Raw genomic sequence first — 115,343 nt, 5'->3', positions numbered from 1 at the left:
CGTCTCTGGCGTGGCCTGAGGCACGGGTGGGCTCGGTGGAGCGTTGCCGCTTCCCGTTCCCGGATCCCCGCCCTCCACCGCTTCCTTCTCCGGCATCTTCCCCAGCAGGTACGCATCGAAAATCTTGCGCGCCATCGGTCCCGCGGTGCTGCCGCCGTAGCCGCCACCTTCCACCGCGATGGCGATGGCGATCGTGGGGTTGTCGGCAGGCGCGAAACCGACGAAGAGCGAGCGATGGCGCAGATGCATCGGCAGGCTGCGCGGATCGACGGCGGCGGTGCCGCGACGGCTGATCACCTGTGCGGTGCCGGTCTTGCCGGCCATCAGATAGGGCGCGCCCAGGGCGACGCGCCAGCCGGTACCGCCCGGCTGCATGGTGTCCTGCATGCCCAGCCGCACCACCGCCACGTTCGCGGGGTTGGGACTGATCGCAATTGGCGCAGGCTGCGGCATCGGCTCCCACGGTCGATCGAAGCCCACGCGGGTCTGGCTGACCAGGTGCGGACGCCGCATCTGCCCGTTGGCGATCCCGGCCGTGGCCCGCACGAGCTGCAGCGGCGTGACCTTCCAGTCGCCCTGCCCGATGGCGACGTTGACCGTGTCGCCCGGGTACCAGCGCTCCTTGCGCGCCTTCAGTTTGGCCTGCGGCGACGGCAGGATGCCGCCGATTTCGCCACGCAGGTCGACGCCGGTGGGTTGGCCGAACCCGTAGTGCTCCATGTAGTCGTCGAACTGGGTGATGCCCAGGTCCAGCGCGAGTCGGTAGTAATAGGTGTTGACCGACTGCGAGATCGACTTGCGCAGGTCGGTGACGCCATGCCCGCGCCGGCTGGCATCGCCCCAGCCGCGGCTGGTGCCCGGCAGGTAGAACATGCCGGTCGAGACGACGGTGTCCTCGGGCTTGCGCTTGCCACTGTCCAGGCCGGCCAGCGCGATCAGCGGCTTCAGCGTCGAGCCCGGCGCCACGCCACCCAGCACCAGGCGGTTGAACTGCGGCCGCGAAGGGTTCTCGTTGAGCGCCTTGAAGTCCTTGCTGGAGATGCCGTTGACGAACAGGTTGGGGTCGTAGCTGGGCAGGCTGACCATCGCCAGGATTTCACCCGTGCGCGGATCGACCGCGATCGCCGAGCCTTCCAGTTCACCGAACGAATCGACGATGGCCTGTTGCAGTTTCGCATCCACGCTCAGCCGCAGGTCGGTACCCGCCTGTGCCGGCACGCGCCCGACCACGCGCAGCGCGCGCCCCTCCACGTTGGTTTCGACCTTCTCGTAGCCGATCTTCCCGCGCAGTTGTTCGTCGTAGTAGCGCTCCAACCCGGTCTTGCCGATGTGGGTCAGGGCGGAATTGATCTCGCCCAGTTGCTCGAGGTCCTTCTCGTCCACGCGGCCCACGTAGCCGACGATGTGCGCGAACAGGTCGCCGTAGGGATAGCGCCGGGTCAGGTAGGGCACCAGCTCGACGCCCGGATAACGCCAGCGGTCCACCGCGAAGCGCGCCATTTCCTCCTCGCCCACGCGCAGCTTGAGCGTGATCGGGCGGAACCCGCGCGTGGCCTTGCGCGTGGCCTCGAAGCGTTCGATGTCTTCGGGCGAGAGTTCGATGATCCTGCCGAGCTCGGCCACCAGCTTTGCCGGTTCCTTCACCTTGTCCGGGGTGACGTCGAGCCGGAACGCCGGCACGTTCTCCGCCAGCAGCAGTCCATTGCGATCGTAGATGGTGCCGCGGCCGGGCACGACGGGACGCGGACGGATGCGGTTGGCTTCCGAGCGCGTGGCGTAGTCGTCGTGATCGACCACCTGCAGCTTGAAGTACCAGGCCCCCAGGCCGATCAGGCACAGCGCCACCACCACGAAGCCCGTCACCGCGCGCCGACGGAACTGGTCGGCTTCGGCATGCGGGTTCTTGCTGCGCCGGCGCGGCCCGATCATCGCTCAGCCCCGCTTGCGGCGACCCAGCCGCAGCGCGTCCATCAGCACGAACAGCGGCGGCCACAGCAGCATGCCCACCAGCGGCGCCCACCAGTATTCCCAGGGCAGCGTCGGTTCGCCCAGCGCCAGGTGCACCACCGTGGTGACGATGCGGTCGTTGAGCAGCAGGCCACCGATGGCCAGCGCCTGCTGCGACATCGGGAAGAAGCGCAGCCGCGCGCGGAAGCGCTGCAGGATGAATGCCATGATGAGCAGCCGCAGCGCCTGTTCGCCCAGCAGGGTCCCGAACATCAGGTCGGCGACCAGGCCGATGGCGACGGCGAAACCGAGGCCTGCGCTGTCCGGCGCCTCGATCACCCAGTACGCCACGATCAGCGCCAGCCAGTACGGGCGCAGCGGCTGCAGCAGGTCCGGCAACGGCAGCAGGCCCAGCAGCAGGGCGACGATGATGCTCAACGGCATCAGCCAACCGGCGCGCGCGCGACTCATCGCTGCGGCTCCTGCGGCGGAGGTTCAGTGGGTCGGGCGCGCGCGTTGAGCCCCTCTCCCGCCGGGAGAGGGGTTGGGGTGAGGGTCGGGACGTTCGCAGTGTTCGGCGCTCGCGGAGAAACCGTCGCGGGCGCGGTAGAGGCTTGTTCGGCCGCATCCACACTGCCTTCGTTGCCCCTCACCCCAACCTCTCTCCCGACGGGAGAGGGGCCTTGGGTCGCGGGCGCGGACGCCGGCACGTCTTCGGGCTGGGTCGCGCCTTCCACGGGCGACGACGCTTCGGGCAGGAACCGCGCCGGATCGGCCGGCGGCAATGGCTGTGGCGGCGCGGACTTCAGCAGCAGCACATCGCGGCCGCGATCCAGGCGCGCGGACGGCGTGACATCGCCCACCAGGAAGGCATGGCTGTCATCCGTACGCAGGGCCGAAATCGTGCCGACCGGGAACCCGGCCGGGAAGCGGCCACCCAGGCCGGAGGTCACCAGCAGGTCGCCCACCTGCACGCCACTGTTGAGCGGCACATCGGCCAGTTCCAGCAGATCGTTGCGGCCACGGCCATAGACGATCAGCCGCACGCCATTGCGCGCGACCACCACCGGCACCGCGTGGTCGGGGTCGGTCAGCAGCAGCACGGTGGCATGGGCGGGGGTAGTCTCGATGATCTGTCCCATCAGTCCGCCCGCGTCGATCACCGACTGCCCGACGGTAGCCCCTGCGCGGCTGCCCGCGTCCAGCACCAGCCGCTGGCGACCGGGCGCCAGGTCGATGTCCAGGATAGGGGCCAGTTGCACGTCCAGCCCGCGGGAAGTCTTCACACCCAGCAGCGCACGCAACTGCGCGTTGTCGGCCGCCGCCGTCTGCAGGCGGGCGAGCCGGGCGTTGGCGACCAGCGCATCGTTGCGCAGGCGCGCGTTCTCTTCCTGCAACCCGCTGCGCGTCACGGCATCGTCCTGTACGCGGGTGGTCACGCGGCCGGGCAGGCCGGCCAGCCACCACAATGGCTGCGTGACCACGTTGGCCTGCGCACGCACCTGCGACAGCCAGCCACCGCGATGGTCCAGGATCACCAGCGCAATGGTCAGCGCCAGATAGCCCAGCAGTCGAAGCGTGCTGGCGACTTCACCGGGGCGGGAGGCGACGGGGGGACCGGCGTAGGAAGGCACGGGGGGCTAGAAGCGAGTGGAGAGGAACGAGAAGTGAGGAGTGAGGGGTGCAACACAGGCCATGGCAGGGGAGTCGCTCCGACTCACTTCTCACTCCTCCCCACTCGTTCCTGCCTCATCATTCCGGCGCGAAGAACTCGTTGCCGTGCATGTCCACCAGTTCCAGCGCGCGGCCACCACCGCGGGCCACGCAGGTCAGCGGATCGTCGGCCACCTGCACGTGCAGGCCGGTTTCCTCGCTGATCAGGCGGTCCAGGTCGCGCAGCAGGGCGCCGCCGCCGGTCAGCACGATGCCGCGCTCGGCAACGTCCGCGCACAGTTCCGGCGGGGTCTGTTCCAGGGCCAGCTTGACCGCGCTGACAATGCCGGACAGCGGCTCGTGCAGGGCTTCCAGCACTTCGTTGGAGTTGATCTTGATCATCTTCGGCACGCCTTCGGCCAGGTTGCGGCCGGAGATCTCCATCTCCTGCACTTCGGCCTGCGGGTAGGCGCAGCCGATCTCCAGCTTGATGCGTTCGGCGGTGGCTTCACCGATCAGCATGCCGTGGTTGCGGCGGACGTAGTTGGTGATGAATTCGTCGAAGCGGTCACCGCCGATGCGGACCGACTGCGAGTAGACGATGCCGTTGAGCGAGATCACCGCCACCTCGGTGGTGCCGCCGCCGATGTCGATGACCATCGAACCGCGCGCCTCGGTGACCGGCATGCCGGCGCCAATGGCAGCGGCCATGGGCTCCTCGATCAGGTAGACGTCGCGCGCGCCGGCCTCTTCGGCCGATTCCTTGATCGCGCGGCGCTCCACCTGCGTGGAACCGGCCGGCACGCAGACCAGTACGCGCGGGCTGGGCCGCAGGAAGCGCGACTTGTGCACCTTCTTGATGAAGTACTTCAGCATCGCCTCGGTGTAGGTGAAGTCGGCGATCACGCCGTCCTTCATCGGGCGGATGGTGGTGATGTGGCCCGGGGTGCGGCCCAGCATCTGCTTAGCCTCCGCGCCGACCGCCGCGACCGAGCGCGAGCCGCCGATGGCACGGTCCTGGCGCACCGCCACGACCGAGGGTTCGTTCAGCACGATGCCCTGTCCGCGCACATAGATCAGGGTATTGGCCGTGCCCAGGTCGATGGACAGGTCGTTGGAGAACATGCCGCGGAGCTTCTTGAACATCGGGGGACGGGTTCCTGCTGGGGGCGGATCGCCTTGAAATGGCGATTTTTTGGGCAAAAAACGAAGTCAGCTAGCCTAACAATCCGGCATGGTGCGGGCAAGGAAAAATCTCGTGAATACAAGGGGAAAACCGCTCTCCGCGGCACCCCCACGCCCGCTTCGGCCCGGTCGTCGCGCGACCACCGTCACCGGATCAAGGCTGGTCGGCACCGGCCCCAGCCGGTAACCTTCGCACCGGCGCGCCGGGAATGGGGCGCACGTCCCGCTTTTCCTGCGGCCCGGGACGGCCGCATCCGCCTCCAGCCGAGTCTGCCGATGTCCGCACTGATCTGTGGTTCCCTTGCCTACGACACCATCATGGTGTTCCCGGACCAGTTCAAGAACCACATCCTGCCGGACAAGGTGCACATCCTGAATGTGTCGTTCCTGGTGCCGCGCATGCGCCGCGAGTTCGGCGGCTGCGCCGGCAACATCGCCTACAACCTGAAGCTGCTGGGCGGTGATCCGATCCCGATGGCCACGGTGGGGCAGGATTTCGGCCCGTATCGCGAGCACTTCACCGAGCAGGGCATCCGCCTGGAGAAGGTGAAGGTGATCGACGAGCTGTTCACCCCGCAGGCGTTCATCACCACGGACCACGACAACAACCAGATCACCGCCTTCCATCCGGGCGCGATGATGCGCAGCTACGAGAACCACGTGAAGGACGTGGCCGGGGTGACGTTCGGCATCGTCAGCCCCGACGGACGCGAAGGCATGATCCAGAACGCCGCCGAGTTCGCCGAGGGCGGGATCCCCTTCATCTTCGACCCGGGCCAGGCCATGCCGCTGTTCAATGGCGAGGAACTGCGCCACTTCATCGAACTGGCGGACTACGTGACCGTCAACGACTACGAATCCAACCTGCTGCAGGAACGCACCGGCTGGAGCGAGGCCGATATCGTCAAGCGCGTGAAGGCCTACATCACGACCCGTGGCCCGCACGGTTCGCAGATCCACACGCCGGACAAGACCTACGACATCCCGCCGGCGCACGAGCGCCGCGTGACCGACCCCACCGGCTGCGGCGACGCCTTCCGCGCCGGCCTGATCTTCGGCATCGAGAAGGGCTACGACTGGCTGACCATCGGCCGCATGGGCAACCTGATGGGGGCCTTGAAAGTCGAGCACCCAGGGACTCAGAACCAGCGCTTCGACTACGACGAGTTCAACGAGCAGTTCAAGCAGCAGTTCGGCTATTCGCTGTAACCCGAACCGATACATTCCCATGTCCCGCCGCGGCGCTGGCCGCGGCAAGGTGGCTGGCGCACTCGCGCTGCCGATGCGCAATGCGTAAGGTAAGGCCGGGGAATGGCGCTGGCGCCGGTCCCCGCGCCGTCAGCAATCAGGCAGGGGCAGCATGGTCGGGCAGCAACGCCAACCCACTCCACGGGATCCGAGCGCTCCCGTGTCCGCCCTTGCCCTGTTCCGTCGGTTGTCGCTCCAGGCGCTGCTGGTCGCCGCGGTGGCCTTCCTCGCCAGCGGCCTCGGCATCCTGACCCGTCCCGAAAAGCAGCTGGCCGCGTTCTGGCTGACCAATGCATTGCTGTTGGGGCTGTTCGCGCGTCGTCCGGCCCTGGCGTCACCCGCCGGCTGGGCGGCCGCTGCGCTGGGCTATGTGGCGGCGGACCTGCTCACCGGTACGTCACTGCCCACCACCTTGCGCCTGACGGCGGCAAACCTGGCGGGCGTACTGGCCGGCTATCTCCTGTTCCGCCACATCCGCGAGGAAGACCGCCGCCTGCAGCATCCACTGTCCATGCTGGGGGTGCTGGCGGTATCGGCAACCGCAGCGGTGGGCGCGAGCGTGGTGGGCAGCCTGACCTCGCACGCGATGATGCGGATGGGCTTCCTGACGGCCAGCGGCTTCTGGTTTTCCGCCGAACTGGTCAGTTACGTGACCATCCTGCCGGTGGTCCTGCTGGCACCCGCACCCGGGGAAGTGCTTCGCGACCTGCGCGACGGACTGCATCGCGCACGCCAACGGCCCCTGCTGCTGATGCCACTGGTCGCGCTGGCGCTGACGATCCTGCTGGGCGTGGCCATCGGAGGGCCGGGCGCCATCGCCTTCCCGGTGCCGGCATTGCTGTGGTGCGCGTTGGCGTATCGCCTGTTCACCACGGCGGTGATCACGGCATTGCTGTGCATGTGGACACTGGTCGCGATCGCGACGGGCCTGATCGATCTGCACTTGCAGGAGACCAGCGTGCAGCCGGTCATTTCGCTGCGCATGGGCATGGCGTTGCTGGCGGTGGCGCCCCTCACGGTCGCCAGCGTCAATGCGATGCGCAACCGCCTGCTCGCCACCCTCAACCATACGGCCGACCACGATGCGCTGACCAACGCATTGAACCGCCGCGCCTTCCTGCGCCGCGGCGGCGACCTGATGGCGCAGTCCCATCGCCGCAGCGAACCTGTTGTCGCGATGATGCTGGACATCGACCACTTCAAGTCGGTCAACGACCGCCATGGGCACGCCGCGGGCGACGCCGTCCTGGCCACCTTCGCGCAACGGATGCGAACGCACCTGCGCGAAGACGGCCTGTTCGGCCGGCTGGGCGGCGAGGAGTTTGCGGTGCTGCTGCCGAGCGTCGACGCCGTGTCGGCCATCGCCGTGGCCGAGCGCCTGCGCGCGCTCGCGGGCGAACCCATGCCGCTGGACGATGGGCGCATCCTCGACATCACGGTAAGCGTCGGCGTGTCCGCGCCATCCACTCCGGAGGGCGCCGATACGCTGGAACGGCTGCTCAACCAGGCCGACGTGGCGCTCTACCGCGCCAAGGCGATGGGGCGGAACCGGGTGGTGGCCAATACGCAGTGATGCCAGGGCATCCGGATCAGTAAGGGTGCGGAAGGCCCGCCATCCTGCGCATTTCGCGGTACATATCACCAAGCATCGCACGGTCGGCGGGGTTGAACAGACCGACCTCTCGCAACATTGGGGACGCATCGTCGGCGATCATGCGCGGCACGCCTGTGTCGATGACATGTGGCTCGCCATTCTCGAACAGCAACACTTCGGGGCGCGCGTGATCACTGTTGACGTCCACCGCATACACCCTCCCCTGGTGACGGCTTTCCACGCGATCCACGAGGGTATGCGCCACCACTATGCGGTCGGCAGAGAACTCCACCAGCGCAGCATCGATCTGCTCCCGGCCGGCCAGCGGATACGCTTCCGGCAGGACCGTCAGATAGCCGCGATACTGTGTAAGGCCCTCGACGCCGAAGATGGCTTCCAGCGCCGCAGGGCTGGCGTTCTTCCCTCAAGCTGTCAGGTAATCGCGGCTGGCTGCATTCAACACCGGTATCGTCAGGTCCGCATCCACGACGCGCGGACTTATGCCGCCGTGCACGAACACGACGCGTCCCAACTGCAACGCAACCGGTTGCGCGCGCAACCAGTCGCCGATGACCGTGCCGCTGGCGAGGGCCTCGGCATAGCCGCCCATCTTTATCATCGCGTAGCGATGCTCCGGGTGCGCACGCGAATAGTTGCTGCGCAATACGTACTGCTCATGGTTCCCCAGCACCACGTGCACCGCCCCTCCCGCCGCATGCGCCTGCTGCGACAGCGCATACAGGCGCCACAACACGGCGAACACATCACGACCGCGGTCGACGGAATCGCCCAGTACGACCAGATGTCCGTCGCCGTAGCCCCAGTTACCGTCCGCATCGGCAACCCCCAGACGCGCCAGTGCTGCGTCGAGAAAGCGACGATTGCCTTCCAGGTCGCTGATCACCACCAGCTTCGCGGGCATGGGTCCCACAGGCGCTGGCTCTGGCGCATCAGCCAGCATGAACGCGTGCCGTGTGCCGCCGCAGTGCACTTCCAGCAGTTCCCCGCGCCCAGTCATCTGGTGTACCCGGTCTTCGCAGAACCAGCGAGCCGTCCACTCCCCGTCCGGCACATGGCTGACGACGGGACCATCCAGGAAGCCGGGAATGCGTACCGCGTCTCCCGTGCCGGAATAGATCGGCAGCGCGATGGCGCCGCTGCCTGGCAGTGGAACCAGCAGGCGCTGATGAACGCCATGGGGCGTCGATTCCACTTTCGCTGCAGCCACCAGCATCAAGCTGCCGCCGATCAGCAGCCCCGTACACACGACGAACGCCTGCAGCAGGCGTCTTGGCAACAGCTTCATCTCACCTCCTTGTGTGGATCACTTCACTCGGCAGTGACGCATAGCCACTCCCTCGGCTCAAGGTTGCCGCCTTCTACGGGCGAAGACACCTCTTGCGCGACCAATCCCATCAGTACGCGATGAAACCCGAAAGTACCCGCACGAACCGCCCCGAATCCAGCACGGCAGTGAGGTATCAATCCCATCCCGGCATCTGGCCGCCATCCAGCCCACCGGTCTCGAACACGGCCTTGTGCGCGCTGCCATCCTTCACCGTGAACTCGATTTCCAGCACCTTAGTCTTGCGCGCGAGCCGCCACAGGGCCTTTTCGTCGTCGATGAACATTGCGGTGGCTTCGTCGGTATCCGGCCGGTTTGCCGACATCCGCTTCGGTGCGGCACCGTCCGCGACCACCGTCACCTGGCAGCGGCTGTAGCACGCCCGGGCGAAGTCGCTGGCCTGCAACACCAGATAGCTGCTGCGCTTCCAGGCGGGATGGTCGCGGAACACCAGTTGCACCGGCTTGGCGCCGCTGCCGTCCACATCCACCGGTTCCTTGCTCAGCAGCGCGGCCGAGCGCTGCGTGCCACCGTCGACGGCGACCTGCGAGTAATCCCACAGGGCTTCCATCCGGCGCTGCTCGCGCGCGGCTTCGGCCTTGCCCTTCACGTCGTCCAGGCCCGGGCCGATGCGGGCAGCCGCCTCGCTCTGCGGATACTGGTCCAGCAGCGCCACGCCGTGGATGCGCGCCATGTCCCAGTCGCTGGAGGCCACGGCGCTGTCGTATTTCTTCGCCAGATCGGCAGCCTGCTGCTCGACGGCGGCCGCCTGCGCGGCGGCAGCGGCAGCACGTTCGGCTTCGCGATCGCCGCAGGCCGAGATGGCCGCGCAGGCGATCGCCAGCAGGAGGGATTTCATTGCGTGCTTCTTCATCGGGGTGCGCCTCGCTGGATCAACAGGGCGACTGCGGCCGCCACCTCGTCGGGTTTTTCCATGATGGACATATGGCCGCAACCATCGAGTGAAACCTGCATGGCCTGCGGGATCCTGGCCGCGTAGAGCGCCATCGCGCTGGGATCGATCACGCGGTCCTGCCGGCACCACAGCAGCAGGGCTGGCTGGCGGATCCGCGCAGCCATCTCGCCCGGCAGGAAGCGTTCGTCGCTGCGGCCGATGCGGTCCAGCACCTGCTGTTCGAACGGCGCCTGTGCGATGCGCCAGTCGATCAGCGCCCGCGACGCCGGCCACGGGATGGACGGCTGCACGCCGCGATCATGGAAGACGGTATCGAGGTAGCGCTGCAGCGACGCAGCGTCGTGGACCGCGAACGGATTCTGTCCGGCCAGCACTTCGATGCCGAAGCGGTTGTCGGCGAACCGAACGCCCGCCGCATCGATGAGGCCCACGCGTGCGACGAGTTCAGGATGCCCGGCCGACGTGATCGCCACGATGCCGCCGCCCATCGAATGGCCGAGCAGCACGATGGGGCTGCCGTCGCGTCGCACGTGCGCCAGGAACGCCGCCAGTCTCACGGCCTGCGCCGAGAATCCGTAGTCGGCCCCGGAAAGACGCTGGCTCTCGCCCCAGCCCGGCAGGTCGGGGATGACAAGCCGATACCGGCCACCCAGCCGTGCCGCGAGCGGATACCAGTTCTCCTTGCTTCCGGTGAACCCGTGCACCATGACCACGGTGGGAGCCGCAGGGTCCTTCCCTTCGCGCTCGTCGTAGGCCCAACGATGGTCATCGATGACGACACGCTTTTCGGACAGCCCGACCCACGCTCCCTGCAACGCCATGGCGACGCGCAACGGTGCCATCGGATCGCGCACTGCCCACGCCACCAGCGCACAAACAAGAACGGCCACCACCAGGGCGGCCGTCCATGCGCGGGTCATGCGGACTGCCATGCCTTACGGACTTGCCGGCGCCTTCGCCAGCAGTGCCTCGACCGACCCGGTCGTGATCGGGTGGTAGCCCGGCCTGGCGCGCGCGAAGCTTTCCTTCGCCAGCGCGAGTCCTTCCGGTGTTTTCACCAGTTCCTCGTAGATCGGCATGATCAGTTTGCGGCGGCCGACCCGCTCGATGAACTTCGCGATCTCCGGACGCGCATCCACGTAGCCGCTACGGATCGTCAGCGGATACCAGCGCATGGCGATCTCGCCGTTGGCGGTGCCGGTGAAGTGATAGGCGTCGTCCAGCTGCTTGAGCTGCTCGACCGTCAGCGTCTGGCCCATGCCTTCGAGGAAGTGCACCCATTGCTGGGTCACCCACGCGCTGGTCAGCTGCGCATTCGGCAACTGGCCGCTGCCCTGCCACGCGATCCGCGCCGTGTCCGTGTTGGAGAAACCACGCGACTGCACCTGCGGCGCGCCGGCCGGGATACCCGGGCCGTACACCCACGCCTGGATCTCGGCATCGGTGACCAGGTTGGGATGCTTGTCGAACAGATTCTTCTTCGCGTAGTCGAGGAACTGCTCGGTGGTGATGCTCTGGAAGGCGAAGTGGTCGAAGTAACCACGCAGGAAGGCATCGAATTCCTGTCGACCGAAACGCTCCTCCAGCATCTGCAGGAACCACGCGCCCTTGTCGTAGGACACCGCGCTGAGTGCATCGTCGGCGTCCAGCTTGGTGCCGGGCTTCACCGCCAGCGACTGGGTGGCCTCCGGCATGGTGCCGATGTCCTTCTTCAGGCTGTTGCGCGCGATCGCGTATTCCATGCTGGCCTGTTCCTTGCCATACAGGGATTCGACGATGCGGTTCTCCACGTAGCTGGTGAAGCCCTCGTTGAGCCAGCCATGCTTGGCGCTGGAGAAGGTCACCAGGTTGCCCGACCAGCTGTGCGCCAGTTCGTGCGCGATCAGCGAGACCAGCGTCTTGTCGCCGACGATCACAGTGGGCGTGATGAAGCTCAGGCGCGGGTTCTCCATGCCGCCGTACGGGAACGATGGCGGCAGCACCAGCATGTCGTAGCGGTCCCAGCGGTAGGGGCCGTACAACTGCTCGGTGGTGGCGATCATCTTCTCGGTGTCTTCGAACTCCTTGGTGGCCTTGTCGACCATCGCCGGCTCGGCCCATACGCCGCTGCGCGCGGAAATCGGCTTGAACACCAGGTCGCCCGCGGCGATCGCCATCAGGTACGACGGGATCTTCTGCGGCATCGTGAAGGTGTAGTCGCCGTCGCGCGCAGCGGCCGGATCGTTGTCGGCGCTCATCAGCACCATCACGTCCGGACGCGAGGTCACGTGCGCGCTGTAGGTGTAGCGCACCTGCGGCGTGTCCTGCAGCGGCACCCAGCTGCGCGCGTGAATCTGCTGCGACTGGCTGAACATGAAGGGCAGCTGCTTGCCTTCGGTCATCTCGGGCGTCAGCCACTGCAGGCCCGAGGCCTCCGGCGAGCTGGTGTAGGTGACCCTGACCTTCGCGTTGCGCGCCGGCGTCTCGATGGTCAGCTTGCTGCCCAGCACCGGGTCCTTGGCGGCCAGCGCGTATTGCAGCGGGGCCCAGGCGTTGTTCGCTTCACCCTCGACCTTGGCGATGGTCAGGTCGCGCGTGTCCAGCACCAGTTGGGTGGCGGCCTTGTCCTTCCAGTCCAGGGTGTAGGTGGCGGTGCCGCCGATCGTCCTGGTGTCGAAATCGACGGCGATGTCCAGCGCCAGGTCGGCGATGGCGACCTTCTGCGGTTCGGCGTAGGAATGCTCGTCGTGGTCGGCGACCTGGGCGACGGCAGGTTTCTTGGGCGCGGCCACGGGAGTGGACTCGGGTTCCTTGGAACACCCGGCCGCCAGCACGGCGGCGCAGGACAACAGCAAAGCCAGTGAACGCATCAGGGGACTTCCAGCGATCGGGGGAAGCGCACAGTTTACCCCTCCGGGAGGAGGCTGCCTTGCGCGCGTCCGTCCGGTGCGCGTTCCGTGTGCCCCTGTAGGAGCGGGCCATGCCCGCGATGCTCTTGCCGGTGGTGATGGAAAAGCATCGCGCCCAAGGGGCGCTCCTACAGTGGTCTGGACGCCCGTGTCAGACCTTGTAGCCGGTGTGGATGGCCACGATGCCGGCGGACAGGTTGCGGAAGCTGGTGCGGGCGAAGCCGGCGGCATCCATCATACCCTGCAGCTCGGCCTGCGGCGGGTGCTTGCGGATACTCTCTGCCAGGTACTGGTAGCTGTCCGCGTCCTGCGCGAACAGCTTGCCCAGCCTCGGCAACACCTTGAACGAATGGAAGTCGTAGACCGGCTTGAACCAGTCCACGGTGACTTCGGAAAACTCCAGCACCCGCGCCTGCCCGCCCACCTTCAGCACGCGATGCATCTCGCGCAGCGCGGCGTCCTTGTCGGTGACGTTGCGCAGGCCGAAGGCAATGGTGACCAGGTCGAAGCTGGCGTCGGGGAATGGCAATGCCTCGGCATTGCACTGCACGTACTCCAGACCCTGCACCAGGCCGCGGTCGGTCATGCGGTCACGACCCACCGACAACATGCCGGCATTGATGTCGCCCAGCACGATCTGCCCGGTGTCGCCCACGCGGTCCTTCAGCAGGGCGGCGATGTCGCCCGTGCCGCCCGCGAGGTCCAGCACGCGGTCGCCGCGCTTCACCTGGCAGGTGCCCACGAAGTAGCGCTTCCACACCCGATGGATGCCGAGGCTCATCAGGTCGTTCATCAGGTCGTAGTTGCCGGCGACCGACGTGAAGACCTCGCCCACCAGCTTCTGCTTGTCCTTGGCGGCGACATCGCGGAAGCCGAAATGGGTGGTGCCGCGCTCGTAAGGGGATTCGCTCATGTCCGGATTATCGCACTACCGGCCGGGCCAGCCCACGCCCTGGGTCCGCCACGCATCCAAGCAGGTCGGACGACCCCGGCCCGGGGCGCTCAGCGTTCCATCAGCGCACACACTGCCTGCAGCCGCAGCGCCCTGGGCAGGATGTCGCAGCCGCGCCTGCGGGCCCTTTCGGCCGGCGCTGCCACCGGCGTCACGCGGGGCGGCGGGCTGACCGGCGACGACGAAGCCGCGACCGTGGCCGGCTTCACGAGCACGGGCGCAGGCGAACTCATCGAGCGCGGTCGTGGCCCGACGCGCACCACGAAGCCATTCGCCGTCGCCGACACCACCTCGACCCAATGCAGGTCGTCGGGCGTGTTCCAGCGACCGCCCACCTTCAGCATCGAGCCTTCATTGCTCGACAGGGTGGCGGCGGGAACGTCACGGTCGATGCTGTAGGCGATGCCATAATCCTCCAGCTTGTGGATGATCACCGCGTCACCGGCCAGCTTGGCCTCGTAGGTCCCGGTGCGGCGCCGCGCTTCCAGCGCGTAGATCACGGTCTTGTACGGATCCGGTTGCGACGGCATCGCCAGCACGACCAGCTGCGCATTGGATGTCTGCATCAGACTGGCGGCATCCAGCACGAACTCCTGCATCTCGCGGTTGTCGGCGGCAATGGTGCGCTTGCGCGCCGACGGCAACCAGCCCAGACGTTCGCGCTGGTACATGTTGATGTGCTTGGGCAGCAAGCCGTAGGTCGCGTCGCTGGTCGCATTGCGCCAGGCATCGCTCATCAGGTCCCACGGATTGTCGTAGGTGTCGCTGTCGCCGTCGGAATTGTTCGAGTGCGGCAAGCCGTAGCCATGTCCCATTTCGTGGGCCAGCGGCGCGAGGTTGGCGAACGACCAGGGCGGGCTCCACGTTACCCGCGTGCAGGTGTACGCACCGTCGAGCGTCGCGCAGGCACCGCCGCCCCACGCATTGCCATCCAGTTCACCGTTGAACATCAGGTTGACGCCCTGGATGTTGCTGAAGTCCACCTCGGCATCCGCCGCCGCCGCGCAATCCGCGAAAAGCGTGGACAGCTGCGCCTTCTGCTTGCCGTTGGTGGTGGTCAGGTACGCGGCGCGCGGTTGCGGCAACGCGTACCAGCCGTGCGCGGTGCTTCCCGCAAGGTTGACCTGGCCGTAGGACACCTCCGACCAGTAGTGGCCCAGCTGGCCCGGCGCGTTGCCGTACTGCTCCTGGAAATAGGCGCGCGGCTTCTGCTCGCTTTCGATGTCGGCGAACTTGCACATCAGCGTCACCCAGCGCGTCGCGCCGAGCACCGGCGCAGCGGCCATCACGCGCCCATCCGCGCCTATCGATGTCGCCCTTTGGGGAACCCGTCCGGTGGGCACGATGGTGTCGATCACGGAGCGCGCCGACGAGGACGACATCACCTTCGTGGCCGGTGCCTGGTACGACACCGCGACATGGCGGTTCGCCAGCGCATACAGGTCGCCCGCTGCGCGCCGCGATTGCGCCGCATCAAGCGGCACGCGCTGGCCAGGACCGGTTTCCAGCCACACATCCAGTTGGGGCGCCGCCTGCACGCGGCCGGGCAGCGCGCGCGGGGGATCCGCCCACTGCAGTTGCAGGATGCCCTGCACGACGGTTTCCGCCCGCAGCGGAAAGGCCGGAAGAATGCCTGCGAATGCCAATACACAACCGGCGATGAGCACCCGAAGGCACATCTGCCGTGCATCGGCCGATCGGTGTTCGAGCACGCGCGACCCCGCTCACGATGGGCGGGCCGACATGGCACCGCCATGGGGGGTGTCGGCTGGCCTGGGCGCGTCTTGAGCAGGTTTCGTCGCGAACACGTGTATTCGCTACGCGGATGTTCCGAACTGCGATGCAGTGCAGGAATCGAACGCGAATCCCATCGTGTTCGCGATCGACATCGCGCATGCGCGCGATGTCGGGGGAATACCGGAATGTGTCGGGAGATTCCCTACATATCAGCGCTCGCGCTGTGCGCACGCCGCCGCGCGCAGGTTACCCGCATGCGCTGCACCGCAGCGCGCGGGTGGCCTCGCGCGGCTGGCATTGCGAGCCGCCGGTGCGACTGCCTGGATTGGCGTGGAAGGGGACGATACGGAAGCGGGCCTCACCAGCGCAGGCAACGGGCTGCTCATGATCCGCAGCGGACCCACCGTCAATACGAAGCCTGTCGCCGTCTGCGTCTTCACGGTGACCACATGCGACCCTTCAGGCGTGACCCAGCGCTCGCCCACCTTGAACATGGAGCCTTCATTGTTCGCGCGGTTGGCCGCCGGCACGTCGGCATCCACGCTGTACGCGGTGCCCGAGCGCTCGACCTTGTGGATGATCACCGCGTCGCCCGCGAGCGCATTCTCGTAGGTACCCTGGCGCTTCCGCGCCTCCAACGTGTAGACGATGGTCGCGTACGGATCCGCCTGGGGCGACAGCGAAAGCACGAGCATCTGCACGTTGCCCGAGGCCGGCAGGTGCGCATAGTCCAGCGCGATGTCGCGCGTCGCCAGGTCGCCCAGTGCGATCACCTGCTGGCGCGGCGCATCCACCCAGCTCAAGCGGTGCCGCTGGAACATGTTGATGTGCTTGGGGCGCGTACCGTACGTGGCGTCGCTCACCGCATTCGCCCAGCCGTCGCTCATGACGTCCCATGGATTGTCGTAGGTGTCGTCGTCGCCGTCGGAGTTGTCCGAATGCGGCAGGCCGTAGCCATGGCCCATCTCGTGCGCAAGCGGCGCCAGGTTGCTGAAGGACCAGGGTGGATTCCAGGTCACGCGTGTGCAGAGGTTTGTCCTGCCTTCCAGCGGCGCGCAACTCCCGCCACCCCACGCGTAGCCATCCAGGTCGCCGTTGAACATCATGTTCACGCCCTGCACGCTGTTGAAGTCCACCGTCGGATCCGCTGCCGCGCCGCAATCGGCGAACAGCTTCCTGAGATCGGCCTTGTCCTTGCCGTTTTCTTTGGTCACGTAGTGGCTGCGCGGCTGCGGCAACGCGAACCAGCCGTAGGCACTGCTGCCGGACAGGTTGATCTTGTCGTAGGACACCTCGCGCCAGTAGTGGCCGAGCTGGCCGACCGCATCCCCGTACTGGGAGTCGAAGAAGGCCTTGGTCTTCTGCTCGGTCGCGATATCGCTGAACTTGCACATCAGCGTGACCCAGCGCGTGTTGCCACCTACCGGCGCCGCCGCCATCACGCGTGCGTTGGCGGGATGCGCGGGTGCCGATTGCGTGACCCGATCCGCCGGTACGATGGCCTGGATCATGGGCGCGGACGACATCACCCTTCCCTGCGCCGCGAAAGACACCGCCACGCGGCGATTGGCCAGCACGTAGAGATCGCCTGCCGCCAGGCGCGCCTGGGCCGCATCGAGCGCGATGCGACTCCCATCGTCCTTCACCAGATGCGCGTTGAAACGGGGCGCCAGGCGCGTCTTCCCCGGCGCCGGCCGTGCGGGGTCGCCCCACTCGAGTTGCAGCAGCCCCTGCTCGATGTCCTGCGCGCGCGCATCGCCGATCCCCGCGAGACCCAGCATCGCCCATGCGATCGTCGCCAGCACGCGACCCTTCGTCGCCCCCGTCTCCATGTCCACCCCTGCTCCATCGCAATGCAGATGCGCGTCACGCGCGCCTGAGGCGTTGTAGTGCGCGCGCACGCGACGCACCGTGAGTGGCATCACATTCGGTGATGTGTGATGCTGGATTCTTGAGCAGCGTCACGCTGCATGCCAACGACGAACCCTTCATGAGCCCCACGCCCGACTACCACGCCCTCCTCGAAACCGCCATCGCCGAAGCGCGCCAGGGCCTGGCCGAAGGTGGCATTCCGATCGGGGCCGCGCTGTACCACAACGACGGACGACTGCTGGGCTGCGGCCACAACCGCCGCGTGCAGGAAGGCGATCCGTCGGTGCATGGCGAAACCGATGCCTTCCGCAAGGCCGGCCGCCAGCGGCGCTACCGCGACACCATCATGGTCACCACACTCGCCCCGTGCTGGTACTGCAGCGGGCTGGTGCGCCAGTTCAACATCGGCACCGTGGTGGTGGGCGAATCGGTGACGTTCCAGGGCGGCATCGACTGGCTGCGCGAGTCCGGCGTCAACGTCATCGACCTGCAGAGCCAGGAGTGCATCACGATGCTCGGCGACTACATCCGCGCCAATCCCGAGGTGTGGAACGAGGATATCGGCGAGGATTGACGCCGTCCCGCAAGTGTCACGCCTTGCGCACGAACTCCGATTTGAGCTTCATCGCGCCGATGCCGTCGATCCTGCAATCGATGTCGTGGTCGCCGTCGATCAGGCGGATGTTCTTGACCTTGGTGCCGACCTTCACCACCAGCGAAGACCCCTTGACCTTCAGGTCCTTGATGACGGTGACGGTATCGCCGTCCTGCAGCAGGTTGCCGTTGGCGTCCTTGATGACACGCGCTTCATCGCCAGCGACGACGGCATCGGCAGACCATTCGTGGCCGCACTCCGGACACACCAAGTGCGCGCCGTCCTCGTACGTATAGGCGGAGGCGCATTGCGGACAGGGAGGCAGCGTGGTCATGGGAATGAAGATGGTGTCCGGGGATGCGTCGATTGTAACCGACGCACCCACGCGCTCCGGAACGCAGAACCCGCCTTGCGGCGGGTTCCAAGGGTCACAGGATGTAGCGGCTGAGATCCGGATCCTGCACCAGCTCGCCGAGATGCGCATCGACATAGGCACGGTCGATGGTGACGCTCTGGCCGTCGCGATCCGGAGCCTCGTAGCTCAGCGTGTCCAGCAGCCGCTCCAGAACGGTATGCAGACGGCGCGCGCCGATGTTCTCCTGCCGCTCGTTGACCAGTGCGGCGATCTCGGCGACGCGGTCGATGGCATCGTCGCTGAAGCGCAACGCCACGCCCTCGGTCTTCATCAGCTCGACATACTGCTTGCTGAGCGCCGCCTTGGGCTCGGTGAGGATGCGGATGAAATCCTCCTTGCTGAGCGCCGACAGTTCAACGCGGATCGGGAAGCGGCCCTGCAACTCCGGGATCAGGTCGCTGGGCTTGGCCAGGTGGAATGCACCGGAGGCGATGAACAGGATGTGGTCGGTCTTCACCGTGCCGTACTTGGTCGACACGTTGCTGCCTTCCACCAGTGGCAGCAGGTCGCGCTGCACGCCTTCGCGGCTCACGTCGCCACCGCTCATCGTGCCGCCGCGCTTGGCGACCTTGTCGATCTCGTCGATGAAGACGATGCCATGCTGTTCGCAGGCTTCGATGGCGGCGGCGCGGATGTCGTCCTCGTTGACCAGCTTGGCGGCCTCTTCCTCGACCAGTTGCGGGCGCGCGGCCTTGATCGTCACCGTGCGCTTGTGGGTCTTGGCGCCGCCCAGGCTGGAGAACATCTGCCGCAACTGCTGGCCCATTTCCTCCATGCCCGGCGGCGTCATGATGTCGACGCCGACGTTGGCGGCGAGCTCAAGTTCGATCTCGCGCTCGTCCAGGTCGCCACTGCGCAGCTGACGGCGCAGTTTCTGCCTGGTTTCCGATTCCTTCGACGACGGTTCGGCGCCGATGTCGACGGTGGTCGTGGCGGCACCGAAGCCGAAGCCATTGCCGCCCGCCGCGTCGCGTCGCGGCAGCAATGCGTCGAGGATGCGCTCCTCGGCGCGCTCCTCGGCCTGCGTGCGCATGCGCGCCTTGGCCTGCTCGCGGTACATCTTGACGGCGGTATCGGCCAGGTCGCGGACGATCTGTTCGACGTCCTTGCCCACGTAGCCGACTTCGGTGAAGCGCGTGGCCTCGACCTTCACGAACGGCGCGTTGGCCAGCGTCGCCAGGCGGCGTGCGATCTCGGTCTTGCCGACGCCGGTCGGGCCGATCAGCAGGATGTTCTTCGGCATCACTTCGTTGCGCAGGCCGTCGTCGAGCTGCATGCGGCGCCAGCGGTTGCGCAGCGCGATGGCCACCGCGCGCTTTGCGGCCTGCTGGCCGACGATGTGGCGGTCGAGTTCCTGCACGATCTCGCGCGGGGTCATGGTGGAAGACGTGTTTTCGGTCATGGCGATGGTTCGGTAGGAGGGGCTTCAGCCCCGACCGCACGGGTCGGGGCACATGGACGGCCGGAGCATCAGAGCTCTTCGACCACCACGTTGCGGTTGGTGTAGATGCAGATGTCGCCGGCGATGTTCAGCGACTCGACGGCGATGGACTTCGCATCCAGCTCGGTATGCGCCAGCAGCGCGCGCGCCGCGGACAGTGCGTAGGAGCCGCCGGACCCGATGGCGATGATGCCGTCCTCCGGCTCGATCACGTCGCCCGTGCCGCTGATGATCAACGAGGTTTCCTTGTCTGCTACGGCGAGCAACGCCTCGAGCTTGCCGAGGCGGCGCTCGGTGCGCCAGTCCTTCGCCAGCTCGACGGCGGCGCGCGTCAGCTGGCCGTGCTTTTCCAGCTTCGCTTCGAACAGTTCGAACAGCGTGAAGGCATCGGCCGCAGCGCCGGCGAAGCCGGCCAACACCTGGCCATCGCGGCCAAGCCGGCGCACCTTGCGTGCATTGCCCTTCATCACCGTATGACCCAGCGTCACCTGGCCATCGCCGGCGACGGCGACATGGCCGTTTCGGCGCACGGACAGGATGGTGGTGGCGTGGAAGACGTTGGGATTCTGGCTGGGGTCCATGGAGGCCTCCGGGGTGTTCCCCCAGAGGTGGGGACGCCGCTCCTCGGTTCAAGCATGACCTTCGGGTTGGTTGATCTTCTGTAGGAGCGACGTGAGTCGCGACCGCGCCCCCCGAGCCACCGGGCACCATCCGCGAGGTCACGCCTGATGCAGCGCTCCCGCTCGTGCGGACGTGCAGTCGCGACTCACGTCGCTCCTACAGGGGCTCAGCGTTTGCGCTTCGCCCGCGGATGCGCCGCGTCGTACACCTTGGCCAGGTGCTGGAAGTCCAGATGTGTGTAGATCTGGGTGGTCGCGATGTCCGCGTGGCCCAGCAGTTCCTGCACGCCACGCAGGTCGCCGGAGGATTCGAGGATGTGGCTGGCGAAACTGTGCCGCAGCATGTGCGGGTGCACGTGCTTGAACAGGCCTTGCCGCTGCGCGAGTTGCTTGATGCGGATCTGCACCGCGCGCTGCGAGATCGGACCGTCGCCACGGCCCGGAAACACGAAGCCTTCGTTGCCTGACGGCCGTTCCTGCCGCCATTCGACCAGCGCGTTGCGCGCATGCGAGCCCACCGGGACCTTGCGCTCCTTGTTGCCCTTGCCGAGCACCGTCACCATGCCGCCCGCCATGTCCAGGTCCCGCCAGCGCAGTGCACACAGTTCGCTCAGCCGCAGGCCCGAGGAATAGAACAGCTCCAGCAGCGCGCGATCACGCCTGCCCAGCGGTGCATCGGTGGGCACTTCCACCAACCTGACGGCCTCATCCGCATCCAGCACCTGTGGCAACTTGCGTGGCGCCTTGGGCGCGCGCAGCGCCGCCGCAGGGCTGGCCGCGATGCGGCCATGCTTGAGCAGCCACTGGTAAAAACTGCGACACGCCGACAGGCGACGCTGCAGGCTCTTCGGCGACAGGCCACGCCGGTGTTCGCTGGCGACGAAGCCGCGCAGCTGTTCGGCCTGTACCTCCGCCAGGTCTGTCATGTGCTGGGCCTGCGCCCACTCCGTCAGCGCAGCGAGATCGCGACGATACGCATCCAGCGTATGCACGGAGACGCGGCGTTCGACTTCGAGATGGGCGAGGAAATCGGTGACGGACATGGTCCTTCCCCCCTCTCTACTCCGTCATTCCCGCGAAAGCGGGAATCCATCTTGCTGTGGCTCCCGCATCAAGGAAGCAAAGGCGAAACGGACTCCGGCTTCCGCCGGAATGACGGCAGGAGGGGAGCGTCTCGCCTCAACCATCGAACCGCTTCAACGCCGTCACCAGCGTGTCGCCCATCATGCGCAGGAACAGCGTGCCCATGCCGGGATAGAAGCGATTGCCGTCACGGCTGCCCACGGCCACCAGGCCGATGCCGGGCAGCGGCAGCAGCGCCGAGGAAGCGACTTCCTCGGCGCGCGCGCCATACAGCAGCACGTGCTTCTCGGGCTGCAGGCGGCCGCAGATCGGCTCGCCATCGCGCAGGCAGTCGCGGAAGGGCGCCATGTGCGGATTGTCCGCCGGCACCACCTGCAACCAGTCGCCTTCCTCCAGTCCGGCCACCGGCTGCAGCATCACGATGCTGACGCGGTCGCCATTGAAGTCCTCGGCCAGCGAGGCGGCCATCGCACGTAAGGTGTCGGCGGCGGTGCCCTGCTTCATCAGCGTCAAGGCGAGCTGGTGGGTGCGCACGGCCAGGCGTTCGTTTTCCTGCGCATTGGCGAACAGGTCGCCGAGGCGCTTGGACAACTCGCGGTTCTTGTCGCGCAGCACTTCCAGCTGGTAGCTGGCCAGCGACGCCGTGGGGCCTTCGTCGCGCGGCACCACCATGCTCAGCGCCAGGTCCGGGAACTGCTTCAGGAAGGTCGGGTGGCGACGCAGCCACGCCGCGACCTCGTGTGCACCCAGTTTTTCCGCTGTCTCGCTCATGCTTTCCATTCCCCTTCGAATACGAATGCCGCCGGCCCGGACATGATGACCGGCGCGTCGTCGGACGGCCAGCGGATGCGGAGTTCCCCGCCGGGCAGCGCAATGGTCACGTCGCGGTCGACACGGGCCCGCCGTATCAGCACGGCCGCTGCCGCGCAGGCGCCGCTGCCACAGGCCAGGGTCTCGCCCACGCCGCGCTCGTACACGCGCAGGCGCACCCGGTCGCGCGCGACGACTTCGGCGAAGCCGACGTTGACCGACTCCGGAAAATGCCGCGACCGCTGCAGCAAAGGCCCGTAATGCAGCACCGGGGCGGCATCGACGGACGGAACTTCGATGACGGCGTGGGGATTACCCATCGACACCGCGCCGAACCGCAGCTTCACGCCCTCGTCTACGTCAGCGTCGTACTCCGCGCGCGGCCGGTCGAAGCCCTGCAACGGGATGCGTGCCGGCGTGAACTCAGGCACGCCCATGGCGACGGCGTAGCGGTCATCGCCGATGCGCTCGACGGCATGCGTCGCCAGGGGACTGTCGACCTCGAACGTGCTTCCCTTCGCCGCACCGTCCCTCACCAGCCAGGCCGCCACGCAACGTGCACCGTTGCCGCATTGCTGCGAGGGCGAGCCGTCGGAGTTCCAGATGCGGTAGGCCGCAACCGCGCCGGTACTGCGAGGGGGTTCGATGGTCAGGATCTGGTCGCAGCCGACACCACGATGCCGATCCGCCAACGCCGCGGCCAGGGCGGCATCCGGCGGCAGCCGGCCGTCGCGCAGGTCCAGCACGACGAAATCGTTGCCGGCGCCATGCATCTTGGTGAAGCGCATCGCCGTGGTCCGCGCGTGCGGGGACTCAGCCATTCCCGTCGGTGGCAGGCACCGTGGCGGGATCGATCGGCGGTTCGGCGGGCACGCCGTCGGTTGCGGGCGACGCCGCGTCGACGGGCGTCACGGGCGCCTCCTCGACCGGCTTCTCCGGCATGAACAGCGGGCCCTTGGCACCGCAGGCGGACAAGACCGCCATCAGGGCGGCAGCGAAGAAAAGACGGGCGTTCCGGTTCATGCCGCGAGTATAGCCACAGGCCGATGAACGCGGCTGCCGCTCAGCCTTTGCGCGGTGGCTCCGGACGGCTCCACAGCCACGCGCCGACCGTGGTCATGCAGGCGATCGGCAAGACGACCATCCACCAGCGGTGCGATCCGGTCCACAGCATCAACGCCACCAGGATCAGCGCGCTGGCCAGCATCGTCCATGTGGCGACCCATTTGGCGCGCCGGGAGACGGCACGATGCAGATGCCAGTCGTGGATCATCGGACCGAAGCGCGGATGCGTGACCAGGTAGCGATGCAGGCGCTCCGAGCCGCGCGACGCCGCGTACGCCGCGACCAGGATGAAGACCGTGGTCGGCAGCCCCGGGACGAACACGCCCAGGATGCCCATGCCCAGGCTGGCGTAGGCCAGCAGCCACCACGCCCAGCGGAAGCGGGTCGGCCTCGCTTCGGGAAGATCGCGCGGTGGCGGCGACGTATCGTGCACGGCGACCTTGTACCCCAAATCGACGGCCGATGGCGCGAATACGAGATGCCCGATCCGGATCACCGCACCCCACCCAGCCATGCCCCGCCTCCGTCGACGAACTCGTCCCCACGGTTATCGGCGGCGGCGGGCGGCGCTGGAGCACCCCCCTGTCGATGGGCACGGCAAACGAAGAAAGCCGGGTTGCCCCGGCTTTCTTCATGCCCTGCGACACCGCTTATTTCGAGGCGACGCCCAGCTGGTCCAGCATGAAGGCGAACATCTCGGCGCGCTCGCGGTACTGGCGGAAGCGGCCGGACTTGCCGCCGTGGCCGGCTTCCATGTTGGTACGGAACACCACCGGACCCGTACCGGTGTTGAGGTCGCGCAGGCGGGCGACGTACTTGGCCGGCTCCCAGTACTGCACCTGCGAGTCCCACAGGCCGGTGCCCACGAACATCGCGGGATAGGCCTTCGCCTGCAGGTTGTCGTAAGGCGAGTACGTGAGGATGTAGTCGTAGTAGCCCTTCTCTTCCGGGTTGCCCCACTCGTCGTACTCGTTGGTGGTCAGCGGAATGCTGGGGTCCAGCATCGTGGTCGCCACGTCGACGAACGGCACCAGCGTCAGGATGACCTTGTACTTCTCCGGCGCCATGTTCGACACCGCGCCCATCAGCAGGCCGCCGGCGCTGCCGCCCATCGCCGCCACGCGATCCTTCGCCGCATAGCCTTCCTTCACCAAGTAATCGGTGACGTCGATGAAGTCGGTGAACGTGTTGACCTTGTTGTACAGCTTGCCGTCGTCGTACCACCTGCGGCCCATCTCCTGGCCACCGCGGATATGGGCCAATGCATAGACCACGCCGCGGTCCAGCAGGCTGACATTGGTGATGCTGAAGTTCGGGTCCATCGACGCGCCATAGCTGCCGTACGCGTACTGGAGCATCGGCGCCTTGCCGTCCCGCGCGATGTCCTTGCGGTACACCAGCGTCACCGGGATCTTCGTCCTGCCATCACGTGCCGGCGCCCACACGCGCTCGGTGACGTACTTCGACGCGTCGTAGCCGGGCACCGGCTGCTGCTTCAGCTGGCGGCGTTCGCCCGTCTTCGTGTTGAGCTCGTAGGTGGTGGCCGGCGTGGTCATCGACGTATAGCTGTAGCGCAGCCAGTCGGTGCCGGTCTCCGGGTTGGCGGACAGCCCCATCGAGTACGCCGGTTCGTCGGCCTTGACGTAATCGCTGCTGCCGTCGGACTTGATCACGCGCAGGCTTTCCAGCGCATTGGCACGCTCGGCCACCACGCTGAAGCCGTCGAACAGCTCGAAGCCCTCGACGAACACGTCGTCGCGGTGCGCCACCCAGTCCTTCCAGTCCTTGCGCGAGACCGAGTCGGTCGGCGCGGTGACGATCTTGAAGTTGGTGGCGCCATCGGCGTTGGTGCGGATCACCCAGCGGTCGCCCAGGTGGTCGGCCTGGTATTCCACGTCGCGCTCGCGCGGGGCCAGCACGGTGAACACGCCGGGGCTGGCGGCCGGCGTGCAGCGCATTTCGGAGGACACGGTGCTCTCGACGCTGATGCAGATGAACTTGTCGTCGCGGCTGCGACCGATGCCCATGTAGAAGCTGTCGTCTTCCTCTTCGTAGACCAGCGCGTCCTGGCTGGCCGGCGTGCCCAGCACGTGCGCCTTCACCCGCTTGCTGAGCAGAGTCTCCGGATCCTTGTCGACGTAGAACAGGGTGCGGCCATCGTCGGACCAGACCAGGTTGGGTTCGGCATTGGTCACCGTGTCCGGCAGCATCTCGCCGGTGTCCAGGTTCTTGAAACGGATCGTGTACTGGCGACGGCCGTTGGTGTCGTCGGCGTAAGCCAGCAGGGTGTTGTCCTGGCTGACCTCGTAGTCGCCGACGTTGTAGTAGTCCTTGCCGGCGCCCAGCACGTTGACGTCCAGCAGCACCTGCTCACCGGCGAAGTCGCCGGCGGCGTTGGCGGCCTGGATCGACACGGCGTCGATGCCCGGACCATCCTTGCGCCGCGCATGCACCGGATAGTCCTTGCCGGTGACGAAGCGGGCGTAATACCACCAGCCACGCTCGCGATACGGGACGCTGGCGTCATCCTGCTTGATGCGGGCGACGACCTCGTTGTAGAGCTTGTCCTCAAGCGGCTTCAATGGCGCCATCACCGCGTCGGTGTAGGCGTTCTCGGCGTTGAGGTACGCCAGCATCTCCTTGTTCTCGCGCTTGTCGTCGCGCAGCCAGTAGTACTCGTCGTTGCGTTCGGCGCCGTGCGGCGCTTTCACCACGTGCGGCTTCTTCGCCACATCGGGCGGGGTGGCGCTGGCGGCGAGGGCGGAGGTGATCGGAGTGCTCATCAGGACGGTGGCGGCAAGCAGAAGGGAGGTCGGCTTCATGGATGGGGTCCGGGGATGCGGGATGCAATGGGAAGCGGTCTGCCCCCTCCTCCGCTTGCGGGGGAGGGTTGGGGTGGGGGCGAGCGACTCCGTTTGACGTCGGCGCTACCCCATCCGCCCTTCGGGCACCTTCCCCCGCATGCGGGGGAAGGGACATTCGGTTACTTGGCCAGTTGCTGCCAGAGGAAGGTATACGCCAGCGCGCTCATGTGCGCGGCCTGCGCGTTGTTGGCCGCGCCGCCGTGGCCGCCTTCGATGTTCTCGTAGTAGCGCACGTCCTTGCCCGCCTCCAGCATCTTCGCGGCCATCTTGCGGGCATGGCCCGGGTGGACGCGGTCGTCGCGGGTGGAGGTCATGAACAGGGTCGGCGGGTAGTCCTTCTTCGCGTCGAACAGGTGGTACGGCGAGAAGGTCTGGATGAACTCCCAGTCGGACGTGTCCGGATTGCCGTACTCGGCCATCCACGAAGCGCCTGCCAGCAGGTGGCTGTAGCGCTTCATGTCCAGCAGCGGTACCTGCACGACGACCGCACCGAACAGCTCCGGATACTGGGTCAGCATGTTGCCGGTGAGCAGGCCACCGTTGCTGCCGCCCTGGATGCCCAGGTGCTTCGGCGAGGTGATCTTGCGGGCGATCAGGTCCTGCGCAACCGCGGCGAAATCCTCATAGGCCTTGTGGCGGTTGGCCTTCAGCGCGGCCTGGTGCCAGCGCGGACCGTACTCGCCGCCGCCGCGGATGTTGGCGACCGCGTACACGCCGCCCTTCTCCAGCCAGCCCTTGCCGACGCCGCCCGAATAGCCGGGGGTCAGCGAGATCTCGAAGCCGCCGTAGCCGTACAGCAGGGTCGGGGTGCTGCCGTCGTACTTCAGGCCTTCCGGGCGGACCAGGAAGTACGGCACCTTGGTGCCGTCCTTGGACGCGGCGAAGTGCTGCTCGATCTTCTTGCCCGAGGCGTCGAAGAAGGCGGGCATGGATTTCAGCTGTTCGGGCTGCTTGCCGATCTCCACCAATGACAACGTGGTCGGGGTCAGGTAATCCGTGACCGTCATCCACACCGCGTCGCTGTCGTCGCTGTCGACGTCGTTGACGCCGATGGTGCCGAAGGACGGTGCGCCGACGAAGGCGCTGGTCTCCCAGCCGGACGCGGAAGGCGTGAGCACGCTCAGGCGGTTCTTCACGTCCTCCAGGACATTCAGCACCAGATGGTTCTTCGTCCAGGTGAACCCCGCCAGCGAGGTCTTGTCGGTCGGGGTGAACAGCACGTCGAAATCGCGCTTGCCGGCCATGAAGTCGTCGAACTTCGCCGCCAGCAGGCTGCCGGCCGCGTAGGTCTTGCCGCCCACGGCCCATGGCTCGCGCAGTTCCAGCGTCAGCCATGCCTTGTGCACGCCCTTGTTGGCCGAGTTCTGGGCGTCGATCCTGGCCAGCGTGCCGTCGGCGCGGCGCAGGTACAGTTCATCGTTGTAGAACGCGATCGTGCGGCTGACGAAATCGCGCTGGAAGCCCGGCGTGTCGTCATGGTAGGCCGCGATGTACATGTCCTCGGCGGTGCCTTCGTACACGACGGCGGCCGATGCGAGCGGGGTGCCCCGCTTCCATTCCTTCACGATGCGCGGGTAACCGGAGCTGGTCATGCTGCCGGCGCCGAAGTCGGTGTAGACGTAGACGGTATCGGCGTCCTTCCAGCCCAGCGCACCCTTGGCTTCGGGACGGTAGAAGCCGTCGGCCAGGAATTTCTTGTTGACCAGATCGAACTCGCGGGTCTCGTCGGCATCTGCGCCGCCGCGCGACAGCGCGATGAGGCAGCGCGTGTAGTCGGGCTTCCGGCAGTCGGCGCCGTGCCAGACCCAGTTCTTGCCTTCAGCCTTGTTCAACGCGTCCAGGTCCAGCACGGTTTCCCACTGCGGCTGGGCCTTGCGGTACTCGGCCAGCGTGGTGCGGCGCCAGACGCCGCGCTCGTGCTGCTTGTCCTTCCAGAAGTTGTAGTAGTACTCGCCGATCTTCTGCACGCCCGGGATCTTGGCGTCGGAATCGAGGATGGCGCGGATATCCGACTCCAACTGCTTGAACGCCGGGGTCGAGGCGATCTCGGCCTCGGCCCTGGCGTTCACGCCCTTCACCCAGTCCAACTGCTTCTGCCCCTCGACGTCCTCCAGCCACGCATACGGATCGTTCGTCACGTCAGCCTCCTTGGCTTGGGCAGGGGCTGACAGCGCGCCAGCGATGGCGAGACCTGCGACCAGGCAGGCATGGGTGAGTCTGGGCATCGGGTGCGGCTCCGGCGGTGCGTTTCATGAACATGGCACGCTAGCACAAGGCCCGGAGGGCACCCCCTGCCGAAGGTCAGGCCGCCTGCGGCAGGCCGGCACCCCTTTTGCGGATACGGCGCGCCTGCGGGCTGCGACGACGGCGCGCCGTCCGATGCGACCTGGCCCCACGGGTCGGAAGCCGGAAACGGTGCAGGGCCCACCAGGCCACGGCGGGCATCCCGACCAGCCACAGGGGCAGCCAACCCAGCCAGTCGGTGCTGGCGCGGGCCAGCGGCAGCAACAACACCAACGCAGCACCCATCAGTACCAGGCGGCGCAGGACCCGATCCAGATGGACATCGGGACGTTCCTGACGGACCGCATGCGAAACCGGGAACAAGGACGTGGACATGGCAGCGGATTCCTTTGTGTGATGTCAGTACGACGTCACACTCGCGCAACGACATCTCACGGGTTGCGACATCACCGGTTAACATCTCCGTCGCATCCTGATGACTAGCGTGTCCGTATGACAGGGAGAACGGAGTCCCACATGCCCATGGCGTTGCCAACCCACGTGGTCCGCATTGCGCTGCTCGCCCTGCTGCTGGCGATGGCGGCCGGCTGTGCCAGTCGCGGCCCGGTGCACGCCGCGCCCGACGCAGTGGACCTGCCTCGCTTCATGGGCACCTGGCATGTCGTCGCGCACATCCCCTACTTCGCCGAGCGCGGGCACGTGGCGGCGCGCTACGAATACGCACTGCGCGACACCGACAAGGTGAGCGTGGCGTACCACTACCGCGAAGGCTTCGGCGAACCCGAGCAACTGCGCGAGGCGCGCGCCTCGGTCAAGGGAGATTCCGGCAACCGCGAGTGGACCCTGTGGTTTGTCGGCGTGGTGCCCGCGAAGTGGCGCATCGTCGAGGTGGCACCCGATTATTCATGGGCACTGGCGGATTACCCCGGCCGCGACATGGGCTGGATCCTCGCCCGTGACCCGCTCATGGACGACGCGCGCTACGAGGAACTGGTGAAAAAGGCCCGCGACCACGGCATCAATGCACGCCAGCTGGTCCGCGTGCCGCAGGTGCCGGCGCAGGTGGGGAAGCCGGGCTTCGGCGAGCCGAAGGGGCCGTAGAGAGGTCCGCTGCAGGAATCCCTGCGCGCGCGACGTCAGTCGCGATGAAAATCAGAGAGGCGGGGCGTGTCGCCTCCTGCGAGCAATCAAGGCTCCCTCGCCCACCCCCTGCTCGCCCGGGATCCGGGACCCGTTCCTCCACAGTCGCGACTCACGTCGCTCCCACAACCCTGCGTCCTGCCGCGAAATTACTTCTTCTCGTAGTTCGACAGCGCCAGTTCCAGCAGCGCCTTGGCCTGTTCGCGCAGCACGGCGGGCTCGACGATCTCCGCGTCGGCGCCGTAATGCAGGATGTCCATCAACAACTCGCGCGAGACGCTGTAGGGAATCTTCAGTTCGTAACGGCCGTCCGGGAGGTGGCGACCCTGTTGCTTGGAATGCCATTGCTCGTCGGCAACCCAGCGCGCGGCCTTGGCGCTGAAAAGGATGGTGGCCCAGCCCTTGGGTTCACCCGAGAAGATGCCGTAACTCGACGCCAGATGCTGGTTCAGCTCCTCGTTCGGCAGGTCGCGTGCCGGCTCGTCGCCCAGTCGCGCGTTGCCGATCCGGTCCACCGCGAAGCTGCGCAACGCGTTGCGCTCGTGGTCCCAGGCATCGAGGTACCAGTTGTCGCGGTAGTGGGTGATGCGCTGCGGCGATACCGCGCGCCGTGTGCGCTCGTCGGTGGAACGCGCGCGATACTCGAACTGCAACTGCTTGCGCTCGAGTACGGCCGAGGCCACGGTGCGGAAGCTGGCTTCGTCCAGCGTACGCCCGCGGTGCGGGATCACCCGCACGCGGTCCACGGGCCAGTGGTCCACGCCCGCATGATCGGCCAGCAGCCCTTCGATGCGCTTCTGCAGCGGCGCCAACGCACCCGAGAGCACGCCCCCGCCCGTGCGGACCAGCAGCTGTTGCGCGGCGAGCAGCGCATACAGTTCTTCCGAACTCAGCCACAGTCCAGGCAGCTCGAAACGATCGCTCTCGGCCGCGTGGTAGCGGAAGCCCGCCTCGCCATCGCCTTCGATCGGCGCCATCAAGGCATCGCGCAGGTAAGCCAGGTCGCGATAGACGGTGGCGCGCGAACACGCCAACTCCTCCTGCAGCCGCTTCACCGTGACCGGATAGCGCGCCGCCTTCAGGATGCGGTGCAAGGCGGTGATGCGTTCGATCTTGTCCATGGGCAGCGTGGCAGCGGGGGGCGTGGCCGGATTATCGCCGACGGTTGGCCGTTTTCGTCGCCTGCCTGCCGTTGAAGCACACACAGGGGACAAGCGCCGGCGGCGCCTTGGGCCCGTGCGGTGCCTGGTGCCGTGGCGTGTCTTCGCCGCCGCGGCGCCCTCAACGCACGGACCCAAGGCGCCTGCCTCTTCCCGGGAGCCTTCCGCCCATGTCGCTGCGCACCATCCTGCCCTTGCTGCTCGCACTGGCCGCCTGCCGACCCTCCCCCCATGAAGGCGCCGGGACGCCCGCCGCCATTCCGCCAACGCCACCCGCAGTCCCGGCGCGCGATGCAGTTCGGGATGTGAAGGCGTCGATGCACCGGTTCCTGGCGGCCCGCCGCTTCCATGCGCGGATGCAGGTGGAAGGTGCCCAGCCGATGACCGGCGAGATGGACTATGTAGCGCCGGACCGCTACAGGATCACGTTGCCTGGCGGCACGCAGACGGTCATCGGAAACGTGCTGCACATGCGGGTGGACGGCCGACGCATACAGGTACCGCTGCCTCCGGAAACGCTCGCTCCATGGCGCGACCCGCTCAAACTCCAGCAGTCCCAGCAGCATCTGTCCGCCGAACACATCGGCGATGACACCGTGACCGGTCGCCCTGCCCAGCGCTACCGTGTTCGCCACGCCGCTCCGGAGGCGGTCGCATTCGACTACTGGATCGGTCCGGATGGCTTGCCGCTGCAACTGCGCCACGCCGGCAGGGACGATGAAGGCCGCCCCTACACGGTGCTGTTGACGTATTCGCGCTATGACGACCCGGCGATCAGCATCGAAGCGCCGCTCTAGGTGGAGGTGGACGGCCGCGACCTGAAAAGGACGCATCACGCCGCAGGAATGCTGGCGACCGTGACAGGCATCCTGAATCCGGCGCTTGCCCGTGGCAGAATGCATATCGCAAACCTGAATCGGAACAAGCACTTGGGTTGTGATGCCGTCGGCTCACATCTACCATGTAAGCGGTTACATCTCTCCCTCATTTGCTCGAGATCTGCCATGTCGCGCCCGACGCCCCCCTCCTTGCTGGCACTCGTCCTGATCGCCGGCAACAGTGCGCCTGCCCTCGCTGACGAAGGGGTGCTGCCGCGCAATGAGAAGGTGAAAGCCGTCCATGCCGGCAAGGGTTTCGGCAAACAGGGCAGTGCGGCGCTGCCGGTCATCGCCATGGCGGTCCGCCCCATTCCCGAGGCACCTCCCGAGCCGGCACCGCCGACGCCCAAGCTCACCGGGGGCGGCGAGCTTGGCGTCGCTGCTAGCAGCGGCAACAGCAACACCGAGAGTTTCAACGGCCGGCTGGACCTGACCTATACCGATGGTGGCGCATGGCGCCACAGCGCCAGCCTGTTCGGCCTGCATTCGCGCTCCGAGTACACCAGGACCCAGGACGACGGCAGCGTCATCCGCGACAGCCGCACCACCGCCAACCGCTATACGGTCACCGCCAACAGTGCATATCTCATGGACCAGCGTGGCACGCTCAACACCGCCGTGCGCCACGAAGAAGACGACTTCGGCACCTACAGCCGGCAGCAGTCGGTCAGCCTCAGCTACGGCAACCGTGTCCTCGAGGGTGAGCGCGGCCACCTCGACCTGCAGATCGGTCCCGGTTATCGCCGCGCCTACGACACGCTTGAGGAGCGCAACGAATCCAGCCTGATCGGGCGTGGCCTGATCGACCTGCGCTACGCGCTGAGCGAGAACACCGAGATCGTCAACAAGCTGCTGGTCGAGGCGGGTGACTACAACACCTTCGCGCAGAACGACCTGGGCGTGTCGGTCACGATGAACTCGCACCTCGCCCTGAAGGCCGGCTGGCAGGCGCGGCACAACAGTGACGTGGCGCCGGAGAAAAAGCGCACGGACACCCTGACCACGATGAACGTGGTCTACCGCTTCAAGTAAGCGCCCCTAACCTGCTCAGGCGAGGAATGCGCCCGCGCCGCGCGCCAGCAACAGCGCGGCGACGCGTTGTCCGAGCGCTTCGGGATCGGCCACCGGGCCTGCATCTTCCGCACGGACCACCTGCCCCTCGGCCGCCGACCCCACCAGCCCCGACAGCGACAGCACATCGCCCGTCCGCTGCGCAAACGCCGCCACCGGAACATGGCAACTGCCATGCAATGCCCGGTTCATGGCCCGCTCCGCCTCCACGCAGACGCGCGTGCCGGCATCATCCAGCGCCGCGAACAACGCATGCGTAGCGGGGTCTTCGGCCCGGCATTCCACCGCGATGGCGCCCTGCGCGGGGGCCGGCAGCCACTCCGGCGCATCCAGCCGCACGCGGATGCGCGACGCGAACCCCAGGCGCTGCAACCCTGCGCACGCCAGCACGATCGCGTCGTAGTCGCCGGCATCCAGCTTGGCCAGGCGCGTATTGACGTTGCCGCGCAGGTCCAGCAGCTGCAGGTCCGGGCGCAACGCACGCAGCTGCGCCTGCCGGCGCAGCGAAGAAGTTCCCACGCGTGCGCCATGGGGCAGTGCGGCGATGCCGTCGTACTGATGGGAGATGAAGGCGTCGGCCGGATCCGCGCGCGACAGGATGGCAGGCAGTGCGAACGGACCTTCGAGCTCCATCGGTACGTCCTTCAGCGAATGCACGGCGCAATCCGCCTCACCACGCAGCATCGCCAGCTCCAGCTCCTTCAGGAACAGGCCCTTGCCGCCGATGGCGGCCAGCGAACGGTCCAGCACCTCGTCGCCGCGGGTGCTCATCGGCACCAGCTCGACCGCCAGCCCGGGGTGGGCAGCACGCAGGCGGTCGGCGACGTGTTCGCTCTGCCAGAGGGCGAGCGGGCTCTTGCGGGTGGCGATGCGCAGCAGTGTCATGCGGGCATTATCCCGCATGGCGCCATGTCCGCGCGCGCTCAGAGCGCCTTGACGGTCTCGCGCAGGCCCGCCACGCAGCGGCGACTCACTTCCAGCGGCTCCTTGCCATGGCGCAGGATGGCCTGCACATGGCCATCGCCGATGCGCTTGATCTCGACCAGTTCGTGGCGCGCGACCAGGCAGTTGCGATGGATGCGCACGAAGCGGTTGCCGAATTCCTCTTCCAGCGATTTCAGCGACTCCTCGATCAGGTCCTCGCCGCGCGCGTGGTGCACCACCACGTACTTCTCCTCGGCCTGCAGGTAATGCACTTCATCCACGGGAATCAGTCGCAGGCTGCCCCGCAGGCGTGCACACAGGTGGGTCCGCGGCTGGCTGCTCGATGACGCCGGCGCCTGGGTCTCGCGTCCGGCGATGAAGGTGCGCGCGCGTTCGAGCGCGGCGGCCAGTCGCTCGGCGCGGATCGGCTTCATCAGGTAGTCGATGGCGGCGGCCTCGAAAGCCGACAGCGCGTGCTCGTCGTACGCCGTGCAGAACACCACGGCGGGACGCGGGTCGAAGGCCGCCAGATGGCGGGCGGCCTCGAGGCCGTCCACGCCCGGCATGGCGATGTCCAGCAGCACCATGTCGGGGCGATGCTGCGAACAGGCCTGCAACGCGTCCAGGCCGTTCTCGGCCTCGGCGACCACCTCGATGCCGGGATGTTCGGCCAGCAGCGCGCGCAGGCGCTCGCGGGCAAGGGGTTCGTCGTCGGCAATAACCACTTTCACGGCAAAGGCGTCCTCGGTGAACGTTGGCGTGATCCCCCGCGTCCTAGGTTACCCATGGCAGCGCCATGCGTCATCCTTCGGGGGGCGCGTGGGGATTACAACGCAAACCGCTGGCCCATCCAGTCACCCAGGTCACGGATTTCCTCCGCACATACCTGGTGTGCCATCGGATAGCGGTGCCATTGCACATCGAAACCCAGCTCCCCGAGCGCGCGGGCACTCTGTTCGGCATGGATGAGCGGAATCACCGGATCCCCGGTGCCGTGCGCCATGAACACCGGCTGCGCAGTGGCGGCAGTCGCCAGATGCGTCGCGGCCTGCGCAGCGCCCGGCAGGTAGGTGGACAGCGCGATCAGCCCCGCCAGCGGCACCTGTCTGCGCAAACCGGCCGCCAGGGTGATGGCGCCGCCCTGCGAGAATCCCGCCAGCAGCAGCCGCTCAGGCGGGATGCCCCGCGCCTGCTCGCGCGCGATCAGTGCCTCCACCTGCATCAGCGACTCCTCGATACCGGCGCTGTCCGCGCGGGTGGGGAAGTCCATGCCCACGATGTCGTACCACGCACGCATGCGCACGCCATTGTTGATCGTCACCGCTCGCACGGGCGCATGCGGGAAGACGAAGCGCAACGCCGGCCAGCCAGGTCGCACCAGTTCGGGCACGATCGGGGCGAAGTCGTGGCCATCGGCACCCAGGCCGTGCAGCCACAGTACGGACCACTGCGGCGTCGGGCCGGTTTCCTGTTCGACGGTATCGAGAATCGGGGAAGCGGAGGCGGTTGTCATGCCGCCATTCTCACCGCAGACGCGTACGGACACCAATCAGCCGCCGCTCGCCCCCTGGGCTGGCAGCTGGAACCGCACGGTGCGTCGTGATGCATGGGCCTGTCCGGTCGCCTCGAAACGCCAGCGTTGCGCGACTGCGAGCGCGGGCGCATCGAACATGCCCGCAGGCGTCGACGACAGCAGGCGCACGTCGCGCACGCTGCCGTCGGGCTGGATGGTGAAAGCGACTTCCGCTTGTCCTTCCACGCGCGCGCGCAGTGCAGGCAGCGGATATCGCGGCTGTGCGTCCTGGAGCAGGCGCGGCGTCCGGCTCTCCTGTACGACACGCGACGGCACAACGGACGGACTGATGGCCTGCGCTTCTTCCTGTCGCGCAGGGATCGGCGCGGGTGAAGGAGCGATGTCGGGTGCGCGGACCACCGGTGCGGCGGCGACCGCGGGCGCAGGTGTGCGCGCTGTCTGTGCCGACGATGCCTCCAGGGTCGAGGACGTGGGGGATAGGGCCGGCTGTGCCGCCGCCGCGTCAGCTGCGGCAGCCTGCAACGCCTGCTCGCGCAGCAAGGCCACCACGCTGGCTTCCAGCCGCGGCAGTGCAGGCGCTTGTCCATCGATGCGTTCGATCAGGCCCTGCAGGCGCTTCGCCTCCCCCGCATCGCCGCGCGCAATCGCCTGCTCGGCGGCGATCAGCACATAGGGCTGCAGCTCCGACAGCGCGGCCTGTGCACGGGTGCGCTCTCCCGCTTCGGCGCGTGCGGCCAGGTAATGTTCGATTGCATTGTCTCCCGCGGGAGCGAGCATCCGGTTCTCCGCCAACGCCTGCGCTGCGCGTGCATATGGCGTGGCGGGCACCGCTTCATCCAGTTGGATGTCCGCCGCGACCGGCGACGCTGCCCCACCCTGCTTCGCGTCGGGCGAGGATGCGCCCTGGCACCCCGCCAGGCACAGCAGCAACCCGACACCCCACCCCATCCGTTTCGCTTTCATGGCCACCCCTGTCATGCGGGCGGCAAGCCTAGGCGGCGATCATGACGACGGTGCGTCAGCCATGCCCACCCTCGACACCGCTCTTCGACACCGCTCTTCGACACCGCTCCTCGCGCCCGGCACCTCCGCTCGGGAGTTGCCCCGCGACGGCGCGCGATGGCGACATCGAAGGCGGGTTACGGCCTGGCGGGCAGGCTGTAAGCGTTTGCAGGTGCGTCGACCCCCGCGCCGCGTGAAACTTCAGGTAAAGTGCGGCGATCAGGGGCCGATACCGCATCGTATCTCCCCGTTTCGGGGACGGCTTAGCAGGGAGTGCCGTGGCGAACCCGGTCCATCAGGCGGAAACCGTTCTTGGGGAAGAACTGACCGTGAGGCCCACTGCCATCGCCATGCCGCCGCACTTCGCCGATGGTGCTCCCGACGTGTCCTGGGTCATCGACCACAGCGACAACGCGGTCGTGGTCTGCGACGACGCAGCGCACATCACCTGGATCAACCAGGGCTTCACGCGCATGCTCGGCTACACGCTGGAGGAAGCCGCCGGCCGACGCCCCAGCGATTTCCTGGCCGGCCCGCACACCGATCCGGAAACGGTCGAATGGGTGCGCGGCCAGTTGAACGTCCAGCAGGGCTACCGTACAGAACTGCTGGTCTACGCCAAGAGCGGCGTGCCGCTGTGGATCTCTGCGGTCGTCAATCCCGTCTTCGACCCCGAGCGCAACGTCCGCTACCTGCTCGGCGTCTATACCGACATCACCCACAGCAAGCTGCACGAGGAACTGCACCGCAAGGTGCTGGGTGCCATCGTCCGGGAGCAGCCGCTGCAGGAGGTGCTGACCCTGGTCTGCCGCGAAGTCGAAAAGGTCATGCCGGAAGCCGTGGCCTCGATCATCGCACTGGACGACTACGGCCGCCTTCGCCCGCTCGCGGCTCCCAGTCTGCCCGAGTCCATCGGCGCATTGATCGACGGCGAGCTCGCGGGTCCGATGGTCGGCGCCTGCGGCTCGGCCGCCTGGAGCGGACAGCCCGTCGAATGCAGCGACATCGAACGCGACCCGCGCTGGCAGGCGTACAACGCGCCGTTCCTGGCACTGGGTATCCGTGCGTGCTGGTCGAGTCCGATCAAGGCCCATGATGGGCGCGTGCTGGGCACGTTCGCGCTGTACTACTGGGAAAACAGGGCGCCGGACGATTTCCACCAGCGCGTGGTCGATGTCTGCCTGCACCTGTGTGCGTTGGCGATGGAACGCGAGCGCGCGCGTGCGCGCATGCACCAGCTCTCGTTCTTCGACACCCTGACCGGCCTGCCGAACCGTGCCCTGTTCAACAGCAAGGTCGAGCAGATGCTGCTGGGCGCCGCGCGACGCGACAGCGCCGTGGCGTTGCTGTTCATCGACATCGACCGCTTCAAGATCGTGAACGACACCCAGGGCCACACGGCCGGCGATGCGCTGCTGCGCGAGCTGGCCAAACGCCTGGGCAGCGAACTGCGCGAAGGCGACGTGGTGGCGCGACTGGCCGGCGACGAATTCGTGCTGGCCATTCCCGACCGCAGTGCGGAGGAGGCCGCCAACTTGGCCGATCGCCTGATGGCCAGGCTGTCCGAACCCCTGAGCGCAGGCCGGATGATGCTGACGCCGCAGGCCAGCGTGGGCGTGGCGATGTTCCCCGCCGATGGCTGGGATGTGGATTCGCTGGTACGCCATGCCGATATCGCGATGTACCGCGCCAAGTCCGAGGGCGGCGCGCGCATCGTGTTCTACAGCCTGGAAATGAACCAGGCGATGCAGGAGCGCCTGGCACTGGAGAACGCGTTGCGCGAGGCGGTCCGCAGCGGCCAGTTGCGCCTGCACTACCAGCCCCAGGTCGCGCTGGATGACGAAGCCCGGCTGCATGGCGTGGAAGCGTTGCTGCGCTGGCGCCATCCCGAGATCGGCGAAATCTCGCCCGCCACGTTCGTGCCGATGGCCGAGGAGTGCGGCCTGATCGACGAACTGGGCCGGTGGACGCTGGAAGAAGCGTGCACGCAGATGGCCGACTGGCGCCGTCGCGGCGTGCCGGTGCCGCGCGTCTCGGTCAACCTGTCGGCGATCAACTTCGAACAGCAGGACCTGCCGACCTTCATCGGCAATGTGCTGGGCAAGTGCGGGCTTTCCCCGTCCGAGCTGATGGTGGAAGTGACCGAGAGCGTGATGCTGGCGCAGAAACCCGAGGTGCTGGCCAACATCGATGCGATCCACCGCATGGGCGTGCGCCTGTCGATCGACGATTTCGGCACCGGCTACTCCAGCCTGAGCCATCTCCACCGCCTGCCGATCAGCGAGCTGAAGCTCGACATGAGCTTCGTGCGCGACCTCGAACACAGCGAGTCCGCGCGCGCGCTTACCACCTCCATCCTGCGCATCGGCGAAAGCCTGGCGCTGAAGGTGGTGGCCGAAGGTGTCGAGAATGCGGCGCAGCGCGCCGTGCTGGCCTCGCTCAACTGCGATCTGCTGCAGGGCTATTACGTCTCGCGCCCCCTGTCCCCGCACTCGCTGGAACGCTGGATCAGCCTGCAACCGCCGGTGGTGTGAGCGAAAGTCGCGCCTGGTCTTCCAGCAGGAAGCGCAGTGCGTCGCCACAAGGGGCCGCCACGCGAAACCGCAGCAGCTCATCGGCGCGCGTCCGCCCCAGATTCACGGCGACCACCGGGATATCCGCGCGCACGGCGGCGTGCACGAAGCGCAACCCGGAGTAGACCATCAGGGACGAGCCGACCACCAGCATCGCATCCGCACGCCGGAGGTGCGCCATGGCATGGTCAACGCGCACGCGCGGCACGTTCTCGCCGAAGAACACCACGTCGGGTTTGAGCAGGCCGCCGCAGGCTTCGCAGGCGGGTACGCGGAACGCGCTGAAGTCCCACCCTTCCAGGTCGGCATCGCCGTCGGGGGCCGCGACAGCATCGAGCGCCACCCAGTCGGGATTCGCGGACGCCAGGCGGACCTGCATGTCCGCGCGCGGAGAACGTGCCCCACATCCCGTGCACACCACGTGGTCGAGCCGGCCGTGCAGATCGACCACCGACCGGCTGCCGGCGGCCTGGTGCAGGCCATCCACGTTCTGCGTCAGCAGCATGTCCGATTGCCCGCGCGCTTCAAGCGTCGCCAGTGCGTGGTGCGCAATGTTGGGTCGGGCACGCGCAATGCGCGGCCAGCCCAGCAGACTGCGCGCCCAGTAGCGCTGGCGTGTGGCGTGGTCGCCCATGAATGCCTGGTAGGTCACCGGCGGCATGCGCTTCCAGGCGCCGTGTTCGTCACGGTAATCGGGAATGCCGGAGCCGGTGCTGCAACCCGCACCGGTCAGGACGAACAGGCGCCGGTGCGCGCTCAGGAAGGCGTCGAGTCGTGGGTCGCTCATGCCGGCAGCTTAGGCCATGCTGCCGGCGTGGTGTTTCACGGCCTGGGCGCGGGGCAATAGCTGCGCAGGTAATCCATGTGCGCGGGCATCTGGCGCGCCGTACCGAGCACATTGCTGCGGATGTCGTCGAGGAAGCGCTGGAGATCCTCTTTCGACATCACATCGGCGGTCGGGTGATAGCCCTTCGGGACCACGCCCTGTCCCAGCATGACCTGTATCCACGAATTCTCGCCGAACAGCTCGCCGGGCACGTGGAAGACCGTGCCCGTCTCGCGGAAGAGTTCGATCCTGTGCCGGAGCGTCGCGGGGATTTCCATCTCCGCTATGTCGCGCCAGTAGGGCGTGTCGCGACGGTCGCTGACCGCGTAGTGCATCACCACGAAATCGCGCACGTGCTGCAGTTCTTCGTCCAGGCGTGCGTTGTACTCGTCGATCGCCGGCTGCGTGATCGTATGCGGGAAGGTCTGCAGCAGCCGCACGATGCCGCGCTGGATCAGGTGGATGGTGGTGGACTCCAGCGGCTCGATGAAGCTGCCGGCCAACCCGAGTGCCACGCAGTTCTTCGCCCAGCATTGTTGCCGCTGCCCCGGCTTGAAGCGGATCGGCCACGGCTGCTTGATCACCTCGCCCTCCACACTGGACAGGAACTGCTCGCGCGCTTCGTCGTCGCTGATATGGCGGCTGGAGTACACGATCCCGTTGCCGACCCGGTGCTGCAACGGGATGCGCCATTGCCACCCCGCCGTCCCGGCGATGGCGCGCGTGTAGGGCACGGCATCGCGCACCGCGGTGGTCTGCGTGGCCAGCGCGCTGTCGTTGAACAGCCACCGTGACCAGTCGGTGTAACCAACGCCCAGCGTCTTGCCGATCAGCAGGGCACGGAAGCCGGTGCAGTCGATGAACAGGTCGCCCTCGATCACCTCGCCGCGCTCCAGCTTGATCGAGGAGATGCCGCCCTCGGCATCGGTGGCGACATCGACGATCTTGCCCTCGACGCGCTTGCACCCGTGGCGTTCACTGAATCCGCGCAGGAAGCGGGCGTAGAGCGCCGCGTCCATGTGATACGCATAATTCACGTGGTAGCGCGGCAGATGGGAGAAGCGGTCCTGAAGCGCGGCCTGGAGTTCGATGCAATAGTCGCTGTATTCGCTCGCCAGGCCTTCGGCCCGACCGCGCAGCCAGAAATGCTGGAAGCCTGCCGACCAGTGGTCCTTGCCGCTGGTGCCGAACGAGTGGATGTAGCGGTGGCCGACATCCTTCCAGTTCTCGAAGGAGATGCCCAGCTTCACGGTGCCCTGCACCGCCGCCATGAAATCCTGCTCCTTGATGTCGAGCAGGCGATGAAAGACCACCAGCGTCGGGATCGTCGCCTCGCCCACACCGACCGTCCCGATCTCTTCCGACTCGACCAGGGTGATGTCCAGGGTCTTGCCCAGCGTCTTGGACAGTGCGGCAGCGGCCATCCAGCCGGCGGTGCCGCCGCCGGCGATGACGACACGCTTGACGGTGCGGGGATTGGCCATCGGTTGCGACGTCTGCATGCAGGTTCACTCAACGGTTGAGGCGCTGCAGCAGCAGCGCGCGCAGGTGGCGGACACGGGCTTCATCGAGAGGCGCGAGCACGCGCCGTGCCGCTTCGGGCACGTGGCCGGCGTCCCGTTCCTCGTCATAGTCGAAAACATAGTGGTCGAACACGTCCTTCCACACCGCGCGCTCGTGCACGGGAAGGTCGCGCACGCTCATGATGGCCAGCATCAGTGCGTTCATCGGCGTATCCATCCACGCGGGCGACGCACGCCACCAGTAATTCACCAGCACGTTGAAAGCATCCAGGCCTTCCATGTGGTGCCACCACATGCTGGGGATGAACACCGCATCGCCCGGCTCCAACACCGCGGTCCGGGCCTGCTCCATGGCCTTGGCGAACCTCGGGAACCGCTCAGGATCAGGGGCGGCGAAATCGACCAGGCTCACCGCCTGCCCCGCGGGCGTGTGGTCCAACGGACCGATGTAGAGATTCTCCAGCTGCTCCGGCGGGAACAGCGTCACCCGGCGGCGACCCGCGACCACGCAGGCGAGGTTGTCCGGTACATCCTGGTGCGCGGCGATCCGGCTGCGGTTGCCGATCCAGATGCTGGCCAGTGGATCGCGCTGGCGGAGATCGACGTCGTTCTCGGCGCGGAATCCCGGCAGGAAGGTGTCGAGCGTGGTGGAGGCCACGTAGATGGAAGGCGGCGCTGCCGCATCGAGATACTTGCGCAGCGTGTCGAGCGCGACGGACAGCGGCACCTGCTCACGACGGAAATTGAAGCCGCTCAGGTCCTCGTTGTAGAACACGCGCCCCTTCGCCTCGGGCGGAGCGACGGTGGCCACGACGGGCATGCCGCCATGGTCGAACCGCTTGAGGTAGTCGATGCCCGCCACCGCCGATGCCCGTGCCGCCTGCACGACGGGCCAGGCCGAGACCAGCCCCCGCAGGACCACCGGCCGTGCTCCAAGCAGCACAGCCTCCGGCAGCGACTGCGGACCGCAGCCAGCGATCTCGTCGATGGGCTCAGCGACCGGCAGCACGGCGTTGGTTGGTCCGTTCGATCAGATCGCGGAAGCGCGACATCGATGCCAGCACCATGTAGACGGGCAGCAGATGGCCATCGCGCGCCAGTCGCTCCAGTGCATCTCCCGACAATGCCTGCAGCCGTGCCTCGTCGATGGTATGGAAGCCCGCGAGCCGGTTGTGCGATCCGTCATCCAGCTTCACGTCGAGCACGAACGATTCCAGCAGATCGTGCTCCAGCAAGGCGTCGATGAAGGCGGGCGTGGCGACGACGCCATCATGCAGCGCCAGCAGCACGGACTTCACGCGCTCCAGGAACTCCGTGGCACCGCCATGGTCATGGAACAGCGCCTCGCCACCCCCGTCGCGGACACGCGGGTGACCGAGATCGACATGCAGCAGCCGCTCTTCGCCGGATACCCCGACCAGGAAGGGCTGCCGCCTGACGGACAGCGGGACATACGTGGCGTCCCAGCGCTCCCCTTCGAGAAAGAGGTTTTCGCCCTCCCGCAGGCCGAACAGCGCCAGCGGAACGAAGCGCCCTTCGCCGTCGCGCGCGAACACGATCGGGTAGTGCGCCTGCAGCTCGCGGAACTCGGCAGGGAATGTCAGTGCCCGCATCACGGCATCGCCGAGTGCGGCGCCATGGCCGGCCCGCACGCGGAGCGTCCGGTGCTCGACATTGTTCAACAGGACGTGCTGGCTCATCGGCTCTCGCAGGCTACCGGGCGGAACAGCGCAACCCGTGGCATCGTGCCCGATCACATGGGGCAAAGAAAGACGGAGCCGCCGGACCTGCCGACGACTCCGTCCCTGGATCGCACCGCTGCGGTCAGAACTTGTACCGCAGGCCGAACATGTAGCGCGGGCCGGTCTGGGTGGCGAACCGCACCATGTTCTCGTGACGGGCGTGGGTGCGCATCGTCTCGTCGGTGAGGTTGATGCCTTCCAGGCTGATCGTCAGCTGTGGCGTCACCTGGTAGCTCACGTTCATGTCGAACTGGCCGTACTCTTCGACGTAGTTCGGGTTGTTGCCCTGCCCGCCGACGCCGTTGAAGAACTCGTCGCGCCAGTTGTACGCCGCGCGGACCTGCCACGGCCCCTTGTCGTAGAACGCCACCACGTTGGCCGAATCGCTCAGGCCCACCAGCGGGTACTGGTCACCCAGGTCCGTGTCGTCGAACGTCAGCCCCGAATCGACCTTGGTGTAGTTGGCCGCGATACCGAAACCGCTGTCGCCGAACAGGTGCTGGACATTGATCTCGAAGCCATCGAGCGTATCCGACCGCTGGTTGGCCGGAACGGTGATGTTGAACCCGGCGATCGGGTCGCCCGGTTGGCCCGTGATCGTACCGGCGACCGCATCGACACCCGGATCCCCGGCATGGTTGGCGAAGATGTAGTTGCGGATGCAGTCGCCGTCCGTCGCCAGGCAGCCCGCGGCGAGCGCATTGTTCCAGTAGGTGCCGCCCACCGGGGTATGCAGGGCGAACGGTTCTTCGCGCACGATGGTGTCGCTGATGAAGTTCTTGATGTCCTTGCGGAAGTAGCCGACCGAGAAGTAGCTGCCGGGGCTGTAGTACCACTCGAACGACAGATCGAAGTTGTCCGAAAGCAGGGGCTCCAGCGACGGGTCGCCGCGACTGCCGTCGCCGCCGGTGATACGGACGACATTGGCCAGTTGCTGGCCGCCGCGGATCGCACCCCAGCCGGGACGACCGATGGTCTGGCTGTAGCTGCCGCGCAGCACCATGCTGTCGCTGATATCCAGCTTCAGGTCCAGGTTCGGCAGGAAATAATCGTAGTCGCCCTCGCGCCGGCCAAACGTCTGCTCGGCCGCGTAGTTCACGTACAGCTCGTTCGCCGCCACCCAGCTGATGGTTTCGCCGACACGCTCGAGCGCCGTGGAAACGACTTCCGTCTTCTCGTAGCGGACACCCAGGGCCACATGCAGCGGCATGGACCAGTCGAACATCGTGGTCCACTGCACATAGGCGCTCTTCGACTTCTCGGTCGTGCGCATGTCGTCGGTGAACTCGGTCGGCATCTGGTAGCAGCTCGCGCAGCCGGATTCGTCGATCGCGGCCTGGCGCAGGCGCTCGAAGTCGAACACGAGGAACGCGTCGGTCCAGTTCGGGTTGTTGTGGTTGCCGAAGGCTTCGAAATAGCGCGACATGTGGTCGACGTACCAGATGCTGTCGTCATAGTCCGCCGGCGTGCCGACGCCACCCCAGGTATCGCGCTGCATCACGGACGAGGCCGACCGGTTCTGCACATCGATGGCCGACACGCCGAAGTCCAGCCCGGAGTAATCACCGAACTCGAAGCGGCCCTTGGCCTGCAGCTGTTCGACCTCGGACTTGTTGTAGCTGTTCTGGAACACCGAACCGGTCACCAGCGCCTGCGATGCGAGCACCTCGGTCTGGCCGGGCGGCAGTTGGACGTTGACGATCGGGATCTCGCCGCTGTAATCGACCGTGGTGGTACCGCGCACATACGCAGCCACGCCGAGCACGCCGGCCGACCCGAGCGGACTGTCCGGCTTCGATTCGGAACTGGAGTTGTGGTAGTCGAACTCGAGATTGAGATTGTCGGTGACTTCCCACTCGACGTTGAAGCCCAGCGAATCACCGGTGGTCTTGGTCGCCAGCTGCATGCCGCCCATCGAAAGGTCGGCGTTGGTCATGTCTTCGGAATAGATGATCGGCGCCGCAACCGGGCCATCGGTCCATGAACTGTCGCCCGGGCCGTAGTTGAACCACACCGACAGCTCGCTGCGCTGCTGCTGAACCTTGTTCTCGATGTAGTTGTAATCCAGCGTGGTCGTCACGTTGTCGGTCGGCGCCCACTGCAGCGTCACCTGGCCGTTGGTGCGCTGGCGCTGCACGCCGTTGACGCTGTAGCCGGTGTTCTGCGGACGCGCGTAGACATCGTCCAGGCCCGGACGGTTGTCGATGCGGTCATAGTAGGTTTCGCCGGGAAGCGGCAGGCGCTGCCAGCTGTTGGAGTTGTCGCCGTAGAAGGTCAGCCAGCCATCGGCCACCGATGCCTGGTTGAAGCCGGAATCACGCTCCTGATAACTGCCGCTGAGCGCGACGCCGAAACGGCCATCGGCATAGGTCTGGCTGAAGATGCCCGACATCTCGCCCGTGAAATCGCTGCCCTGCATGGTCTTCGGCAGGTTGCCGTTGGAGCTGTCGTTGACCGCCTTCAGGCCAAACGTCGCGACCGGCTCGGCCTGCAGCGGACGCGCTGTACGCACGTCGATGGTGGCGCCGATGCCGCCGGTCGGATTGTCGGCGCGACCGGTCTTGAACACGCGGATCTCGGACACCGATTCGCTCGCCAGGTTGGCGAAGTCGAACGAGCGCGAGGTGGACGAGCCCGCACCGCCGCTGCCCAGGTTGGACGCCGGCATCTGGCGACCGTTGAGCAGCACCAGGTTGTAGTCCGGCCCCATGCCGCGCACGGTGACCTTGGAGCCTTCACCGCTCGACGTGCGATCGATCGACACACCGCTGATGCGCTGGAGCGATTCGGCGAGGTTGGTATCCGGGAACTTGCCGATGTCCTCGGCGACGATGCCATCGACGACACCCTGCGCATCGCGCTTGAGGTTCATCGAGGACTCGAGGCTCGCGCGGATGCCCTTGACCACGACGGTATCCAGCGTGGCGGGATCCACCTCGCCTGCGGTCGCGGGCGCCGGCCCGGCGTTGCCCTGGGACTCGGTCTGCTGGGCCCATGCGGGTCCTGCGAGTGCGAGCAGCAATGCGGATGTAAGCACCCGCTTTCTTGGAACGGATTGCACTTGCTTCATGGACTTTCCCCTCTCCGGAAATTCACGAATGGCGTTGGTGTGTGTGCTCGAGGCCTCTGTCCCCTTTCACATTGGGCCGAATTGGACGCGTGATTGACAGCGTTGTCAACTTTCCGTGATTCGATGAGTGATTTGAAGAAAAAGGCTTGTTTCAAGCACTATTCTTCATGTTGCGTCGCAGCTGAAACCGTTTTCTCTCCTGCGTGCCGCTGCAGGGAAACTGAAAATAATTCCTGCTCGACCACACGGAAGGTTTTCTATTGGTATGGAATGCGCGCACGGCTTCCACCTTCCCGGACGCGCTTGGCGCCGCCGGGATCCAGGACCTAGCCGGTGAGGAATGCGCCTGCTTCAGCGCCGCGCGGGTGGCTGCGTCGATTCGCGGAACAGCACTTCGTGTTCTACGTGCACCATGCTCCCGGCATCCGCCGTGCGGATGCGCGCCAGCAGTTGCAACGTGGCCAGCCTGCCCATTTCAGACGTGGGCTGCCGCACCGTCGTCAACGCGGGATAGATGTGGCGCGCGATGGGCGTGTCATCGAAGCCGCACACCGAAATGTCGCGCGGCACCGCCAGCCCGCGCTCGCACGCCGCGCGGATGACGCCGGCGGCCATGTCGTCGTTGGCCGCGAAGATCGCGGTCGGTGGCCGGCGCAGGTCGAGCAGCCGATTGCCGGCTTCGATGCCGGACTCGAACGAGAAGGCGCCCTGCACCACCAGCTCCGCGTCGTACTCCAGCCCCGATGCACGCAATGCGTCCTTGTAACCCTTGAAGCGCCACTGGCACGCGCCATGCGCTGGTGGACCCTTGATGTGGCCGATGCGGCGATGGCCTTGCGCCAGTAGCCCGGCGATCAGTTCGAGCACGGCGGCCGTCTCGTCCATCATCACGCCGATGCGGTGCTCCGGATGCTTCGGCGCGATGCAGGCGAATGGAACTTCATGCTTTTCCAGGAATTCCAGCACCACGGGATCGTCGGTCAGCGGAGGAATCAACACCACGCCGTCCGGCGCGAAGTGCTCGAACACCACCTTCAGATCGTCGGCCTTGCGCTGCTTCGGCGCACCGACCGGTGCCAGCACCAGGTTGTAGTGGTTGTCGCGGCAGGCATCCAGCATGCCGCTCTGGATCTCCATCAGGTAGTTGCGCGACGGGTTGTTGTAGACCAGCGCGATGACATACGAGCGCTGCCCGGCCAGGCTGCGCGCCGACAGATTGGGACGGTATTGCAGCTGGTCGACGGCCTTCATGACCCGCTGGCGCATTTCTTCACGGACGTTCGGCTCATTGTTGAGCACGCGCGACACGGTCTTCATGGACACGCCTGCAGCCGCAGCCACGTCTTCGATCCGACTACGCATTGGGATGCTCCTGCTCCACTCGTCCACCCTCCCGGCACGACGCCGGATTCTGACAGCGATGCCCGCTGCTTGGATACCGCACGACCCGCCCCTCGATCAGTACGACATGCCGCACCATCACGGGTGGGACCCTGCGGTGCCGGTGATCACGCGCAAACCGTTGCTGCACGGCAACACACATCCGATGCACGCACGCGATGGACGCTGCATGCATCCCGTTTTCCGCCACCCGGCGCGCAATCGGTTGACAGCAAGGTGTAGCAACGCTATGACAGCGCTGTCAACTACCGTGCATCCGACGCCCCCACGCGGCGGCCGGCTGCACACTTCCACACGAGGCGCCGACATGCATTCCACCCCATCGTTCTCCGCCATTACGCTTGGCGTGGCCCTGGCCGCCGGAATGGCGGGCGCGGGTGCCGCCGCCCCCCGGGAGACCTCCATGCCATCCGCCCCCACGGTGACCATCTACACGACCGCGCAGGGCTCCTCCCAGCGCCTCAGCGAAACAGGCACCGTCGCGCTCACGCCGGGGCACACGCTGACGGAGGTCGAGACATCGGTCTTCGTGGACCCCGCCGTGCGGTTCCAGTCGTTGCTGGGCATCGGCGGCGCCATCACCGACTCGACCGCCGAGGTCTATGCCGGGCTCCCGCCTGCGAAACAGGCCGAATTCATGCGTGCGTACTACGACAAGCAGGAAGGGATCGGCTACTCGCTGGCACGCACCACCATCCACAGCTCCGATTTCAGCTCGGCCAGTTACACCTACATCGAGGAAGGCGACAAGGCGCTGCAGACGTTCTCGATCGACCATGACCGCCAGGCCCGCCTGCCGATGATCAAGCAGGCCATCGCCGCCGCCGGCGGCGAGCTGCCCTTGTTCGCCAGTCCATGGAGCGCGCCCGCCTTCATGAAGACCAACAACCACATGCTGCGTGGCGGCGCGCTGCTGCCCGAGTACCGGCAGGCATGGGCGAACTATTTCGTCAGGTTCATCCAGGCCTACGAGAAGGAAGGGGCGCCGATCTGGGGCATCACCGTGCAGAACGAACCGATGGCCACGCAGACGTGGGAGTCGATGCTGTACACGGCCGAAGAAGAGCGCGATTTCCTCAAGCAGCACCTCGGCCCGACCATGCACGCGGCCGGCTACGCCGACAAGAAGATCATCGTGTGGGACCACAACCGCGACATGATGCTGTACCGCGCCCAGGTGATCCTCGGCGACCCGGAGGCAGCGAAGTATGCCTGGGGCCTCGGTTTCCACTGGTACGAGACCTGGGCGGGCTTCGACCCGATGTACCGCAACGTGGCGGCGGTGACGCAGGCGTTTCCCGACAAGCCGGTGCTGCTCACCGAGGCGGCGGTCGAGAAGTTCGACCCGGCGCGCTACCAGCACTGGCCGAATGCCGAACGCTACGGGACTTCGATGATCCACGACCTCAACAACGGCGCCGTCGGCTGGACCGACTGGAACATGCTGCTGGACGAGAAGGGTGGCCCGAATCACGTGGGCAACTACTGCTTCGCGCCGCTCCACGCCGATACACGCACCGGCGAGCTGATCTACACGCCCAGCTACTACTACATCGGGCACTTCTCGAAGTTCATCCGTCCCGAAGCGCGTCGCGTCAGCACCGCCACCAGCCGCAGCACCCTGCTGGCGACGTCCTTCGCCAATCCCGACGGACGCCTGGCCACGGTCGTGATGAACCCCACCGACAAGGAGATCGCCTACAACTTCTACGTAGGCCAGGCCTCGGCCGTGGTCACCATCCCGGCGCGCGCGATCCAGACCCTGGTGCACTGACCACACGGCTTAGGAGAGTCCGCCATGCGTCCGCTGCTTGTCATGTTGCTGTTGCTGCCGGGCGCACCCACCTCCGCCGCAGATGCTTTCGCGTGGCCCGATGGACGTCGTGCCGCCGTGAGCCTGGCCTACGACGATGCGGTTCCGTCGCAACTGGACAACGCAATTCCCGCGCTCGACCGCCACGGCCTGAAGGGCACGTTCTATCTGACGCTGTCCTCCGACACGTTGCGTGCGCGGCAGCAGGAGTGGGTGTCCGCCGCACGCAACGGCCACGAGCTGGGAAACCACAGCCTGTTCCACCAATGCTCGGGCTCCCGGCCTGATCGCGCATGGGTGGAGGCACACCGCGATCTCGACAGCGTCACCGTGGCGCAGATGCGCGACCAGGTGCTGCTGGCGAACGTCATGCTGGCCGCGCTGGATGGCAGGCACGAACGGACCATGACCGTGCCCTGCGGAGATACGCGGGCGCGCGACGGCAATTATGTCGACGCCGTCGCGCCGGCATTCGTGGCGATCAAGCTGGGACAGGGCGGCGTGATCGAGGACATGGCGACACTCGATCCGATGGCGGTGCCGGTCGACGTTCCGGTCGAGGTGACCGGCGAAGCGCTGATCGCCCGCGTCGAAGAGGCGGCGCGAAAGGGCACGATGGTCAACTTCACCTTCCATGGCATCGGCGGCGACCACCTCGCTGTCTCCAGCGACGCACACGAAGCATTGCTGCGGCACCTGGCCGCCCATCCCGACGTGTACTGGGTGGCGCCGTTCGTGGACATCATGCAGCACGTCGCCCGCGTACGTGCAGCGAAGAACGCCGGGCCCTAGCGCGCACGCAAAGGCTGCGCGGCGCTCAGCGACTGCACGCGGCGAGTTTCTGGCGGGCGTGCCACACGGCGCGCCACGCCAGCGTGTAGGCCATGTCCGCTTCACGCGGCAACAGGTGTTCGGCGCGCACGGGATCGGCACCGTGGGCGAAGGCGTACTCGATGCCTTCGAGCTGCGACAGGTGCAGGCGCACCGGCCGTGCGAACTCGGCGAGCAGCGATGCCCGGCAGTGGGCGAAATCCTGTCCGAGGATCGCCAGTTGCTCGTGGATGGCCCGACTGGCCGCGCCATCGAGCCCGGGCGCCGGCTTCTCTGCGATCGGCGCGGCCTTGTAGGCATCGCCGGTGGCTTCGCTGCCCAGGTCCGCCACCCGCTCGTGCAGCGCGGGGTTGAAGCGCACCGACGGGGGTGGTCGCGCACGCGCGGGTTGGTCTCCCGTGCCGAGCGGTATGCTCACCGCGCCGCCGGTCACCGAACCATGCGCATTCTCCAGTGCGACATCGCCCGCGGTGCCCTTTCCCCGCCATGCGCGATCGAAGCGGGTCTCCCGATAGTCGATCGGGTTGATGCGATCGAATGGACCGCGCGCATCCGCCTGCCGTGCGCCGGGTGCGCTGCCAGGTGGCCGACCTGGCGCAGGTGCTGGCATGCCGATGCCATCGGGCACGCGAAGGCGTCCGTCGCGCCCGTAGAGCATGGCGCGCAGCTCTGTCTGTCGCGCGGTTACAGGGGCCTGCGATGCGGAAGACGCGACTGGATGGACCGGCGATGCTGCACCCCCGCGTGACGCGGCATCGGTATGCGTGGACTGGGGCGGTCGTTCCTCCGCCGCACGATCACGGGTGATGAAGCGCAGCCGCAACGACGGCTCCTCCATTCCCTCCCCTTGCGACACGGGACGCTGGGACATCAGTACCAGCAACGCAAGCGCCACCACGGCCGCGCTGGCGGCGCCTGCGATGAGGCGGTCCAGCACGTCCGTCGTCAGCCCCTGCGTTGGCACGCAGGCACGCACATCACGCTCAGGTGGCACGCAAGGCCATGATGGCAGGCGATCGCTCGCAGTCCGGATACGGCGATGGGATCACGCCGGATCTTCTTCGTCTTCGGGCGGGTGGGATCGAGGCACGAAACCCTGCTCCCCGAGGCACGCATCCAGCAGCGCGTGCTGGTCGTCGGTCAATGCCGGAGGTGCATGTCGATCATCGGAGGATGGCGGCGGCAGATCGAGTTCGTCCGCGCAGGCCTCGACCGCTTCTTCAAAATCGGTGGGCGGGAGCGGCATGCCGCCATGGCCTCGCGCATGGGGTGGCGGGCCGCCCGGCCCGAACGGGGGCGGCGGACGGTGCGGCGGCGGGAGAGACGTGCAGCAGGCGGCGAGGCCGAAGGCCATTCCGGCAAGAGCCAGGCCGCGAAAGAACGGGACGTAGGACAAAGGATCTCCTCGCAGGGTCACGGAAGGGAAGGATGATGTCGCCACAGGGCCGGCACGGAGGGACGGAACGGGACGTGGGAGAGGGGTGGCCACCGCGCCGTCCCTCCATGCCGGGTGGAACAGGGATGCAGCATGGCTCATGCATGTGGCGCGCGGATGCCGGCGTGTGTCAGCGCCGTCGCACCGGGTGCAGGCGCATGCGCGCCCGCGCGCTTGCCTGCGCGGGCGGCGAGCGCGGACTCTACCCAGCAGCGCTGCGACGCATCGAGAACGTCGCCGAATGCATCGCGGGCACGAAGGGGCTGCAGGTTGCCCGTTTTCCATGGCTCGTCCGCGCGGATCAGGCCGCCCGCCATCGCGCGGTAGCGCGACCACAGCGTGTCGTCAGGCTCGCACCCGAGGAACGCCAGCACGCGCGCCATGCTTTCGCGCGGCTCACGCACCAATGCTTCATAGCTCACGTGCAGGTGCCGCGGATCGCCGCGCCAGCGCTCGCTTTCCTGTCGCGCGGTGTCCCACCGGTCCACGCACTTCTCCAGCGACAGGAACGGCCTCCAACCGGGATGCTCGCGGGCGGCGCGATAGAGCGAGCCCACCACCTGCCTGCCGTCACGCTCGATATGTATGAAGCGTGCGTCGGCGACATGCGCACGCAGGCCATCGATGTAGAACAGGTGATCCGGCGTCTTCTCCACCCAGACGGGCTTGTGCACGACCAGCGCATGCGCGTCCAGCGTACGGACGAAGGCCTGCATCTGCGTGCGCAGGCGCCCCCGACCCTCATCGGGCACGTGAGCCGGAAGGTCCAGTTCGCGAAGGAACGCCCACGCGCGCGCGGCGCGACGCGGATCGACCAGGCCCCACTTCGCAAGCGATTCGCGTCGCCAGCACTTCAGCAGGGCCACGGGGCTACGAGGCCGGTCGGCAGCACTGCGGCGATGCTCTTCGCTGCCAAGCAGCCGCGGCAGGAAGTGCGTTTCGGGCAGGGACCGGATATGACGGTGCGCATGCAACAGCGATTGAAGCAGCGTCGTGCCCGAGCGCGGACATCCCACCAGAAATACCCGACGCCGGACGTGGCCGTGCCCTGACGGGTCGGCCGCTTCGCGCAAAGCCTCCGCGAGACGGGCGTGCTGCTGCAGGCGCCGCGGGTTCACGGCGCACAATCCGCGACCACGCGCCGCGCAGCGTCGCCCATCAGCGCAGGGACAATGGCCCGCATGCGCGCGTGGAACTGACGGCGGCTGGCCAGGTAGTGCGTGCGCGCTGCCTCGGCCATCGCTGCGCGCTGCAGTCCGGTGAGGCACAGCGCGTAGTCGACGGCCTGTTCAATGGCTTCAACGGTCACGTCATGGGTCAGCGCCAGGCCCTGCCGATGCCCGGGTCTCGCGCCGATCATCACGCCTCGATCGTGCGTCACGTGCTCGTTCATCGGCGCCGCATCGGTGGCCAGCACGATAGCCCCGACACTCATCGCTTCGACGAGATGGTGCCCGTATCCTTCCACTTCCGACGGGCACACATGGAATACGTGCCGGTTCTGCAACCAGCGCAAGGAACCATCGTCGAGGTAGCCGATCCGGTGCTCGATGTTCGGTGCCGCCGGCCCGGGGCGCGCGTGGCGCTCGGCCTGGACGACCGTCAACCGTGGCCACTCCGGATGCCGGCGCCATGCCGTCAGCAGCACTTCGGTGCCCTTGGCCGCACTGCTGCCGGCGAGATGGAAGAAGGCGCGCTCGCGCGGCACCGACACATCACGCCGATCTTCGCTGCTGAAGCCGATGTACGCCGTCGGGCATCCGCGCGCTTCGAAGATGCGCTGCGCATGCCGGGTCTTGCACAGGACCAGGTCGAACCGCGGCAGCAGCGGACGCCACCTGTCGAGCAGCCACTCGGGATTGGGCACCAGCACGTTGCGCTTCGACAGCGGCAGGCAACGCGGGTAGATGCGCTCCAGGAAGATCTGCAGATCGGTCCGGCCATGCCGAAGCCGGCGTACCCACAGGTCCAGCTCCATCGCCTTGCCCGAGCGCCCACCCGCCCCGAAAGCCACCCGTTCGCAGTCGAAGCCTGCCTGGAACAGGCCTTCCGCCATCAACCGCAGGTCGCGACTGAGGCCAACCCCGTTGTCGCGGGTGAGCAGGCGCAGGGAGGGAGCGGGCATGGCATGCGCCGGTGTCGGGGGAAGTCGCAGCCTGCGTGCGCCATGTCGCCTGCATTTGCCCGTGCGTGTCACCGCACCCTCCGGGCTGCGACACACGCCGTCACATGCCGACACATCGGCGGCACGCATGCAGGGCAGGCTGCCCCCATGTTGGCGCCAGACCAACCGTGTCCTCGATCCCAAGGAATCCTCGCCGCCACGCCGTGTGGCGGCTTCTTTTCCGGGGCAGGGCCGGTCGGGGAATGGCGCATACTTCCCACGAACGCTGCTGCGACGCTGCAAGATGGACCTGAGTTCCTACATCCTGGTGGTCGATGACGACCCCGAACTGCGCACCCTGATCGGCGATTTCCTGCGCGAACACGGGTATCGCGTGGACGTGGCGGCCGATGTCGCCTCGATGCGCGAGGCGATCGCCCGACGTCGTCCCGACCTCGTGGTACTGGACGTGATGATGCCGGGCGAGGATGGCCTGTCGGCCGCGCGGCGGCTTGCGAGCGAAGCCGGTCCGCCGGTCATCATGCTCAGCGCGCTGGGCACGGACACCGATCGCATCATCGGGCTGGAAGTCGGCGCAGACGACTACCTTGCCAAGCCCTGCAATCCGCGCGAACTGCTGGCGCGCGTGCGCGCCCTGCTCCGGCGCAATCCACCGCCGACCGACGACGAGCCCGCAGCTGCATCGGCGAGTGGACTGCAGTACCGTTTCGACGGCTGGAGCCTGGACGTCGCGCGGCGGGAGCTGCGCGATCCCACGGCCACACACATCGTGCTGTCCGATGGCGAGTTCACCCTGCTGCGCACTTTCGTCGAGCACCCGCAACGCGTCCTGAGCCGCGACCAACTGCTGGACTACGCGCGCGGCCACAACGTCGACGTCTATGATCGCGCGATCGACAGCCAGGTCAGCCGCCTGCGCCGCAAGCTCAGCGAACGCGGCGGCAAGGAGATGATCCGCACGGTCCGCAACGAAGGCTACATGCTGCTGCCGTCCGTGGTGCGCCGGTGACCGCGCGCCTGCGTCGCCTGCCGCTCTTCGCGCGGACCTTCCTCCTGCTGCTGGCTGCACTGGTGGTGGCGTACGCGATCGGCATGGCGGTGCTGCTGTACCGCCCGCCGGTCGATGGCATCGCCTTCAGCGAACTGACGGCCCTGCTGTCGTCGCGCATGCCCGCCACCGGCCCGGATCTGACGGTCTACGACGCCGGGCAGCCCCCCGCACCCGATCCTGCACGCTATCGCGCCTCGCCCTTCGTACGTGACCTGCTGGCGCAATGGCTTGGCAGCGATGTACAGCACGTGCGCTTCTACCACCTGCAAGGCCCCCAGCCGTTCTCTCCCCCGCCGCGCATGCCCGCCGGCCCGCCCCCGATGCCCGGCGACGGCATGCAGGCACCGCCCTTGGATGGACCCGCACGTGCGCCGGAGGACGTGGGCAACCCGGGTACGCAACGGTTCCCGCCGGGCTGGCGGCCTGATGCGCCGCTGCGGGGCGACTTCGTGGCGGCATTCCGCCAGGCCGACGGGCGCTGGCGGGTCGTCGAGAACACGCGCAACCGCGCGAGCTTCATCACCCGGCTGGCGACGCTGTTCCTGGCCGGCATGCTGGCCCTGCTGCCGCTGGCATGGTGGTTCTCGCGCGCCCTGGCCGCGCCGATCCGCGAGTTCACGCGTGCCGCCGACCGCATGGGGCGCGAGACCGGCGCGCCGGCATTGCCGCTGACGGGCCCCAGCGAGATCGCCAGCGCGGCCGCCGCGTTCAATGCGATGCAGGCCCGCCTCGACCGGCTGCTGCAGGAGCGCAGCGAAATGGCCGGCGCGATCGCGCACGACCTGCGCACGCCGCTCGCGCGGCTGGCGTTCCGGCTGGATGCGCTGCCGGCCGAGGGCCGCGCCAAGGCCAGCGCCGACATCGCCGAGATGTCGCAGATGATCGATGCCACGCTGGAGTTCATCCACGACCAGAATCGCCTGCGCGCGCACGAGTCGCTCGATCTGCGCCTGCTGGTGGAAAGCGTGGTCGACAACCTGCGCGATATCGGACACGACGTGCAGCTTGCCGACGGTTCGCCTGCACCGATGAAAGGCGACCCGTTGTCGCTGCGGCGCATGGTGGCCAATCTGGTCGACAACGCGCTCAAGTACGGACAACGGGCACGGCTTGCGCTGACGGCGGAGCGGGACGGTTACCGCCTGCAGGTGGACGACGACGGTCCCGGTATCGATCCCACGCAGGAAGCGCAATTGTTCATGCCCTTCGTGCGCGGGGATGCCTCGCGCAATCGGGCCACGGGCGGAATCGGCCTGGGCCTGGCATCCGTGAAATCCACGGCAGTCGCGCACGGTGGCGATGTATCGCTGTCGAACCGCAGTAGCGGCGGACTGCGCGCCAGCGTCCATCTTCCCCACCGATTGACGTAGGCGCGCCAGAAGGCCGATGCGCCGTCAGCGGTCCGCCCAGTGCCAGCGCAACCCCACGGTGAACGTGCGCCCGGCACCGGGCTCGTAGAACCGGCCGTTGCCTTCGTTGACGATGACGGAACCGATATGGAACCGGTCCAGCGCGTTGTCGATGCGGGCGAAGCCCTGCAGGCGCCCGCTGCCGGCGGGCCAATCGCGCACCAGTTCGAGGTTGAGCAGGCCATGGCCCGGGGCGCGTTCGCTGCCGGTATCGTTCACCGTGACCGCGCCGACGCCCAGCAATTGCGCCGCAGCACTCCACTGCTCGCCCTGCCAGCCCAGGCGCACCGATGCCTGTTGTCGGGCAATCCCGGGAATGCGCGTGCCGGCCGCGACCTGCACGCCCGGCGTGGTGCAGCCGCTTGAAGTGCAGATGGGAAAGCCGTCGCGGAACGTGGCATCCAGCCACGTGTAGGCCAGCTGCAACCGCCATGCGGTGTGGAGTTGCAGACCGGCCTGCAGTTCCACGCCTTGGCGCCGTGCGGCGCCGGCATTGCGGTAGCTGCTCCGGCCAGCCACGTTGCGTGCGACCGCGAGCTCGTCGTCGGTATCGGCGCGGAACAGCGCCGCTTCGACACGGGCGCCCCGCCCATCCCGCCATTTCATCCCCACCTCTACGTTCCGGCTGACCGCCGGCCGCAGATCGAACGCCAGCCCTGCACCGCCATCGGCGCGATAGCCGATCTCGTTGAACGTCGGCGTCTCGAAGCCGCGCCCGATGGATGCATACAACCGCAGCGTGTCGGTGGGCGCGTACACGAGCCCCGCCACCGGCGTAGTGCGTTCGTACGTCACCTGGCCACTGTCGTCAGGATTGGCGACGGTGACATAGGCATCCCGCGAGCGGAACGCAACCCGGCTGTGGCGGGCGCCGGCCAGCAGCGACCAGTGGGATGCGAACCGCCACCACGCTTGCGCATACTGGTCGACATTCCCCACTTGGTTGCGCTCGTCGCGACGCAGCGTGCCCCGCACGCCCTGCACCGTGCCGACGAAATTCTCGTAGCCGCGACGATGCTGGCGCTGCCGATCGGCATTCGTGCCTGCACTGACCTCGAACGGACGTCCGGCAAGTTCGCCCGTCCATGACCAGCGCAGGTCTGCCCCGCCGTAGTCGTTGTCGAGATCGATCACGCCGCCGGCGTTGAGTGGATTGGCCTGCGCCGTGCCCGGCAACGCGAGGTATTGCTCGACGTCGCGCCGTCCACCATAGGCCATCGCACGCAGCAGGTGTCCGCTGGCGAAAGGCCATTCGTACACGGCACCCAGCTGGTCCTGCCGGACGGACTTCCGCGTGTCGAACTGCGTCGCCACCGGCGTCGCCTGGCGCGGATCCTGCCATGCCTGCGCACGCGTAAGGCCCAGCGGATCCTCGGCGTCGGGCGCGCCGAAATGATTGAAGACCAGGTCCAGCGTAGCGCGGCCCGGCTTCAACCGGACTTTCGCATTCAGCGAGTCGCGCCCCGCCGCGCTATGCGCGCGGTAGCCGTCCGTCTCCAGCATCGACGCCGCCACGCTGTAGCCCACGATATCGCGGGCACCGCGTATCCGCGCGCCCAGTACACGGTTGCCGTGGCTCCCCACGCTTGCCTGCACCCGGGCTTCATGGCCTTCCCCGGGAACGTCGCTCCACAGTTGGATCACGCCGCCGGAAGAATTGCCATGCAGGGCGGAGAACGGCCCCCGCAGCACCTCCACGCGATCCGCGCCCAGCATGTTGAAGTGGGATACCTGGCCCTGCCCGTCGGGCATTGTCGCAGGCACGCCATCGGCGTACAGACGCAATCCGCGCACGCCAAAGGTCGAGCGCGCGCCGAAGCCTCGGATCGAAAGCTGCGTGTCCTGCGCGAGATTCTGCCGTTCGCGCGCGAGCAGCCCGGGGACGCCGACCAGCACTTCCGACAACGCGGACTGCGATCGCGCGCCGCCGTCGCCCACCACGATGGTATCGGCCGAGGCCGGCACGTCGAAGGCATCTACCGATTCAAGACGCGTAGCGACGACCACGACGCGGTCGAGCGTCTCCGCGGCCACTGGCTGCCCTTCCTCTGCCAGGGCGACGGCGCATGGCATGAGCAGCAGGCTGCCGAGTTTCCAACGGATTCGCGACATCGCTCGCATGCATGGGGCCGACGGGCAGGGCGATGACCGGCGCGAAGATCAGCAAAAAAACCGGTCCTCCATCGAACAGCAAGGGACACCCGCTTTCAGCCGCTCCAGTCGCCGCCGACCATCTGTCAGGGGTTGGCAGGGATGGTGGGCCCACCAGGACTCGAACCTGGAACCAAAGGATTATGAGTCCTCTGCTCTAACCATTGAGCTATAGGCCCCCAGCGCGAGGATTGTACCGGAGGCCAAGGGTACGGATGGCGCGTCGTCGGGTGCGGCGCGCAATGCCAGGGCACGAGCGAGGATCGCCGGAGGCGTGGATTCCTCTGGAATGCGCAGCCATCCTGCAGCGCGCAGGCGTTGGCCGACCACAGGCGATGCCGTCAGGACGTTGATGGGGATGGACAGGACCATGCCCAGCACGACCGGCCCCATCCATGCCGCCAGTGCAGGCGACACGAGGTAGGCGACCACGCCGCTGCCCGCACCGAACAACGTCAACCCCGCGTAACGGCGTACCAGGCTGGCGAGTGGCACGCTGCCATCGTCGCGACGCTGCGTCTCCCAGCCGGAATCCTGTCCGGCCAGCACTTCCGCCACGCCACGCGATTGCACGTACATGGTGACCGGCGCCATCAATGCCGCCATCACGGTTTCCAGCAACGCGCTGCCGATGATGCGCAGCCCGCCGCCGCACTGCCGACGCAACGCCGGCTGCACCAGCGTGGCCACGCAGCCCATCGCCTTGGGCGCCAGCAGCACCGCCATCGTGAAGTAGAAAACCCACAGGAAACGCGCCGGATCACCGCCACGCCAGTAGAGTGCAGGCGTGAAGCCTTCCATATGCGGCTGGCTCAGGTTGAAGCCGGCCTGCTGCAACGGAATGGCCAGGCCGACCAGCATCAGCATGGCCCACATCGGCGCGGTGAAGTAATGACCGATGCCGACCAGCAGATGCAGCCGATGCATGCGGTGCAGGCCACGCGCCGGCAGCACCGCGCCATGCTGCAGATTGCCCTGGCACCAGCGGCGGTCGCGCACCAGCATGTCGGTCAGCGAAGGCGGTCCTTCCTCGTAACTGCCGCCCAGTCCCGGCGCCATGTGGATGGCCCAGCCACCGCGGCGAAGCAACGCCGCCTCCACAAAATCATGGCTGAGCACGGCCCCCTCGAACGGCTTGCCGCCGCGAAGATGGGGCAGGCCGGCGTGGCGGGCGAAGGCTGCGGTCCGGATGATGGCGTTGTGCCCCCAGTAGTTGCCTTCCGCGCCATGCCACCAGGCAATGCCGTGCGCCACCACCGGGCCATATACGCGTCCGGCGAACTGCTGCATCCGCGCGAAGAACGTGCGCCCATTGACGATCATCGGCAGCGTCTGGATCAGTGCAACGCTGGCATTGCGTTCCATCGCATCCGCCAGACGGACCAGGGTGTCGCCGGTCATCAGGCTGTCGGCATCCAGGATCAGCATCTGCGGGTACGCCCCACCGAAACGCCGCACCCACTCCGCGATATTGCCCGCCTTGCGCTCCGTGTTCTCGCGGCGGCGGCGATAGAACACGTGCGCGTCGGCACCCAGTCGGTGCCGAAGAGCCCGGACGGCCGCCACTTCCTGATGCTGGACATCCGGACGCGTGGTGTCGCTGAGGATGAAGAAGTCGAAACGGTTCCCCTGCCCGGTACCCTGCAACGATTCATGCATCGCATGCACGCCGGCCAGCACGCGATGGGGGTCTTCGTTGTAGGTCGGCACCAGCAGGGCCGTGCGGGTCGAAAGCACGGGAAGTGCCGCCGCCTCATCGATGCCGAGTGGATGCGGGCGTCGACGCAACAGCAGCACGAAGCCAGCCAATGCGCTGGAGAACGACAGCGCGATCCAGGCAAACAGCGCAACAAACAACGCGAGCAGCACGCCCTCCAGCACATTGATACCGTCGCTGCGCAATACCCACCAGATCTGATAGGTCGCGAACACGGTCAGCGCGATCGCAGTCACCATTACCAGCGCACGCCGCCGCCTGATTGCGGGCGGCGATGTGGGCAGCGCGCTTGACGACAGGCGTCCTGTCCGCAGGTCCTGTACCGGCATGGGAAGTGGTGATTCGGGGGGCAGCCATGCCTGCTGCAGCGGATCATCCACGCGATGTGTGTTCATGATCAGGTGCTCCAACGGTACAGCCAGGTTTCGGACAGCGGCCTATCGCCGTCCAGGACACGCGCATGCAGTTCCGCGTCACGCCCGTCCGTGCCGCCTTCCTGAGGACGGAATTCAAAGCTCAGGCGCCAGCCGCGCGTCTCCGGGTTCGGATAGACCACCGCGCCGACAACATCGCCGCGTGCTGCCCAGACATCGGGTTGCAGTTGCGCGTCGCGCGGCAGCGAGGCGAGGCGGCCGCCTTCGAGATCGATCACCACCAGGCGCCGCGACGGATCCGGTGCCGCACCGATACGCGTGTCCGTGACGATGGCCAGGCCGGCGTCCCACTGATGCGTGTCGCACCAGTGCATGCGGTAATCGAAGCGATGTTCACGGCCCGCACGCAGTGGCGCGGCGGGCCGCCAGAACGCCACGATGTTGTCGTGGTATTCGTCGCCGGTGGGAATCTCCACCAGTGTGACCGCTCCTTTGCCCCAATCCCCCTTGGGCTCGATCCAGAGACTGGGGCGCTGGTGGTAGCGCGCCTCGATATCGGCGTAGTCGCCGAAGCCGCGCTTGCGCTGCATGAGGCCAAAGCCGCGAGGCCCGGCGTCGGCGAACGCGCTCAGCTGGACACGTGGCGGATTGCTCAGCGGTCGCCAGATCTGTTCGCCGTGTCCGTTGAGAATGGCAAGGCCATCCGAGTCGTGCACGGCCGGCCGGTAGTCATCGGTTCCCACGCGGTCGCCAGCATCGAACTCGAACATGCTGGTCAGCGGCGCGATGCCTGCACGCGCGAGGTCCACGCGGGGATACAGGCGTGATTGCACATCGATGACGGTTTCGCCACCCGGGCGGATCAGGAAGCGGAACGCACCCGCCACACTCGGGCTGTCGAGCAAGGCATGCACAACCAGCTGCGTAGCGCCCGGCGGAGGCTGCTCGATCCAGAAGGCGCGGAACAACGGGAACTCCTCCGCACCCGCATCACCGCTGCCCAGCGCAAGTCCACGCGCGGAAAGGCCGTATGCGTGTCCCTTGCCCAGGGCACGGAAGTAGCTGGCGCCGAGGAACGCGATCAACTCGTCGAACACATCTGGCTGGTTGAGCGGGGTATGCACGCGGAAGCCAGCGAACCCCAAGGCGTGGTCCTGTGGGGGCGTCACGCCCTGCGGAAAATCAAACAGCCCGGGGGAATACGGAATCGGCTCGGCGCGCCCCTCATGCACCCGCCAAAGCTCCACGCGCTGTTTGAACAGGAATCCGCGATGGAACATCTGCACCTGGAATGGCAAGGCTTCCTTGCGCCATAGGGCCTGCGCCGGGTCGAAGCGCAGATCGCGATACGCGTCATAGCCGGTGTCCAATGACGCGGGCAGCTGTTCGTCAGGCGCGCGATAAGGCTGCCTCGCCATCGCTTGCGCAAGGCGTGGAACCGTTTCCAGGGTGAATCGCGTCGGTGCTGTCGCGGTGTTCGCTGTGTTCGTGGCCTGCGCCATCGCGCGGGGCATGCTGCCCAGCAACGCGATGGCGAGGACGGATTTGATTGCGTCCCGTCGCTGCACGCGGAAGTCTGACTCGTGGGGTGGCCGCGATTGTAGCGGCGCGCATGTGATGACGGCGGCAAGATGGGCGCGTCAACGGCGCCAACCTCGCACCAAAAAAAAACGCGGCCCCGAGGGGCCGCGCTTCGTTGGTGCAATGCCGTGCTTCTTCGCGTCAGTCGATGTCGAGGAAGCTGCGCAGCTGTTCCGAACGCGACGGATGACGCAGCTTGCGCAATGCCTTGGCTTCTATCTGGCGGATGCGCTCGCGGGTGACATCGAACTGCTTGCCGACCTCTTCCAGCGTGTGATCGGTATTCATGTCGATGCCGAAACGCATGCGCAGCACCTTGGCTTCCCGGGGAGTCAGGCCGGCGAGCACGTCGCGGACCGTTTCCGACAGGTTGATGTTGGTGGTGTTCTCGATCGGGGACTCCACGTTGGTGTCCTCGATGAAGTCGCCCAGGTGGGAGTCCTCATCGTCGCCGATCGGCGTTTCCATGGAGATCGGTTCCTTCGCGATCTTCATGACTTTGCGGATCTTGTCTTCCGGCATGTCCATTTCCTTGGCCAGTTCTTCCGGCGTGGCCTCGCGGCCGTACTGCTGGAGCATCTGGCGGGAAATGCGGTTGAGCTTGTTGATCGTCTCGATCATGTGCACCGGGATGCGGATGGTGCGCGCCTGGTCGGCGATCGAGCGGGTGATGGCCTGTCGGATCCACCAGGTCGCGTACGTCGAGAACTTGTAGCCGCGACGGTATTCGAACTTGTCGACCGCCTTCATCAGGCCGATGTTGCCTTCCTGGATCAGGTCGAGGAACTGCAGGCCGCGGTTGGTGTACTTCTTGGCGATGGAGATGACCAGGCGTAGGTTGGCCTCGACCATTTCCTTCTTCGCCTTGCGTGCCTTGGCTTCGCCATAGGCCATCGCGCGGCTGATCTCCTTGATGTCGGCCAGCGTCAGGTACATCGCCTGCTCGACGGCGATGGTGGCTTCCTGCTCGGCGACGATCTGCTCCCTGACATCGCGCAGGCCCGAAGACCACTTCTGCTTGCGCTTCAATACCTCGTCCACCCAGCCCAGGTTGGTCTGGTTGCCTTCCCATGCGCGCAGGAACTCCTTGCGCGGCATCTTGGCGACGTTGGCGCACAGGTGCAGCACGCGGCGTTCGTGGTCCTTCACCTGGGCCACGACCTCGCGCAGCTTGCGCACCAGCGTGTCGGTCAGCGGAAGCGGCAGCTTGAGGGTGACGAAGGTCTCGCCCAGTTCGGTGCGAAGTTTGACCACGGCCTTGTTCTCGGGGCCGTTCTTCGCATAGGACTTCTTGAACTTGGCATAGCCGTCGGCCAGCACCTGCATGCGGCGCGCGACTTCTTCCGGATCCGGGCCGGTCGGACCCGCTTCCTCGGCCACATCGTCCGCGGCTTCTTCTTCATCGTCGGCGGCATCGTCGGCGGCTTCGACAGCCTCTTCGGCCACCGGCACTTCCGGGGCCGGCTCTTCGACATCGTTGAAGCCGACGATGACTTCGGCCAGGCGCTTCTTGCCGGCCTTGTGCAGTTCGTAGTCTTCCAGCAGCAGTTCGATCGACCACGGGAAGTTGCCCAGCGAGGCCTGCACCTGGCCCAGGCCTTCCTCGATGCGCTTGGCGATGGCGATTTCGCCTTCGCGGGTCAGCAGCTCGACGGTGCCCATTTCGCGCATGTACATGCGCACCGGGTCGGTGGTGCGGCCACCTTCGGTATCCAGCGACGTCAGCGCCGCGGCGGCCTCTTCGGCCGCGGTCTCGTCGACTTCGCGGTTGCCGGTGTTGCCATCGGCAAGCAGGAGGGTTTCGGCATCGGGAGCGACTTCATGGACGTCGATGCCCATGCCGTTGATCATGCCGATGATGTCTTCGATCTGTTCCGGATCGACCAGGTCGTCGGGAAGGTGATCGTTGACTTCGGCGTAAGTCAGATAGCCCTGCTCCAGGCCCTTGCTGATCAAGAGCTTGATGTCGGACTGCTGCGCAGGACGTTCGTTGGCCATCGAGGTTGCGCCACCGGGAAGAGGAAAGGGAGAACCCCGTATTATACCAGCCCGGACCGGCTTGGGTTCCTGAAGCCTGTCTCCCGGCAAGGGGAGAACGTCACGGGCGGAGCAGGAAGGTCACGGGCCCGTCGTTGACGAGGCTGATCACCATATGGGCGCCGAAACGCCCGGTTTCCACCCTGCCGGCGTGCTTTTCACGGCAGATGTCGACCAATCGGTTGAAGCCCTGTTCAGCCTTGGCGGGCGGTGCGGCGGTGGTGAAGCTGGGCCGCATGCCCGAGCGGGTATCGGCGGCCAACGTGAACTGACTGACCAGCAGCAGCCCGCCGTTCGTATCGGCCAGGGACCGGTTCATGCGCCCCGCCTCGTCGGCGAAGACCCGGTAACCCAGCAGGCGGTCGGCCATGCGGGCAATCTGCGCCTCGCCATCCCCCGGCTCCACCCCCACCAAGGCCAGCAGACCGGTGTCGATGGCCCCTACGACGGTGTCGTCGACCGCTACGCTCGCCCGGGTCACGCGCTGGATCAGGGAAAGCATGGGATGGGTCCGGACGGCATGAAGGGAAGAACAGGATACCGGGGTCGCCGTCCCGCACCGGCAAGGGCGGCACGCCGGTTGGCTACACTCGGCGGATGAAACCGGACACCCTCGCCGCCTTCGGCTACCACGTCGCCGCCTTGATCGGGCGCCTCCCCTGGCCTTGGCTGCGCGCGCTGGGAGACGCGATGGCCTGGGCGTGGCGCCGGTTCGACGTGCGCGAAAGCCGCGTGGCCCGCCGCAATCTGGAGATCGCTTACCCGGACCTGCTGCCGGGACAGCGTGAGGAACTGCACGCTGCCATCCTGCGCACGACAGCGCGGCAGGCGCTGCAAACCCTGCGCTTCTGGACGCGGCCTGCGGGCGAGAACCTGGCCTGCCTGCGCGAGCGTCACGGCGAGGCGCTGTACGACGAAGCTCTGGCCAGCGGCAAAGGCGTGATCGTCGCCGCGCCCCACTTCGGCAACTGGGAGCTGCTCAACCAGTGGCTGGCCTCGCGCGGCCCGATCGCCATCGTCTACCGCCCGCCTGAGTCGCCGGCGGGTGATGCCTTCCTGCTGCGCGTGCGTGGAGCGGACAACATCCGCCAGGTGCGCGCGGAGGGCCCCGCCGTGCGCCAGCTGTGGAAGGTGCTGAAAGACGGGGGAGCGGTGGGCATCCTGCCGGACCAGCAGCCGAAGATGGGCGACGGCGAATTCGCGCCGTTCTTCGGCAAGCCCGCGCTGACCATGACGCTGGTGTCGCGCTTGGCCGAGCGCACGGGAGCGACGGTGCTGTTCGCCTGGTGCGAACGCATCGGCCCCGGGCCCGACTTCGCACTGCACGTGGAGCGCGCACCCGCGGCGATAGCCGATGCCGACGCCGTGACGGCAGTGACGGCCCTCAACCAGGCCGTCGAGCGGATCGCACGCCGTGATCCAGCGCAGTACCAGTGGACCTACAAACGCTATACCCTGCGGCCGGAAGGCAGTGGCGAGGGCAATCCCTACCACTGAGGGGACCACACAGGGGAACACGATGCGGATGCGGAAATGGCTGACCGGGATGTTGGCTGGCGCACTGGTGCTGCCGGCGTGGGCGGCGCAGGACATGGCCACCATGAACGAGGTCTCACGAACGTGGGATCGTTATGCAGCGCTGAGCAGCCAGGACAAGGTCGAGGCCGTGGATCTGCTGTCAGGCTCCAGCCTGGCGCACACCGGCTTTCTGCGCGACATGGCGCTCTACGCCTCGCCTGATCAGTTGCGGCGCCTGCCGGTACTTGATCGCGTGGTGGTCTATCTTCTTCGCGCCACTCAAACCGAGGCGGCATTGCAGGCCATGGATGATCGCGCCGTGGCAACCCTGTGCGTGAGCCGGGGCTGGATCAATACCCGACCACCCCAGCCGGATGCCGCCATACCAAGCCTGTCCCACGTCACGGTGGTGGGCGACCAGGCGATCGGCGAACTGGCACCACCGACGGAGACCCAATTCCAGTTCGGACCCGCATTCGTGCGGGAGGACGGTCAGTGGCGCTTCCTTTACACGTCCATGGTGGAGGACATGTCCTTCGGGATGGACGAGCAGATACGGCGAACGGGCATGAGTGAATCCCGCGTGCTGGAAATGTCGCTCTCGAACTCGCTCCAGAGCCAGGCGCCCAGCCTGGCCACACTCGACCGCGCGCTGCTGGATGATGCGGCCAAGCGCACGCGACTGAACGAAAGGTGGCCCGACTACAGCCAGTGGCAACACCTGCGTGTACGCGCCGTGGTGCGCAAGGCCGAGGAAGGCGATGCGTTCGCCCAGTTCGTCACCGGCAGCCTGCTGTACGGCGGCGAGATACCGGCCGTTCTGCCCAAGGATGAAGCCGCCGGCCTCGCCTGGTGGGAGAAGGCCAGCGAAGGCGGACATGGCGACGCCGCGTGGATGACGTTCATCACCATCACTGGGGGCAAAGAAGGCCAGACCGATGCGGCCATGCTCAAGGCGCTCCCGCACCTGCAGCGCGCAGTGGCCCAAGGCCGGCCGCCCGAAGCATTGCTGGCGCAATCCAACTACTACCTGGATGGCATGGGCGGTCTGCCGCGCGACTGCCGGCAGGCAGCGGAATGGGCGGCGCGCGCAGAAGAAGCCGGAGCGGAACCAGCGCGCAACGAACGCGTCTGGATCTGGGCCACCTGTCCTGTCGCCGGACAACGCGATCCGGTCCAGGCGCTGGAACTCGCCCAGCACATGATCCGTCGCGAAGAGACCCTGGCCTGGCATGAACTGGACACCGTCGCGGCTGCGCTGGCCGCCAATCACGACTTCGAGCAGGCTGTCCGCTTCGAGAGCCGCGCGGTGGAGAAGATGAGTGCCGATCCAGAGTACAGCGGGCGCGAGCGCGACGCGGTCCTGAAGCGCATGAAAGCCCGGCTGAGCCGCTATCGCCGCGGCCGTGACTATGTGCTGGACTATCGGATGATCGATGAACTGAGGACAGGCAGGCAGTGACGCACCCCGATATCCCCACCCCCCTGCCGACGGTCGCCGACTGGCAATCACTGCCGCCCCGCGGCGCCTGGCTGGCCGCGCTGGGCGGTGCTGCCCTGATGTTCCCGCTGGCGATCCCTGCTTTCTTCGTCTCCCGGGCCACTGACGTCGTGTCGCCCTGGCTTGCTGTTCCCGCAGCGGCGCTGGCCGGCGCCGTGATCGGCGCGTGGGTTGCGGTCAAGCGCCATCGGCGCACCCGCTGGCGCCTCGACGATCAGGGTTTCGCGTTGCGCCGCGGCAACTGGTGGCAGAGCGAGACCCACGTGCCCATTTCACGCGTGCAGCACCTGGATCTCAAGCGTGGGCCGCTTGAGCGCAGTGCACGCCTGTCGACCCTGGTGGTACACACCGCGGGCACGCGGATGGCGGCGGTGTCGGTGTCGGGGCTGGATGCGGACGACGCGGAGCGTCTGCGCGAACGCCTCGCCACGCAGGTCGACCACGACGACGCGCTGTGATGGACGGCGCCATGCAAGCGGACGCATCCGGCGAACGTCGTCTGCATCCCTGGTCGTGGCTGTTCGTGCTGTTGCAGCAGCTCAAGCAGTTCATCTTCCCGCTGGTCGCGCTGGTGGTGTTCGGTGCCCGCAAGAGCAGCGGCGATGGCGATCTCTGGGCGTCGCTCGCTCCCGTCATCGGCATCATCGTGCTGGTGGTGCTGGCGATCCTGCAGTACTTCACCTATCGCTACACGATCGGTCGCGATGGCCTGACGGTGCGCGAAGGCCTGCTGCACCGCTCACGACGGGAAATTCCGTTCTCGCGCATCCACAACGTGGTGGTCCACCAGTCGCTGCTGCATCGCGTGTTCGGCGTTGCGGAAGTGCGACTGGAATCTGCGGGGGGCCAGAAGCCCGAAGCGCAGATGCGGGTCCTCGGTCTGCACGATGCGCTGGCCCTGGAAAACCTGGTGCGGCACCAGACGCATGACGCGACCGCCCACGAGACGCCAGGCACCGCGGGGGCAACACACCCGGCCGATACCACGCTGCTGTCGCTCTCGACACGGGAGGTCATCAAGCTTGGCCTGATCTCCAACCGCGGCATGATCGTGGTCGCCGCGGGCTTCGGTGCCGCGTGGCAGATCCTGCCGGAGAAGATGATCGAACAGTTCTTCCGCCAGGGTGCGAAGCAGGCTTACGGCTACGCCGAGCAACTGCATCTGGGCTGGCTCGCCGGTGCGGCCAGTGCGGTCGCACTCGCCGTCATCGCGCTGGGGCTGGTCCGTGCCTTGTCCGTCGTGCTGGCACTGCTGCAGTTCCACGGTTTCCGGCTGACCGAAGATGCGCGTCGCCTGATGGTGGAACGGGGCCTGCTTGCGCGCCTTCGCACCAGCGTCGCACGCCGGCGCATCCAGGCTTGGACGCTGCATGAAGGCGTGCTGCACCGGCTGTTCCGCCGCCGCTCGCTGCGCATCGATACCGCCGTAGCCGAAAAGGCGGGACAACAGGACACGCGCGCACTGAAGGACGTGGCCCCGATCGCGTCGCCCGATGCGTGCGATGCACTCGTGCGGCACCTGCTGCCGCACGTGGAGTGGCCGCGCGAGGACTGGCAACCCGTGCAGGGCTCCGCCCACTGGCGCTTGCTGCTGCCGTCGCTGGCAGTGCTGGCGCCCATCACGGCGCTCGCGGCGTGGCACTTCGGTCATTGGGCCTGGCTGGGGCTTGCATGGTTCGCCTTCGCGGCATACGCCGCCCACCGGCACGCGCAGCGCATGGGCTGGGCCCTGGACAGTCACGTCATTGCCGTGCGCAGTGGCTGGTGGTCGCGTTACTGGCGCTTCGCCGAGATCGACAAACTGCAGGCATTGCGCCTGTCGCGTTCGCCCCTCGACCACGCCTGCGGCACCGCCACGCTCTGGCTGGATACGGCGGGTGCGAGCGGGATCGCCGCACCGCTGTGCCTGCGTTTCGTGCGCGACGCAGACGCGGTCGCGGTCTACGACCGCCTGCGCAACACGCTGGCAACACGGCGCCTGCGCTGGTGAACGTGGCAGCGCACAAGCAGGCCGGTCCCGCTGCAGCGGGCGCGGCGCCCCTGGTCGTGCGCTGCGGGGCGTTCGGCGACATCGTGATGCTCACCACGCTCATCCGTCTGCTGCATGCGCGGTATGGTCGCCGGATCGACGTGCTGGGCGCGGGGCCATGGACGCACGCATTGCTCGAGCCGCTACCCGAAGTGGGCACCGTGTGGACGGTCCGCAGCCGCAACACGCCTTACCTGCTCTGCCCCAGTCAATGGGCGACGGTCGCCTGGCTGCGAAGGCGCGGACGTGGACCCGTGTATGTATGCGACACCGATGCCCCTACGCTGCGCCTGCTGCAGCGTGCCCGATTGAAGGAGGAGGACCGGGTGCAGCGCGTGCGCGAAGACGACGAGCACGACGGCGTTCCGCGACTCTGGCCGGACCGCTGGGTGCGGCTGGGCCAGCGCGATCCGGTGCATCGCTATCCGTGCGCTGGCGATGTGGTCGCTGAGGCCTTCCGCCTGCCCCGGCTTGTCGTGGCTCCGGCGGATCGTGCCGATGTCCTGCAGTGGAAGTCAGCGCACGGGATCGGAAGCGCGCCGTGCATCCTGTTCCAGCCCGGCAACAAGCGCACCCACAAGCGTGGCCGCCTGGGCGCGGGAAGCAATGCCAAGCACTGGCCGGCGACGGCATGGGCTGAACTGGCGCAGGCGATCTGGAACGACCTTCCCGACGCCCGGATCGTACTGTGCGGATCGCCGGCCGAGCACGGCGTGCTGGACGACATACATGCCGCCACCCAACGCTCCCCCCGCATGCTCAACGCCGCGCGTGAACTGCCTGTCCCGCGCCTGCTCGCGCTGATGGAACACGCCCACAGCATGGTCTCGGTGGACACCGGCCCCGCGCATGCCGCTGCCGCGCTCGCCTGCCCGCTCGTCGTGATGTTCGGTGCGGCCTCGCCGGCGAAATGGCGCCCCATCGGTCCCGGCGCGATCCGGGTACTGGGGGGCGAACGTGGAAGCGCAGGCCGTGTCGCCGATCTCGAGGTCGCCGACGTGGTCCACGCATGGCGTGCGCTGCCGGTGCGCGATCAGCCCGTCTTGTCGATGCCGTAGGGCGTCCAAGTGATGCGCCGTGCGCGGGTCTGCGCGCGGATGGCGAGGTTGCGCTGGAGCGACTCCGATGTCTTGTAATCCCGCGCGTGGTCCAGGTGCACGCACACCGCCCGATGCCGGATCTGCTTGCCGCGGATACCGTGGTTCTCCAGACGCTCGCCGAGTTCGCGGTCGGGGCCGCCGTACTTCATTCGTTCGTCGTATCCGTTGATCGCCAGCAGATCCCGCTTCCATGCGGAAGAGTTGCAGTTGTTGAAGGTCGCGCGCGTGGTGGTGATGGCATCCAGCAGGGGGCCGGTCCGCGCACCCGCGCCCAGCTTGAGCGCGGGCGAGAATCCCACGTGGTCCAGCGTGCGCAGCCAGTCGAGCTGGAAGCATCGACCATCGCGGATGTCATCCAGCGTGATCGCCTTGCTCGCCTTCATGCTCAGCTTGCAGTAGCCCCCGGACAGGAAGCGCCCCGGCTCCGCCAATGCGGCATGGACACCGACAAAATCTCGGCGCGGAATGCAGTCTCCGTCGGTGAAAAGAACGTAGTCGTGCGCCGCCGCCAGGATCGCGCGATTCAGGATTTCCTGCCGCCGGTAACCCGCGTCCTCGTGCCAGACATGCCGCAATGGCACCGGATAGTCGCCCGCCAGCCGCTCCACCATCTCGCGGGTACTTCCACGCGAACCATCGTCGGCAACGATCAGTTCGAAATCACGCCATGTCTGGAACCGGTAGCCGTGCAGCACCTTCTCCAGCCACTCCTCCGCGTTGTACGTACTGGCAATGACAGTGATCTTCACGGCACCCCTTCACCGGATTTCTCGGGGCATGGCGCTCGCCATGGCACTCGACCCCGCCCCCATTCTCGCGCGACCAGATGACAACCGGTAGCGCCCGGTCCTCAGGCCGGCCCCCAGTAACCGATGCGCTTGCGGATCTTGAGCTTCCGCCACAGGTTCATCGGCTTGGGCCGCCGATTGCGCGCGCCTGCGGCGATGAACGCATCGATGGCATCCAGCACGCGCTCGCTCGATCGGCCGTCGCGATAGGGATGGATGCTGTCGGCATAGTCGACGATGGCCTGCATCAGCTCCGGCGGCCGGGACAACGCGCGCCGGATCGCCGGCTCGAACTGCGCCGCATCGTCGATATCGAGCAGTTGCGGGCCCGGCCTGCGGTTCTTGAACGTGACCACCGGCTTGTGCGTGAGCAGGAACTCGTTGAGCGCAGACGATGTGTCCGAACACATCATGTCGACCTGCGGAAACAGGTCCAGGATATTGTCGTCGTCGGCAAAGCGCAGGTGTTCGTTCTCCAGCGCACGGAACTTCGCCACGGTGTCCGGATTCATCTTCGGATGGAAGGTGACGATCCAGCGCCACTCCCCGGTGCGCGACAGGCGCTTCACTTCTTCGTACAGGGTCTCCGCGGCACTCCACGACGGGGAGAACGTGGAGTGGTACAGGATGACCGGGGGGTCGCGCACGGGCGGCAGCGCCCCGGCGATATCCTTCATGAAGGGGTCGATCTTCGGCCACCCCGTCTCGACGACTTTGAAGTGACCGACGCGCTCGGCGATGTCCGAGAATGCCCGCGTGTCGTTCGGCCCGGTCGTGCAATACAGGTCGAAAAACCCGCGGATATAGATGTGACGGGGTTTCCCGGCATCGAAGCCGTGGAAGGTCTCCACCTTCACACCCGGGAAAAAGTGCGGCACCGCGTTGCTGCCGGTGATCACGGCGATGGCGTCCCAGCGGCGGACTTCCTCCGTGGTGGTCAGCAGCCTCTCGTCTGGTCGCAGGTCCTCCGCACCGGGGCCATCGAAGAACCAGGCGACCTCACCGCCGCGGGCGCGGATCGCATCCTGCAACGGCCGCAGGATGGCGAGCGCATAGCGCTCCGAACCATAGAGGAGATAATGCTTGGCCATCAGTGTTCCAGTTGGTGTCGGGCGAGCTTGCGGTGCGCAGCCTCGATGGAGGCGGGGTTGTGCTGCATCTCGTAGTAACGCATGCGCTTGTAGACGGCATAGCTGGCCGCCGTCTGGGCAATGATGAAACCGCGCCAGCCATCCAGGAAGGCCAGTCGCAGCAGGTAGTCCTTGATGAAGCTGGACAGATAGACCAACGGCGTCAACCACATCCGCACCGGCCGGCGCTTGTCGCGCCAGTCGAGCGCCTTCAGCTCGCTGTAGCGGAGCACCTTCAGCTGCTTGTGTACCAGGCTGGGGTTATCGGCGTGGTTGAAGGGCGCCTTGAACTCGACGGTATCGCCGTCGAAGCGCAGCGATTCGTGTACGCGCGCATCAGTCCAGCGCGCCCGTCCGCGGTGGTAGAGCCGCGCCATCCTCTCGCCGACCATGGGCCGGTACCAGCGCATCGGCGCCCCCATCAGCCAGGTCCGACGGCGAAGCCACGCGCCAGCCTTGGGGGATGCCAGCAATGCGGGCAGGTCACGTTCGAGTTGTGCAGCGAGCTCCTCCGAGAGGAACTCGTCCGCATCCAGCACCAGCAGCCAGTCGTTCCGGGCCTGTGCACTCGCGAAGTTGCGCTGCGGCCCGAACCCCAACCAGTCCTGGTGAACCACGCGCGCGCCATGCGCCTCCGCGACCGCGACGGTATCGTCGGTGCTCCCACTGTCGATCACCAGCTTTTCCGTGACGAACGACACGCTGTCCAGGCAGCGCCCGATATTCAGTGCCTCGTTGTGAGTGATGACGACGAGGGAGATGGGAAGGGGGGCCTGCATGACGATCATTCTAGACTCCCTCGCAGATTCCGGGCGTAGGAGGCCTGCCAGCGTGGTTTCCTGACTGGCGGCTGTCTTGTGCGTACACGCGAACCCACTCTCGGCTCACAGTCCCGGGAGAATACTGCATCCCCCCCCCACCCCCCATCCCATGCAGCGCATCCTGGTCACCGGCGGAGCCGGCTTCCTCGGGTCGCACCTGTGCGAACGGCTGGTCGAACAAGGCCACGACGTACTGTGTGTCGACAACTTCTTTACCGGCAGCAAACAGAATATTGCCCATCTGCTCGGGCATCCCCGCTTCGAGTTGATGCGTCACGATGTGACCTTCCCCCTCTATGTGGAAGTGGACCGCATCTTCAATCTCGCCTGTCCCGCTTCACCGGTGCACTACCAGCACGATCCGGTCCAGACCACCAAGACCAGCGTGCATGGCGCCATCAACATGCTCGGTCTGGCCAAGCGGCTGGATGCGCGCATCCTGCAAGCGTCCACCAGCGAGGTGTACGGTGACCCCGAGGTACATCCGCAGCAGGAAGGCTACTGGGGCCGCGTCAATCCGATCGGCATCCGCAGTTGCTACGACGAGGGCAAGCGTTGCGCAGAAACACTCTTCTTCGATTACTTCCGCCAGCACCGGCTCGACATCAAGGTCGTGCGCATCTTCAACACCTACGGCCCGCGGATGCATCCCAACGATGGCCGCGTCGTGTCCAATTTCATCGTGCAGGCGCTGCGTGGCGAGGACATCACCATCTACGGTGACGGCAGCCAGACACGCAGCTTCTGCTATGTGGATGATCTTATCGATGCCATGGCACGGATGATGGAGACCGAGCGCGGCTTCACCGGCCCGATCAACATCGGAAACCCCGGCGAGTTCAGCATGCTGGAGCTGGCGGAAAAAGTACTCGCTCTGGTCGGCGGCCGTTCCCGGCTGGTATTCCAGCCCCTGCCTTCCGACGACCCGAAGCAGCGCCAGCCGGATATCGCGCTGGCACGCGAGAAGCTGGGCTGGGAGCCGAAGATCGAACTCGAGGATGGACTGAAAGAAACCATCAACTATTTCCGCCACCTGCTGCAGGCCTAGGCATGACCACCTTCGCCGTCGTCGTCACCAACTACAACTACCGCGCATTCGTCGAGGCTGCGGTGGACAGTGCATTGGCCCAGCGCTATGCGCCGCGCCAGATCGTCGTAGTGGACGACGGCTCCACCGACGGTTCGCCCGAATTGCTCAGACAGCGTTACGGTACCGACCCCAGGGTAACGCTCCTGTTCGGCGAGAACGGCGGGCAGCTGTCTGCATTCCGGAGAGGCGTCATGTCGACCGATGCCGACGTGGTCTGTTTCCTGGATGCGGATGACCTGTGGGAGCCGGGATACCTGGAGGCGCTCGCCAGGCTTTACGACCAGCGTGCGGATATTGATTTTGTCTTCAGTGACCTGAAAGTCTTCGGTGATGACAGTGAGCACATCCGTTTCGATGAACGACCGGTAGATCTCGGCTTCACGGCCATCAGCACCCTCGTATTCCAGCCCTGGTACGGCGCCCCCACGTCCGCACTGTCGCTCCGTCGCACCTGGGCCGTGCGGACGCTCGACCTTCCCGCCTCCTTCGACGCATTGTGGCGGCTGTGCGCCGATGCCTGCGTAGTCCACGGCGCCAGCATCCTGGGCGCACGCAAGTACTTCCTGCCGACTGGCGAGGTACGCTATCGGTCGCATGGAAAGAATGGCTGGTGGGCCACACGCCGCGACCCGGTGTCGATTTACCGCAACCGCATCCGCAACCTCGGCATCATCAACCACTACGCGGCCATCGTCGGTCTCGACCGGTCGGCGGCCGATCTCGGCAAGTACGAGTACCGCACGAAGGTCGCGCCCTCCCGGACGGAGCGCAAGCGGTATGCCTCGCTCGCGCTGCATGGAACGGCGCCATGGTGGAAGCGTTGGGAAAGGGCACTGGGCATCATGCTCGACCGCAGGAGCGGGAAGCGATGAGTGCCAAGCCTGCTTCGCACAAGCCCTGTTCGGTCAGCGTCCTCGTCACGACATTCAATTGGCCCGAGGCGCTGGCCAAGACACTGCGCGCGCTCGCGGCTCAGCAGACGCTGCCTTCTGAAGTGATTGTGGCCGATGACGGGTCTGGCCCAGCCACGCGCGCCTGCATCGAGCGCTTTGCGCGCGACTACCCGATACCCCTGCATCATTGCTGGCAACCCGACCAGGGCTTCCGGGCCGCGCTGTGCCGCAACCGCGCCATCGCTGCAGCTTCCAGCGAGTACGTAATCCTGCTCGATGGCGACATGGTGCCGCATCCTGCCTTCGTCGCCGATCACCTTGCTGCTGCACGGCGCAATACCTTCGTGCAAGGTGTGCGCGTGCTGACCGATGCCGATGGTCGTGACAGGCTACTCGGCAGTGACGCTCACGCCTTGGGATTCTTCGATCCGGGCATTCGCCGGCGGCGTCACGCCTTGCGCCTGCCATGGTTGTCGCGCTGCATCGCAGCTGTTAGTCCCAGCACGTCCTTGAAAGCGATCAAGACCTGCAACCAGGCTTGGTGGCGCGAAGATCTGATCGCACTCAACGGCTTCGATGAACGCTACCAGGGATGGGGGCGTGAGGATGTCGACCTGGCGGTTCGCGCCGTCAGGGCGGGTATCAAGCGTCGCTCGCTCCGCTTCGCCGGCCTGGCCAGTCATCTGTATCACCCTGAACGCCACGATGGGGAAACGAGCCCCAACGATGCCCTGATCTTCGAAACGAAACACGGGCAGCGCACGCGCAGCCTGCTGGGCCTGGACAGGCACATGGAGACGGCCAACCCATCGTCGACGCCCAAGCTGGCGTCACCAGCAAGCGGAGAACACGCCGTCGCTGCATGAAGCGCGGCAGTACTGAATCGGCCGCGGGATCATTCCCGCTGCATGCCGACACCGAGCAAGAGCCCCACCAACACCACGTAAGCGCTCGTGCTGAGCGCGTGGGAGAACATCGACTGCGTCAGGCCGGAGACCATGTAGGTGACCACCAGCATGCCGGCCGCCCACGGTGCTCCTGCCGCGGCCTCCGTGCGCGCCAAGCGGATCTGGTGCGCCGCGACCGACAGCGGAACGAGGTACAGAGCCAGCAAGCTGAAGATGCCGACCACCCCCATCGTCGCGCCCCATTGGGCAAGATCGTTGTGTGCGTGCTCCAGCCCGCAGAAATGACGCTCGCCTCCCCGGCAATAGACACTGGCGTCGATACGTGCCTCGAAAGCATCGATGCCGATACCCGTGAGCGGCGATTCGCGGAAGGCATCCCACGCCACCGTCAGCAATCCGAGACGCGCGCTGATCGGCTGGTCCACCTGGCCCAGCGCATAGCCGGAGACATCCGCATGCAGCTGGTCCAGCCTGAACTGGGTGGACAGCCAAGGCACGGTCCACAGGGCGGCGAACAGGATCGCCAGCACCCCGCTCGCGATGCCGAGTCGCCGCCATCGGTAACGCGCCGTGCCGCCCACCAGCAACATCAACACCACGAGGCCCAGACCCAGCAGCGCACCGCGGCTGCCGCTGAGGATGACGGCGACGTTGGCCAGTACAATCACGCCGACCAACAGCAACGGCATCAGCACCCCCTTGTGCGATGGCCGGCAGAACACCGCAACCACCAGCAGCGCAAGCACCGCATTGGCGAACACGATCGGGTTCGCCTCGCTGCCCGCCCTCTCGACCCCCGACGAAACCTGCACGATCGAAATCGTGCAGGCAATGAGCAGGCCCGCCAAAGCCCCGTACCACAGGCTCGACATGCGTACGCGGGTCGTCCAGGCCAGCCAGGCGCACCAGGGAAGCAGCAGCACGCGCGAAGGATTGTCCAACGAGGCCCAGCGCGCGTCGCGCGCCCACATCGACGCAGCCGCGACGGCGACGACAATCAGTGCCGCCGCCAATAGCGGGTACCAGGCGCGCGGCACGGCACGCCCGCCACGCCAGAGGTCCGGCAGTGCGGCCACGGTGGCCGCCAGCATCAGTACCGCGAATACGGAAAGGCCCTTGGGCACCACCAGCAGCGTGGCCGCGCTGAACCCTGCCAGCCACGCCAACCCGCGCGCGACATCCTGTCGACGACAACTCCTCATCTGTACACCTCGGGTCCCGCGGATTGCGATGGCACGATCATGGCGGCAGCAGGCAGGACTCCCGGGAAGGGGAGTTTGAGCCAACGGCATGATCGTTACGTCAATGCAACGTGAATCGGCAGTCCGCTGCGCGGAGGGAAGTATGCGGCAAGCAGACGATTCATCGCACGCACTTGCGTCGCCGCCGTCGCGCCAGGTTGAGTCCTGCGATATGGCTCACGTTTTCTTCCGCCACGACGCATAGAAAAATCCATCCATGTCCTGATCCCCCGGAAAACGCTGTCGGCCGCCGGCGTCCTTGAGGCCGAAGGCCTCATCCAGCAGATCCGGCACCGCGTCCGGGTGCCGTGCACGGAATCCGTCGGCCTGTTGCGCGTTCTCGGCCCGCAGAACCGAGCACGTCGTGTAGATCAGCCGGCCGCCCGGAGCGAGGACACGCCAGGCGGCTTTCAGCAGATCCCTCTGCAACCGCATCAGCGCGGCAATGTCCTCCTCCCGCCGATGCAGCAGCACATCCGGTTGCCGGCGCACGATGCCCGTGGCGGAGCAGGGCGCATCCAGCAACACGACATCGAAAGGCTGGCCATCCCACCAGGCCGTCGTATCGGTGGCATCGGCTGCCTGCAGGTGAGCGCTGGCACCCACGCGGTCGAGCGTCTCCCGGACGCGCTGCAACCGGCGGGCGTCCACATCCAGTGCAACCAGTCGCAATGAAGGATCACGTTCAAGCAGGTGCGCGGACTTGCCGCCGGGCGCGGCGCACATGTCCAGTACGCGGGCCCCCGCTGGCAGCGTGCCTGCCAGATCCGCCACGCGCTGTGCGGCGCCGTCCTGCACGGAGACATCGCCCTGGGCGAAACCAGGCAATGCCGTGGCAGCCAGGGGTTCGCGCAGGACCAGCGCATCGGCCATGCCCTCCGCGAGGTCCGCCTCGATGCCCGCATCCGCCAGTCGTTGCCGATATTCGTCACGACTGCCGCGGGACCGATTGACTCTCAACCACAGGGGCGCTTCGTGTTGGCTGGCATTGAAGATCGCCTCGGCCTGTTCCGGCCAATCGGTCCTGATCTGGCGGCGCAACCATTCCGGCCAAAGAGCGTCCGCCGATGCCTCAGGCAGGCCCTCGCGCTGCGCACGACGCAATAGCGCGTTCACGACCTTGTCCTGATGCGGCCTTCCCAGCGCGCGCACGGCTTCCACGGTTGCCGACAGCGCCGCGTGCGGAGGAAGACCCAATATCACCACCTGCGCGAACCCCACGTGCAGGAGCGCACGCACCTCGTTGTCGCGCGGCCCCAGAGGCCTGCTCATCCATTGCGCCAGCGCCGCCTCGCTGCGGGCGCGCGAACGCAGTACGGCGAAGCAGATCGCCTCCAGCAACGCGCGGTCCCGTGCGTCGTCGATGCGGGGCAGGCAGGTGGCCAGCTCCGCCTTCAGCGAACGGCCACGGTGCATCACGGCATCGACGACACGGGTGGCCAGGACCCGTACCGCGACGCCGGCCTGCGTGTTCATGCCGTCACCAGGTCGCGCCGCGCATTGAGGTAGTCGGCGGCGGTGATCGCCTTGCCCCCTTCCCGCTGAACGACCCGCAGGCGCAGGACGCCATCGCCGCAGGCGATGTCCAGCCCCTGCCGGCCTGCCGTCAGCAACGTGCCCGGAGCGGCGCCGTGGGCTTGGTCCACCACGACCGCGCCGTGGATGCGCAGACGCTCGCCGGCGACCTGCGCTTCGGCCACGGGCCAGGGGTTGAATGCACGCACCTTGCGGGCCAACACCTCGGCCGGCTGCGACCAGTCGAGCCTGGCTTCGGCCTTGTCCAGCTTGTGCGCGTAGACCACGCCCTCTTCCGGCTGCGGATGGGGCGGCAGGCGGACGCCGGCCCGCAGCAGGCCGAGTGCATCGCGCAGGACCTGGGCTCCCAGATCGGAAAGCCGGTCGTGGAGTTGCCCGCCGGTATCGTCTGGACCGATCGGCATACTCTGCGCCAACAGCACCGGCCCGGTGTCCAGGCCCGCTTCCATCTGCATCAGGCAGACACCCGTCTCGGTATCGCCCGCCTCGATGGCGCGCTGGATCGGCGCGGCACCGCGCCAGCGCGGCAGCAGCGAAGCGTGCACGTTCCAGCAACCGTACTGGGGGATGTCCAGTACCGCCTGCGGAAGCATCAGGCCATAGGCGACCACGATCATGACGTCCGGCTGCATCTCGCGCAGCGCGTCCTGGGTGGATTTCTTCCTCAGCGACAGCGGCTGCAGCACCGGGATGCCGCGCTGGATCGCCTCCAGCTTGACCGGCGAAGGGGTCAGTCCACGCCCACGTCCCGCCGGGCGATCGGGCTGGGTGTAGACCGCGACGACTTCATGGTGGGCGTGCGCGGCGCGCAGGCTGGGCACGGCGAACGCCGGCGTGCCGGCGAAGACGATTCTCATGCGGGTGAGGCCTCGGGGAAGGGATATCGGAACGGGCGGGACCAGCCCGGCACCCGATCCCGCCATGCCGGCACGTCAGGCGACGTGCTTGCGCTGCTTTGCCAGCTTCTTGCGCACCATCTCGCGCTTGAGCGGCGACAGGTAATCGACGAACAGCTTTCCGTCCAGGTGGTCCATCTCGTGCTGGATACAGACGGCGAGCAGGCCATCGGCCCGCAGTTCCTGCGGCTGGCCCTGGCGGTCGAGGAAACGCACGGTGACGGCATCGGCACGGGTCACGTCGGCAAAGATGCCGGGCACGGACAGGCAGCCTTCCTGGTAGACCTGTTCGCCGACCTGTTCACTCAGCTCGGGATTGATGAAGACCTGGGGCTGGTTCTTCTCTTCGCTGATGTCGATCACCATGAAACGCTGGTGCACGTCCACCTGGCTGGCGGCCAGGCCAATGCCAGGCGCGTCGTACATGGTCTCGAACATGTCATCCAGCAGCCGCTGGAAAGCGGGCGTCGTCACATATCCGGCGTCGACCGGCGCGGCCTTGGTCCGCAGGCGCGGATCCGGGAATTCGAGGATGGGAAGCAGGGCCATGGTACGTCTCGGGATGGGGGCGCCAGTGGAATCCGGCAAGGCCTCACGAATTCTAACGCGGGCGCTTGCTTTGCGTCGGGTTTTCTGGACTATAGTGCTGACCACCTGTCGGGGAATCAGGTAGATACCGCCATGTTTAAATATTTTCGTACGGTTCTCGCCGTTGCGGCGCTGACCGTCGGCACTTACGCGGCCGCTGCCGAGATGGCGGGGAGCCACCCTGATACCTACGTGGTCAAGCGTGGCGACACGCTGTGGGACATTTCGGCGCGCTTCCTCAAGAAGCCATGGCTGTGGCCGGAGATCTGGCAGGCCAATCCGCAGATCCAGAACCCGCACCTGATCTATCCGGGCGATGTGATCAGCCTGGCTTATCTGGATCGCGTGGCCGTGCAACCCGGCCCGCGCCAGGAAGCCCCGCTGAATGCCATCCCGCTGTCCGACATCGAGGCGTACCTGAAGGATCGCCGCGTCGTCGACAGCTTCGAGGGCCTGCCGCACGTCGCCGGGCTGGATGAAGACCGCCTGCGTGGCTCCGGCGGCCACAACATCTACGTCCGTGGACTGGATGGCGCCCAGCCGGGCCAGCGCTTTGCGGTGGTCCGCCCGACGGCCCGCTTCACCGACAATCCGCGCGCGCAGGACCTGGATTTCCGTGGCAAGACCATCCGCGGCGAAGTGGACCAGTGGAAGGACATCGTCGAACAGAGCGGCAAGGGCGCTTTCCTGGGCTACGAACTGGCGAAGGTCAACGTGGCGACCTTCACCCGGGGCGTGGTCCCGGGGACCGAGGTCAGCACGCTGGTCGCCGACATCGGCGGACATGAGGTCCGCGTCGGCGACCGCCTGATCCCGGTGGACGCACAGCCCTACGACCTGCACTTCTTCCCGCACCCGCCCTCGAGCGACCCGGGTGGCAAGCTGCGCGTGCTGGCCGTGGCGGATGCCCTCACCTCGGGCGGTACGCGCGACGTGATCGCCATCTCCGGCGGCCGTCTGGACGGCGTGGACAACGGCACCGTGTTCTCGGTGTGGCGCAATGGCAGCCACACCGCCAACCGCATGGCCCACCCGGAATCCTCGCGCATCAGCGAGTCGCCGAAGTCCGGCGCCGGCCGCGTCAGCCTGCCTGACGAGTACGCCAGCCATGCGATGGTGTTCCGCACCTTCGACAAGGTCAGCTACGCGTTGGTCATGGAAGGCGTGGAGGCCACCCGCGTCGGCTACGAGCTGAAGCACCCGGACGCGACCTACTGATCCGCGTCAGGCAATTCCTACGCAAGACCGCGACGGCGCCCGAGGGCGCCGTCGTTGTTTCCGGCCTACGCTCGCAGCATGCATACCGACGACATGAGCGCACTGGCCAGACTGGTCCTGGCCGGCGGTCCGGTCCTGTGCCGACGACGCCTGCTCGACCAGCACGGCACACCGTCGGCAGCCCTCCGGGCAGGAGCAGGCGCCTGGCGTGCGGCAGGAATGGATGAGGTACAGATCACCCGTCTGCGCGGCCCTGCCGATGATGCATTTGCGAGAACACTGGAGTGGCTGCAGGCCCCCGGCCATCACCTGATCGGCTGGCACGACGCGGACTACCCAGCTCCGCTGAGGCAGGTCGGGAGCCCGCCGCTGGCGCTGTTCGTCGACGGCGATTCGAGCCTGTTGTGGCGGGCCGCCGTCGCGGTGGTGGGCAGCCGCACACCGACCAGCGGGGGACGGGACAATGCCCATGCGTTCGCACGTGCGTTCGCCTCTACGGGCATCGTGGTGGCCAGCGGCATGGCGCGGGGCATCGACGCCGTGGCGCACGAGGCTGCGCTCGCGCTGGGGCCCGGCACCACCATCGCGGTCGTTGGCACCGGCCCGGACATCGCCTATCCCCCGGGGCACGACCTGTTGCGCAACCGTCTGGCCACCCACGGTGCCGTGGTCAGTGAACACCCGCCCGGAACACCGGCGATGCGCAGCCATTTCCCTTCGCGCAACCGCATCCTCGCGGGCCTGACCCTGGGCACGCTGGTCGTCGAAGCCGCCGAGCGGTCGGGCGCGTTGATCACCGCCCGCCAGGCCGGCGAAGCCGGGCGCGAGGTCTTCGCCATCCCGGGCTCGATCCACAACCCCCTGGCGCGGGGCTGTCACCGCCTGATCCGGGACGGTGCCGCCCTCGTGGAATGCGCGCAGGAGGTCATCGAGGCGGTGGCGCCGCTGGCCGCAGACCTCGCCAACGCCTTGCGTGGCCGCTTGGGTGAGACTGAATCGGCGGCAATCGCAGGACCCGGCGAGACGCCCTTGCGGTTGGACGCTGACTACCAGAAGTTGTGGGAGGGACTGGGTCACGACCCAACAGGTATGGATCAGCTCGTCTCACGCACCGGATTGACGGCTGCGGAACTGTCCTCCATGCTGCTGGTCATGGAACTGGATGGCTTAGTAACGGCGGAACACGGCCGATACCAGAGAAAGACCGGTTTCTTCACCTCCACAGCGTCGATGACGCAGGCCGAGGGGCAATGAAAGAGAGCATCCTGGATGTACTGCTGTACCTGTTCGAACATTACTTCACCGAAGATGCGGACCCCGTCCGCGACCGCGACTCTCTCCAGAACGGCCTGATCCAGGCCGGTTTCAGCCCCGCCGAGATCAGCAAAGCCTTCGATTGGCTCGATGCCCTGGCCGACCAGCGCCCGGCCGCATCGACGCCGCGCGTGGGCGGCCCCACCCGCGTCTTCCACGGTCCCGAGCTGGAGAAGCTCGACGTCGAATGCCGGGGCTTCCTCCTGTTCCTGGAGCAGCACGGCGTATTGGATGCGGACCAGCGGGAGCTGGTACTGGACCGCGCCATGGCCCTGGACCAGGACGAACTGGACCTGGACGACCTGAAGTGGGTCGTGCTGATGGTGCTGTTCAACCAGCCGGGCTCGGAAGCCGCGTACGCATGGATGGAAACCCAGATGTTTGCGGACGAACCCGAGCCGGTACACTGAGGCGTTGAAACGCTTCAGGGGGAAGCATGTCGGGTTGGTATTACGCTGACCGGAGCCGTCAGCAGCACGGGCCGGTGTCGTCGGAAGAACTGGTCGCCCACTACCGTTACGGCCGTGTTGCGCTGGACAGCCTTGTCTGGCGCGAAGGTCTGCCCCAGTGGCTGCCGCTGCAGGAGTTTTCCGCAGAGCTGGGACTGCATGCGTCACCGGCCGGTGACGGCGGAACACCGTCGCCCGTCCCACCACCGCTGTCGGCGCACGCTGCCGCCGCCCTACCGCAGGACCGCCTGTTGCGATCACCTGCTCCGCCGGCCGCCAAGAAAGGGATGTCAGGCGGCAGGATCGCGCTGATCGTGGCGGCGGCCCTGGTGCTGCCCTGCGTCGGCATCGGCGGCATCCTGGCCGCCATCGCGATTCCTGCGTACAACGATTACACCCTGCGCTCGAAGGTATCCCAGGCGGTGATCGACAACATCGAACTGCGCAGCGACGTGAAGGCCTTCCATGATCGCGAGGGCCGCTGCCCCAGCAATGGCGAAGGCGGCATCGGCACGCCAGAGAGCTACGCGGGCATGTACATCACGCGCGCCGTCGTCGGCGACTTCGACGACGGCACCTGCGGCTTCGAGCTGGAGTTCGGCAATACCGGCAACGCGCAGATCGATGGCAGGAAGCTGTGGTGGGACATGGGGAGCGAACACACCGAATGGCAGTGCTCGTCGGAAATCGACGACAAATGGCTGCCGATGGAGTGTCGCGGCTGAGCAACGTCTGCGTGGCGCGACAGGCTACGTATTTCATCGGGGATCGAACGCATGACGCACTGGTATTACGCCGACGCCCACGGGCAGCGGCAAGGGCCGTTCACGGCCGGGGAGCTCGGTGGCCATGTCCGCCAGGCGCGCCTGGATGCGCAGTCACTGGTGTGGCGCGATGGACTGGAGGACTGGCAGCCGCTGAGCGCGCTGGCCTCCGAGCTGGACCTGCCTGTCGGCACGATGGACCCGCCGGCAGCAGGTGCCGACGCCGCCACTGAACTCCGTATTCCTGCCGCGGACGCGCCTTACGCACCGCCTGCGGCGCAGATCGCATCGGAACAGCATTACGTGGGCGATGGCGACGTGGTGCTGGCCGGCTTCTGGCGGCGCCTCGCAGCGCTCTTCATCGACTCGATGGTGGTGGGCTTCGCCTACTACCTGGTGCTGATCGTCTGCGTGGTGGTGCTCGGCGTCGGCGGCAGTCTGCTGATGCGCGGCGGCAACAACACCGAAGGCATGGCGGCGATGTTCGGCATGATGGCGCTGGTCTACCTGCTGTATCCGGTGATCAGCGCGGCGTACTACGTCGGTTTCGAGTCCTCGGCCAAGCAGGCCACGCTGGGCAAGATGGCGGTGGGCATCAAGGTCACCGACATCGACGGGCGACGCCTGACGCTGGGTCGTGCGCTGCTGCGCTGGCTGGCGGTCATGCTGAACTATCTCACGCTGTACATCGGCTACCTGATCGCGGCCTTCACCGAGCGCAAGCAGGGCCTGCACGATATGGCGGTGGGTACGCTGGTGGTGGACCGCTGGGCGTACACCGCGCATCCCGACTGGCAGCAGCGCGGCCTCGGTACCGCCACGAAGGTGATCCTGGCGATCGCGGGCGTCATCTACGGCCTGATCTTCATCGCCATGATGGCCGCCATCCTGATTCCACTGGCCGCACAATCCTGAAAGGGCAAGGAGACCCTGCATGACCGAGTGGTATTACGTTGATATCCGGCACGAGCGCCAGGGCCCGGTGTCCCCTGAGGCTCTCACGGGCCTTTACCGTTCCGGCGCGCTGACCAGTGCATCGCTTGCCTGGCGCGAAGGCATGAACCAGTGGACGCCGCTGGGCGAGCTCGCGGCCGAACTCGGCATCGCCGACGGGCGCCCGGTCGCCACCACACCGGTGCCCCCGATACCGGAGCCAGAACCCGAGCCGGCACCCGTGGAGCGCCCGCTTACCGGCCGCGCCGTCTTCACCGCCAGCGAACCCAGCTACGCACGGCACGCGCCCGCGCACGCCAGCCAGTCCGATGCCGTGATCGCCGCAGCAGCCGCCACCCGCGCGGTTGCGTCGGATGAAACCCCTGGCGCCGTTGCATCGCCCTACGCGGCACCGCGCGCGGACGTGGGCCGCGTCACCTACGCGCCCCCGGTCGCCGACGGCCATGTGGTCTACGCCGGCTTCTGGAAGCGCGTGGCGGCCAGCTTCATCGACGCATTCGCCATCGGCATCCCGGTGGGCATCGTGGCGACCATCATCGCCGGGCTGCTGGGGCTGGGCAGTTCGTTCGCCGATGGCTTCTCGGGAGCGGCGGGCGCATTCAACGTGGGCGAAACCGCCATCTCGTACGTGCTGACGGCGATGGCCTACGGCTGGTTCCACTCCGCTGCCGGGCTGATGGCCACGCCCGGCAAACTGGCCATCGGCATCAAGGTGGTGAGGACCGACGGCGACAAGATCAGCTTCCTGCGCGGCTTCGGCCGCTACTGGGCCACCATCCTGTCGGCCATCATCCTTGGCATCGGCTTCCTGATGGCGGCCTTCACCGCGCGCAAGCAAGCCCTGCACGACCTGGTCTGCGACACGCTGGTGGTCGACAAGTGGGCCTTCACCTCGCAACCGGAGCGCCAGCGCGAGGAGCTGGGGCCGGTGGCCCTGGCGGTGCTGATCATCGGTGGCCTGCTGGTCGTCGGTGCGGTGATCCTGATGCTGGTGGCCTTCGCCGCCCTGTTCTCGATGAGCCGCTGACCGGCTCCACGGCGCGATCCGGGTCACGGAACCCGGCCCGCCCCCACCACGGCGGCTTGACAGCCCGGCCCCGGCCGTGACACCACTATAAATAGGAAATCTGAACGCCCGGGGCCCCAGCCCCGGGCGTCCGCTTCTCTGGCGCCCGCATCTGGGCCACCCTAGCCGGCCCCGGACGGCCCACCCGAACTCCCCTGAACCCCTGACATGCCCAAGCACCTGCTCATCGTCGAGTCGCCCGCCAAGGCCAAGACGATCAACAAATACCTCGGCAAGGACTTCACCGTCCTGGCGTCCTATGGCCACGTCCGGGACCTGGTGCCGAAGGAAGGAGCGGTGGACCCCGACAATGGGTTCGCGATGCGCTACGACCTGATCGAGAAGAACGAGAAGCACGTCGATGCCATCGCCAAGGCCGCCAAGGGCGCCGATGACATCTTCCTGGCGACCGACCCGGACCGCGAGGGCGAAGCGATCAGCTGGCACATCGCCGAGATCCTGAAGGAGCGCGGCCTGCTGAAGGACAAGCCGCTGCATCGGGTGGTCTTCACCGAAATCACCCCGCGCGCGATCAAGGAAGCCATGGCCCAGCCGCGGCAGATCGCCGGCGACCTGGTCGACGCCCAGCAGGCGCGTCGCGCGCTGGACTACCTGGTCGGCTTCAACCTCTCGCCGGTGCTGTGGCGCAAGGTACAGCGCGGCCTGTCCGCAGGCCGCGTGCAGTCGCCTGCCCTGCGCATGATCGTGGAGCGCGAGGAAGAGATCGAAGCCTTCATCGCCCGCGAGTACTGGAGCATCGAGGCCGAATGCGCGCATCCGCGCCAGGCCTTCACCGCCAAGCTGACCAAGCTCGACGGGCAGAAATTCGAACAGTTCACCGTCACCGACGGCGACACCGCCGAAGCCGCCCGCCTGCGCATCCAGCAGGCCGCGCAGGGCATGCTGCACGTCACCGACGTGACCAGCAAGGAACGCAAGCGCCGCCCGGCGCCGCCGTTCACCACCTCCACGCTGCAGCAGGAAGCCTCGCGCAAGCTCGGCTTCACCACGCGCAAGACCATGCAGGTGGCGCAGAAGCTGTACGAAGGCGTCAACATCGGCGACGAGGAAGGCACCGTCGGCCTGATCAGCTACATGCGTACCGACTCGGTGAGCCTGTCGGCGGAAGCGCTGGCCGAGATCCGGGACGTCATCGCGCGCGACTTCGGCACCCAGGCGCTGCCGGACAAGCCCAACGTCTATGTCACCAAGTCGAAGAACGCGCAGGAAGCGCACGAAGCCGTGCGTCCGACCAGCGCGCTGCGCACGCCCGCGCAGGTCGCGAAGTACCTGAGCGACGACGAGCGCAAGCTGTACGACCTGATCTGGAAGCGCGCCGTCGCCTGCCAGATGGTGCCGGCCACGCTCAACACCGTCAGCGTCGACCTCGCCGCCGGCAGCGCGCACAGCTTCCGCGCCAGCGGCACCACCGTGGTCGATCCGGGCTTCCTGGCCGTGTACGAGGAAGGCAAGGACCAGAAGAACGCCGAGGACGACGACGAAGGCCGCAAGCTGCCGCCGATGAAACCCGGCGACACCGTGCCGCTCGACCGCATCCACGCCGACCAGCATTTCACCCAGCCGCCTCCGCGCTTCACCGAAGCGGCACTGGTGAAGGCGCTGGAGGAGTACGGCATCGGCCGTCCCTCCACCTACGCCTCGATCATCCAGACCCTGCAGTTCCGCAAGTACGTGGAAATGGAAGGCCGCGCGTTCAAGCCCAGCGACGTGGGCCGCGCGGTATCGAAGTTCCTGTCAGGCCATTTCACCCAGTACGTGGACTACGACTTCACCGCCAAGCTGGAGGACGAGTTGGATGCCGTTTCCCGCGGCGAGGAAGAGTGGGTGCCGCTGATGGAGCGGTTCTGGGGCCCCTTCAAGGACCTGGTCGCCGAAAAGGCGGAAACCGTGGACCGCAGCGAAGCCACCGGCGCGCGCGAACTCGGTACCGACGCCAAGTCCGGCAAGCCGGTCAGCGTGCGGCTGGGCCGTTACGGGCCGTATGCGCAGATCGGCGACAAGGACACCGACGAGAAGCTGGAGTTCGCCTCGCTGCGTCCCGGCCAGTCGATGCACACCATCACACTGGAAGACGCGCTGGAACTGTTCAAGCTGCCCCGCAAGCTGGGCCAGGACAAGGACGAGGAGGTCAGCGTCGGCATCGGCCGCTTCGGCCCGTTCGCCAAGCGCGGCAGCGTGTATGCGTCGCTGAAGAAGGAAGACGACCCGTACACGATCGACCTGGCGCGCGCGGTGTTCCTGATCGAAGAGAAGGAAGAGATCGCCCGCAACCGCATCATCAAGGAATTCGACGGCAGCGACATCCAGGTACTGAACGGGCGGTTCGGCCCGTACATCAGCGATGGCAAGCTCAACGGCAAGATCCCGAAGGACCGCGAACCGGCCTCGCTGACGCTGGCCGAGGTGCAGAAGCTGCTGGAAGAAACCGGCAAGCCGGTGCGCAAGGGCTTCGGCAAGAAGACCGCCGCCAAGAAGGCCGTGGTGAAGAAGGAAGCCGCGCCAAAGAAGACTGCCGCCAAGAAGGCGCCGGCGAAAAAGACCGCGAAGAAGGCTGCGAAGAAGACGGCGACCACGTCCGCCAGCAAGAAAACAGCGACAAAGAAGACGGTGAAGAAGGCGGCATCGAAGGCGGTCGCCGGAGACGACGCTCCCTTCTGACCCCACCACGACGCCGACGACGCCATGCCCATCGAACGGACCATCGAGGAAGCCGCGGAAGTCATCCGCAGTGGCGGCATCGTCGCCTACCCCACCGAGGCCGTGTGGGGGCTGGGTTGCGATCCGTTCGACGAAGGCGCGGTGCACCGGCTGCTGGCGATCAAGCAGCGCCCGGTGGAGAAGGGGTTGATCCTGATCGCGGCCACGCTGGAACAGCTCAAGCCGCTGATCGATGTCGCCGCCGTTCCGACGGATCGCCTCACCGAGGTGCTGTCCAGCTGGCCCGGGCCACACACCTGGGTGATGCCCGCCACCGCGCAGGCGCCCCGCTGGATCACCGGCGCGCATCGTGGCATCGCCGTGCGCGTGAGCGAGCACCCGGTCGTGATCGGCCTGTGCCAGGCCTATGGCGGCGCACTGGTGTCCACCAGCGCGAACCTCAGTGGCAAGCCCGCCGTCAGCGACCGCGGCGCCCTGGACCCGTTGCTGCTGCCACGCGTCGACGCCGTCGTCCCCGGCCACACCGGCGGCCTCGCCCGCCCCACGGTCATCCGCGATGCGCTCACCGGTCAGGCGCTGCGCGAATGACCGACGGCCGTACACGGTCGTCCTTCCACCTTCCCATCCCTCCGGCACGCGCGCACCATGGCCGCATGCCGCGCCTCGCCCCGCCCCTGTTGACGATGCTGCTGACGCTGTCGCCCCTCGCCATGGGCGCGCAGGCGGCACCCGGCGCCACGCAGGTCACCATCTACCGCTGCGTGACCGCCAACGGCAGCGTGGCGCTGCGCGATTCACCCTGCCTGAAAGGCGAGAGGCAGGAAGTCCGTACGATGCAACGGCCGCTGGACCCCGTGCCACCGCCCGCCGTCGCAGCCCCCGCGCCCACACCCACGCCGGCACCGCCTGCCGCGCCGCCGCCCGCGCGCGTGGTGTACCTCACCCCGCCGCGGCCGATGTACGAATGCACCACGCCCGAGGGCAAGGTCTACACCAGCGACAACGACGACGGCAATCCGCGCTGGGTACCGTATGGCGTGGCCTATCCTGCCTGGCCACGCACCGGCAGCGGCGCCAGCGTGTCCGGCAGCGTCTCGGTCGGCAACGGCCATCTGTCCTTCGAAAGCGGTGACCGTCGGCCGCCGCGTCCCCCGGGCGGCCACCATCCGGGACATGGCCCGGTGATCCTGCCGGGTGGCACCTGGGTGCGCGACACCTGCCACCCGTTGCCACAGCAGGAAGTGTGCGCGCGCCTCTCCGACCGCCGCTACGAGATCCTGCGCCGTTACGGCAGCGCGATGTCGAGCGAGCAGCGCGCGCTAGACTTGGAACAGCGCGGCATCGACGCGCGCATCGCCAACGATTGCAGGAATCCATGAGTCTTTCCGCGCGCTCCGCCTTCGCCCGTCTTCCGTTGCTGGTGCTGTTCTGGGTCACCGCATCCCCGGCCGCCCACGCGGACGAAGTGACCATCTACCGCTGCACGGATGCGGGCGGCGCACTGACGCTGCAGAATTCACCTTGCCCGAAAGGCATGAAGCAGGAAGCACGCACCATGCAGGGCGTCAACACGGTACCGATGGCGCCCGCGCCACCCGCCACGCCGCCCGCTTCGCCCGCGCAGGCATCGCCCGCCACCGCCACGCCGGCACCCGCTGCGCCTGCCGCGCCCGCGACGGCCAGCAGCACGCGCGCGCTGCCTCCGCCGGTGCTCTTCCAGTGCACCACGCACGACAAGGACACCTACGTGACCGAGGACAGCGAACCCGCGTCGCGCTGCGTGACGCTGCGGACCGTGGGCCTGGACGGCAACCCGCAATCCGGCGCCGGCCAGGCCTGCGAAATCGTGCGCGACACCTGCGCCCGCGTACCCGATGGCGCACTCTGCGACGCATGGCGGAAGCGGCTCGACGAAACCGAAGTGGCCTGGCGCTTCGCCCGCCGCGAGAACGTGGAACGGAACAGGGCCGAACACGAGCGCGTCGCGCGCATCGTCAGCGGCAGCAGCTGCGGGCCATGACGCGGATCCCATGATCCACGGCGGCACCTCGCCGTGGCGCGCCCGTCCTAGTCGCGCGCCAGTCCTTGCAAACGCCAGGCATCATCCAGTCGCCCCTGCATGCCGGCCACCAGCGCATGCATCAGCAGCAGGCGTTTGTCCGCATCGGGCCGCTCCGCACGCGCCTGGCGCGCGGCGTCGATACCGCCCGCGTGATACGCGGCCAGCACCTGCACCGCCCTTTCGTCGCGCCCCGGTGCGCGCGCGACCGGTGCATGGCCCAGCGCGCGGACCATCGCCTCTGCAGTGGACCACGTCGACCACGGATTCTGTCCGGTAACCACCCGACCATCGACGACCGTGTTGTCCAGATACATCGGGCCCTCCACGTAACGCGCGCCCTTTTCCACCAGGCGGTCCTGCAGCAGGTACGGGAAGCGCTCGCGTGCGTCCTCGATCAGGAACAACTCTTCCGCGTTGCTGAAGCCGGCCACGCGACGGCCGCGCAGCAGCGGCGTGCCATCGTCCAGCGTCACCTCCAGCAACGCGGCGGGCCCGTGGCAGACCGCGCCGATCACGCCGCCTGCCTGGTACACCGCGCGCACCAGCCGATGGATGGCCGGATCATCGGGAAAGTCGAACATCGTGCCCTTCCCGCCAACGAAGTACACCGCCGAGTAACGGGCGGGGTCCACGTCGCCCACGCGCAGGCTGGCGTCGAGTTTCCTGAGTGCATCGGCATCGTTGAGGAAGGCATGGTCGGCCTCCACCATGTCCTCGTCATCCCGACGCATCGGGGGTGATCCCCCTTGCGGACTGGCGATGTCGACGTCGTAGCCGTTGGCCCGGAAGACGTAGTAGGCCCGCGCGAGTTCGGTCAGTTCGAAGCCGGCCTTTTTCCCGCCGCCCGGGAAGTGCGACGTGCTGGTGACCACCGCCAGGATCTTCCCGCGTGTCGGCGGCAGTGCATCGCGCATGAAGGCCAGGTCCGCCACCGTGCTGTCCGGCCCCGCAGGCGGCTGCGCATCCAGGTCCAGCGTGTACACATAGGCGAATCCTCCCGCCACCACCACCAGCATCGTCGCCAGGCAGGCCAGCAGCCCGCACTTGATCCATCGCCGCATCCCGATGTCCTCGTCTCCAGATGGGCACACGCTACGGCGCGCGCGTAAAACGAACTTCAATCGCGCCACCTACCCGCTGTGGCGCATCGACATTGCGGACACCCGTGCGGGAACCGCGCCGGACGGCTCGTTAGACTCGGACGTTTCCACCACAAGGACCTCCGATGCCGTACGACCCGACGCACCGCCTGCTGCGCGAAATGCGCCTGCTGCGCCTCTACGCTGGCGCACTGACGCTGGCCTTCATCGCCGTGCTGCTGACGGCGTTCAAGGCGCCCGACCCGCATTTCGAACGGTTGTCGGTGGAGCGGTTGGACATCGTGGACGCGGACGGCGTGGCGCGCGTGGTGCTGGCCAACCAGCAGCGCTTTCCGCCGCCGATGTTGAATGGAGAAACCTTCAAGCGCGCCGTCTCGCCCGCGGGACTGGTGTTCTACGACCGCAAGGGCAACGAGGTCGGCGGCCTTGCACTCACCGACGTGGAGGCCGGCAAGGTCTCGGCGCTCGCCTTCGACAATCCCAACATGGATGCCATCGGCCTGCTGACACGCATCGGCGCCGATGGCGAGCCCATCAGCAGCGGCCTGCAGATCAACCAGGCCGTGCCCTCGCACGTGAAGGTGCTCGACGCGGCCAGGCAGGCCACGCGCCGCATCGTGATCCAGAACGAACGCAACGATGCCGAGATCCTGCTGGCCGACGCGACCGGCAAGGAACGCATCCGGCTGCGCGTGGACCGCGCCGGTGATGCCGGCATCGAGATCCTGGACGCCGACGGCCGGGTGGTGTTCCGCGCGCCCGAGGCGGCGCCTCAGAACCCGTAACGCAGGAACCCGCCGTCCACCGCGATGCATTCGCCGGTGACATAACTGGACGCAGGCAGGCACAGGAAGCCCACCGCAGCGGCGACTTCCTCCGGTTCGCCGATCCGGCGCATCGGCGTACGTGCAACCACTTCGTCGTAATAGTCCGGGTCCGACAGCGGCCCGGACGTACGCCGCGTGCGGATGTACCACGGCGCCACCGCGTTCACGCGTACGCCGTCCTCGGCCCATTCGGCGGCCAGGTTGCGGGTGAGCTGGTGCAGCGCGGCCTTGGTCATGCCATAGGGCGCGCCGCTGCGCACGGCGGTGATGCCGGACACGCTGCCGACGTTGACGATGCACGAGGCGGCATGCCGCGTCAGCAGCGGATGCGCATAGCGCGACAGCTCGAACGCGGAGAACAGGTTGGTCTCGAAGATGTGCCGCCACTCGTCCTCGGTGTAGTCCACCGCCGCGCGCGTGACGTTGCCGCCGGCGTTGTTCACCAGGATGTTGAGGCCGTCATCGTGGTCTTCCACCCAGTCCAGGATGGCGCGGCGATCCTCGTCGTCCGCCACGTCGGCAGCCAGCGTACTGATGCCGCGCTCGGGGAATTCCTCCGCCAGTTCGGCACGCGCCGCCTGCAGGGCATCCTCGTCGCGCGCCACCAGCAGCACGTCGGCGCCGAAGCCCAGCAGTTCGCGCGTGATCGCCAGTCCGATGCCCGCGCTGGCCCCGGTCACCAAGGCCAGTTGCCCGTCCAACCGCCACCGGTTCGCCGCCACATGCGTCTCCTTCATCGATGGGCGTAGCATAGCGCCACCTCACAGGAGGACCGTCGCCATGACCCGGATCCGCCTCATCCTGCTCGCCCTGCTCGCCCTGGCCTGCGTGGCCTGCCGCGCTCCCGAGCCGCCACCGACCGACGAACCGCCGGAACCGCAGGCGGATACGGACAGCGTCGCGGCCTGAGCTGCTTGAGCCCGACGCCCACAGGCTTAGGCCGCCCGGTTGCCCGGGCGACCCGTCTTCAGATCATGGCTGGAAAATTCGGGTCCTAACGTCCGATCACTCGTAGCGGATGGAGGGGTCGAAACGCACCGAATCGCAGTAGTTGTTCGCCCCGGGGGCGGCAATGAAGAACAGTGCATCTCCCGCGACAACCGGGCGGCTCATCGAAAAGGAGGCGCCGACAGTATCCGCCGCGACGATGCTGACGCTGCCGAGCGCCGTCGAGTTGTGCGTGACGCCGACAGAGAACCCATCGCCACAATTGGGCAGGCCATCGGCGCCCAGCATCGGATTGGCCGATCGTGCCGTCCCTTCGATACGTACCGTGCCAGTCTTGGGAGCCAACCACGCCAAGACCGGCATCTGTGTGGTGCCGGTGTGGAAACCGTCAGACACCGCGCGCGCGTACGCATCGGTACCCACCCAGTACCCCGCAGACGCCCACGTCATCGCCTGCAGCGGTCCGCTTCCGTCACCATGCAGATATTGCCAGCGCGGTCCTTGCGCCATGCCGAAGCCTGTGGATTGTCTGAATACATCTCCCGCGACAGGCGAAGTCATGACCTGCCAGCGATACAGGCCGAAGTTGGCGGAGTACAGATAAGGATCTTTCACGCAGTACACATAGAAATCCGCGCCGACCTGCGCATTGGGCGCTCCCGCGCGGTCGACTATGGAGCAGTACTGGTAGCCGGCATCGTTGCGCAGCGTGTCGGGGCCCTCATCCGCCAGCACGATCGACGGAGAGGCGCTCCAGGTCACCGCATCCGTGGATTCATAGATCTTGACGGACGAATTGACTCTCCCTGCACCTGATGGCCATGTCATGAACGTCAGCGGCAAATAGTACTTGCCGGTATGAGTGCTGTAAGCAGCCTGCGTATGCGTGATGCCCCAAGGTGCGATCGGCGAGGACACGCCGCCGAGTCCGTCCGTGTTGAAAGCCCCGTTGCTGTACTTCTTCCACAACCCAGTTCCCAATGAGTTAGACCGGGCCGCCTGCAACACCGACACGACCGATGCACGCGCCACCGCGATGCCATCACGCACACCATTTGCCGTCGTCACCTTGTCGGTGAAGTAGACATGGAAATAACCGTCCTTGATGACATACGGCGCCCCTTGGATGTTGTGACTCTCAGGGTCGCCATGCGGACTGATGATGCGTCCCAGGTAAATCCAGGTATTGCCGTGGTCCTCTGACCACGCCAAGCCGATCCGCGTCTTGCCTTCCCTGTTCTCTGGGGTGCCGCCTGTCATGCCCACGCGCTCTTCGTGGACGAACGCAAGCAGCTCGCCGTCGTCCACCGGCTGGGGCTGGTAGAGGCTCACGAACCAGAGGTCCACAACATCGGAGGGCACTACCTGCGTGAAGGCGTAGCCCGGAAGGGACTGGCAATAGCCTTGGCTGCTGCGCGCGCAGGTGTCTTTCGTCCACAGTGTCTGTGAGTACGGTGCGTCGAGGCTACCCCCGTGGGTGGAGTGGGTGATCTTTCCGTTGCCGCGGTCCCATTGCGACGACAACCAGTACCGGTTGCCAAGCACCGAATAAGTGGACATCGGTGCGTCGGGCTGCGTCAGGTGCAGTGCACCGCCGGTCATCTGGTTGTGTGAGGCAACGATGACTGGCGAAGTGACGAAAGGGGTGGCCGCCGCGGGAGAACAGCAGGCCGCCAGAACGAATAAGATGAACATCACTCGCATTTCACTACTCCTTGTCATGGTGGGATGGCGTGCGCCAGCACGCCAGAGTGCCTCCGCTTGCCTCTTCCAGGATGGCCTGCGGAGATGGCTGCATACCGCACGTTCCGCCGGAAAAACGCAACGGGCCGTCCGGTTACCCGAACGGCCCGCATGTCACACGATGACGGCGCGGCTCAGAACCCGCAGAAGCAGTACGCCAGGCTCTTCACCGGGGCGCCGTCGCGGTCGTTGACTGCCTCGTCCACGAAGCGCAGCTGCGCTTCCATCTCCGGCAGGCTGCGCGCCAGCAGGGCGCGGGCGAAGTCGGAGTCCTTCAGCCAGGCGCTGCCGATCCGGCTGCCGGCAAAGCCACCCATGAACTGCGAGAACGGCGAGGACATCTTCTCGATGTAGCGCACGCGGTACTTGTCGGGTTCGCCCAGCTTGGCGCGCTTGGCGGCATCCGCCAGGGCCGCGTCCAGGCCGGCCAGTTCATCGACCAGGCCACGCTCCTTGGCCTGCGCACCGCTCCACACGCGGCCGCGCGCGACGGCGTCGATCTCTTCGACCGGCTTCTTGCGTGCCTCGGCGACCTTGCCGGTGAAATCGGCGTAGCCCTTGTCGATGACCGACTGGATCACCTGGCCCACGGCCGGGTCCAGCGGGCGACTGATGTCGAACGCACCGGCGAAGCGGGTGGTGCCCACGCCATCGGTACGCACGCCGATCTTCTCCAGCGTGCGCGGCACGGTGGGGATCAGACCGAAGATGCCGATCGAGCCGGTGATAGTGGACGGGTCGGCATAGATGCGGTCCGCATTCATGCTGATCCAGTAGCCGCCGGACGCGGCCAGGTCGCCCATCGAGACGACCACCGGCTTGCCGGCCTTCTTCAGCGCGGCCACTTCGCGACGGATCTGCTCGGAGGCGTACACGCCGCCACCGGGCGAATCCACGCGCAGCACCACGGCCTTCACGTCCTCGTCGTCTCGCGCCTCGCGCAGCAGCGCCGAGGTGGACAGGCCACCGACGCGGCCCGCGGGCTGGTCGCCGTCTGTGATCTCGCCTTCGGCCACGACCACCGCGACCTGCGGACGCTTGTCGAGCGGATTCGTCCTGGCGTCGAGCTGGGTCAGGTAGCCGGTCAGGCCGATGGCCCGGAAGCCGGTGTCCGAATCCTCGTCGGCCACGCCACGCTCGATCAGCAGGTCCTCGACTTCTTCCTGCGTCTTCAGGCCGTCCACCAGCTTCTGCTGCAACGCGTACTTGGCCAAGTCGCCACCGGCGGCCGCGATGCCTTCGGGCAGCGTGTCGATGCCCGCGGCCAGCGCTTCCGGCGTGGTCTTGCGCACTTTGGCGATGTCGGCCAACAGGCGCTGCCACACGTCGTTCATCCAGTACAGGTCGGCTTCCTTGGCTTCCTTGGAGGCGGCATCCAGCACGTAGGGTTCGGCGGCGGACTTGTACTCGCCCACCTTGAACAGGTGCACGTCCACGCCCAGCTTGTCCTGCAGGCCCTCGCGGTAGTACTGGCGGTAGCGGCCCAGGCCTTCGAGCATCAGGCTGCCCATCGGATCGATGTAGACCTCGTTGGCCTGCGCGGCCAGCAGGTACTGGGTCTGGCTGATGTTTTCGCCAAAGGCGACGATCTGCTTGCCCGAGGCGCGGAACTTCGCCAGCGCGGCGGCGACTTCACGCAGCGAGGCATAGCCGGTCGGCTGCAACTGGTCCACGCGCAGCAGCATGCGTTCGATCTTCTCGTCCTTCTGCGCGGCCTCGATGGCGCGCAGCAGGTCGCGCAGCTGCACTTCCTCGGCGCTCTTGTCGCCGAAGGCCTTGGCCAGCGCGCGGGTCGCCGGATCGGCGGTGAACTGTTCCACCAGGCGGCCTTCCGGTGCCAGCACGAAGGTGGTGCGCTCCATCAGCGGCTTCACCCCGCCACTGCCGGCCGCGATGACGAACACGATGAAGATCAGGAACAGCAGCCCGAAGAAGATCAGGTTGAGGACCAGCTTGCGGGTGAAGTTCAGCACGTCCCACAGGCCGACGAAGAACGTGGCGACCGGGCTGCGGCGGGGTGCGGGTGCGACTTGGCTCATGGAAGACTCCGGGAAACTGGGACCACTGTAGCGTGCGTGCGTGAGGCTTTCATGCCCCGTTGGTCACCGTGGGGACGATGCGGCCGGCAGCACCGCGGGACGGCGGCTGCTGCGCTCGAAGCGCCAGCCCAGCAGCACCGCGGCAGCGGTCAGGCCCACGATCAGGCCCAGCCACATGCCCTGCGGACCCCAGCCGAGCCCCAGGCCCAGCCCGGCGCCCAGCGGCATGCCCAGGCCCCAATAGGCCGCCACCGCCAGCCACATCGGCACGCGGGTGTCCTTCAGCCCGCGCAACGCGCCGGCGGACAGCACCTGGATGCCGTCGGGGAACTGGAAGGCGGCGGCGAACAGCAGCAGGGTGCCGGCCAGGGCGGCCACGGCCAGGTCATCGGTGTACAGGGACACCACCAGGTCATGGCCCAACAGCAGGAACAGCGCCGATATCGCCTGCGTGGCCAGCACGATGACGTAGCCCGCGTGCGCGGCGCGGCGGATGCCGGCCACGTCGCCCGAACCGACCGCATGGCCCACGCGCACGGTGGTGGCCTCGGCCACGCCCATCGGGATCATGAAGCACAGCGCCGACACGTTGATGGCGATCTGGTGCGCGGCCGCGGGCGTGGCGCCCAGGCGTGCGATGAGCAGCGCGGTGACGATGAACAGGCTGCCTTCCATCAGCACCGTGATGCCGATGGGCAGGCCGGTGCGCAGCAGCTGCAGGATGGGTGCGCGACGCGGGGGCTCGAAATGCGCGAACAGCTGCAGGTCGGCGAAGCGGCGCGCGCGCGCCAGGTAGATCGCGAAGGCGATCGCCTGCATCCACATGGTCAGCGCCGAGGCGATGCCCAGACCGCCCGCACCCAGTTCCGGGAACCCGAACTTGCCGAACGCCAGCACGTAGCCCACCGGCGCCAGCACCAGCAACCCGCCGAAGCCCAGGATCATCGTGGGCAACGTCCAGTGCGTGCCTTCGCTGAGGTAGCGCATGCAGAAGTAGAACGTCAGCGCCGGCACGCCCCAGCGGATGCCGTGCAGGAATGCCGTCGCGCCGGGAATGATGTCCGGCGCGATGCCGAACGCGGCCAGCGCGTAGGGCGCGGCGCTGAGGAAGGCGAACATCAGCAGGCCCAACCCCAGCGACAGCCACAACGCCTGGCGGAACAGCGGCGCGATCTCGTCGCGCCGGTTCGCGCCATCGAGTTGCGATACGGAGGCCGTCAGCGAGATCAGCGTGCCGATCGGCACCATCATCGGCAGCCACAGCAAGGCGGTGCCCACGGTCACCGCGGCCAGCGTGGCCGTGGCGTGGTGGCCGGCGATGACGTTGTCGACGAAGCCGATCAGGCCGGTGGACACGTGGCCCAGCACGAGCGGCAGGGCGAGCGTGGCCGTCGCTCGCACTTCCTGGCCGAAGCGCGGGGTCGGGGAGGGGGAAACAGACATGGAGGCAACCGCCGGACTACGGTCGCGCGGTTTCGCGCTGGCACCGGGTCACGGGAGGCCGGTATCTTACCCGCTCGCCACCTGCGCCACCCGAACGCCCCATGACCCCATCGCACGATGCCGTGCACGCCAGCGCGTGCGAGAACTGCCATACACCGCTGCAGGGCGAGTTCTGCCATGCCTGCGGACAGACCTCGCACAACCCGTTGCGCAGCTTCGGGCATGCGGTGGAAGAGGTGTTCGAATCGTTCTGGCACCTGGACGGCCGCATCTTCCGCACCCTGCGCACGCTGATGTCGCCCGGCAAGCTGGCGAATGCCTACCTGTCGGGCCACCGCGCGCCGTTCGTGGCACCGCTGCGGCTGTTCGTCGTCCTCAGCGTGCTGACGTTCTTCGTCGGCAAGTTCGCCATGGGCAGCGACGATGTGTCGCGCCCACCTGCCGTGCAGGATGGCAAGGGCGGCACGACGGTCCAGGTGACGGGCGCGGGCGACGAAGGCGTCGATTTCGACACCTTGACCGACGCCGACGAAGTGGTGCGCCTGCGCGATCGCACCATCGACGGGCTGCTGGCTGCGCGCGCCACCATCCCTCCGCCGCTCGCATTCGCGCGCGAGCGCGTGGAAGACAATATCCGCGGCACCCAGGCGCGGGCACGCGCGCGCATCGCCGCGCTGCAGCCCGATCATCCGGCACTGGCCGAACCCGATCGGATTCCCGAGGACGGACCCATGCCGGATTCCACCGGCTCGCTGTTCTCGCAGAACGGGAAGCCGTGGCATCCGGTCGACAATCCGATCCAGGTGGACTGGCTGCCGGCGTTCGGCAACCGCTGGTTGAACAAGAAGATCGCGCGGGCGCAGGACAACATCCCGCGCCTGCAGAAAGACCCCGAACTGTTCAAGAACGCCATGATGGGCGCGGTGCCATCCGCGCTGTTCGTGCTGGTGCCGGTGTTCGCGCTACTGCTGAAGCTGGCCTACATCGGCACGCGCCGGGTGTATCTGGAACACCTGGTGGTGGCGCTGTACAGCCACGCCTACCTGTGCCTGTGCGTGCTGGTGTTCTTCGCCCTGTCCTTCATCGACAGCCTCCTGCCCGCGCAGGCGACCGTGGCGCGCGCGCCGGTATGGCTGGCCGAACTGCTGATCATGTTCTGGATGCCGGTGTACCTGTTCTGGATGCAGCAACGCGTCTATCGCCAGCACCCGGCCGTGACGCTGGTGAAGTACCTCGCGCTGGGCATGCTGTACTTCATGCTGGTCGTCACGGCCATGGTCCTGCTGTCCCTGACCAGCCTGGTGAATGCTTAGGGGAAACGCAGGACGACGCCGTGATGCAGGGGCGCTACCTGGGATGCCGTTCGTGGTGAGCCTGTCGAACCGCGCTCTCTGCGGTGGCTCGACCAGCCACGACCGCCCGGCCTTGCCGTGAAAAGCGTGGCCCGACGGGTTCACCACGAATGGAGTCCGTCATGACGGGAGCCGTCGTTCAGCGCTCCGCTGGCTAGCGATCGCGCCGTTGCTGCAACCATGCGCCCCGTTGGCCGACAGGCACCGCCAGCAGCTCACGACGGAACGCGTCGCGGTCCTGCGGCGGAAGGCGCTGCGCCAGCGCGGCCAGATCGTCCCGTTGCTCCGCATCAAGCTGGCGCAGCAACGAGAGCGCAGCATCGCGCTCGCCGGGCGGTACGTAGGCGAACAAGGGCTGCAGGCGCGGCCAGTCGGCGCCGAGGTCCGGCCCCAATCGCCATCCGTTGCGCTGCATGGCGTCCAGCACGGCGAACTGTGTGCGCAAGGCGGCTTGGTGTTCCGCCGGCAACGCGGCGACCTCGGCAGCCGCGGCGCGCAAACGCGCACGCTGTACTTCGTCCAGTGCGCGCCAGGCGGCGTAGCGCGCGCGACGGTCTTCGCGTTCGTGCAGGGGCAGCGCATCCCAAGCAAGGCGCCGTTGCTGCCACGCGGCCTGTTCCGCCTGCGACATGGACTGCCAGCGCGCGCCCTGGGAGGCGTCCTGCGCGGAGGAGACCGCGATGCCGGCGACCACAACCACGACACCCAAGGCGCCGCGCAGGGCCACGCGCATGTCAGCGCGCCGCATCGTCGGCCTCCGTTGCGGGTGTTCGTGGCGTACCTGCACCGGCCAGGTACCAGGCCAGGAAGTCGGCCTCGCGGGCGAGGGCTTCCTCGTCGGCGTCGGCGAGCAGCGCGAAGTCCTCGTGTTCATGCGCCGCCGTCATGGCGTCGGCGCGCACGGCAGGGGCGTCGGCAGCCGGCAGGTCGACCACGGTGATCACCGGATCCGGGGGTAGCACCAACGCGCTGTCATCGTCCGCCGGAGCGACCGCCGCGCCCGGCAGCGGCCGCGCACCCTGCCTGTCCCACCACCACCATCCCGCTGCGCCGGCCATCAGCAGCAGAAGTGCCACGAGGAGGATCCAGGGCCAGCGGCGCAGAGGCGCGGTCACGGCCGGCGCAGGTGGCGGCGCCGCGGGCGACGGGATGCGCGTGCCGGCGAGGGCGTCCTCGCGCAAGCGGGCCAGTTTGGCCAAGCGGTCGGGAGGCAGTTCCCGCAGATGCTGCTGGATGGCTTCTGCCAGCGCGCGCCACTCCGCGGCGTCAGGGTGCCCGGCCGCGTCACGCGGACAGGCACGGGCGAGGGCGTCGCGGTAGGCGGCAGCGTCGAGGCCAAGTGCTTCGGCGGCCTCGGCTTCCTGCAGGCCACCCGCCAGCCGCAGCAACAGGGCGGCGCGGTCAGCAGGCGCCGGTGCCTCCAGGGCCGCGAGCGAGCCGGACCAGTGCGCGTGCGCGCCGTCCGCCCGCAGTTGCGGGGTGGCGGCAAGCAGCGACCAGAAGCGCACCGGCCAGTCGGCCATCGGCAGGGCGGCCGCCTTGGCACGGAACGCACGCAATGCCGCCGCCAGGGCGACATCGCCGCGGTCGGGGTCGCCGCACTGGAGCGCGGCGAACACCGCGCCCCGACGTTCGCACCCGCGCAGGAAGGCGGCAAGCGCGGCGGGAGGCGGGTCGGAAGCGGGTGTGGGAGCCATGGCAAAACCGGTTGCGGACGACCCGATCATAGTCAGCCTGCGCGCCCGTATGGACGCTTGACATCGCGCCGGAACCTGCTCTCTTCGGTGGCACAAGGCTTTCCGCGAAAAACGTTGTGCACAGCAGTCACCAAACCGTCATGCCGCCCCCCGGACTCTCCCCCAAGCACATTGTGTCAACTGGGTTTCACGGGCAACTGCATGATTCTGTTGAAGAATATCGGGATGGCGCTTTTTTCGCCAAGGTGGCACCAAGGCTTGCGGGACCGTCATCGCGCCGTGAAGCAATCCCGTCATGCACAGATTTATCCACAGCCGGTGTGGATAAACCGGAATCCCCTTGTGGGATGGGCACTTGCGTGATTTTCGTCAAGATTTTGACAGGACATCAATGCAACTGCGTGAGATGTGCCCCCCGCCGGGAGGGGCCGATACACTGCACGCAATGTCGCCCGTTTCCGTCCTCCAGGTCGCGCTGCCGGTCCCCCTGCCTCGGCTGTTCGACTACCTTCCCCCGCCCGGCCACACCGCCTCGCCGGACGACGTGGGCAAGCGGGTCAAGGTGCTGTTCGGCAACCGCGCACTGACCGGCTTCGTGGCCGGCGTCGCCCCGCCGGCCGACCCGGATCTGGAACTGCGGCACGCCGAGGCCCTGCTCGATGCCACCCCCCTGCTGCACGGGGAACTGCTCGACTCGCTGCACTGGCTCGGGCGCTACACGCATGCGCCGATGGGCGAAGTGGTCGCGACGGCCCTGCCGGTCCAGTTGCGCCAGGGCGAACCGCTGCCCGACACCCATGCCTGGCACTGGCGACTGACCGAAGCCGGCCACCTCCAACGCGACCGTCTGCGCGCCGGCAGCCGTCCGCGCCGCCTGGCCGACCTGTTGGCCGAACACGCCTCCCTCGATGAGGACGCGCTGGACCTGCATGTGGATGCCGGCCGTGCCACCGCGCGCGACCTGGGCAAGCGCGGGCTGGCCGAACGATTCGCCACGGCGGCAGTACCGGCCGCCCCCTCGCCGCGACCGGGCCCGGCGCTCAACGACGAACAGCAGGCCGCTGCGGACGCGATCACCGGCACGGCCGGCTTCGGCGCGCTGCTGCTGGATGGCGTGACCGGCAGCGGCAAGACCGAGGTCTACCTGCACGCCATCGCCGCCTGCCTGCAGCGCGGCCGGCAGGCGCTGGTGCTGGTGCCGGAGATCGGGCTGACGCCGCAGACGCTGGCGCGCTTCCGCGAGCGTCTGGGCGTGCCCGTGCACGCACTGCACTCGGGTTTGAACGATGGCGAGCGCGCCCGTACCTGGGCCGCCTGCCTGCGCGGTGAGGCGCGGGTGATCGTGGGCACGCGTTCGGCGGTATTCACGCCCTTGCCGGAGGCCGGCCTGATCGTGGTGGACGAGGAACACGACGGCAGCTACAAGCAACAGGACGGCATCCGCTACCACGCACGCGACTTCGCCCTGGTCCGTGGCAAGGCGCTGGATGTGCCGGTGGTGCTGGGCAGCGCCACGCCGTCGCTGGAAACCCTGCACAACGCACGCAGCGGCCGCTATGCGCACCTGCGCCTGTCGCGGCGCGCGGGCGAAGCGCAACCGCCCAGCGTGCGCGTGCTGGACATGCGCAAGCGGCCGCAGCAGGCAGGCCTGCTGGCCGACACGCTGCAGGCCATCCGCCAGGCGCTGGACGCCGACGGCCAGGTGCTGGTGTTCAAGAACCGCCGCGGGTACGCCCCGGTGCTGCTCTGCCACGACTGCGGCTGGAGCGCGCACTGCAAGCGCTGCGACAGCGCGATGACCGTGCATGCGGGCGGCAAGCGCCTGCAATGCCACCACTGCGGTGCTCGGCAGGCCGCGCCGCCTGCCTGCCCCGACTGTGGCGGGCTGGCGCTGCAGCCGCAGGGCATCGGCACGGAGCGGCTGGAGGAGTTGCTAGCCGAACAGTTCACAGACGTGCCGGTATTGCGGGTGGATCGCGGCACCACGCAGAAGCGCGACGGCCTGGCACAGCAACTGGCGAAGCTGGGCGATGCGCCCGGCATCCTGGTGGGCACGCAGATCCTGGCCAAGGGCCACGACTTGCCGCACCTGACGCGCGTAACAGTGGTCGGCGTGGACGAAGGCCTGTTTTCCACCGACTTCCGCGCCGGCGAGAAACTGGCGCAGCAGCTCATCCAGGTCGCGGGGCGCGCCGGACGTGCCGGCAAGCGCGGTGATGTCTGGCTGCAGACGCACCATCCCGACCATCCGCTGTTGAACACGCTGATCAGCGGTGGCTACCACGCCTTCGCCGAGGCCGAACTGGAGCAGCGCCAGATGGCGGGCTTCCCCCCGTTCGCGCACCTGGCGCTGCTGCGCGCGGAAGCGCAGCACGTCGACGCCGCGCAACAGTTCCTGCAGGCGGCCAAGCGCGCCCTGCGCGCGCACGACGCCACACTGGAGATGCACGGCCCGTTGCCGGCACCGATGCCGCGCCGCGCCGGCCTGCATCGCGTGCAGCTGCTGCTGTCGTCGCCCGAGCGGCGCGCCCTGCACCGCGCGCTCGATCTGGCCTGGCCAGACATCCACGTCCTTCCGGAAGCCCGCCGCACGCGCTGGTCGCTCGATGTCGACCCCATGGACCTGTACTGATGACGCCCACGTCCCGTGCCGACCTGACGCCCGCCCAACGCCTGCGCAGCATCTTCAGCGGCTCGGTCGGCAACCTGGTGGAGTGGTACGACTGGTACGTGTACGCGGCATTCTCGCTGTACTTCGCCGAGGTGTTCTTCCCCGGTGGCGACCGCACCAGCCAGCTGTTGAAGACGGCGGCGATCTTCGCGGTGGGTTTCCTGATGCGCCCGCTCGGCGGCTGGCTGCTGGGCCGGTACGCCGATCGCCAGGGCCGCAGGCGCGCGCTGATGCTGTCGGTGGTGATGATGTGCGGCGGTTCGCTGATCATCGCCTGCACGCCAGGCTACGCGACCATTGGCGTGGCGGCACCGATCCTGCTGGTGATGGCGCGGCTGCTGCAGGGCCTGTCCGTCGGCGGCGAGTACGGCACATCGGCGACCTATCTCAGCGAGATGGCCACGCGCGGGCACCGCGGCTTCTGGTCCAGCTTCCAGTACGTCACGCTGGTCATGGGCCACCTGATTGCGTTGGCCGTGCTGATCGCATTGCAGCGCGTGTTCCTCACCGACGAGCAACTGCGCGAATGGGGCTGGCGCATCCCGTTCGCAATCGGCGCGGTGGCGGCGCTGGTGGCGTTGTGGTTGCGCCGGAACATGGTGGAAACCGAATCGTTCTCCCGTCGCGAGGCCGCGGGCACGCCGGACCAGCAGGAGGCGCAGGGCACGCTGCGCGCGCTGATGCAGCATCCACGCGCGGTGCTCGCCGTGGTCGGCCTGACGATGGGTGGCACGCTGGCGTTCTATACGTACACGACCTACGTGCACAAGTTCCTCGTCAACAGCGCCGGCATGGCCAGCGAGACGGCCAGCCTGATCAACGCTTCGACGCTGTTCTTCTTCATGCTGCTGCAACCGGTGGTCGGCGCGCTGTCGGACCGGATCGGACGCCGGCGCATCCTCATCGCCTTCGGCGTACTGGGCACCCTGTGCACGTGGCCGATCCTGTCGACGCTGCAGACCGTATCCAGCCCAGCACAGGCGTTCTGGCTGGTCATGACGGCACTGGTGATCCTGAGCGGCTACACCGCGATCAACGCGGTGGTGAAGGCGGAAATGTTCCCCGTGGAGATCCGCGCCCTCGGCGTCGGCCTGCCTTATGCGCTGACCGTCGCGCTGTTCGGGGGAACGGCGGACATGGTGGCCCTGTGGTTCAAGAAGAACGGCATGGAGAGCGGCTTCTACGGGTACGTCACCGCCTGCATCGCATGTTCGCTGCTGGTCTACCTGTGGATGCCCGACACGCGCGCGACCTCGCTGATCGACCGCGACCCGGACTGAGCGACGGCGACGGGACGCGTGAGACAATCCGTCGCGATCCGCCACGCACTTCGTGGCTGCGGGAGACGGCATGCAGGCAGCACACCATTTCGTCATCGTCGGCGGTGGCTTCGCCGGGCTCTGGGCCACGCGCGCGCTGGCGTCCGCGCCGGTGCGCATCACCCTGATCGACCGGCACAACCATCACCTGTTCCAGCCGCTGCTGTACCAGGTGGCCACCGCCGGATTGTCGGCGCCCGACATCGCCGCGCCATTGCGCCACATCCTGCGCAAGCAGGCCAACGTGGAAGTGCGGCTGGCGGAGGTCGCCGCGATTGCGCCGCAGGAAAAGCATGTCGTATTGGCCGACGGCGCGACGATCGCCTTCGATTCCCTGTTGCTGGCGACGGGCGCGACGCATGCCTACTTCGGCCATGACGAGTGGGCACGCCACGCACCCGGCCTGAAGACGCTGGACGACGCCCTGCAGTTGCGCCGCCATCTGCTGCTCGCCTTCGAGCGTGCGGAAGCCGAGACCGATCCACAGAAACGCGCCGCGTGGCTCAGCTTCGCCATCGTCGGCGGCGGGCCGACCGGCGTCGAGCTGGCAGGCACGCTGGCGGAGATCGCGCGGCATACGCTGAAGAACGAGTTCCGCCGCATCGATCCTTCACACGCACGCGTGCGGCTGGTGGAAGCGGGACCGCGCGTGCTGGCGTCCTTTCCCGACAGGCTGTCGGAGAAGGCGCGCAGGCAACTGGAAAAGCTGGGCGTCGAGGTGGTGACCGGCACACCGGTCAGCGACATCACCGACCAGGGTTACCGGCTGGGCGACACCTTCGTGCCGGCGAAGACGGTAGTGTGGGCGGCCGGCGTGGCGGCATCACCGCTGGCGCGCTCGCTGGACGTGCCACTGGATCGCGCCGGCCGCGTGCCGGTGCAGCCCGACCTCAGCGTCACGGGGCATCCGGACATCTTCGTCGCGGGAGATCTCGCCGCCGTGACCTCGGACGGGCGTCCCGTACCCGGCGTGGCCCCGGCGGCGAAACAGATGGGCCGGCACGTGGCACAGGTACTGCGCGCACGGCTGGCTGGGCGCGCATCGCCCAGCGCGTTCCGCTACCAGGACTACGGCAACCTCGCGACCATCGGCCGCATGGCCGCGGTGGTGGATTTCGGCCGGTTGAAGTTCTCCGGCCTGCTGGCGTGGTGGTTCTGGCTGACCGCGCACGTGTTCTTCCTGATCGGCTTCCGCAACCGCCTGGTCGTCCTGCTGAACTGGTGCTGGGCGTACTGGAGCTACCAGCGCGGCGCGCGGATCATCCTCGGCAAGGACGACGATCAAGCGGGATCGACGCGGCAGGCGTAGCAGCCGGGACGTGCGTTGTGCACGTGCAGATAGGCGACGCCCGCCATGCCGAGCAGGCGTTGCAGACCAGGCATAGCATCGACGCCCTCCACCACCTCGGCGTCGCGCATCAGACCGTCCTCGTCGTAGGCCCGTAGCGACAGAAGCCTGCGAGGGAATGACGGCGGCAACGTGTCGCGAAACTCGGCTGCATGGACGTGCAGCGCCGCTTCGCGCACGTAGATCGGCCCGCTGGCGCGATACGGACCGGCGACATCGTGGTGCAGGTAAGGAAGCAGCAGCAGGGTCTCGCCCTGCCGCGCATCCTGCAGCGTGACGCGGCAGGGAAACCCGCGGTCGGCATCGGCGACGACGCGACGGATGTTGCGTGCCGCCAGGGCGGCGGCGTCGAGGGCGAACAGAGGACGGAAGGGGTCGGGCGACAGCCCGCGGATCACGAACGACATGGCATCACGCTGCGGGAAACGGGATGCCATGTTCGTGCCGTCGTGAAGGCGGCGCTATCCGGATCTTGTCCGGTCTACTTCGGGTCCAGCGGATAGCGCTTGCCGTCGGCCATGACCAGTTCACCGTCGCCGATGCGCTCGCTGTCCGCGTCGACCGTAATGAATTCCGCTTCGAGACGGCCCGTGCCCTTGCTGCCTTTTAGGTCGAAGACATATCGCTCGCCTTCCGCGGCCCAGGACGCGTCACGGTCGAAGGCCGCTTCGCGGATATCGCCGATGTGACGTTGCACGACCGGGTGCGCCTGCATCGCCGCGTTGGCCTGCAGCACGAAGATGCCATCCTGCCGCGCGAAGGTGTCGGGCACCTCGCCACGATCCGTATCGATGCGCGGCGACGCCAGTTCGCCCGCCATCGGCGCCTCGCCCTCGAACGCGATCTCGCGACCATCGGCGAGCGTCAGCACCCCTTTGCCCAGACGTTCGGTGTCGGCATCCACGGTGATGAATTCCGCCAGGATGCGCCCGCGTCCCTTGTCGCCCGTCAGCACGAACACGAACTCGTTCGCGCCTTCCGCCTCGCCCGTGGCGGCCAGGTCGAACTCGAACGACTGCAACGTGCCGATGTGCTGTTGCACCAGCGGATAGCGCTGCACGGCGACGCGCGCCTGGCGGGTGAAAATATTGTCCTGCATGTCGCCGAACAAGTCGTCGATGCCAGCATCATCGGCCGACTCGTCCTCACCGCGCGGCTCTCCCTCGAACGGCAAGCGGCGGCCATTGGCCAGCGTCAGAACACCCTTGCCGAGGCGTTCGGTCCCGGCATCGACGGTGATGAAGTCCGCTTCCAATCGCCCTCGGCCCTTGTCGCCCGTCACGTCGAACACGAAGGTGTTCATGCCCGGCGCGGCACCGGTGGCCTCGGTATCGATCTCGAACGTCGTGATCTGTCCGATGTGCTGGCGGATCAACGGATACCGCTGCGCGGCTTCCTGCGCCTGGCGGGTGAAAAGGTCGGCGCCCGTCCCGACTTCCTCATCGTGGTCGTGCCCATGGTGGTCGTCCTCCGCAGCCAACGCCTCGGCGTCACCTTCGATCACATGCTCGGTGCCGTCCGACATCACCAGCACGCCGGGACCAAGCGCTTCCTCCGTCGCACTGACGGTGATGAAACGTGCGGTGACGCGCCCCTTGCCGCGACTGCCCTCGACATCGAACACCAGTACGTCAGGGCCGGGCTGGTCCATGCTCGCGGCATCGTCCAGCACCACCTTGCGAATCGCGCCAAGCTGCGCGGACACCACCGGGTCGACCTGCATTGCGGCGCGGGCCTGCGCGTCATACTCCTCACGATCGATGCTGAAACTCACGCCGCGCGGTTCGCCGGAGGATTTGGTGTTGCCGGTTTCGGCAGCCATGGCCGGCGTGCTGCCCGCAGCCGCCAACATGCCGCATGCCATTGCCAACGCGAGTACCCACTGCCGCTTGTAGTTCCACGCCATGCCCTGCTCCCTTTGGTATTGCCGCCCGAGGCGGATCGCGGCGTAGTGGATCACACTTCCTCCGATCCATGAACCTCACAAATGAAAAGAGGCCCCTTGCGGGGCCTCTTCAGTACGCTGTCGCGATACCGGGTCAGGCAGCGAACAGCGCCTTCATCTTCTTCAGCGCGTTGGCCTCCACCTGGCGGACGCGCTCGGCGGAAATGCCGTACTCGTCGGCCAGTTCCTGCAGCGTGACCTTGCTGTCGCCATCCAGCCAGCGACGCTTGATGATATCGCGCGAACGCTCATCCAGATTCGCGAGGCCCTCGCGCAGCAGTTCCATCTGGTTGTCTTCGCTGTCTGCACGCTCGTAGGCCTGCGAAGGATCTTCGTCGTGGGCGACCAGATAGCTGGCCGGCGACGGGGGGGCGTGATCCTCATCCTCGTCAGAGGAGGCGTCGAAACCGATGTCGCGACCGGACAGGCGCGCTTCCATCTCCAGCACTTCGCGCTCGGACACGTTGAGGTCCTTGGCGATGACGCTGACTTCCTCGGCATTCATCCAGCCCAGGCGCGTCTTGGACTTGCGCAGGTTGAAGAACAGCTTGCGCTGCGCCTTGGTCGTGGCGACCTTCACGATGCGCCAGTTCTTCAGGATGAACTCGTGCATCTCGGCACGGATCCAGTGCACCGCGAAGCTCACCAGGCGCACGCCCATGTCGGGATCGAAACGCTTCACCGCCTTCATCAGGCCGATGTTGCCTTCCTGGATCAGGTCCCCCAGCGGCAGGCCGTAACCGTTGTAACCACGGGCGACATGCACCACGAAGCGCAGATGGGAGTGCACCAGTTCGCGCGCCGCGTCGAGGTCTTCATTCTCGCGGTAACGGTTGGCGAGTGCGCGCTCATCTTCGAGCGACAGCACCTGGATCTGGTGCACGGCACTGATATAGGCATCCAGCGAACCCAGGGCACTGGGAATCGGCAGGCTGTTGGTGACCAGGGCGGTAGTAGATGTGTTCTGGCTCATGGGCATGGATGTTAGCAGTCGGGGGGTTCGACTGCTAACCACCGGAGAAGTTCCCCATTGTCCTACGTCTGCAACAATCTCCCTCGGGCTGACGGGCCAGAAATATCCCCTTCCCCATCAATTACTTGGATTCACCGGTCTTCGCGCCGCCCTGGCGGCGGGAAACGACTCCGCGCGCTCTGGCGACCTGGCGTTCAGGTTTGGGGGGACATCGGCATGATCGCGGGCGGCACTGCCCGTGCCTGCCTCGCCAGCGCCTCGGCGGCGAGGTCATCGGCACCCGTCAGGCACGAAGGGTGGAAGTCCCGACGCAGGTAATCTCGCAGGTGACGAAGGGTGCGGCGCCCCATCCCATGCCCCTTGCCGAGATGATGGACCAGCTGGCGTACCGAGGCCTTCCTGCACAACAGGCGATCCTGGGCCAGCAGTGACGCTGCCATGCCGGCCATCAACAGGTAGAAGAGCGCCGTCGTCGTCAGCGCGCCCAGCAAGCGCACCGAATAATGAGGCGTGATCGCCTGCAGGAGATCGAAGGCGACCGCGCGGTGCTCGATCTCTTCCGCGAAGTGCCACTCCATCAGATCGCGCATGCGCGGATCCGCGTCGGCGAGGATGGTTTGCGACAGGAACTCATAGCCTAGGAACGCGTTGATGTGTTCGACACAGCTCACCAGCGAGACGTGTAGCCACAGCGGCGCATATCGGTCCATCGTGCGGAAGATGACGCGATCCACCGTCCTTTCGAAGCGACGATACGCATATCCCTGCACATCCAGGTTGTCCCAATAGCGTTTGTGTGCCACGCCATGCTGCGCCTCCTGCCGGATGAACGCCTGGCAGCGCTCCCGCAGTGCGTCGTCCGTGATACGCGGCATGCACGCATTGAGCGTACGGATATAGAACGCTTCGTTGGCGGGCACCAGGATGGTGTACGCATTGAGCAGCGACGAAACCACTTCATTCCCCGGCAGCCAGTGCCGCGGAATGTCGGTGGGAAGCCGCGCGACGAAGCGCCGCGGCGTAATGGACTCTTCCACGGCGCTATCCTCCCCGTGGCCATCGACGACGGTGGCCGGATCCACCGCACTGATCCAGCCGCGATTGGGCGAGTATCGAAGGGCTCCGGCGGCACCGCCCTGCGATTATGAGGACACCTCTGCAGCGGCCTGGGTCTGTCGCAGTACACGGAGGAGGTTGCCGCCCCAGATCTTCCGGATGTCCGCCTCGGAATAGCCTGCCGCCAGCAGCGCCTCGGTGATCCGCGGCAGCGCGCTGACATCTTCCATGCCAACCACGCCGCCACCGCCATCCCAGTCTGCGCCAATGCCGACATGATCGACGCCGGCGACGTTCAGAATATGCAGCAGGTGCGCCATGTAGTCGTCGAACGTGGCCCGCATGGCGGGATAGCGCGCTTCGATTGCGCGGCGCTCGGCCAGATAGTCCGCAACCCGGTCCGCCGGCAGCCTGTTCTCCGGGCCATACTTCTTCGACAGGCTTTCCATCGCCGCTTCGCGCTCCGGAATCTTCGGGATGTCGACCAGGTAGCCGCCGTAGGCGTTCACGTGGATCACGCCGCCCTTCGCCGCAAGCTGGCGGATCCTCGCGTCGTCGATGTTGCGCGGATGGTCGTAAAGCTTATCCGCGCTCGTATGCGACAACACGATCGGCGCCGAAGACAACGCAAGCAACTGGTCGAACACGGCGTCGCTTGCATGCGATGCATCCAGCACGATACCAAGTCGATTCGCCTCGGCGACCAGGGCGCGCCCGGCTGGGCTGAGTCCCTTCCACTCGGCACCTGCTGGGTCGGTGGAGGAATCGCCAAAGTCATTGTTGCGCACATGGGTGATGCCCAGCATCCGCAGGCCGAGGCGATGGTAGGCCGTCAGCAGGGAAGGATCGTTCGCCAGTGGCGCCGCGTTCTCCATACTGATGAACGACACACGTTTGCCGGCAGCGGCGATCCGTTCGGCGTCATCCGCGGTGAGGGCAAGCTCCATGTCGGCCGAATGCGCGGCGAGCATCTCCAGGATGCTGGCGAGACGCTCAAGTCCATGGTCGCGTGCCGCGCGCTTGCCGGCGGCGTCGCGCGCACCCTGCGCCGTGTAGATCACCCAGAAGCCACCATCCAGCCCACCCTCTTTCATGCGCGGCAGATCGACCTGCGAGAGATCGCCTTCTTGCTGGTGATTGTCCACGATGCTCCATCCAGGCCGCCGCAGATTCGCCGGCGTGTCCAGGTGCGTGTCCAGTACCAGCGCGGCTTCGTGCACGCGCTGCGTCGTCGTCGGCGTGACTCCTGCCGCAGCATCGGCACCGAGCGCCACCAGCGCAATGGCAAACGCCAATCGACATGACTTCATGCATCGTCCCCCGTGAGATGAAGATCGATTGTTGGCCAAAGCGGCGCAAGAAAAAACCCCCAGCCTTGTGGGCTGGGGGTTTTTTGGGGTAAAGCCCCTGGCGATGACCTACTCTTGCATGGCTTAAGCCACACTACCATCGGCGCGGCTGCGTTTCACTTCCGTGTTCGGGATGGGAACGGGTGGGACCACAGCGCTAATTTCACCAGGGAGAGGGTTGGAGCGTCGCCATCCAACAGACGGATTAAGGCGCCAATCTCTCATAGGGTCTTGTGACGTAGCGGGCATTGGATTTTCTCTGACGATATCGTCGAGTCCAAGGCCACTTGAGGTTATATGGTCAAGCCACACGGATCATTAGTATCAGTTAGCTCAATGGGTTGCCCCACTTACACACCTGACCTATCAACCACCTAGTCTTGATGGTTCCTTTAGGGGGCTTGTGCCCCGGGAGATCTCATCTTGAGGCGCGCTTCCCGCTTAGATGCTTTCAGCGGTTATCGCTTCCGAACATAGCTACCCGGCAATGCCACTGGCGTGACAACCGGAACACCAGAGGTTCGTCCACTCCGGTCCTCTCGTACTAGGAGCAGCCCCTCTCAAATCTCCAACGCCCATGGCAGATAGGGACCGAACTGTCTCACGACGTTCTGAACCCAGCTCGCGTACCACTTTAAATGGCGAACAGCCATACCCTTGGGACCGACTACAGCCCCAGGATGTGATGAGCCGACATCGAGGTGCCAAACACCGCCGTCGATATGAACTCTTGGGCGGTATCAGCCTGTTATCCCCGGAGTACCTTTTATCCGTTGAGCGATGGCCCTTCCATACAGAACCACCGGATCACTAAGTCCTACTTTCGTACCTGCTTGATCCGTCGATCTCGCAGTCAAGCACGCTTATGCCTTTGCACACAGTGCGCGATGTCCGACCGCGCTGAGCGTACCTTCGAGCTCCTCCGTTACTCTTTGGGAGGAGACCGCCCCAGTCAAACTACCCACCATACATGGTCCCCGATCCGGATTACGGACCTAGGTTAGAACGTCAAGCACATCAGGGTGGTATTTCAAGGTTGGCTCCACCTCAGCTAGCGCCAAGGTTTCATAGCCTCCCACCTATCCTACACAGACGAACTCAACGTTCAATGTAAAGCTATAGTAAAGGTTCACGGGGTCTTTCCGTCTTGCCACGGGAACGCTGCATCTTCACAGCGATTTCAATTTCACTGAGTCTCGGGTGGAGACAGCGCCGCTGTCGTTACGCCATTCGTGCAGGTCGGAACTTACCCGACAAGGAATTTCGCTACCTTAGGACCGTTATAGTTACGGCCGCCGTTTACTGGGGCTTCGATCAAGAGCTTCGCCTTGCGGCTGACCCCATCAATTAACCTTCCAGCACCGGGCAGGCGTCACACCCTATACGTCCACTTTCGTGTTTGCAGAGTGCTGTGTTTTTGATAAACAGTCGCAGCGGCCTGGTTTCTGCGACCCCCCTCAGCTATAGCCCGCATGGGCCACCAAAGAGGGTGCACCTTCTCCCGAAGTTACGGTGCCATGTTGCCTAGTTCCTTCACCCGAGTTCTCTCAAGCGCCTGAGAATTCTCATCCTACCCACCTGTGTCGGTTTACGGTACGGTCTGCGTGAGCTGAAGCTTAGGAGCTTTTCCTGGAAGCGTGGTATCAGTGACTTCGTCCAAAAGGACTCGTCTCGGTGCTCGGTCTTAAAGGATCCCGGATTTGCCAAAGATCCAAACCTACCGCCTTTCCCCGGGACAACCAACGCCCGGTACACCTAACCTTCTCCGTCCCTCCATCGCACTCACGCGAGGTGCAGGAATATTAACCTGCTTCCCATCGACTACGGCTTTCGCCCTCGCCTTAGGGACCGACTAACCCTGCGTCGATTAACGTTGCGCAAGGAAACCTTGGGCTTTCGGCGTGCGGGCTTTTCACCCGCATTATCGTTACTCATGTCAGCATTCGCACTTCCGATACCTCCAGCAACCTTCTCAAGTCACCTTCAACGGCTTACGGAACGCTCCTCTACCGCGCATAACAAAGTTATGCACCCCAAGCTTCGGTTTCGTGCTTAGCCCCGTTAAATCTTCCGCGCAGACCGACTCGACCAGTGAGCTATTACGCTTTCTTTAAAGGGTGGCTGCTTCTAAGCCAACCTCCTGGCTGTCTGTGCCTTTCCACATCGTTTTCCACTTAGCACGAAATTTGGGACCTTAGCTGTGGGTCTGGGTTGTTTCCCTTTTCACGACGGACGTTAGCACCCGCCGTGTGTCTCCCGTACATTCTGTCTTGGTATTCGGAGTTTGCCATGGTTTGCTAAGACGCGATGTCCCGCTAGCCATAACAGTGCTCTACCCCCAAGAAGATTCATACGAGGCGCTACCTAAATAGCTTTCGAGGAGAACCAGCTATCTCCGGGTTCGATTAGCTTTTCACTCCTAATCACACCTCATCCCCTACCTTTGCAACGGGAGTGGGTTCGGGCCTCCAGTACCTGTTACGGCACCTTCACCCTGGGCATGACTAGATCACCCGGTTTCGGGTCTACTGCCCGCGACTATGCGCCCTTATCAGACTCGGTTTCCCTTCGCCTCCCCTATACGGTTAAGCTTGCCACGAACAGTAAGTCGCTGACCCATTATACAAAAGGTACGCAGTCACCCTTGCGGGCTCCTACTGCTTGTACGCACACGGTTTCAGGATCTATTTCACTCCCCTCTCCGGGGTTCTTTTCGCCTTTCCCTCACGGTACTGGTTCACTATCGGTCGGTCAGGAGTATTTAGCCTTGGAGGATGGTCCCCCCATGTTCAGACAGGGTTTCTCGTGCCCCGCCTTACTCGTCTTCACTGAAAAGGTCTTTTCGAATACCGGGCTGTCACCGTCTATGGCCAGTCTTTCCAGACTGTTCTTCTAAAACCAATCCAGCTTAAGGGCTGGTCCCCGTTCGCTCGTCACTACTCAGGGAATCTCGGTTGATTTCTTTTCCTCCGGTTACTTAGATATTTCAGTTCACCGGGTTTGCTTCCAGCAGCTATGTATTCACTGCAGGATACTGCCGAAGCAGTGGGTTTCCCCATTCGGACATTGCGGGATCAATGCTTGTTGCCAGCTCCCCCGCACTTTTCGCAGGCTGCCACGTCCTTCATCGCCTCTGACCGCCAAGG

Annotated in this window: 96 protein-coding genes, 1 tRNA gene, 2 rRNA genes and 1 pseudogene (1 of these 100 only partly in view); 35 read left to right on the top strand and 65 right to left on the bottom strand. The window is 66.7% G+C overall.

Annotation, left to right across the window (positions count from 1 at the left end):
• Nucleotides 1-90: 90 nt before the first annotated feature.
• The 4 genes and pseudogenes from mrdA to OY559_RS02490 form a co-directional block, all read right to left on the bottom strand.
• A pseudogene (mrdA, locus tag OY559_RS02505) lies at nucleotides 91-1,929 on the bottom strand (penicillin-binding protein 2); the annotation flags it as partial.
• A 3-nt stretch (nucleotides 1,930-1,932) separates the two neighbouring features.
• A complete protein-coding gene (gene mreD, locus OY559_RS02500) occupies nucleotides 1,933-2,418 on the bottom strand; it encodes a rod shape-determining protein MreD (protein WP_277728555.1) in 486 nt (161 codons plus the stop codon).
• Nucleotides 2,415-3,581, bottom strand: a complete 1,167-nt coding sequence (gene mreC / locus OY559_RS02495; protein WP_277728554.1) for a rod shape-determining protein MreC — start codon at nucleotides 3,579-3,581, stop codon at nucleotides 2,415-2,417. The genes mreD and mreC overlap by 4 nt, the downstream gene beginning before the upstream one ends.
• A gap of 118 nt (nucleotides 3,582-3,699) precedes the next feature.
• Complete coding sequence (locus OY559_RS02490) at nucleotides 3,700-4,746, bottom strand: rod shape-determining protein (protein WP_055937350.1); 1,047 nt, start codon at nucleotides 4,744-4,746, stop codon at nucleotides 3,700-3,702.
• A gap of 315 nt (nucleotides 4,747-5,061) precedes the next feature.
• On the opposite strand from OY559_RS02490, the gene OY559_RS02485 reads away from it, so the two are divergent.
• Complete coding sequence (locus OY559_RS02485) at nucleotides 5,062-5,994, top strand: carbohydrate kinase family protein (RefSeq protein ID WP_142123240.1); 933 nt, start codon at nucleotides 5,062-5,064, stop codon at nucleotides 5,992-5,994.
• A 199-nt stretch (nucleotides 5,995-6,193) separates the two neighbouring features.
• Entirely contained in the window at nucleotides 6,194-7,606 is a 1,413-nt protein-coding gene (locus OY559_RS02480; protein ID WP_277728553.1) for a GGDEF domain-containing protein, read from the top strand.
• A 16-nt stretch (nucleotides 7,607-7,622) separates the two neighbouring features.
• Here the strand turns inward: OY559_RS02480 and OY559_RS02475 are convergent, their stop codons facing one another.
• From OY559_RS02475 to OY559_RS02440, 8 genes are all read right to left on the bottom strand, one after another.
• Nucleotides 7,623-7,919, bottom strand: coding sequence for a hypothetical protein (locus OY559_RS02475; RefSeq protein ID WP_277728552.1), 297 nt, complete (start codon nucleotides 7,917-7,919; stop codon nucleotides 7,623-7,625).
• Between the two features lie 132 nt (nucleotides 7,920-8,051).
• On the bottom strand, nucleotides 8,052-8,933 hold the full coding sequence (locus tag OY559_RS02470; protein WP_277728551.1) for a metallophosphoesterase: 882 nt from the start codon (nucleotides 8,931-8,933) through the stop codon (nucleotides 8,052-8,054).
• A 175-nt stretch (nucleotides 8,934-9,108) separates the two neighbouring features.
• Nucleotides 9,109-9,831, bottom strand: a complete 723-nt coding sequence (locus OY559_RS02465; protein WP_277728550.1) for a hypothetical protein — start codon at nucleotides 9,829-9,831, stop codon at nucleotides 9,109-9,111.
• A gap of 11 nt (nucleotides 9,832-9,842) precedes the next feature.
• Nucleotides 9,843-10,808 (bottom strand): alpha/beta fold hydrolase, encoded by a 966-nt coding sequence (locus OY559_RS02460; RefSeq protein ID WP_277728549.1) that lies wholly within the window; start codon nucleotides 10,806-10,808, stop codon nucleotides 9,843-9,845.
• Nucleotides 10,809-10,823: 15 nt separating this feature from the next.
• Nucleotides 10,824-12,737, bottom strand: coding sequence for a M1 family metallopeptidase (locus OY559_RS02455; RefSeq protein WP_277728548.1), 1,914 nt, complete (start codon nucleotides 12,735-12,737; stop codon nucleotides 10,824-10,826).
• A 190-nt stretch (nucleotides 12,738-12,927) separates the two neighbouring features.
• Nucleotides 12,928-13,689: a bifunctional demethylmenaquinone methyltransferase/2-methoxy-6-polyprenyl-1,4-benzoquinol methylase UbiE gene (gene ubiE, locus OY559_RS02450; protein ID WP_277728547.1), complete on the bottom strand. Its 762-nt coding sequence runs from the start codon at nucleotides 13,687-13,689 to the stop codon at nucleotides 12,928-12,930.
• A gap of 89 nt (nucleotides 13,690-13,778) precedes the next feature.
• A complete protein-coding gene (locus tag OY559_RS02445) occupies nucleotides 13,779-15,440 on the bottom strand; it encodes a metallopeptidase domain-containing protein (RefSeq protein ID WP_277728546.1) in 1,662 nt (553 codons plus the stop codon).
• Between the two features lie 234 nt (nucleotides 15,441-15,674).
• Nucleotides 15,675-17,387 carry a metallopeptidase domain-containing protein gene (locus tag OY559_RS02440; protein WP_277728545.1) on the bottom strand — a complete coding sequence of 571 codons (1,713 nt, stop codon included), beginning with the start codon at nucleotides 17,385-17,387 and terminating at the stop codon, nucleotides 15,675-15,677.
• A gap of 68 nt (nucleotides 17,388-17,455) precedes the next feature.
• Between OY559_RS02440 and OY559_RS02435 the strand changes: the two genes are divergently transcribed.
• Nucleotides 17,456-17,911, top strand: a complete 456-nt coding sequence (locus tag OY559_RS02435) for a nucleoside deaminase (protein ID WP_277729894.1) — start codon at nucleotides 17,456-17,458, stop codon at nucleotides 17,909-17,911.
• Nucleotides 17,912-17,927: 16 nt separating this feature from the next.
• Here OY559_RS02435 and OY559_RS02430 read toward each other — a convergent pair whose 3' ends face one another.
• From OY559_RS02430 to OY559_RS02380, 11 genes are all read right to left on the bottom strand, one after another.
• On the bottom strand, nucleotides 17,928-18,266 hold the full coding sequence (locus OY559_RS02430) for a zinc ribbon domain-containing protein YjdM (RefSeq protein WP_277728544.1): 339 nt from the start codon (nucleotides 18,264-18,266) through the stop codon (nucleotides 17,928-17,930).
• 94 nt (nucleotides 18,267-18,360) lie between these two features.
• Nucleotides 18,361-19,749 carry an ATP-dependent protease ATPase subunit HslU gene (hslU, locus tag OY559_RS02425; RefSeq protein WP_277728543.1) on the bottom strand — a complete coding sequence of 463 codons (1,389 nt, stop codon included), beginning with the start codon at nucleotides 19,747-19,749 and terminating at the stop codon, nucleotides 18,361-18,363.
• Nucleotides 19,750-19,817: 68 nt separating this feature from the next.
• Nucleotides 19,818-20,369, bottom strand: coding sequence for an ATP-dependent protease subunit HslV (gene hslV / locus OY559_RS02420; protein ID WP_056879246.1), 552 nt, complete (start codon nucleotides 20,367-20,369; stop codon nucleotides 19,818-19,820).
• 206 nt (nucleotides 20,370-20,575) lie between these two features.
• Nucleotides 20,576-21,451, bottom strand: a complete 876-nt coding sequence (gene xerC / locus OY559_RS02415; protein ID WP_277728542.1) for a tyrosine recombinase XerC — start codon at nucleotides 21,449-21,451, stop codon at nucleotides 20,576-20,578.
• A gap of 136 nt (nucleotides 21,452-21,587) precedes the next feature.
• Nucleotides 21,588-22,262 (bottom strand): DUF484 family protein, encoded by a 675-nt coding sequence (locus OY559_RS02410; protein WP_277728541.1) that lies wholly within the window; start codon nucleotides 22,260-22,262, stop codon nucleotides 21,588-21,590.
• Complete coding sequence (dapF, locus tag OY559_RS02405; RefSeq protein ID WP_277728540.1) at nucleotides 22,259-23,122, bottom strand: diaminopimelate epimerase; 864 nt, start codon at nucleotides 23,120-23,122, stop codon at nucleotides 22,259-22,261. Before dapF ends, OY559_RS02410 begins: the two co-directional genes overlap by 4 nt.
• Nucleotides 23,115-23,324 (bottom strand): LPS translocon maturation chaperone LptM, encoded by a 210-nt coding sequence (locus OY559_RS02400; protein WP_277728539.1) that lies wholly within the window; start codon nucleotides 23,322-23,324, stop codon nucleotides 23,115-23,117. The genes dapF and OY559_RS02400 overlap by 8 nt, the downstream gene beginning before the upstream one ends.
• A gap of 40 nt (nucleotides 23,325-23,364) precedes the next feature.
• Nucleotides 23,365-23,703 (bottom strand): YbaN family protein, encoded by a 339-nt coding sequence (locus tag OY559_RS02395; protein ID WP_277729893.1) that lies wholly within the window; start codon nucleotides 23,701-23,703, stop codon nucleotides 23,365-23,367.
• Between the two features lie 313 nt (nucleotides 23,704-24,016).
• Nucleotides 24,017-26,188, bottom strand: a complete 2,172-nt coding sequence (locus OY559_RS02390; RefSeq protein ID WP_277728538.1) for a S9 family peptidase — start codon at nucleotides 26,186-26,188, stop codon at nucleotides 24,017-24,019.
• 161 nt (nucleotides 26,189-26,349) lie between these two features.
• Nucleotides 26,350-28,455, bottom strand: a complete 2,106-nt coding sequence (locus OY559_RS02385) for a prolyl oligopeptidase family serine peptidase (RefSeq protein ID WP_277728537.1) — start codon at nucleotides 28,453-28,455, stop codon at nucleotides 26,350-26,352.
• A gap of 76 nt (nucleotides 28,456-28,531) precedes the next feature.
• Entirely contained in the window at nucleotides 28,532-28,849 is a 318-nt protein-coding gene (locus OY559_RS02380; protein WP_277728536.1) for a hypothetical protein, read from the bottom strand.
• Nucleotides 28,850-28,990: 141 nt separating this feature from the next.
• Between OY559_RS02380 and OY559_RS02375 the strand changes: the two genes are divergently transcribed.
• Nucleotides 28,991-29,575 (top strand): lipocalin family protein, encoded by a 585-nt coding sequence (locus OY559_RS02375; protein ID WP_277728535.1) that lies wholly within the window; start codon nucleotides 28,991-28,993, stop codon nucleotides 29,573-29,575.
• Nucleotides 29,576-29,763: 188 nt separating this feature from the next.
• On the opposite strand, the gene OY559_RS02370 is transcribed toward OY559_RS02375, so the two are convergent.
• Nucleotides 29,764-30,735, bottom strand: a complete 972-nt coding sequence (locus OY559_RS02370; RefSeq protein ID WP_277728534.1) for a helix-turn-helix transcriptional regulator — start codon at nucleotides 30,733-30,735, stop codon at nucleotides 29,764-29,766.
• Between the two features lie 209 nt (nucleotides 30,736-30,944).
• On the opposite strand from OY559_RS02370, the gene OY559_RS02365 reads away from it, so the two are divergent.
• Together OY559_RS02365 and OY559_RS02360 are read left to right on the top strand one after the other, a co-directional pair.
• Nucleotides 30,945-31,571: a hypothetical protein gene (locus OY559_RS02365; RefSeq protein WP_277728533.1), complete on the top strand. Its 627-nt coding sequence runs from the start codon at nucleotides 30,945-30,947 to the stop codon at nucleotides 31,569-31,571.
• A 231-nt stretch (nucleotides 31,572-31,802) separates the two neighbouring features.
• Entirely contained in the window at nucleotides 31,803-32,684 is an 882-nt protein-coding gene (locus OY559_RS02360; protein WP_277728532.1) for a DUF481 domain-containing protein, read from the top strand.
• A gap of 15 nt (nucleotides 32,685-32,699) precedes the next feature.
• On the opposite strand, the gene hemC is transcribed toward OY559_RS02360, so the two are convergent.
• The 4 genes from hemC to OY559_RS02340 form a co-directional block, all read right to left on the bottom strand.
• Nucleotides 32,700-33,608 (bottom strand): hydroxymethylbilane synthase, encoded by a 909-nt coding sequence (hemC, locus tag OY559_RS02355; protein WP_277728531.1) that lies wholly within the window; start codon nucleotides 33,606-33,608, stop codon nucleotides 32,700-32,702.
• A 38-nt stretch (nucleotides 33,609-33,646) separates the two neighbouring features.
• Nucleotides 33,647-34,378, bottom strand: coding sequence for a LytR/AlgR family response regulator transcription factor (locus OY559_RS02350; RefSeq protein WP_277728530.1), 732 nt, complete (start codon nucleotides 34,376-34,378; stop codon nucleotides 33,647-33,649).
• 95 nt (nucleotides 34,379-34,473) lie between these two features.
• The gene (locus OY559_RS02345; RefSeq protein WP_277728529.1) at nucleotides 34,474-35,160 is read right to left on the bottom strand and encodes an alpha/beta hydrolase; all 687 of its coding nucleotides are present in this window, start codon (nucleotides 35,158-35,160) and stop codon (nucleotides 34,474-34,476) included.
• Nucleotides 35,161-35,196: 36 nt separating this feature from the next.
• Entirely contained in the window at nucleotides 35,197-36,144 is a 948-nt protein-coding gene (locus tag OY559_RS02340) for an energy transducer TonB (protein WP_277728528.1), read from the bottom strand.
• A gap of 368 nt (nucleotides 36,145-36,512) precedes the next feature.
• On the opposite strand from OY559_RS02340, the gene OY559_RS02335 reads away from it, so the two are divergent.
• Nucleotides 36,513-38,717: a sensor domain-containing protein gene (locus OY559_RS02335; protein ID WP_277728527.1), complete on the top strand. Its 2,205-nt coding sequence runs from the start codon at nucleotides 36,513-36,515 to the stop codon at nucleotides 38,715-38,717.
• Here the strand turns inward: OY559_RS02335 and OY559_RS02330 are convergent.
• From OY559_RS02330 to OY559_RS02305, 6 genes are all read right to left on the bottom strand, one after another.
• Nucleotides 38,692-39,543 (bottom strand): NAD-dependent protein deacetylase, encoded by an 852-nt coding sequence (locus tag OY559_RS02330; RefSeq protein ID WP_277728526.1) that lies wholly within the window; start codon nucleotides 39,541-39,543, stop codon nucleotides 38,692-38,694. The genes OY559_RS02335 and OY559_RS02330 overlap by 26 nt on opposite strands.
• 35 nt (nucleotides 39,544-39,578) lie before the next feature.
• On the bottom strand, nucleotides 39,579-41,084 hold the full coding sequence (locus OY559_RS02325) for a tryptophan halogenase family protein (RefSeq protein ID WP_277728525.1): 1,506 nt from the start codon (nucleotides 41,082-41,084) through the stop codon (nucleotides 39,579-39,581).
• Between the two features lie 10 nt (nucleotides 41,085-41,094).
• Entirely contained in the window at nucleotides 41,095-42,111 is a 1,017-nt protein-coding gene (locus OY559_RS02320) for a cupin-like domain-containing protein (RefSeq protein ID WP_277729892.1), read from the bottom strand.
• On the bottom strand, nucleotides 42,098-42,805 hold the full coding sequence (locus OY559_RS02315) for a SapC family protein (RefSeq protein ID WP_277728524.1): 708 nt from the start codon (nucleotides 42,803-42,805) through the stop codon (nucleotides 42,098-42,100). The genes OY559_RS02320 and OY559_RS02315 overlap by 14 nt, the downstream gene beginning before the upstream one ends.
• A gap of 124 nt (nucleotides 42,806-42,929) precedes the next feature.
• Nucleotides 42,930-45,917, bottom strand: a complete 2,988-nt coding sequence (locus OY559_RS02310) for a TonB-dependent receptor (RefSeq protein ID WP_277728523.1) — start codon at nucleotides 45,915-45,917, stop codon at nucleotides 42,930-42,932.
• Nucleotides 45,918-46,268: 351 nt separating this feature from the next.
• A complete protein-coding gene (locus OY559_RS02305) occupies nucleotides 46,269-47,279 on the bottom strand; it encodes a LacI family DNA-binding transcriptional regulator (protein ID WP_277728522.1) in 1,011 nt (336 codons plus the stop codon).
• A 403-nt stretch (nucleotides 47,280-47,682) separates the two neighbouring features.
• Here OY559_RS02305 and OY559_RS02300 point away from each other — a divergent pair, with 403 nt between their 5' ends.
• Both OY559_RS02300 and OY559_RS02295 read left to right on the top strand, forming a co-directional pair.
• Nucleotides 47,683-49,092, top strand: coding sequence for a glycoside hydrolase family 30 protein (locus OY559_RS02300; RefSeq protein ID WP_277729891.1), 1,410 nt, complete (start codon nucleotides 47,683-47,685; stop codon nucleotides 49,090-49,092).
• A 24-nt stretch (nucleotides 49,093-49,116) separates the two neighbouring features.
• Nucleotides 49,117-49,923 carry a polysaccharide deacetylase family protein gene (locus OY559_RS02295; protein WP_277728521.1) on the top strand — a complete coding sequence of 269 codons (807 nt, stop codon included), beginning with the start codon at nucleotides 49,117-49,119 and terminating at the stop codon, nucleotides 49,921-49,923.
• A 25-nt stretch (nucleotides 49,924-49,948) separates the two neighbouring features.
• Here the strand turns inward: OY559_RS02295 and OY559_RS02290 are convergent, their stop codons facing one another.
• The 4 genes from OY559_RS02290 to OY559_RS02275 form a co-directional block, all read right to left on the bottom strand.
• Nucleotides 49,949-50,956, bottom strand: a complete 1,008-nt coding sequence (locus OY559_RS02290) for a hypothetical protein (protein ID WP_277728520.1) — start codon at nucleotides 50,954-50,956, stop codon at nucleotides 49,949-49,951.
• 51 nt (nucleotides 50,957-51,007) lie between these two features.
• A complete protein-coding gene (locus OY559_RS02285) occupies nucleotides 51,008-51,358 on the bottom strand; it encodes a hypothetical protein (protein WP_277728519.1) in 351 nt (116 codons plus the stop codon).
• Between the two features lie 137 nt (nucleotides 51,359-51,495).
• On the bottom strand, nucleotides 51,496-52,413 hold the full coding sequence (locus tag OY559_RS02280) for a sulfotransferase family protein (RefSeq protein WP_277729890.1): 918 nt from the start codon (nucleotides 52,411-52,413) through the stop codon (nucleotides 51,496-51,498).
• A gap of 98 nt (nucleotides 52,414-52,511) precedes the next feature.
• Entirely contained in the window at nucleotides 52,512-53,522 is a 1,011-nt protein-coding gene (locus OY559_RS02275) for a glycosyltransferase (RefSeq protein WP_277728518.1), read from the bottom strand.
• Nucleotides 53,523-53,805: 283 nt separating this feature from the next.
• Between OY559_RS02275 and OY559_RS02270 the strand changes: the two genes are divergently transcribed.
• Nucleotides 53,806-54,531, top strand: a complete 726-nt coding sequence (locus tag OY559_RS02270) for a response regulator (RefSeq protein WP_277728517.1) — start codon at nucleotides 53,806-53,808, stop codon at nucleotides 54,529-54,531.
• The gene (locus OY559_RS02265; protein ID WP_277728516.1) at nucleotides 54,528-55,943 is read left to right on the top strand and encodes an ATP-binding protein; all 1,416 of its coding nucleotides are present in this window, start codon (nucleotides 54,528-54,530) and stop codon (nucleotides 55,941-55,943) included. Before OY559_RS02270 ends, OY559_RS02265 begins: the two co-directional genes overlap by 4 nt.
• A 24-nt stretch (nucleotides 55,944-55,967) precedes the next feature.
• On the opposite strand, the gene OY559_RS02260 is transcribed toward OY559_RS02265, so the two are convergent.
• From OY559_RS02260 to dtd, 6 genes are all read right to left on the bottom strand, one after another.
• A complete protein-coding gene (locus OY559_RS02260) occupies nucleotides 55,968-58,094 on the bottom strand; it encodes a TonB-dependent receptor family protein (protein ID WP_277728515.1) in 2,127 nt (708 codons plus the stop codon).
• A gap of 142 nt (nucleotides 58,095-58,236) precedes the next feature.
• Nucleotides 58,237-58,312, bottom strand: a tRNA-Ile gene (locus OY559_RS02255).
• Entirely contained in the window at nucleotides 58,275-60,245 is a 1,971-nt protein-coding gene (gene mdoH, locus OY559_RS02250; RefSeq protein WP_277729889.1) for a glucans biosynthesis glucosyltransferase MdoH, read from the bottom strand. The genes OY559_RS02255 and mdoH overlap by 38 nt, the downstream gene beginning before the upstream one ends.
• A 2-nt stretch (nucleotides 60,246-60,247) precedes the next feature.
• A complete protein-coding gene (locus tag OY559_RS02245) occupies nucleotides 60,248-61,792 on the bottom strand; it encodes an OpgD/OpgG family glucan biosynthesis protein (protein WP_277728514.1) in 1,545 nt (514 codons plus the stop codon).
• A gap of 154 nt (nucleotides 61,793-61,946) precedes the next feature.
• Complete coding sequence (gene rpoD, locus OY559_RS02240; protein ID WP_192199927.1) at nucleotides 61,947-63,803, bottom strand: RNA polymerase sigma factor RpoD; 1,857 nt, start codon at nucleotides 63,801-63,803, stop codon at nucleotides 61,947-61,949.
• 100 nt (nucleotides 63,804-63,903) lie between these two features.
• Nucleotides 63,904-64,344 (bottom strand): D-aminoacyl-tRNA deacylase, encoded by a 441-nt coding sequence (gene dtd / locus OY559_RS02235; protein WP_277728513.1) that lies wholly within the window; start codon nucleotides 64,342-64,344, stop codon nucleotides 63,904-63,906.
• Nucleotides 64,345-64,439: 95 nt separating this feature from the next.
• Between dtd and OY559_RS02230 the strand changes: the two genes are divergently transcribed.
• From OY559_RS02230 to OY559_RS02210, 5 genes are read left to right on the top strand one after another with little or no spacing between them, the layout of a single operon-like run.
• A complete protein-coding gene (locus tag OY559_RS02230; RefSeq protein ID WP_277728512.1) occupies nucleotides 64,440-65,339 on the top strand; it encodes a lauroyl acyltransferase in 900 nt (299 codons plus the stop codon).
• A 22-nt stretch (nucleotides 65,340-65,361) separates the two neighbouring features.
• The gene (locus OY559_RS02225) at nucleotides 65,362-66,822 is read left to right on the top strand and encodes an SEL1-like repeat protein (RefSeq protein WP_277728511.1); all 1,461 of its coding nucleotides are present in this window, start codon (nucleotides 65,362-65,364) and stop codon (nucleotides 66,820-66,822) included.
• Complete coding sequence (locus OY559_RS02220; RefSeq protein ID WP_277728510.1) at nucleotides 66,819-67,319, top strand: PH domain-containing protein; 501 nt, start codon at nucleotides 66,819-66,821, stop codon at nucleotides 67,317-67,319. Before OY559_RS02225 ends, OY559_RS02220 begins: the two co-directional genes overlap by 4 nt.
• Nucleotides 67,320-67,330: 11 nt before the next feature.
• The gene (locus OY559_RS02215) at nucleotides 67,331-68,851 is read left to right on the top strand and encodes a PH domain-containing protein (protein ID WP_277728509.1); all 1,521 of its coding nucleotides are present in this window, start codon (nucleotides 67,331-67,333) and stop codon (nucleotides 68,849-68,851) included.
• 2 nt (nucleotides 68,852-68,853) lie between these two features.
• Nucleotides 68,854-69,948: a glycosyltransferase family 9 protein gene (locus tag OY559_RS02210; RefSeq protein WP_277728508.1), complete on the top strand. Its 1,095-nt coding sequence runs from the start codon at nucleotides 68,854-68,856 to the stop codon at nucleotides 69,946-69,948.
• On the opposite strand, the gene OY559_RS02205 is transcribed toward OY559_RS02210, so the two are convergent.
• The 3 genes from OY559_RS02205 to OY559_RS02195 form a co-directional block, all read right to left on the bottom strand.
• The gene (locus tag OY559_RS02205; protein WP_277728507.1) at nucleotides 69,924-70,739 is read right to left on the bottom strand and encodes a glycosyltransferase family 2 protein; all 816 of its coding nucleotides are present in this window, start codon (nucleotides 70,737-70,739) and stop codon (nucleotides 69,924-69,926) included. The genes OY559_RS02210 and OY559_RS02205 overlap by 25 nt on opposite strands.
• Nucleotides 70,740-70,840: 101 nt before the next feature.
• A complete protein-coding gene (locus tag OY559_RS02200; protein ID WP_277728506.1) occupies nucleotides 70,841-71,869 on the bottom strand; it encodes a CDP-glycerol glycerophosphotransferase family protein in 1,029 nt (342 codons plus the stop codon).
• Nucleotides 71,869-72,687, bottom strand: a complete 819-nt coding sequence (locus tag OY559_RS02195) for a glycosyltransferase family 2 protein (protein WP_277728505.1) — start codon at nucleotides 72,685-72,687, stop codon at nucleotides 71,869-71,871. Before OY559_RS02195 ends, OY559_RS02200 begins: the two co-directional genes overlap by 1 nt.
• A 151-nt stretch (nucleotides 72,688-72,838) precedes the next feature.
• On the opposite strand from OY559_RS02195, the gene OY559_RS02190 reads away from it, so the two are divergent.
• Genes OY559_RS02190 through OY559_RS02180 form a run of 3 tightly spaced genes read left to right on the top strand, consistent with a single transcriptional unit; the run spans nucleotide 72,839 to nucleotide 75,578 of the window.
• Nucleotides 72,839-73,777 (top strand): UDP-glucuronic acid decarboxylase family protein, encoded by a 939-nt coding sequence (locus OY559_RS02190; RefSeq protein ID WP_277728504.1) that lies wholly within the window; start codon nucleotides 72,839-72,841, stop codon nucleotides 73,775-73,777.
• Between the two features lie 2 nt (nucleotides 73,778-73,779).
• Nucleotides 73,780-74,691 (top strand): glycosyltransferase family 2 protein, encoded by a 912-nt coding sequence (locus tag OY559_RS02185; protein WP_277728503.1) that lies wholly within the window; start codon nucleotides 73,780-73,782, stop codon nucleotides 74,689-74,691.
• Complete coding sequence (locus OY559_RS02180; RefSeq protein ID WP_277728502.1) at nucleotides 74,688-75,578, top strand: glycosyltransferase family 2 protein; 891 nt, start codon at nucleotides 74,688-74,690, stop codon at nucleotides 75,576-75,578. The genes OY559_RS02185 and OY559_RS02180 overlap by 4 nt, the downstream gene beginning before the upstream one ends.
• A gap of 29 nt (nucleotides 75,579-75,607) precedes the next feature.
• Here the strand turns inward: OY559_RS02180 and OY559_RS02175 are convergent, their stop codons facing one another.
• From OY559_RS02175 to def, 4 genes are all read right to left on the bottom strand, one after another.
• A complete protein-coding gene (locus OY559_RS02175; RefSeq protein ID WP_277728501.1) occupies nucleotides 75,608-76,822 on the bottom strand; it encodes an O-antigen ligase family protein in 1,215 nt (404 codons plus the stop codon).
• A 216-nt stretch (nucleotides 76,823-77,038) separates the two neighbouring features.
• Complete coding sequence (gene rsmB, locus OY559_RS02170; RefSeq protein WP_277728500.1) at nucleotides 77,039-78,337, bottom strand: 16S rRNA (cytosine(967)-C(5))-methyltransferase RsmB; 1,299 nt, start codon at nucleotides 78,335-78,337, stop codon at nucleotides 77,039-77,041.
• Nucleotides 78,334-79,254: a methionyl-tRNA formyltransferase gene (fmt, locus tag OY559_RS02165; RefSeq protein WP_277728499.1), complete on the bottom strand. Its 921-nt coding sequence runs from the start codon at nucleotides 79,252-79,254 to the stop codon at nucleotides 78,334-78,336. The genes rsmB and fmt overlap by 4 nt, the downstream gene beginning before the upstream one ends.
• Nucleotides 79,255-79,329: 75 nt before the next feature.
• Nucleotides 79,330-79,842 carry a peptide deformylase gene (def, locus tag OY559_RS02160; protein ID WP_277728498.1) on the bottom strand — a complete coding sequence of 171 codons (513 nt, stop codon included), beginning with the start codon at nucleotides 79,840-79,842 and terminating at the stop codon, nucleotides 79,330-79,332.
• A gap of 132 nt (nucleotides 79,843-79,974) precedes the next feature.
• Between def and OY559_RS02155 the strand changes: the two genes are divergently transcribed.
• The 10 genes from OY559_RS02155 to OY559_RS02110 all read left to right on the top strand — a co-directional run bounded on the left by OY559_RS02155 (nucleotide 79,975) and on the right by OY559_RS02110 (nucleotide 90,345).
• Nucleotides 79,975-81,099, top strand: coding sequence for a LysM peptidoglycan-binding domain-containing protein (locus OY559_RS02155; protein ID WP_277728497.1), 1,125 nt, complete (start codon nucleotides 79,975-79,977; stop codon nucleotides 81,097-81,099).
• A gap of 78 nt (nucleotides 81,100-81,177) precedes the next feature.
• Nucleotides 81,178-82,353: a DNA-processing protein DprA gene (gene dprA / locus OY559_RS02150; RefSeq protein WP_277728496.1), complete on the top strand. Its 1,176-nt coding sequence runs from the start codon at nucleotides 81,178-81,180 to the stop codon at nucleotides 82,351-82,353.
• Nucleotides 82,350-82,823, top strand: a complete 474-nt coding sequence (locus tag OY559_RS02145; RefSeq protein WP_142123186.1) for a DUF494 family protein — start codon at nucleotides 82,350-82,352, stop codon at nucleotides 82,821-82,823. Before dprA ends, OY559_RS02145 begins: the two co-directional genes overlap by 4 nt.
• A 26-nt stretch (nucleotides 82,824-82,849) precedes the next feature.
• On the top strand, nucleotides 82,850-83,587 hold the full coding sequence (locus OY559_RS02140; protein WP_277728495.1) for a GYF domain-containing protein: 738 nt from the start codon (nucleotides 82,850-82,852) through the stop codon (nucleotides 83,585-83,587).
• Nucleotides 83,588-83,638: 51 nt separating this feature from the next.
• Complete coding sequence (locus OY559_RS02135; protein ID WP_277728494.1) at nucleotides 83,639-84,541, top strand: RDD family protein; 903 nt, start codon at nucleotides 83,639-83,641, stop codon at nucleotides 84,539-84,541.
• 19 nt (nucleotides 84,542-84,560) lie between these two features.
• On the top strand, nucleotides 84,561-85,607 hold the full coding sequence (locus OY559_RS02130; RefSeq protein ID WP_277728493.1) for an RDD family protein: 1,047 nt from the start codon (nucleotides 84,561-84,563) through the stop codon (nucleotides 85,605-85,607).
• A 207-nt stretch (nucleotides 85,608-85,814) separates the two neighbouring features.
• Nucleotides 85,815-88,325: a DNA topoisomerase I gene (locus OY559_RS02125; RefSeq protein WP_277728492.1), complete on the top strand. Its 2,511-nt coding sequence runs from the start codon at nucleotides 85,815-85,817 to the stop codon at nucleotides 88,323-88,325.
• Between the two features lie 24 nt (nucleotides 88,326-88,349).
• A complete protein-coding gene (locus OY559_RS02120; protein ID WP_277728491.1) occupies nucleotides 88,350-88,913 on the top strand; it encodes an L-threonylcarbamoyladenylate synthase type 1 TsaC in 564 nt (187 codons plus the stop codon).
• Between the two features lie 65 nt (nucleotides 88,914-88,978).
• A complete protein-coding gene (locus OY559_RS02115) occupies nucleotides 88,979-89,704 on the top strand; it encodes a hypothetical protein (protein WP_277728490.1) in 726 nt (241 codons plus the stop codon).
• Complete coding sequence (locus OY559_RS02110; protein WP_277728489.1) at nucleotides 89,701-90,345, top strand: DUF4124 domain-containing protein; 645 nt, start codon at nucleotides 89,701-89,703, stop codon at nucleotides 90,343-90,345. Before OY559_RS02115 ends, OY559_RS02110 begins: the two co-directional genes overlap by 4 nt.
• A gap of 47 nt (nucleotides 90,346-90,392) precedes the next feature.
• Here the strand turns inward: OY559_RS02110 and OY559_RS02105 are convergent, their stop codons facing one another.
• On the bottom strand, nucleotides 90,393-91,448 hold the full coding sequence (locus tag OY559_RS02105) for a type 1 glutamine amidotransferase domain-containing protein (RefSeq protein WP_277728488.1): 1,056 nt from the start codon (nucleotides 91,446-91,448) through the stop codon (nucleotides 90,393-90,395).
• A gap of 164 nt (nucleotides 91,449-91,612) precedes the next feature.
• Between OY559_RS02105 and OY559_RS02100 the strand changes: the two genes are divergently transcribed.
• Nucleotides 91,613-92,272: a hypothetical protein gene (locus OY559_RS02100; protein ID WP_277728487.1), complete on the top strand. Its 660-nt coding sequence runs from the start codon at nucleotides 91,613-91,615 to the stop codon at nucleotides 92,270-92,272.
• Here the strand turns inward: OY559_RS02100 and OY559_RS02095 are convergent.
• Complete coding sequence (locus OY559_RS02095) at nucleotides 92,260-93,036, bottom strand: SDR family oxidoreductase (RefSeq protein WP_277729888.1); 777 nt, start codon at nucleotides 93,034-93,036, stop codon at nucleotides 92,260-92,262. The two genes, OY559_RS02100 and OY559_RS02095, sit on opposite strands and share 13 nt — an antisense overlap.
• Nucleotides 93,037-93,094: 58 nt before the next feature.
• On the opposite strand from OY559_RS02095, the gene OY559_RS02090 reads away from it, so the two are divergent.
• The gene (locus OY559_RS02090; protein ID WP_277728486.1) at nucleotides 93,095-93,223 is read left to right on the top strand and encodes a hypothetical protein; all 129 of its coding nucleotides are present in this window, start codon (nucleotides 93,095-93,097) and stop codon (nucleotides 93,221-93,223) included.
• A 96-nt stretch (nucleotides 93,224-93,319) separates the two neighbouring features.
• Here the strand turns inward: OY559_RS02090 and OY559_RS02085 are convergent, their stop codons facing one another.
• The 3 genes from OY559_RS02085 to OY559_RS02075 all read right to left on the bottom strand — a co-directional run bounded on the left by OY559_RS02085 (nucleotide 93,320) and on the right by OY559_RS02075 (nucleotide 98,487).
• Complete coding sequence (locus tag OY559_RS02085; RefSeq protein ID WP_277728485.1) at nucleotides 93,320-94,966, bottom strand: hypothetical protein; 1,647 nt, start codon at nucleotides 94,964-94,966, stop codon at nucleotides 93,320-93,322.
• A gap of 173 nt (nucleotides 94,967-95,139) precedes the next feature.
• The gene (gene sppA / locus OY559_RS02080; RefSeq protein WP_277728484.1) at nucleotides 95,140-97,044 is read right to left on the bottom strand and encodes a signal peptide peptidase SppA; all 1,905 of its coding nucleotides are present in this window, start codon (nucleotides 97,042-97,044) and stop codon (nucleotides 95,140-95,142) included.
• Between the two features lie 63 nt (nucleotides 97,045-97,107).
• Nucleotides 97,108-98,487 (bottom strand): MATE family efflux transporter, encoded by a 1,380-nt coding sequence (locus OY559_RS02075; RefSeq protein ID WP_277728483.1) that lies wholly within the window; start codon nucleotides 98,485-98,487, stop codon nucleotides 97,108-97,110.
• Nucleotides 98,488-98,588: 101 nt separating this feature from the next.
• Between OY559_RS02075 and OY559_RS02070 the strand changes: the two genes are divergently transcribed.
• Nucleotides 98,589-99,800, top strand: a complete 1,212-nt coding sequence (locus OY559_RS02070) for a DUF3667 domain-containing protein (RefSeq protein ID WP_277728482.1) — start codon at nucleotides 98,589-98,591, stop codon at nucleotides 99,798-99,800.
• 193 nt (nucleotides 99,801-99,993) lie between these two features.
• Here the strand turns inward: OY559_RS02070 and OY559_RS02065 are convergent, their stop codons facing one another.
• Complete coding sequence (locus OY559_RS02065; protein ID WP_277728481.1) at nucleotides 99,994-100,587, bottom strand: DUF3106 domain-containing protein; 594 nt, start codon at nucleotides 100,585-100,587, stop codon at nucleotides 99,994-99,996.
• Entirely contained in the window at nucleotides 100,574-101,536 is a 963-nt protein-coding gene (locus tag OY559_RS02060; RefSeq protein ID WP_277728480.1) for a hypothetical protein, read from the bottom strand. The genes OY559_RS02065 and OY559_RS02060 overlap by 14 nt, the downstream gene beginning before the upstream one ends.
• 445 nt (nucleotides 101,537-101,981) lie before the next feature.
• Between OY559_RS02060 and OY559_RS02055 the strand changes: the two genes are divergently transcribed.
• The 3 genes from OY559_RS02055 (at nucleotide 101,982) to OY559_RS02045 (ending at nucleotide 106,835) form a co-directional block, all read left to right on the top strand.
• Nucleotides 101,982-104,168, top strand: a complete 2,187-nt coding sequence (locus tag OY559_RS02055) for a primosomal protein N' (RefSeq protein WP_277728479.1) — start codon at nucleotides 101,982-101,984, stop codon at nucleotides 104,166-104,168.
• Nucleotides 104,168-105,487, top strand: coding sequence for an MFS transporter (locus OY559_RS02050; protein WP_277728478.1), 1,320 nt, complete (start codon nucleotides 104,168-104,170; stop codon nucleotides 105,485-105,487). Before OY559_RS02055 ends, OY559_RS02050 begins: the two co-directional genes overlap by 1 nt.
• Nucleotides 105,488-105,557: 70 nt before the next feature.
• Nucleotides 105,558-106,835 (top strand): NAD(P)/FAD-dependent oxidoreductase, encoded by a 1,278-nt coding sequence (locus tag OY559_RS02045; RefSeq protein WP_277728477.1) that lies wholly within the window; start codon nucleotides 105,558-105,560, stop codon nucleotides 106,833-106,835.
• Here the strand turns inward: OY559_RS02045 and OY559_RS02040 are convergent.
• The 7 genes from OY559_RS02040 to OY559_RS02010 form a co-directional block, all read right to left on the bottom strand.
• The gene (locus tag OY559_RS02040; RefSeq protein WP_277728476.1) at nucleotides 106,808-107,311 is read right to left on the bottom strand and encodes a DUF1203 domain-containing protein; all 504 of its coding nucleotides are present in this window, start codon (nucleotides 107,309-107,311) and stop codon (nucleotides 106,808-106,810) included. The genes OY559_RS02045 and OY559_RS02040 overlap by 28 nt on opposite strands.
• A gap of 44 nt (nucleotides 107,312-107,355) precedes the next feature.
• Nucleotides 107,356-108,834: a hypothetical protein gene (locus tag OY559_RS02035; RefSeq protein ID WP_277728475.1), complete on the bottom strand. Its 1,479-nt coding sequence runs from the start codon at nucleotides 108,832-108,834 to the stop codon at nucleotides 107,356-107,358.
• Nucleotides 108,835-108,913: 79 nt separating this feature from the next.
• A complete protein-coding gene (gene rpoH / locus OY559_RS02030; protein WP_277728474.1) occupies nucleotides 108,914-109,792 on the bottom strand; it encodes an RNA polymerase sigma factor RpoH in 879 nt (292 codons plus the stop codon).
• Nucleotides 109,793-109,986: 194 nt separating this feature from the next.
• On the bottom strand, nucleotides 109,987-110,874 hold the full coding sequence (locus tag OY559_RS02025) for a metal-dependent hydrolase (RefSeq protein WP_277728473.1): 888 nt from the start codon (nucleotides 110,872-110,874) through the stop codon (nucleotides 109,987-109,989).
• Nucleotides 110,875-110,934: 60 nt separating this feature from the next.
• Nucleotides 110,935-112,068 (bottom strand): dipeptidase, encoded by a 1,134-nt coding sequence (locus OY559_RS02020; protein WP_277728472.1) that lies wholly within the window; start codon nucleotides 112,066-112,068, stop codon nucleotides 110,935-110,937.
• 185 nt (nucleotides 112,069-112,253) lie between these two features.
• Nucleotides 112,254-112,368, bottom strand: a 5S ribosomal RNA gene (gene rrf / locus OY559_RS02015).
• A gap of 126 nt (nucleotides 112,369-112,494) precedes the next feature.
• A 23S ribosomal RNA gene (locus OY559_RS02010) occupies nucleotides 112,495-115,343 on the bottom strand (it continues 30 nt past the right edge of the window).

The sequence above is a fragment of the Pseudoxanthomonas sp. SE1 genome, assembly GCF_029542205.1.
In the GTDB taxonomy this organism is placed as follows: domain Bacteria; phylum Pseudomonadota; class Gammaproteobacteria; order Xanthomonadales; family Xanthomonadaceae; genus Pseudoxanthomonas_A.
Note: the sequence above shows the minus strand (reverse complement) of the source record. Positions and strands in the feature narration are given on the sequence as shown.

Excerpts from the sequence above, each read along its gene's own strand:
- OY559_RS02365 (WP_277728533.1), top strand. The coding sequence starts at position 30,945 with ATGTCGCTGCGCACCATCCTGCCCTTGCTGCTCGCACTGGCCGCCTGC.
- OY559_RS02380 (WP_277728536.1), bottom strand. The coding sequence starts at position 28,849 with ATGTCCACGTCCTTGTTCCCGGTTTCGCATGCGGTCCGTCAGGAACGT.
- OY559_RS02140 (WP_277728495.1), top strand. The coding sequence starts at position 82,850 with ATGTCGGGTTGGTATTACGCTGACCGGAGCCGTCAGCAGCACGGGCCG.
- ubiE (WP_277728547.1), bottom strand. The coding sequence starts at position 13,689 with ATGAGCGAATCCCCTTACGAGCGCGGCACCACCCATTTCGGCTTCCGC.
- def (WP_277728498.1), bottom strand. The coding sequence starts at position 79,842 with ATGGCCCTGCTTCCCATCCTCGAATTCCCGGATCCGCGCCTGCGGACC.
- OY559_RS02105 (WP_277728488.1), bottom strand. The coding sequence starts at position 91,448 with ATGCGGCGATGGATCAAGTGCGGGCTGCTGGCCTGCCTGGCGACGATG.
- OY559_RS02195 (WP_277728505.1), bottom strand. The coding sequence starts at position 72,687 with ATGCAGGCCCCCCTTCCCATCTCCCTCGTCGTCATCACTCACAACGAG.
- OY559_RS02215 (WP_277728509.1), top strand. The coding sequence starts at position 67,331 with ATGCAAGCGGACGCATCCGGCGAACGTCGTCTGCATCCCTGGTCGTGG.
- mreD (WP_277728555.1), bottom strand. The coding sequence starts at position 2,418 with ATGAGTCGCGCGCGCGCCGGTTGGCTGATGCCGTTGAGCATCATCGTC.
- OY559_RS02435 (WP_277729894.1), top strand. The coding sequence starts at position 17,456 with ATGAGCCCCACGCCCGACTACCACGCCCTCCTCGAAACCGCCATCGCC.
- OY559_RS02115 (WP_277728490.1), top strand. The coding sequence starts at position 88,979 with ATGCCGCGCCTCGCCCCGCCCCTGTTGACGATGCTGCTGACGCTGTCG.
- OY559_RS02130 (WP_277728493.1), top strand. The coding sequence starts at position 84,561 with ATGACCGAGTGGTATTACGTTGATATCCGGCACGAGCGCCAGGGCCCG.
- OY559_RS02310 (WP_277728523.1), bottom strand. The coding sequence starts at position 45,917 with ATGAAGCAAGTGCAATCCGTTCCAAGAAAGCGGGTGCTTACATCCGCA.
- OY559_RS02070 (WP_277728482.1), top strand. The coding sequence starts at position 98,589 with ATGACCCCATCGCACGATGCCGTGCACGCCAGCGCGTGCGAGAACTGC.
- OY559_RS02180 (WP_277728502.1), top strand. The coding sequence starts at position 74,688 with ATGAGTGCCAAGCCTGCTTCGCACAAGCCCTGTTCGGTCAGCGTCCTC.
- OY559_RS02185 (WP_277728503.1), top strand. The coding sequence starts at position 73,780 with ATGACCACCTTCGCCGTCGTCGTCACCAACTACAACTACCGCGCATTC.
- rpoH (WP_277728474.1), bottom strand. The coding sequence starts at position 109,792 with ATGAGCCAGAACACATCTACTACCGCCCTGGTCACCAACAGCCTGCCG.
- OY559_RS02325 (WP_277728525.1), bottom strand. The coding sequence starts at position 41,084 with ATGCAGACGTCGCAACCGATGGCCAATCCCCGCACCGTCAAGCGTGTC.
- OY559_RS02395 (WP_277729893.1), bottom strand. The coding sequence starts at position 23,703 with ATGGGCATCCTGGGCGTGTTCGTCCCGGGGCTGCCGACCACGGTCTTC.
- fmt (WP_277728499.1), bottom strand. The coding sequence starts at position 79,254 with ATGAGAATCGTCTTCGCCGGCACGCCGGCGTTCGCCGTGCCCAGCCTG.
- OY559_RS02300 (WP_277729891.1), top strand. The coding sequence starts at position 47,683 with ATGGCGGGCGCGGGTGCCGCCGCCCCCCGGGAGACCTCCATGCCATCC.
- OY559_RS02295 (WP_277728521.1), top strand. The coding sequence starts at position 49,117 with ATGCGTCCGCTGCTTGTCATGTTGCTGTTGCTGCCGGGCGCACCCACC.
- OY559_RS02370 (WP_277728534.1), bottom strand. The coding sequence starts at position 30,735 with ATGGACAAGATCGAACGCATCACCGCCTTGCACCGCATCCTGAAGGCG.
- dtd (WP_277728513.1), bottom strand. The coding sequence starts at position 64,344 with ATGCTTTCCCTGATCCAGCGCGTGACCCGGGCGAGCGTAGCGGTCGAC.
- OY559_RS02040 (WP_277728476.1), bottom strand. The coding sequence starts at position 107,311 with ATGGCATCCCGTTTCCCGCAGCGTGATGCCATGTCGTTCGTGATCCGC.
- dprA (WP_277728496.1), top strand. The coding sequence starts at position 81,178 with ATGCATACCGACGACATGAGCGCACTGGCCAGACTGGTCCTGGCCGGC.
- OY559_RS02430 (WP_277728544.1), bottom strand. The coding sequence starts at position 18,266 with ATGACCACGCTGCCTCCCTGTCCGCAATGCGCCTCCGCCTATACGTAC.
- OY559_RS02075 (WP_277728483.1), bottom strand. The coding sequence starts at position 98,487 with ATGTCTGTTTCCCCCTCCCCGACCCCGCGCTTCGGCCAGGAAGTGCGA.
- OY559_RS02055 (WP_277728479.1), top strand. The coding sequence starts at position 101,982 with ATGTCGCCCGTTTCCGTCCTCCAGGTCGCGCTGCCGGTCCCCCTGCCT.
- hslV (WP_056879246.1), bottom strand. The coding sequence starts at position 20,369 with ATGGACCCCAGCCAGAATCCCAACGTCTTCCACGCCACCACCATCCTG.
- OY559_RS02470 (WP_277728551.1), bottom strand. The coding sequence starts at position 8,933 with ATGAAGCTGTTGCCAAGACGCCTGCTGCAGGCGTTCGTCGTGTGTACG.
- OY559_RS02260 (WP_277728515.1), bottom strand. The coding sequence starts at position 58,094 with ATGTCGCGAATCCGTTGGAAACTCGGCAGCCTGCTGCTCATGCCATGC.
- OY559_RS02200 (WP_277728506.1), bottom strand. The coding sequence starts at position 71,869 with ATGGCCAAGCATTATCTCCTCTATGGTTCGGAGCGCTATGCGCTCGCC.
- OY559_RS02065 (WP_277728481.1), bottom strand. The coding sequence starts at position 100,587 with ATGCGGCGCGCTGACATGCGCGTGGCCCTGCGCGGCGCCTTGGGTGTC.
- OY559_RS02345 (WP_277728529.1), bottom strand. The coding sequence starts at position 35,160 with ATGACAACCGCCTCCGCTTCCCCGATTCTCGATACCGTCGAACAGGAA.
- OY559_RS02100 (WP_277728487.1), top strand. The coding sequence starts at position 91,613 with ATGCCGTACGACCCGACGCACCGCCTGCTGCGCGAAATGCGCCTGCTG.
- OY559_RS02400 (WP_277728539.1), bottom strand. The coding sequence starts at position 23,324 with ATGAACCGGAACGCCCGTCTTTTCTTCGCTGCCGCCCTGATGGCGGTC.
- OY559_RS02060 (WP_277728480.1), bottom strand. The coding sequence starts at position 101,536 with ATGGCTCCCACACCCGCTTCCGACCCGCCTCCCGCCGCGCTTGCCGCC.
- OY559_RS02340 (WP_277728528.1), bottom strand. The coding sequence starts at position 36,144 with ATGAAAGCGAAACGGATGGGGTGGGGTGTCGGGTTGCTGCTGTGCCTG.
- rsmB (WP_277728500.1), bottom strand. The coding sequence starts at position 78,337 with ATGAACACGCAGGCCGGCGTCGCGGTACGGGTCCTGGCCACCCGTGTC.
- OY559_RS02230 (WP_277728512.1), top strand. The coding sequence starts at position 64,440 with ATGAAACCGGACACCCTCGCCGCCTTCGGCTACCACGTCGCCGCCTTG.
- OY559_RS02135 (WP_277728494.1), top strand. The coding sequence starts at position 83,639 with ATGACGCACTGGTATTACGCCGACGCCCACGGGCAGCGGCAAGGGCCG.
- OY559_RS02465 (WP_277728550.1), bottom strand. The coding sequence starts at position 9,831 with ATGAAATCCCTCCTGCTGGCGATCGCCTGCGCGGCCATCTCGGCCTGC.
- OY559_RS02485 (WP_142123240.1), top strand. The coding sequence starts at position 5,062 with ATGTCCGCACTGATCTGTGGTTCCCTTGCCTACGACACCATCATGGTG.
- dapF (WP_277728540.1), bottom strand. The coding sequence starts at position 23,122 with ATGGCTGAGTCCCCGCACGCGCGGACCACGGCGATGCGCTTCACCAAG.
- hemC (WP_277728531.1), bottom strand. The coding sequence starts at position 33,608 with ATGACACTGCTGCGCATCGCCACCCGCAAGAGCCCGCTCGCCCTCTGG.
- OY559_RS02455 (WP_277728548.1), bottom strand. The coding sequence starts at position 12,737 with ATGCGTTCACTGGCTTTGCTGTTGTCCTGCGCCGCCGTGCTGGCGGCC.
- OY559_RS02315 (WP_277728524.1), bottom strand. The coding sequence starts at position 42,805 with ATGAGCCAGCACGTCCTGTTGAACAATGTCGAGCACCGGACGCTCCGC.
- OY559_RS02090 (WP_277728486.1), top strand. The coding sequence starts at position 93,095 with ATGACCCGGATCCGCCTCATCCTGCTCGCCCTGCTCGCCCTGGCCTGC.
- hslU (WP_277728543.1), bottom strand. The coding sequence starts at position 19,749 with ATGACCGAAAACACGTCTTCCACCATGACCCCGCGCGAGATCGTGCAG.
- OY559_RS02460 (WP_277728549.1), bottom strand. The coding sequence starts at position 10,808 with ATGACCCGCGCATGGACGGCCGCCCTGGTGGTGGCCGTTCTTGTTTGT.
- OY559_RS02225 (WP_277728511.1), top strand. The coding sequence starts at position 65,362 with ATGCGGATGCGGAAATGGCTGACCGGGATGTTGGCTGGCGCACTGGTG.
- OY559_RS02125 (WP_277728492.1), top strand. The coding sequence starts at position 85,815 with ATGCCCAAGCACCTGCTCATCGTCGAGTCGCCCGCCAAGGCCAAGACG.
- mdoH (WP_277729889.1), bottom strand. The coding sequence starts at position 60,245 with ATGAACACACATCGCGTGGATGATCCGCTGCAGCAGGCATGGCTGCCC.
- xerC (WP_277728542.1), bottom strand. The coding sequence starts at position 21,451 with ATGTCCGTCACCGATTTCCTCGCCCATCTCGAAGTCGAACGCCGCGTC.
- OY559_RS02385 (WP_277728537.1), bottom strand. The coding sequence starts at position 28,455 with ATGCCCAGACTCACCCATGCCTGCCTGGTCGCAGGTCTCGCCATCGCT.
- OY559_RS02175 (WP_277728501.1), bottom strand. The coding sequence starts at position 76,822 with ATGAGGAGTTGTCGTCGACAGGATGTCGCGCGCGGGTTGGCGTGGCTG.
- OY559_RS02490 (WP_055937350.1), bottom strand. The coding sequence starts at position 4,746 with ATGTTCAAGAAGCTCCGCGGCATGTTCTCCAACGACCTGTCCATCGAC.
- OY559_RS02110 (WP_277728489.1), top strand. The coding sequence starts at position 89,701 with ATGAGTCTTTCCGCGCGCTCCGCCTTCGCCCGTCTTCCGTTGCTGGTG.
- OY559_RS02440 (WP_277728545.1), bottom strand. The coding sequence starts at position 17,387 with ATGCCACTCACGGTGCGTCGCGTGCGCGCGCACTACAACGCCTCAGGC.
- OY559_RS02155 (WP_277728497.1), top strand. The coding sequence starts at position 79,975 with ATGTTTAAATATTTTCGTACGGTTCTCGCCGTTGCGGCGCTGACCGTC.
- OY559_RS02120 (WP_277728491.1), top strand. The coding sequence starts at position 88,350 with ATGCCCATCGAACGGACCATCGAGGAAGCCGCGGAAGTCATCCGCAGT.
- rpoD (WP_192199927.1), bottom strand. The coding sequence starts at position 63,803 with ATGGCCAACGAACGTCCTGCGCAGCAGTCCGACATCAAGCTCTTGATC.
- OY559_RS02270 (WP_277728517.1), top strand. The coding sequence starts at position 53,806 with ATGGACCTGAGTTCCTACATCCTGGTGGTCGATGACGACCCCGAACTG.
- OY559_RS02085 (WP_277728485.1), bottom strand. The coding sequence starts at position 94,966 with ATGCGAGTGATGTTCATCTTATTCGTTCTGGCGGCCTGCTGTTCTCCC.
- OY559_RS02390 (WP_277728538.1), bottom strand. The coding sequence starts at position 26,188 with ATGAAGCCGACCTCCCTTCTGCTTGCCGCCACCGTCCTGATGAGCACT.
- OY559_RS02145 (WP_142123186.1), top strand. The coding sequence starts at position 82,350 with ATGAAAGAGAGCATCCTGGATGTACTGCTGTACCTGTTCGAACATTAC.
- OY559_RS02305 (WP_277728522.1), bottom strand. The coding sequence starts at position 47,279 with ATGCGTAGTCGGATCGAAGACGTGGCTGCGGCTGCAGGCGTGTCCATG.
- OY559_RS02410 (WP_277728541.1), bottom strand. The coding sequence starts at position 22,262 with ATGAGCGAGACAGCGGAAAAACTGGGTGCACACGAGGTCGCGGCGTGG.
- sppA (WP_277728484.1), bottom strand. The coding sequence starts at position 97,044 with ATGAGCCAAGTCGCACCCGCACCCCGCCGCAGCCCGGTCGCCACGTTC.
- OY559_RS02375 (WP_277728535.1), top strand. The coding sequence starts at position 28,991 with ATGCCCATGGCGTTGCCAACCCACGTGGTCCGCATTGCGCTGCTCGCC.
- OY559_RS02190 (WP_277728504.1), top strand. The coding sequence starts at position 72,839 with ATGCAGCGCATCCTGGTCACCGGCGGAGCCGGCTTCCTCGGGTCGCAC.
- OY559_RS02050 (WP_277728478.1), top strand. The coding sequence starts at position 104,168 with ATGACGCCCACGTCCCGTGCCGACCTGACGCCCGCCCAACGCCTGCGC.
- OY559_RS02275 (WP_277728518.1), bottom strand. The coding sequence starts at position 53,522 with ATGCCCGCTCCCTCCCTGCGCCTGCTCACCCGCGACAACGGGGTTGGC.
- OY559_RS02330 (WP_277728526.1), bottom strand. The coding sequence starts at position 39,543 with ATGAGCGACCCACGACTCGACGCCTTCCTGAGCGCGCACCGGCGCCTG.
- OY559_RS02045 (WP_277728477.1), top strand. The coding sequence starts at position 105,558 with ATGCAGGCAGCACACCATTTCGTCATCGTCGGCGGTGGCTTCGCCGGG.